Origin of the sequence: Pseudomonas sp. PDM09, assembly GCF_014852305.1 — a bacterium.
Lineage (GTDB): Bacteria > Pseudomonadota > Gammaproteobacteria > Pseudomonadales > Pseudomonadaceae > Aquipseudomonas.
Genome location: NZ_JACVBI010000004.1, coordinates 228,775 through 340,097 on the forward strand (window position 1 = coordinate 228,775; position 111,323 = coordinate 340,097).

The window sequence follows — 111,323 nt, forward strand, 5'->3', positions numbered from 1 at the left end:
CGCGAGTACTGGCTCATGCCGTTGGTGACCACGCGGTTCGGCTCGGAGGTCGCCGCCACCACGGTGCCGCCCGGGCACATGCAGAAGCTGTAGACCGAACGGCCGTTGCTGGCGTGGTGCACCAGTTTGTAGTCGGCAGCGCCGAGTTTCGGGTGCCCGGCGTACTTGCCCAGGCGCGCGCGGTCGATCAGCGATTGCGGGTGCTCGATGCGGAAACCCACCGAGAACGGCTTGGCTTCCATGTACACGCCGCGGCCGTGGAGCATGCGGAAGGTGTCCCGGGCGCTGTGGCCGAGGGCCAGAATCACGTGTTTCGAATGGATCTGCTCGCCGCCATTGAGCTCGACACCGACCAGTTGGCCGTCTTCGATCAAGACGTCAGTGACGCGCTGCTGGAAGCGCACTTCGCCGCCCATGGCGCGAATCTGCTCACGCATGTTTTCCACGACACCGGTCAGACGGAACGTACCGATGTGCGGTTTGCTGACGTAGAGGATTTCTTCCGGCGCGCCGGCCTTGACGAACTCGTGCAAGACTTTGCGACCGATGAATTTCGGGTCCTTGATCTGGCTGTAGAGCTTGCCGTCAGAGAACGTACCCGCGCCGCCTTCACCGAACTGCACGTTGGATTCGGGGTTGAGCACGCTTTTGCGCCACAGGCCCCAGGTGTCCTTGGTGCGCTGACGCACTTCGGTGCCACGTTCGAGGATGATCGGTTTGAAGCCCATTTGCGCCAGCAGCAGCCCGGCGAAGATTCCGCACGGGCCGAATCCGACCACGATCGGGCGCTGGCTCAGGTCAGCCAGTGCCTGGCCGACCACTTTGTAGCTGACATCCGGCGCCACGTTGACGTTACGGTCATCGGCGAATCTGTGCAGCACCGCCGCCTCACCGCGAACGTTGAGGTCGATGGTGTAGATGAAGCACAGTTCGGAGGACTTTTTGCGCGCATCGTAGCTGCGCTTGAACAAGGTGAAATCGAGCAGGTCATCACTGGCGATGCCCAGCCGCTGCACGATGGCAGGGCGCAGGTCTTCTTCGGGATGGTCGATCGGCAACTTGAGTTCGGTGATTCGTAACATGACGGGATCCGGTTCGCGGGGCGCACAACTGCGCCAAGGCGTTTGAAGCCCGCGATTATAAGCCTCAAAGGATGATTCCCGTGAGGCAAAAACGATCAGTCGTTACGCGATCCGCCAAAATACCCGCAGCCGCGTTGCACCTGGCCATCGATGCGCAGTTCGGCGCTCATGTGCTGCACGCTGCCGGTGCTGCTGTCGACGCAACGTTGCGGCGCGACCCAGAGCTCGATGCGCTGGTTATTGGCTTCGGTACTGAGGTTGAAGCGGCCATCGCCCAGTTGCTCTTCAACGTACGGCAGGGCCAGGGGCGGCTGGCCGGCGCGGTCGATGACCATGCCTTTGCCGCTGACTCTGACGTTCCATTCCGGGCCATGGCCGGCGGCGCGCAGCGTCAGCTGCTTGAAATCGGGATCGTCGCACGCCGTGCCCGAGCGTTCGACGCGGTACAACTGCTCCAGATCGAGCTGGCCGCTGGCGGTGATCCGGCCGCGCACGTCGGCGAACAGCTTGCCCTGATCATCGGCCAGGCTTGCGGCTTCTTGCAGGACGCTGGTGCCGCCGGTGTCGTTGACCACATAACTGCGCTGCTCATTGCACGGTTGGAACAGCAACTTGCCGTCGGCCGCCGTCAACTGACCCTGCAGGCGGGTCTGGCCAACATGGGAAGCACTTTCGCGCGGGCCATCAAGCAACTGACAGGCGGCGAACAACGGAAGCACGGCAACAAGTACCAAGGAACGGGCAACACGCATCTTTGAGTCTCCTGACAAGTGTCGCCACGTTACTCAGCCTGACCGTTCATCACAACCCTGCAACGTCCTCGCTCTCCCAGAATCAAGATGGCGGTTTAGCCGACGCGATAGGTCTGGCCGGTCTGTAAGCCTTCCACGCTTTTGGCGTAAGCCAGCGCCACTTCGGCGGCGGGAACCGGTTTGAAGCCACGGAAGTACGGGGCATAACTGCCCATGGCTTCGACCAGCACGTTCGGGCTGACCGAGTTGATGCGCAAACCGCGCGGCAGTTCGATCGCTGCTGCACGGACGAAGCTGTCCAGGGCGCCGTTGACCATGGAGGCCGAGCTGCCGGTACGAATCGGATCGTGGCTGAGGATGCCGGTGGTGAAGGTGAAGGATGCACCGTCATTGGCGAATTCCCGGCCGATCAGCAGCAGGTTGACCTGGCCCATCAGCTTGTCCCGCAAGCCGAGCTCGAAGTCTTGTTCGGTCATGGTCGCCAGTGGCACGAAGTTGACGCTGCCAGCGGCGCAGATCAGCGCATCGAAGTTGCCGGTCTGTTCGAACAATTTGCGGATCGAGGCGCTGTCACTGATGTCGACCTGAAACTCACCGCTCTTGCGGCCGATACGGATGACTTCGTGGCGCTGGGACAGTTCATGGTCAATGGCCGAACCGACGGTGCCAGAGGCGCCGATCAAAAGAATTTTCATCGTGATGTACCTGAATGGGTTGGATTTAAATTTAAGTTTAGAGTGGTTTTTTCCATAGATAAGCGGGCTAATAGGCAACCTTTGGTTTTCAAATGGAAACAATCCATGAGCGAAATGGACGACCTGGCGGCGTTCGCGGTGTTGATCGAGGCGGGCAGTTTCACCTTGGCTGCCCAGCAACTGGGTTGCAGCAAAGGGCAACTCTCCAAACGCATCAGCCTGCTGGAAGCGCGGTTTGCCGTGGTGTTGTTACAACGCACTACGCGCCGCTTGAGCCTGACGGCGGCGGGCGCGGCGTTGTTGCCGCAAGCCCAGGCGCTGGTGGTTCAAGTCGAGCGAGCACGTCAGGCCTTGGCGCGGTTAAAAGACGACATGGCCGGCCCTGTGCGGATGACGGTTCCGGTTTCACTGGGGGAAACCTTCTTTGACGGCGCGCTGCTGGAGTTTTCCCGGCAATACCCTGAGGTGCAGATCGAACTGGAGCTCAACAATAACTACCGCGACCTGTCCCGGGACGGTTTCGATTTGGCAATCCGCTCGGAAGTGGCCAACGACGAACGTCTGGTCGCCCGTCCGCTGCTGGCCTGGCACGAGATGACCTGCGCCAGCCCCGCGTACCTTGAGCGATTCGGTGAACCGCTGACACCTCAGGCACTGGCCGAACACCGCTGCCTGCTCAACAGCCATTACAGTGGTCGCGAAGAATGGCTCTATCACCAACAGCACGAGTTACTGCGGGTGCGAGTGTCGGGGCCGTTCGCCAGCAACCACTACAACCTCTTGAAGAAAGCCGCGCTGGCGGATGCGGGCATTGCGCGTTTGCCGTCGTATTTGCTGCAAGAGGAATTGGCTGACGGGCGTTTGCGTTGGCTCTTGCGCGATTATCAGACTCGCAGCATGCCGATGTACCTGGTGCACCCGTATCAAGGCGGTTTGCCGAAACGTACCCAAGTGTTGGCGGATTATTTGATCGGTTGGTTCAAGCGCAGTGGCGAGGCGTTGGATCGGCTTCAACGATAACGTCTCACCACGCAACCCCCCTGTGGGAGCGGGCTTGCTCGCGAAAGCGGTGTGTCAGCCAACATATCTGTTGAATGTGATACCGCTTTCGCGAGCAAGCCCGCTCCCACATTAGTTCTTTATCGTCTGGAGGTCTGAGGTAGGGATCAGCGGGCATACCGCTTGGCAATCAGATGATCAATCGACAACTTGCCCGGCCCGGTCGCCATCAAGTACAGCAACACCGCCGCCCAAGTGCCGTGGGTCGGATAAGCATCAGGGTACACGAACAGCTGAATGGTCAGGGTCATACCCAATAGCGCCAGAGCCGAAAAGCGGGTGGCGAAGCCGATCAGAATCAGCACCGGAAAGAAATGCTCGGCAAAGGCTGCCAGGTGCGCCGCCAGTTCCGGGGAGAGCAATGGCAGGTGATACTCGCTCTCGAACAACGGAATAGTCGAGTCCGCCAGCCGTGGTACGCCGAGTTGAAACGTGCCGTCGATCAAGTCGATGGCCAGGCCTTCCACCTTGGTTTGTCCGGACTTCCAGAACACCGCGGCAATGGAAAAACGCGCGATAAAGGCGATCAGGCTGAGAGGGATTTTTTCCAGCAGCGCGATGGAGCGGGTGATGGGGTTCATGGCGATACCTTGTGGTGTAAATGGCTAATGACGTTGTGGCTGATCAGCAGCGCCAGGGTTTGGCTGAGGTCGAAGTCGGGCGCTGTTTCTAACGCTTGGGTGAGGGATTGGTCATTTTGCAGGCTCTGAATGAAGGTGCTGGCGCCGTGGTCGATGGCAAAGACCTCAATCTCCAGATCGTTGCGCAGCACCAGGGCGTTTTGCCCGTGGCCGAGGTCGATCCCGGCCAGCGTCGCGTCCTGTTGATGCGCCGCCCAGATCGCAACCACGGCAAAAGCTGAAGTCAGCAGACTCAGGGAGGGATGAAACCCGACCGTCAGGCCGCTCAGCGCCTGCGGGTCCGACAGCGCGGCGGCAATCTGTTCATGGCGCAAGGGCTGCGCATCGGCGGCGTGATAGGCCTGAACGCGCAACAGCTCCAGCCGCGCCATGTCGGCCAGATAAGGCACGCTGGCTGCCGGTTCAAAGCTGTCGATGAACTCGGAAAAGTCCTTACCGTAGTCGTTGATGAGTGGGCCTTGAGGCGGGTAACTCTGCACATACAGCCCCGCCATCGCCCGAAAGAACTCATCGCCCACCAACTGCAAAACCACGGGGTAACTGTCGGCCAGGGCGTTGATCAGCGAGCTCTGCACATTGTTGCGATACACCGCGAAACGGCTGGCGGGATCGGCACCATTGGTACTGAACAAACCGTCGGGGCAGGGCCGTTGCGGATCGAGCAGAGCGGCGGCAAACGCAGCTTGAGTGCTCATGATCGGTCCCCCGCGCAATGCAGCAACTCATCGGCCTGGCGGGCTTCGGCGTGCAGCACGCTGAAGGCCGGCAATTGGTTGTCGCGCTCGATCAACGTGGCGATCGGGCCAACTCGCTCCAGTACCTGCCTGTACAGCGCCCACACCGCGTTATCGATGGGCGCACCGTGATCGTCGATCAGCAGACGGTCGCCGAGGCTGTCGGTGTCTTCGGCAAACCCGGCCAGATGAATCTCTCCCACCGCCTGCAGCGGTAGCGCATCGATGTAAGCCAGCGGATCTCTTTGATGATTGATGCAGGAGACGTAGACGTTGTTGACGTCCAGCAGCAGGCCGCAGCCGGTGCGGCGAATGACTTCGCTGATGAAGTCAGCCTCATCGATTGTCGAGCGCTGGAACGCCAGATACGTTGCCGGGTTCTCCAGCAGCATCGGGCGTTTGAGGGAGCACTGCACCTGTTCGATGTGCTCGCAGACGCGGTTCAGCGTCGGCGCGTCGTAGGCCAGGGGCAGCAGGTCATTGAGGAACACCGGGCCATGGCTGGACCAGGCCAGGTGTTCGGAAAAGGATTGGGGTTGATAGCGTTCGATCAGCGTGGCAAGCCTTTGCAGATGCTGAAGATCCAGCGGACCTTCGGCACCAATGGACAGGCCAACGCCGTGTAGCGATAGCGGATACTGCTCGCGAATCAACCCCAGAAAATGATGAAACGGGCCGCCGGCCACCATGTAGTTTTCGGCGTGGACTTCGAAGAAACCGATGTCCGGTTGAGCACCGAGCACTTCACGAAAGTGCTCGGTCTTGAGCCCCAGCCCGGAGCGGGGCGGGAGCCCGGAGGATGAATGGTTCATGGTCGACACTCAGGCTGGGTGCTGATTACGACTTGGCTTTGTAGGCTTCCATCTGGCCGAAACCGGTTGGCGAGGTTTTGCTCATCGTGGTGGCGCAGGTGCCTTTAGGAACCAGTTTGAAAGCATTTGGCTGGTAGTCGGTTTTTGCCGTGCCGGCGCAAGTGGTGCCAGCGCCTGCGGCGCAATCGTTTTTGCCTTTCATGGCCACGCCGAAGCATTTTTCCATGTTGTCGTCGGCGGCATGGGCGGTGGAGACAGCGGCAATGCTCAGGGCAGAACCGAGGGCCAGAACCAGGGCGGTGGCGGACAGGGTGCGGGTGGTAGCAGTCATGATGTTTCTCCGAGATTGAGCTTGGATTGGCAAGCGTTTGTGCTTGCTTACTGCTCTAGAGAAACGACAGGGCGATGCGTTACAGACCATCCCAAATTTTTTCAGAAATCCTCAAAACACCATCAATTCCCTCTGAGAGGAGATGCCGATAAGGTCGTCAGGCAATGCTGATTTTACTGACGCTGGTGATCTGACCGTTCCAGATCATCTCGTAGTGGGCTGTTTGAGTGATTGATGAGAGGGGGCTGGGGGTCATCAGTGCCCAGCAGTAGCTCCCATGCATGCGCACGGAGTTGTACCGCAGACCAGGGACCCCAGCATCCTTGATGGCCTTCCCCAAGCGATGGGAGTACGTGTAATCGACAGGATCGTAGACAGGATCGTCCATCGGAATGGATGCGGCATCCCTCATGGCTTCGTCAACGAAAGTGCAGGATAACCCCCGGAAAACAAACCTCTCGTAATTGAGCCCCTGGACTTTCGACCAATACTGATTCTGATGATGCTGCACCTCAGCCAGTGCGGTTTCCATCGAGGCAGCCAGGTACAACACGCCGAAACTGCCATCGCTGAAACGCGAACCCGCTGGGTTGATGTGGGTGAAAGGAGCGATTGCGTAAGAGCACCCAGGGATGCCGAAGGGAATCTGCGCACGCGGTATCAGCTCAAGCCGGCCGACTTCATTTTGCAGCCTCGGATTGGTGAGGGCCTGGATCTGATACAGCACATCAAATTCGTCCGCGTTTGCCACGTCGTCAAACAGCGCAATGGGCGGAAATTTTGAATTGATCAATCGGTAGGCCTGCAACTGCTCACCGGCCAATACAGCCAGCTGGCTCACCGTTACCATTGTGCGCCTCGCAGCATGTCGATCCGCCGAAACGTCTCGTACAGGGAGATCATATCCCCTTGGGACATGATTTCGAGCGGGCTACGCCCGTTGAAGAACTCGTTTTCGTTCGCCATCGCCGCAAAACCATAGACATTTTCAGGGTTATCAAAGACAAGGCGCAGGGTGGCATGGATGTTGAGAATAAAACTGATGCGCTGCATCTGGTCTGAATCCAGGCTGACGGACCAATCGGGATCGCGCTGCTTTGCCCGGGAATACGTACTGCGGGAAATGCGCAAGATACGACAGGCCTGATCGCTCGACGCTTGCCACTTTTCGAGTATGCCGACAGCCGCTCGCAAACCAGTCACGCACTGGTCTTTGCTGAATGCTTGTGCCTGGGAGGTTGCTGTCATGGCGGTCACTTTGAATTGGTCTGTAGATGCAAATATATTAACAATGTATCTGTAGAGCAAGCTTATATTGTGAATACGCAGCTCCTACGAGGGCGAACCTGTTACGTCAGGCGCAAGGATGTGTAGCTTGCAGGAAGTAACGCTGACACTGATTAAACACGTTCTCCAAAACACCAAAAATCCCCTGTGGGAGCGGGCTTGCTCGCGAATGCAATCTGACATTCAAAATAGGTGGTGACTGACCCACCGCTTTCGCGAGCAAGCCCGCTCCCACATTGGATCTTTGTTGTTGTGAGGTTTGTGACAGGCAGAAAAAACGGCCTGCGAAGGCCGTTTTTTTGTTTACCGCAATCGCTTAACCACCGAGGTACGCTTCGCGCACTTTCGGGTCGGTCAACAGCGCTTCCCCAGTGCCTGTCATCACCACCCGGCCGTTTTCCAGCACATAGGCACGGTCAGCGATTTTCAGCGCCTGGTTGGCGTTTTGCTCCACCAGAAACACTGTCACACCGTCCTTGCGCAGTTGTTCGATGATGTCGAAGATCTGCTGGATGATGATCGGTGCCAGGCCCAGCGATGGCTCGTCGAGCAGCAACAGCTTGGGCTTGCTCATCAGCGCACGGCCGATGGCGAGCATTTGCTGTTCGCCGCCAGACATGGTGCCGCCGCGTTGGGCGAAGCGCTCTTTCAGGCGTGGGAAAAGTCCGAGGACCTTGTCCATCTGTTCCTGATAATCGCCCTTGTCGGTGAAGAATCCGCCCATGGCGAGGTTCTCTTCCACGGTCAGACGGGCAAACACCCGACGACCTTCCGGGACCACGGCGATGCTCTTGCGCATGATGTGCGACGAGTCCTGGCCGACGAGCTCTTCACCCATGTAGCGGATGCTGCCGCTGTGGGCCTGCGGCGAACCGCAGAGGGTCATCAGCAGGGTCGACTTGCCGGCACCGTTGGCGCCGATCAGGGTCACGATCTCGCCCTGGCGGACTTCGACGTTGACGCTGTGCAGCGCCTGGATCTTGCCGTAGAAGGTGGAAACGTTTTCGAACTGCAGCATTTACGCTTCCCCCAGGTAGGCTTTGATCACTTCAGGATTGTCGCGGATCTGTTCCGGCGTACCGTTGGCCAGGGGCGTGCCCTGGTTGATCACGAAGATGTGGTCGGAAATGCTCATGACCAGTTTCATGTCGTGTTCGATCAGCAGCACGGTCACATCATGCTCTTCACGCAGGATACCGATCAGTGCCTTGAGGTCTTCGGTTTCCCGCGGGTTGAGGCCGGCAGCCGGTTCGTCGAGCATGAGGATCCGCGGGCGGGTCATCATGCAGCGAGCGATTTCCAGGCGACGTTGCTGACCGTAGGCCAGGGTGCCGGCCGGACGGTTGGCGAATTCCTTGAGGTTGACCTTTTCCAGCCAGTACTCGGCGTATTCCATGGCCTCGCGTTCGCTTCTGCGGAACGCGGGGGTCTTGAACAGACCGGCCAGGAAATTGGTGTTCAGGTGACGGTGTTGCGCGATCAAGAGGTTCTCGACCGCTGTCATTTCCTTGAACAGCCGCACGTTCTGGAAGGTGCGCACCACGCCTTTGAGGGCAATCTTGTGGCCCGGCAACCCTTGGATCTGCTCGCCGTCCAGCACGATGCTGCCGGCGGTGGGCTGGTAGAAACCGGTCAGGCAGTTGAACACGGTGGTCTTGCCGGCGCCGTTGGGGCCGATCATCGATACCACTTGTTTCTCTTTGACGGTCAGGGCCACGCTGTTGACCGCCAACAGGCCGCCGAAGCGCATGCTCAGGTCAGTGACTTTCAGGATCTCACGGCTCATTTGCGCAGCTCCATGTGGGGGCGTTGCATCGGCAGCAGACCTTGTGGACGCCAGATCATCATCAGCACCATCAAGGCGCCGAACATCAACATGCGGTATTCACTGAACTCACGCATCATTTCCGGCAACAGGATCATCACCGTGGCGGCGAGTACGACGCCCAGTTGCGAGCCCATGCCGCCCAGCACCACGATGGCGAGGATGGTCGCCGATTCGATGAAGGTGAAGGACTCCGGTGTCACCAGGCCTTGGCGCGCGGCGAAGAAGCTACCGGCGAAACCGGCGAAGCAGGCACCCAGAGTGAAGGCCGACAGCTTGATGACCGTAGGATTGAGACCCAGTGCACGGCAGGCAATTTCGTCTTCACGCAGCGCTTCCCAGGCACGGCCCAGGGGCATGCGCAGCAAGCGGTTGATGACGAACAGCGCGAACAACGACAACAACACCGCGATCAGGTAAAGGAATATCACCTTGTTGATCGAGTTGTATTCCAGGCCGAAGTACTCGTGGAAGGTCTGCAGACCTTCTGCGGCAGTTCTATCAAAGCTCAGCCCGAAAAGCGTGGGCTTGGGAATGTTGCTGATGCCGTTCGGGCCGCCGGTGAGGTCGGTCAGGTTACGCAGGAACAGACGGATGATTTCACCGAAACCCAAGGTCACGATTGCCAGGTAGTCACCGCGCAAACGCAGTACCGGGAAACCGAGCAGGAAGCCAAACGTGGCCGCCATCATCCCGGCGATCGGCAGGCAGATCCAGAAGCTCAGGCCGTAGTAGTGCGACAGCAGCGCGTAGCTGTAGGCGCCCACGGCGTAGAAGCCGACATAACCGAGATCGAGCAGGCCAGCCAGGCCGACCACGATGTTCAAGCCCAGGCCGAGCATCACGTAGATCAGCACCAGCGTGGCGATGTCCACCGCCCCGCGGGAGCCGAAGAACGGCCAGACCAGTGAGCCGACGATCAATGCGATGATGATCCAGCGCTGGGTGGTCGGCAGGGTCAGGAAGTGACTGGCCTTGGCCGGGATCACCGGCAGGTTGGGCGAGGCTTTCCAGGCCGAGCTGATCTGCTGGTCGAACAGCACCCGCAGGAACATCAGCACCGAGCACACGGCGATGGTGATCAGCGTTGCAGTGCTGGTGCCATGGACTTCGAGGTTGATGCCGACAATGGTCAGTTTCAGACCCAGTACCGGGTAGGCAACCGCCCACACCAGCAAGGCGCTGAACAACGCCTGTTTAAGATTCCTAGTCATACTTTCTCAACCTCCGGACGGCCCAACAGGCCGGTTGGCCGGAACAACAACACCAGAACCAGTAGACCGAACGCCACAACGTCCTTGTACTGGTCGCCGAAGATATCGGCACCAAAGGCTTCCGCCACCCCAAGCACCAACCCGCCGAGCATCGCGCCGGGGATGCTGCCGATACCGCCCAGTACTGCGGCGGTGAAGGCCTTGAGGCCGACCAGGAAACCGGCGTTCGGGTTGATCACGCCGTATTGCATGCTCAGCAGCACGGCCGCGATGGCCGCCAGTGCCGCACCGATGACGAAGGTCAGGGCGATGATGTTGTTGGTGTTGATACCCAAGAGGTTGGCCATCTTGATGTCTTCGGCACAGGCGCGGCAGGCGCGGCCCAGGCGAGAACGGGAGATGAACAGCGTCAGGCCGAGCATGGCGACCAGGGTCACCACGAACACCACGATTTGCATGTAGGAAATCAGCACTTCATGTGCGCCACCTGGCCCGATGGCGAAGTTGCCAGGGATCAGGTTGGAGATGGATTTGTCCTTGGAGTCTTGCGCCAGCAGAACCGTGTTCTGCAGGAAGATCGACATGCCGATGGCGGAAATCAGCGGGATCAGACGGTTGCTGCCGCGCAGGGGGCGGTAGGCGATCCGTTCGATGCTGTAACCGTAGGCACTGGTCACGACGATGGTCGCGAGGAAAGCCGCGGTCATCAAGAGAGGGACACTGTCGAGTCCCAGCATGGCCAGCCCGGCGATGGCGATGAACGCCACGTAAGAGCCGATCATGTACACCTCGCCGTGGGCGAAGTTGATCATTCCAATGATGCCGTAAACCATCGTATAGCCGATGGCGATCAGGGCATACGTGCTGCCAATGGTCAGACCATTAACCAGCTGTTGGAAGAAGTGATAGATGTCAGGCATTACAGCGCTCCTAAAAACCTGATACGCATTTCACTGGTGGAGTCATTTTCCCGCTCGAGCCCCGTGGATCTGCATCCACTTCGAATTCGAGGTTTGCCAGCGAACCGCTGATGACGGTTTTGAGATTTTCAGGTGGGGAGACTGGCGGATCACGCCAGCGCGGCCCAATACGTTCGTAAAACAAAGCCCACGGCACGCCGTGGGCTTTATTGGCAGTCAGTCAGGCCAGGCCTTACTGAGGCGAAACTTCAGTTTTAGGTTTGCCGAAGTGCCACTGGTAAACCACGAATTTGAAGTCCTTCAGGTCGCCCTTTTCGTCGAAAGACAGGTCGCCGGTCGGGGTTTTGAACGTGCCCTTGTGGATAGCTTCAGCCACTTTTGCGGTGTCTTCGCTCTTGGCGGCCTTGATGCCTTCGGCGATGACTTGCACAGCCGAGTAGGACGGGAACACGAACGGACCGCTCGGGTCTTCTTTCTTGGCTTTGAACGCGTCAGCCAGGGCGATGTTGGCCGGATCCTGGTCGAAGGATTTCGGCAGGGTCACCAGCAGGCCTTCGGAAGCTTCCTTGGCGATCTGCGAAATGGAGTCGTTACCCACGCCTTCCGGCCCCATGAACTTGGCTTTCAGGCCTTTTTCCTGGGATTGACGCAGGAGCAGACCCAGCTCCGGGTGGTAGCCGCCGTAGTAGACGAAGTCGACGTTGGCTTGCTTGAGCTTGGAGACCATCGAAGAGAAGTCTTTGTCGCCAGCGTTGATGCCTTCGAACACGGCAACCTTGACGCCTTTCTTCTCGAGGGTGGTTTTAACGGCGCTGGCGATGCCTTCACCGTATTGCTGTTTGTCGTGCAGCACAGCAACGATTTTCGGTTTGACGTGATCGGCAATGTAGTTACCGGCGGCAGGGCCCTGGGCGCTGTCCAGACCGATAGTACGGAAGATCATTTTGTAGCCGCGAGTGGTGATGTCCGGGCTGGTGGCAGCCGGAGTGATCATGATCACGCCTTCGTCTTCGTAGATGTCGGACGCCGGTTGAGTGGAGCTGGAGCACAGGTGACCCACCACGAACTTGACGCCGTCGTTGACGACTTTGTTCGCAACAGCAACCGCTTGTTTTGGATCGCAGGCATCGTCGTATTCAACAGCGACGAGTTTCTTGCCGTCGACGCCGCCCTTGGCGTTGATTTGTTCAATGGCCATTTTCGAGCCACTGAACTGCATGTCGCCGTATTGGGCTACAGGGCCGGTTTTAGGGCCGGCGATACCGATCTTGATGGTGTCAGCGGCGAACGAATGGCTGGCAACCCCGGCCAGAACCATAGCGGCAAACAGTTTTGAAATCTGCTTAGTAGCCTTAGTCATAGTGCTCCACTCTTACTGTTGTAGTTTTTATAGTCCTGGCGCCGTAGCAGCAGAACCGGGTCAGATATCGTTGATATCCTCCGGAAAATGCCCCCGGCAACTGTACCGGTACAGTGTAGAGCGCCGATTGTTAGCCTGGGAAGGCAGCGCCGGGGGGCAAAACCTGAGGGTGTCGCTTTATTGAAAGAAAAAGACAGAATCACGGCGGGATGTTAGCTGGCTAATACTTGATTCAGCAGCATTCCTTGGCTTTCCTGCGTTTTTCAATCGGTAACGCAATTGCATCCGGGTTTTTCTGGCGCAATACCGACGTTATCATTCACGTCGATTTTCTTTGCGGACAGAAACCCATGACTCAAGAACCTAGCACCCTCTATGCCAAGCTGCTTGGTGAGACCGCATCTATTACCTGGAAAGAGTTGGAGCCGTTCTTTGCCAGGGGTGCCCTATTGTGGGTCGATCCAGGCCTTGATTTGATCGCTGCGGCAGAGGCGGTGGCAACCGATGAAGGCGAGAAAGTCGCTGCCTGGCTGGCCGCCGACAAGGTCGCCAAGCTGTCTGAAACGCGGGCGCTGGATCTTTTCGAGCGCGATCCCGAGCTGTGGGCCGTGGTGGTTTCACCGTGGATTCTGATCCAGGAAAGGGCGATGAGCTGAACGCTTGCACTTAATTGGTGCGCCGCGCTGCCGGTTAAAAGTGTGTAGCCGAGTAGCGTGATGGCATGTTGCCGTAGAGAAAGGCCACAGAAGGGTCTTGGCGAGGGTGACGTAAACGTAACGGGAACAGTTTATTGAGCAGCCGATTGGCTGCTTAATTGTGATCGTTCCCACGCTTCGCGTGGGAATGCAGCCCGGGGACGCTCTGCGTCCCAAGCGGACGCAGAGCGTCCATTGAGGCATTCCCACGCAGAGCGTGGGAACGATCGACAGTAGTAGGTGAGTTAAGCCGTCTTGCCCGTATGGTTATTCAAAGAAATAACTTTGGTCTTGCCAATCCGGTGACGGTAAATCTCGCGCAGATACTTGATCGCCTTCTTCACGCAATCCCGGGACAAACGAATGTCATTGATCGAGACAAACTTGTCCTTGTCGTTGATCAGCTCACGGTACTTTTTCTCATACATCGGTTTGATCGCGTACCAGTTGGTATCGAGTATTTTCGCCGGGTTTTCGAATTCGTTGAGCAGTTCATCGATCCGGTTTTCGTCGAAGTCTTCATTGATGATGAAGTCCAGGATCGAGTTGTCCAGCGTCTCGTCGAAGCGGTACGGGTTTTTCGCAAAGCAGCGCTTGATGAAGGCCACGATCAGGGTCAAAAAGTCGTCCGACAGGCACGGGCTCTTGGCGATGAGGGTGGTCAGCGACAAGTTGGCCGAGGCGCCGATTACCAGCGCATAACGCTTGAGCGTGGTGTTGGGGAACAAGCTGTTGAGGTGGGTCTTCAGCCGGTTCAGGTCCATGTAGGACAGCTTGTAGTCCTTGGGCAAGGACACAATCGACACCACCGACGAACAATTCTTGAAGAAGTGCAGGTCGTGCAACGCGGCTGCGTCATAGCCCGAATTCTTGTACTGCTCAAGCGAGGCGCGATAGCGCTTGGACTCGATCGGCAACAGGCTGATGCCTTCGATTGCCTGCGTGACCTTGTTGAAGTGCGGCAGGTCGATGGAGCGGAAGAACAGGTCGTCGATGTTCAGGCGCTGCGGCTCTTTTTCGAACACCTTGAACTTGTCGCTGCTCGGCGGCGGGGTTTCCGGCACCACGGACTCGGCGTAGGCAATCGCCACGGGGCCGGCCAGGCTCATGAACAGGTCGTTGGCGTCCAGGCGAATGGTTTCGCCAATGTCGATGCCGGCACGACGGAAATAGTTCTGGTCGTAGTCGGTGGTCACCGCCTGCGCTGTCAGAATGTTGAAGATCTGCTGTGAGATGTACTGGTTGGCGTGCTTTTCCATGGCATTGACATCAATGTTCTGGATGTTGCCGTCATCGCTTTCTTCGGCGTAACGCATGATGTCGTTGGAGATCAGCATCATCGCGTTCCATGGGCGGATACGGCCCATGACGCTGGCTTCGCTGCTGTCTTCGTTGGCGAAGTTGTAGGAGAAGTCCCACTCTTCCGACAGGTATTTGCACAACAGGCGACCGGCGTTGATGTGCAGCGCCTCGGACATTTCGCTGCGGTGATCGGAAATATTGGGCAGTACGCAAATGCCGCTGGTGAAGATCGGTTCGAAGACGAAGGAATGACCGCTCTTGCTGTCGTGCTCGTCCATCGGCTTGGTGTCGAATGTCTTGTTCATGTACGAGTGCTGCTGGGCCAGGCCGAACTCCGAGGCCATGCCCGAACCGGTACCGCCGCCGGCACTGAAGATCGAGAAATACAGGCGCGACTGGTTGGCCTTGATGCCGCAACTGTCGATCAGGTACGAGTGAATCATCTTCCAGTCAGGGCTGGAGAAGCGCTGGGTGTCCTTGTTCAGGATGATCTTGGCCAGGTATTGGCCGAGGATCGGCGCGTTGCCGGCGCCACCGGCGTGGACTTCCGACAAGTCCATGATTTTCATTTTGCTGTAGTCGCGCAAAAAGCCGCTTTTTTCGCCCTTGCGCGAGAAACGGATGCGACCGGCGATGTCCTTGTCCAGGTCGCCGAGCATCACCAGCGGCTCGACCAGAAACACCGGTTTGCTGGCCTTGTTCGTCCCCAGGCGCAGGTTGTTGCGGATCCATTGCGCCGGGCTGTAGCCCTTTTCGGCGTAGCGTTTGTCCGGCGACAGACGGTCTTCGTTGTTGAATTCGTTGAGGTAGAACTTGCGGGCGTTGTACACCAGCTCCGCGACGTCCAGTGCGATGTTCGAACCACAGCGGCCCAGGCCGATCAGGCACACCGAAGGGAATTCCTGATCGCTGTGCTGTTCGTTGTCGCCTTCCAGATGGGGCGGGCGCGGGAACACCATGTCGCGCAGGCCGTCGAGGTTGTCGAGGATGCGGTCGGTATTGGTTTCGGTGAAGTACAGGTATTGCTGAGTCGCCAGCGGACGCGACGGGGTCAATGGCTTCGACGCTGAGGGGCTGTTCGCCGCGGGGCTCAGGGTCAGGTCGGATACCGCGGTGGCCGGATTATTTTTAGAAGTCATTGTGCGCCATATACCTGGACTGGTCGGCTCGGCGACAAGTGTCATCGAGTCATCACGGAATGAGATCTCGCGTCTTTTTGCAGCGCGAATGTGGCCCAAGCGTCAGGGTCTTGGCCTGTGCGTCGCTCGGGGGAATCCTTTCCTTAATCATGATGAATCGGCCAATATTCGATGATCTTTAATCAAAGGGAGGCTAAATGATGGCAACGTTGCCAGCGCTGGGGTTTGCCGGAATCGGTTTGATGGGCTTGCCAATGTGCCGACGCCTGTTGGCGGCGGGTTATCCGCTGACGGTGTGGAACCGTAACCCTGACAAGTGCGCAGCGCTGGTCGAGGCCGGCGCGCGGCAAGTGGCGACACCGGCCGAACTGTGCCGACACGCGGACCTGGTGATGTTGTGCTTGGCCGACACAGTTGTTGTACGTGAGGTGGTGTTTGGCGCGGCAGGCGTTGCCGAGGGGGCGAAAAGCGGCCAGCTACTGGTGGATTTTTCCAGCCTGGAGCCCACCGCGACGCGGGAAATGGCGAACTCATTGGCCAGTAAAACCGGTATGAGTTGGCTCGATGCGCCAGTGTCCGGCGGAGTGGTCGGTGCCGAGGCCGGCAGCCTGGCGATCATGGTCGGTGGCGAGGCGGCAGACCTTGAGCGCGTGCGGCCGGTGTTGTTGACCCTTGGCCAGCGTGTGACCCACATGGGCGCCGTCGGTGCGGGGCAGGTGACCAAGGCCTGCAATCAGATGATCGTGGCGTGCAATGCCCTGGTCATTGCCGAAGTGGTGGCCTTGGCCGAGCGTTCCGGGGTCGACGCCCGCTTGATCGCCGAGGCGCTCGCCGGTGGTTTCGCCGATTCAAAACCGCTGCAGATTCTTGCGCCGCAAATGGCTGACAGCCGTTTCGAACCGGTGAAGTGGCACGTACGCACACTGCTCAAGGATCTGGACACCGCCGTGAAATTTTCCCGCGAGCAGGGTTCGGCCACGCCGATCAGCGGATTGGCCGCACAACTGATGCGCCTCCATGGGGGGCAGGGGTTCCTGGAAAAGGATCCGTCGACGCTAGTGCAGTTGTACCGCGAGCCAGACTCAAGGGATTGAAGGTGTGCATGTGCTTGCGCTGATTGATTTCGGCCAGCACTGGACGCAACTCGGCCAGCGGCACCGGACGGCTGAGCAGGTAGCCCTGAACGAAATCGCAGCCGTGGCGTTCGAGAAAGTCGTACTGCTCGAAGGTTTCGACGCCTTCGGTGACGACCTGCAAATGCAGGGTGTGAGCCATGACGATAATGGCCTGGACTATTTCCATGTCCTGGGTGGCCTTGGGGATGTCTTGAATGAACGAGCGGTCGATCTTCAACGTGTTTAATGGCAGGCGCCTGAGGTAGGCCAGGGATGAATAGCCGGTGCCGAAGTCATCGATCGACAACGAGACCCCGAGGGCGCGAATCTGGCGCAGCAACACCAGGGTGTTGCTGATATTGCCCATCAGCGCATTCTCGGTGACTTCCAGTTCCAGCCGGTGTGGTGCCACCCCGAAGGCGTGCAGGGCGTGTTCGATTTCATTGGCCAGTTCTTCTCGCGCCAGGTTCAGGGGCGAGCAATTCACCGCGATTTTGAGTTCTTCGCAATCGTGCCGGGACAGCTCGCCCAAGTCCTCGCAGGCCTTGCGCAGCACCCAGTTGTCCAGCTCGGCGATCAGGCCGTTCGCTTCGGCAATGGCGATGAACCGATCGGGCGTGAGCAATCCGTGAACCGGATGTTGCCAGCGAATCAGCGCTTCAAGTTTGGTGACCTGGCCGATTCTCAGGTCATAAATCGGTTGGTAATACAGCATCAACCCGGTGTCTTCGCGCAGGGCGTGACGCAGTTCCTCTTCGAGTTGCAACTCCAGGGTGGCGCGGGTTTTCAGGTTTGCACTGAAAAAATGCAGGGCGTTACGACCGCAATCCTTGGACTGATACAGCGCCAGGTCAGCGTTTTTCAGCAGTTCTTCGCAGGTCTTGCCGTCTTCGGGGAAGAGGCTGATGCCGATGCTGGTGGTCATGACCATGCGCCGCCCCGACAACTCGATGGGTTCCTTCATTTTCAGCATGATGCGTTGGGCCATTTGACGCGCTTCTTCACGGTCATACAGGGTGATGAGGATGCAGAATTCGTCGCCTCCGAAGCGCGCCACCACGTCTTCATGGCTGCGCACTGCAGCCTTGATGTGGCTGGCCAGAACTTTAAGCAATTCGTCACCGGCGTCATGGCCGAGGCTGTCATTGATCCGCTTGAAATGGTCGATGTCGAGGAACATCACCGCCAGCATGCCGCCTTCATTGGTTTTCTCGATGAGTTTCTCGGCGAAGATCTGGTTGAAGCCTCGTCGGTTGATCAGGTTGGTCAAGGGGTCGTAATGCGCCACCTGTTGCAGCGACATGCGTGCCTGATCAAGTTGGCTGAGCAGGGCGTTGACCCGTTGCAGGTCATGCTCTTTGTGTTGCAGTTTCTTGTCCGCCCATGCAGCGCTGATGCCGCTGCCGATGATCAGCAGCGTCATTACCGCTACCGTCAGCCCCAGTTGCAGGTGATTGTTGTCGCTGGGCAGGGGCTCGAGGCTGCCAAGGGGCAGCACCAGGCTGAACGCCGCCATGCCGGTGAAATGCATGCTCACAATGCCGGCTCCGAGCACCAGGCTGGCGGTGTATTTGAGCAATTGATGAAACACGCCGGCACCATCGCGCAGGTGACTGGAAATCAGCAGGGCGGCCAGGCTGGCACCGATGGCGATCACAATGGAAAGCACGAACAGGACGGGTTGGTAGTAGGCCATCGCATTCGATCGCAGGGCGGCCATGCCCACGTAATGCATGGTTGCGATGCCCAGGCCGATCCATACTGCGGCCCGCAGGTATTGCCAGAAATTCAGCTGAGGATGACTGAGGGTGTGCATGGCCAGCCACGAGGCGGTCAGGGCGAACAACAGCGAGAGCAGGGTAGTGGGCAAGTGGTAATGGATTTCGATCGGCGCCTGGAACGCCAGCATGCTGATGAAATGCATGGCCCAGATACCACCTGCCAAGCACCCAGCACCGACCCAGCGCCAGAGTCGTTGGGAGACAGGTTTTTCCACATGGCCGACTCGCTCGGTCATGCCCAGCGTGGCGAAACCGGTCGCGCAAGCCACTAGATAGGCCAGCAGCACCAAAAACGGGTTATGGGTGCAATCGAGTATGACCTGTCCGCTCTCTGGCAGCCCGGTCATGAAATGCAAACCAAGCCACTCCATAGCATGCCCCATCTCCGAATCATCCTGGCCTGCGCCATGCGCGCTGGCGAATGCTTGCAGTATAGAGGCCTTGCACGGAGCGCAAGAGGTGATGGCACGGTGACGCCAATAATTTTGGTATTAGCGTGATAGCGATTGGCGCTAAGTCTCAAGCGCTCCGTTCATAAGGCATTTCGAACTCCGGTTGCAGGGCTGGCAACCCGAACGCGGCCCGGGCCGCGTCGCAATCCACGTTCACCTCACCATTGGCCCACGAGGCGTCGAACTCCCGGCAGGTGCTGGAGCGCTGATCGTAAATCGAGCACTGCACGGTGCTGCCCACCTCACCTACCAGCCCGACGCAGCGGGTCGGTTTGCAGTCTGTGCCGAGCATGGCCACCCGGCTGGGACTGATGGGCGCGACCAGTTCATCGGGCACCGTCCCCCCTGCCGAGATGCATTCACCCCAGAAAAAAGACACGCGAAAATGAGAACAGCAGGCACCGCAATTCAGACACGGACTGGCTTCGGACATGGGCGATAGTCAAAGAGGGATGGGGGACACGGTGGGCAGCAAGGCCGCTATTCTAGGCTTTGCCTTGGGCTTGGGAAGGGGGGCACAGAGGTATTTTTCAATGGTCGGTCGGGGTTCTCCCACAAGTTATTGTGGCGTTTGGGAGGGTTCGGTTGCCATGGGCTGATATCAGGCTGGCGAATGATGACAGACACGCCGCGCGCGCCTGACTAGATTGCAGTTTCCGGGGGCAGCGACGCCTTCATAACAATAAAAGAGACGGACCCATGCAGAACTCGACCCAAGCGGCGAATGCCTGGCGCATTCTGTTCCTGCTGTTCCTGGCCAACCTGTTCAACTTCTTCGATCGCACCATCCCGGCCATCATCATCGAGCCGATCCGCATGGAATGGCACCTCAGCGACTTTCAACTGGGGATCATCGGCACCGCATTCACCATCGTTTACGCCATTGCCGGCCTGCCCCTTGGGCGATTGGCCGATACCGGTTCGCGCAGCAAACTGATGGGCTGGGGCCTGGCAACATGGAGCGGGCTGACTGCGGTCAACGGGCTGGTGGGCAGTTTCTGGAGTTTCCTGATCGTGCGCATGGGCATCGGCATCGGTGAAGCCAGTTACGCGCCGGCCGCCAACTCGCTGATCGGCGATTTGTTCCCGGCTCATCGTCGGGCTCGGGCCATGGGCATTTTCATGCTGGGTCTTCCGCTGGGGTTACTGCTGGCGTTCTTCACCATCGGCTGGATGGTCAAGACGTTCGACAGCTGGCGCGCGCCGTTCTTTATCGCGGCAGTACCGGGGCTGATCCTGGCGGTGTTCATGTTCTTCATCAAAGAGCCAAAACGCGGCGCGGCGGAAAGCGTGCAAGTGTCGCAGGAACGCGTGGACCGGCCGATCCGTCGAGTGCTGGCGGTGCCGACTTTCCTGTGGCTGGTCATGGCGGGGCTGTGTTTCAACTTCGCGACTTACGCCTGCAACTCGTTTCTGGTGCCGATGTTGCAGCGATATTTCCTGATGCCATTGCAGGAGGCAGCAGTGGCGACCGGGGTGATCGTCGGGGTGACCGGGCTGTTCGGCCTGACGCTCGGCGGCTGGATCGCCGATAAGATTCACCAACGCGTGGCCAATGGGCGGCTGCTGTTCGCGGCGTTCAGCCTGATCATTTCGACCGTGTGTACCGCTTGGGCGCTGCACGCCGGACGCATCGAGATCGGGGTGTTTGTCGCGGTGTTCAGCCTGGGATGGTTATTCGCCTACAACTTCTATACCTGCGTATACACGGCGATCCAGGACGTGGTCGAACCGCGTTTGCGGGCCACGGCGATGGCGTTGTTCTTTGCCGGTCTGTATTTGCTGGGTGGGGGATTGGGGCCGGTGGTGGTTGGCGGATTGTCGGATCACTTCGCCCACAGCGCGATGCTCTCGGCTGGTGCCGAACAGATGACCGAGGCGTACAAAGCGGTCGGTCTGCATGACGCGATGTACCTGATTCCAGTGGCCCTATTCTTTACCATGGTGTTTCTGTTTTTGGCCTCGCGGTGTTTTGTCAGGGATGCCAAGCGGATGAAGGAGGGGTTGGAGGCGGTGGTTGAGCCTGCGGGTTCTGCGGTGACGGCTTAATCGCCTTCGCGAGCAAGCCCGCTCCCACATTCGACCGAGTTCTTCCAGGGAAAATGCACTCGAATGTGGGAGCGGGCTTGCTCGCGAAGAGGCCATCAGCAACACCACAACAATCAAGCAGAAAAAAAGGCCCGCATCGCTGCGGGCCTTCTTGTTTCAGCGGTGGAGCAGGAGATTAACCCGCCACCAACACCCGAATCGCTTCCAGTCGCAGTGCGGCTTTGTCGAGCATGGCCAGGCCTTGCTCACGTTGCTTGTGCAGGGCAACCAGTTCGCTGTCGCGCACGGTCGGGTTGACCGCTTGCAACGCGGTCAGGCGTGCCAGTTCTTCGTCGGTATCCGCCGCCAGACGACGTTGTGCCTCGGCGACGCGCTCGGCGTGACGCGGGGTGATTTTCTCTTCGCCGGCGTTGATCCGTGGTGTCAGCTGGTCGCGCTGGGCCTGGATGAACTTGTTGGCGCTGGCGCGGGGTACGCTTTCCAGTTGGTCGTTCAGGGTTTCGAACGACACCCGGGTCGACAGGTCGTTGCCGTTGGCGTCGAGCAGGCAGCGCAGCGCGGCCGGCGGCAGGTAACGGCCCAACTGCAGCGAACGCGGGGCAACCACTTCGCTGACGTAGAGCAGTTCCAGCAACACGGTGCCCGGCTTCAGCGCCTTGTTCTTGATCAGCGCCACGGCGGTGTTGCCCATCGAACCGGACAGGACCAGATCCATGCCGCCTTGAACCATCGGGTGTTCCCAGGTGATGAATTGCATGTCTTCGCGAGACAGCGCCTGGTTGCGGTCGTAGGTGATGGTCACGCCTTCGTCGTCGCCCAGCGGGAAGCTGGCGTCGAGCATTTTTTCGCTTGGCTTGAGGATCAGCGCGTTTTCCGAATGGTCTTCGCTGTCGATGCCAAAGGCGTCAAACAGGGTTTCCATGTAGATCGGCAGGGCGAACTGATCGTCTTGTTCGAGGATGTCCTCGACCAGCGCATCACCTTCGCCGGCGCCGCCGGAGTTGAGTTCCAGCAAGCGGTCGCGACCGGTGTGCAGTTCGGCTTCCAGACGCTCACGTTCGGTGCGGGCTTCGTCGATCAGCGCCTGCCACTCGCCATCGTCGGCGTTTTCCAGCAGCGGCAGCAGGCGCGGGCCGAACTGATGCTGCAAGGCGTTGCCGGTCGGGCAGGTGTTGAGGAACGCGTTCAGCGCCTCGTGATACCACTGGTACAGCCGCTCTTGCGGGCTGGTTTCCAGGTACGGCACGTGCAGCTCGATGATGTGCTTCTGACCGATCCGGTCGAGGCGACCGATACGCTGCTCCAGCAGGTCCGGGTGCGACGGCAGATCGAACAGCACCAGATGGTGCGAGAACTGGAAGTTGCGACCTTCACTGCCGATTTCCGAGCAGATCAGCACCTGCGCACCAAATTCTTCGTCGGCGAAGTAGGCGGCGGCGCGGTCGCGCTCGAGGATGTTCATGCCTTCGTGGAAGACCGTGGCCGGAATGCCGGAACGCACGCGCAGGGCGTCTTCCAGGTCCATGGCGGTTTCGGCGTGGGCGCAGATCACCAGCACTTTGGTGCGCTTGAGCATTTTCAGGGTGTCGATCAGCCACTCGACACGCGGGTCAAATTTCCACCAGCGCTCTTCTTCGTTGGCGTCCGGCTGGGCCTGGAAGCTGACTTCAGGGTACAGCTCGGCGTGATCGCCCAATGGCAGTTCGAGGTATTCGGCCGGGCATGGCAGCGGGTACGGGTGCAGTTTGCGCTCCGGGAAACCCTGCACGGCGGCGCGGGTATTACGGAACAGCACGCGGCCGGTGCCATGGCGGTCCAGCAGTTCGCGGACCAGACGGGCGCTGGCTTCGGTGTCGCCATCATTGACGGCGGTCAGCAGGGCTTCGCCTTCGTTGCCGAGGAAACCGTGGATAGTCTTGTGCGCTTCAGGCGACAGACGCCCTTTGTCCAGCAGCTCCTGAACGGCTTCGGCCACCGGGCGATAGTTTTCGCTCTCGGCGCGGAAGGCGTGCAGGTCATGGAAACGGTTCGGGTCGAGCAGGCGCAGACGCGCGAAGTGACTGTCCTGACCCAGTTGTTCCGGAGTCGCGGTCAGCAGCAAGACGCCGGGAATGACTTCGGCCAGTTGCTCCACCAGCGAATACTGAGGGCTGACCTGATCTTCGTGCCACACCAGGTGGTGCGCTTCGTCGACCACCAGCAAATCCCAGCCGGCCGCGAACAACGCGTCCTGGGCCTTCTCGTCATCTACCAGCCATTCGAGTGCAACCAGTGCGAGCTGGGTGTCTTCGAACGGGTTGGCGGCATCGCTTTCGATGAAGCGTTCTTCGTCGAACAGCGCGACTTGCAGGTTGAAACGGCGGCGCATCTCCACCAGCCACTGGTGCTGGAGGTTTTCCGGCACCAGGATCAATACGCGACTGGCGCGGCCCGAAAGCAGTTGGCGATGGATCACCAGACCGGCTTCGATGGTCTTGCCCAGGCCCACTTCGTCTGCCAGCAGAACCCGCGGCGCGATGCGGTCGGCGACTTCACGGGCAATGTGCAACTGGTGCGCGATCGGTTGCGCACGCACGCCGCCCAGGCCCCAGAGCGAGGACTGCAATTGGCGGCTGGTGTGTTCCAGGGTGTTGTATCGCAGGGAGAACCAGGCGAGCGGGTCGATCTGTCCGGCGAACAGACGGTCGCTGGCCAGACGGAACTGAATGAAGTTCGATAGCTGGGTTTCCGGCAGGGTGACCACTTCGTTCTGCGCGTTGAGGCCGTGGTAGACCAGCAGGCCATCGACGTCGTCGACTTCCTGGACGGTCAGCTTCCATCCTTCGAAGTGAGTGATGCTGTCACCCGGCGAAAACCGCACGCGGGTGAGGGGCGCATTCCGTAGCGCGTACTGGCGAGTCTCGCCAGTGGCCGGGTAGAGCACGGTCAACAAGCGGCCGTCCTGTGCCAGAACGGTGCCCAAACCCAGCTCGGCTTCGCTGTCACTGATCCAGCGTTGCCCCGGTTGATACTGCTGCGCCATGCTGCCTGACTCCCACCTTGAAAAAGCGGGCTATCTTAACGGAATGAGCCTTCAGGACCAAAGGATTACATGCGCGCGCTGATGGAGGATACGAACTTTTCGGGAGATGAAGATCAAAAGATCGCAGGCTGCGCCAGCTCCTACGGTGCCAGGCGGGTCACAAGTTTGCGACCGATGGCTCAAGTCGCCATTCCCGCAGCCGACAGCTTGCTGACAGGAGACTAATAATATGCTGCCACCGATGCTCCCCTTGAGCGCCGTACCAATCACTTCACAGCAGGATCCGATTCGCCAGCGCCCGGATATTCCGCCTGTGGTGCCGGTGCAGGAAAGCTCCAACGAAAGCACCATCGACCTGCAAAAACGCGATCCGGAAGAGGCGGGTCTGCAACTGCGCGAGGAACAGCGTCGGCAACAGGAGCGCGAGCGCCGTCGTCGTGAGGCCGATGAGGATCCTGAAGAGCACCTGGCGATTCCCGGTAATGAGCTCAATGCCGACAACACCGTACCGGTGGTGCCGTTGATGGAGGATCAGCCACGTCAGGGGTTGTGGGTCGATATCGAGATCTGAAGTGTCGGATCACTGGTCAGCGCCCGCGCCAGACCGCATTATTGACGTAATCCTGTCGCCTTTACCGGCAGTTGAATTCATTTCCAAGCGATGCACTGAACGCCATGAGCCAAGATGACAAGCTGATCGACCTCAACACCGAACGCGCCAAGCGGGTTCATGACCTTAATGAAAAGCGCCTGAATGAAGTACGCCAGGCGTTCGAGCAGGCGATGCCGTTGGGCAAAGCGAAGAAAAAGCCGAAGAACAAACCGAAAAAGCGTTGAAACACCCTGCATCGGTTGATGCAGGTCAGTTATTTCCCTTCCTTTTACGCCCGTCTCGGGCGGCATTGATCCCGGTCAATTTTCTCTCCTGCCCAATTGGTTAACTTAGCCCCATCGCAACAGGGCAAGTGCAGGAGGCCAGTCATGTTTTTTGACAACGTGGTGATCGCCGGAGTGCTGACTGTCGGCCTCATGGTTCTGTTTTTTGCAGGGTTTGGATTTTTTATCTGGAAGGATTCGCATAAGCGGAAAAAAACGTAGGGTCTTTCTGGAGCAATGAGCACGCAAGGCATTTTGGGCGACTTCGGTCGCCCTTTTTTTTGCCTGCAAAAATCTGTCGGATGTACATAGAGCTACTGTGGGAGCGGGCTTGCTCGCGAAGGCGTCAGGTCAGCCAACATCAATGTTGAATGACACACCGCTTTCGCGAGCAAGCCCGCTCCCACATTTGATTTGTGGTGTCTTTTTGGAAGATTGCAGCAATAAAAAAGGCGCGAACCCCACGGAACGCGCCTTTTTTGTGCCACTGCGTATCAGCTACCCAGTGCTTTCGACGCCAGCCAGAACAGGCCGGCCGACAGGGCCACGGTGGCTGGCAGGGTCAGGACCCAGGCCAGCAGGATGGTTCTGACGGTGCCGCCTTGCAGGCCGCTTTTGTTCGCGACCATGGTACCGGCCACGCCTGAAGACAGGACGTGAGTGGTGGAAACCGGCAGACTGAAGATGTTCGCCGCGCCGATCATGCACGCTGTGGTGATCTGCGCCGACATGCCTTGGGCATAGGTCATGCCTTGCTTGCCGATTTTCTCGCCGATGGTCAGGACCACGCGTTTCCAACCGACCATGGTACCCAGGCCGAGGGCCAGTGCGACCGCCAGAATCACCCAGAACGGGGCGTATTCGGTGGTGGTGGTCAGGTCTTTGCGCAGCTTGTCCAGGTCCGCCTTTTCACGGGCTGCGAGGCCAGGCAACTTGCTGACTTTCTTCGCCGTGTCGTCCAGGCAGAGCAGGTAACGACGCACTTCGATGCGGCTTTCCGACGGCAGCGAGTGGTAGTCGGCTACGCCCTTGAGGGTGTCCAGCAGGGCGGCGATGGTCGGTTCGGTTTGTTGCGGGTTGCAACGGAATTTCTCCGGCAGATCACCTTGTACGCTCTTGCCCAGGGCCAGGTATTCACCCAGCGTATCGGCATTGCGCTTGTAGAACTGGCTCAGGTGCAGGGTCGCATCGCGAGTACGTTCGATCTGGTAGGTGGTGCTGTTCAGGTCGAGAACGAACTGCGCCGGCACGATGCCGATCAGCACCAGCATGATCAGGCCAATACCTTTCTGGCCATCGTTCGAGCCGTGTACGAAGCTGACAGCCATCGCCGAAATCACCAGCACCAGACGGTTCCAGAATGGCGGGTGTTTCTTGTCGTCGATCTTGCGGCGCTGTTCTGGTGTCTTGTGCATCTTGGACAGCGGACGCCACCATTTAAGACTGATCAGCACCAGGGCTGCGATCAGGAAACCGGCCATTGGCGAGAACACCAGGGAGGCACCGATATCGATCGCCTTCTGCCAGTTCACGCCATCGGCCAACGGAATGTCGTTGATCAGGGCGTTGGCCAGGCCGACACCGAGGATCGAACCGATCAGCGTATGAGAGCTGGAGGCGGGGATACCGAAGTACCAGGTGCCCAGGTTCCAGGTGATGGCCGCGGCGAGCAACGAGAACACCATGGCCAGTCCGTGACCGGTGTTCACATTGATCAGCAGTTCTACCGGCAGCAAATGGACGATGGCATACGCCACGCCCACACCGCCCAGCAGCACGCCGAGGAAGTTGAACACACCGGAAAAGAACACCGCCAGATGAGGCGGCATGGCTTTGGTGTAGATAACAGTGGCCACCGCGTTTGCGGTGTCATGAAAGCCGTTGATGAACTCGAAGGCGAGGACAAAGGCCAGGGCGAGCAAGAGGCTCACAAGCACCCAAGCATCCAGTCCGCTGAATAAATCGATCATGAAGGTTTTCTGACCCGGTCGTAAGGGGGCGCGATTATGCCAGAAAAGATGGGTAATCGATGCACTAGCTGCTCATCGGTTACATTCTTCAACGAATTATTTTGTGGCAATCCCCCAGGCCCCAGGTTTTTTCGGGGTTTTACAAGTCATTGAATTTACTTGCAAAGGCCGTAGCCACAAGGGTTTCTCCCGGCAGGGCGAGAGGCTTGAACGCGTGTATGAAATATCTGAGAAGAAGGTCGGACAGGAGCCATTTACCTCATCCAATGGATGAGGGGACCGCCGCCCGCTTGTAGCGGGCGCGAAAAGCATCATCGATACAGCCCGCTTTTAACAGGTGTAGATGCAGGCTCTTGAAAGAATTCAAACCGAGGCAGTCATGGCTCTTCGGCTTTGAGTTCCTTTTCCATCTTCTGCAATTCCTGGGAGAAGGCCTGGTCCTGAACGGTGGCGCGTTTGCGCCAGGGTTTGCGTTCGGGTTCGGGCTGAGCGGCGTAGGTGGTGACTTCCCCGCCGTAAACTTCCTTGTAACGTTGTTCCTGGCGCTCAAGTTCCGCGCGCAGTTCGTCTTTCGTCACAGTGCTACCTGATTGAGTTGAGATTAATTCTGGTGAAACGCGCTGCATCGATTTATTGACCACGCTCGTTGAAGGGACAATGCCTGACACGGCATCGTTCCCTCGGAGCAATCAATTCGTCCTTGTTGCAGGCGGCCACGGCACCAGAGAAAAACAGCTGACGTAGCATCAGTCTCCTGTTTCAGCGAGCGCGTTGGCGGAGCATATGAAATGAGCGTCAGGCGCTTGCTGCGGACAGCGGCAATGGATATTGCGCTGCCGGTTGGCGAAATCGGCACGTAAAAAACCGGTCGCCACTGAGATGCATTATAGCGGTCGATCCGAAGAACACTATCTCTTGAGAGTTAAAAGTAGTTCCTGGTGTGTGATTGTTTTGTTACTCGCAAACTTTTACCGGTAACTACGGTGCCGTGATGCCAGTTACAGCGGTGACTTTCTGGCGCCATTAAGCCGAACGAATTAGTACACCGATGCTTCTTTAAAACGTGACCGAAAATAACAAATATATTGCAGGGGGATGAAAGCAGTAGGGCTCACTATAAGCAACCGCTGATTGCGATTATCGGCCTATGGTTCGATAATCGCCCGATCTTGGTGGCCGGTGGCTTGTGTGTCAGACCGGGAGCCGCTTGTAATAGTCGCTGATCCGTGTGGGAAACAACCGATATGAACGATCAAATGCGCAATTCCTTCGCTTCAGTGGCACCGCCGATCGTTGCCTCGCCCGCCAAGCGAATCCAGGCGCTGACCGGTGACCCGGATTTCATGACCTCCCTGGCCCGTGGCTTGGCGGTGGTGCAAGCGTTCCAGGAGCGCAAGCGGCACCTGACCATTGCGCAGATCAGCCATCGCACGGAAATTCCCCGCGCCGCTGTGCGACGTTGCCTACACACCCTGATCAAGCTCGGCTACGCCACCACCGACGGACGCACCTATTCGCTGTTGCCCAAAGTACTGACCCTGGGCCATGCCTATTTGTCGTCGACGCCATTGGCGGTTTCTGCCCAGCCGTATCTGGACCGCATGAGCGAGCAACTGCATGAGGCCTGCAACATGGCCACGCTGGAGGGCGATGACATTTTGTACATTGCACGCTCGGCGACCACCCAGCGGCTGATTTCCGTCGACCTCTCGGTGGGCGGGCGATTGCCGGCCTATTGCACGTCCATGGGCAGGATTCTTCTCGCCGCGCTGGACGACACGTCACTGCGCGAATACCTCGACCATGCAGAGCTGCAAGCCAAGACCAGTCGCACGTTGCATACCCCCGAGGCGTTGCTCGAATGCCTGCAAGAGGTACGGCAGCAAGGCTGGTGCATCGTTGATCAGGAATTGGAGCAGGGCCTGCGCTCAATTGCCGTGCCGGTGTACGACGCGTCCGGCCAAGTGGTGGCGGCCTTAAACGTCAGCACCCACGCCGGCCGGGTCAGTCGCAACGAGTTGGAGCAACGTTTCTTGCCAGGCCTGTTAAGTGCCAGTCGTGACCTGAGCGCGCAACTCTTTGCCTAAGCTGTTCGATAAACGCACAGAGTCGCGTTTATCGAATTGACGCTCTTTCCCTTGCATCATTAATGTCGCGGCAGCGTCATCCGGCACTTCGGGTCTTCAGTCAGTCGCCGGATCACGCCCCAATAATAATGAGAAGAGGCATCGTCATGCGCACGTTTCCCGACTGTCGCTGTTTCCATCGGTTTAGCTGCCGAAACCGGATTGCCTGATCCCGACCTCCTTTCTTGTCATAGCGTCAGCCCCGGCTGGCACCTGTTCGACTGCGTTCTTTGCGTGGAATAAAAATAATGAACCAGCCTCAGTCTGCTGTAGGAAACTGCCTCGACGTGCAGTCCTTCATCAACACTCAACCCATTTCGCGCTACCAATGGCGGGTGGTGATTCTATGTTTCCTGATTGTTTTCCTCGATGGCCTCGACACCGCGGCCATGGGTTTTATCGCGCCGGCACTGTCCCAGGACTGGGGCATCGATCGCGCCAGTCTCGGCCCGGTGATGAGTGCGGCGTTGATCGGGATGGTCTTCGGCGCCTTGGGTTCCGGCCCATTGGCGGACCGCTTCGGGCGAAAAGTCGTACTGGTGGGCGCGGTGTTGGTGTTCGGCGCTTTCAGCCTGGCGTCGGCCTATAGCACCAATGTTGATCAACTGCTGGTACTGCGATTCCTCACCGGTCTGGGCCTGGGCGCCGGCATGCCGAACGCCACCACGCTGCTGTCCGAATACACCCCGGAGCGCAAAAAATCCCTGCTGGTGACCAGCATGTTCTGCGGCTTCAACCTTGGCATGGCCGGGGGCGGGTTCATCTCGGCCAAACTGATCCCGGCCTTCGGCTGGCACAGTCTGTTGATGATCGGCGGGGTTCTGCCGCTGATCCTCGCTGTCGTCTTGCTGTTCTGGTTGCCGGAGTCGGCGCGCTACCTGGTGGTGCGCAATCGTGGCACGGACAAAGTGCGCAAGGCCTTGGCGCCGATCGACCCGACGGTAGTGGCTCAGGCTTCGAGCTTCAGCGTGCCGGAACAGAAAACCGTGAAGGCACGCAATGTGTTTGCGGTGATCTTCTCCGGCACTTACAGCACCGGCACGTTGTTGCTGTGGCTGACGTACTTCATGGGCCTGGTGATCGTTTACCTGCTGACCAGTTGGTTGCCGACACTGATGCGCGACAGCGGCGCGAGCATGGAACAGGCGGCGTTCATTGGTGCGCTGTTCCAGTTCGGTGGGGTGTTGAGCGCAGTGGGTGTGGGCTGGGCGATGGACCGGTTCAATCCGCACAAGGTCATCGGCATTTTCTACTTATTCGCCGGGGTATTTGCCTACGCGGTAGGGCAGAGCCTGGGCAACATCACATTGCTGGCGACCCTGGTGCTGGTAGCCGGGATGTGTGTCAACGGCGCGCAATCGGCGATGCCGTCGCTGGCGGCGCGATTTTACCCGACTCAAGGGCGGGCAACCGGTGTGTCGTGGATGCTCGGGATTGGCCGCTTCGGCGCGATCCTCGGTGCGTGGATGGGCGCAACGTTGCTGGGCCTGGGCTGGAACTTCGAACAGGTGCTGACGGCGCTGGTGATTCCGGCCGCGTTGGCGACCACGGCGGTGGTGATCAAGGGCATGGTCAGCCATGCGGATGCGACCTGAGGGCAAGTTTCGACAGTGATCGTTCCCACGCTCCGCGTGGGAATGCCTCAACGGACGCTTTGCGTCCGCTTTTGGGACGCGGAGCGTCCCCGGGCTGCATTCCCACGCGGAGCGTGGGAACGATCGGCGCAGGAGATCGGTAGTGAGACAACAATCTGTTCGATAAACGAACACTCAGTCGATTATCGGATTGTTTAGCGTTTTTCAGGGGCTTAACCTTCAGTCATTCCGGCGCCGAACCTCGCGCCTTTTTCTACCACTGTCGGTTCATAACAAAACGGGAGCCTGCCCCATGGCTGAAATCCTTTCGCTGCATGACGCGGTAAAGCAGTTCGTCAACGACGGCGATACCGTCGCGCTCGAAGGCTTTACTCACCTGATTCCTACGGCGGCGGGTCACGAAATCATCCGCCAGGGCAAGAAAGATCTGACCCTGGTGCGGATGACGCCCGACTTGATCTACGACCAGTTGATCGGCGCCGGTTGTGCTCGCAAGCTGATTTTCTCCTGGGGCGGTAACCCAGGTGTGGGCTCGCTGCACCGTCTGCGTGACGCGGTCGAAAGACAGTGGCCGCATGCGCTGGAAATCGAAGAGCACAGTCACGCCGACCTGGCCAATGCCTACGTCGCGGGCGCTTCGGGCTTACCGTTCGCGGTTCTGCGTGCCTACGCCGGTTCCGACCTGCCGAAGGTCAACCCGCTGATCAAAACCGTCACGTGCCCGTTCACCGGCGAAGTGCTGGCGGCGGTGCCGTCAGTGCGCCCGGACATCACCGTGATTCACGCGCAAAAAGCCGACCGCAAAGGCAACGTACTGCTCTGGGGCATTCTCGGTGTGCAGAAAGAAGCGGCGTTGGCCGCCAAGCGCTGCATCGTCACTGTTGAAGAAATCGTCGACGACCTCAACGCACCGATGAACGCTTGCGTGCTGCCGACCTGGGCCTTGAGCGCGGTCTGCCATGTACCGGGGGGCGCGCATCCGTCCTACGCCCACGGTTACACCGAACGCGACAACCGCTTCTATCAAGCCTGGGACCCGATTGCCCGCGACCGTGAAACCTTCACCGCGTGGATCAACGAGTACATCCACGGTTGCGCTGACTTCAGTGAGTTCCAGGCCAAGCTGGCCGCTGCTTCGGAGGCCAAGTAATGACTTACACCACCAATGAAATGATGACCGTCGCCGCCGCCCGCCGTCTGAAAAACGGTTCGGTATGCTTCGTCGGCATCGGCCTGCCGTCGAAAGCCGCCAACCTGGCACGTCTGACTTCTTCGCCAGATGTCGTCCTGATCTATGAATCGGGTCCGATCGGTGCCAAGCCCAGCGTACTGCCGTTGTCGATCGGCGACGGTGAACTGGCGGAAACCGCCGACACTGTCGTCCCGACCGGTGAGATTTTTCGCTACTGGTTGCAGGGCGGGCGCATCGACGTCGGTTTCCTCGGAGCCGCGCAAGTCGACCGTTTCGGCAACATCAACACCACGGTGGTGGGCGACTACCATCAGCCGAAAGTTCGCCTGCCGGGCGCCGGTGGCGCGCCGGAGATCGCCGGTTCCGCCAAAAGCGTACTGATCATCCTCAAGCAGTCAGCGCGCTCCTTTGTCGACAAGCTCGACTTCATCACCTCGGTCGGTCATGGCGAGGGCGGTGATTCACGCAAGCATCTCGGCCTGCCGGGCGCCGGTCCTGTCGGCATTATTACCGACCTGTGCATCATGGAACCCGAAGCGGATACTCATGAATTCGTGGTGACCGCGCTGCACCCAGGCGTGACTCGCGAGCAAGTGATTGCCGCCACCGGCTGGGCGATTCGTTTTGCCGATCAGGTGGAAAACACCGCCGAGCCCACCGATGTCGAGTTGACGGCGCTGCGTGATCTGGAAGCCCGCACCGCTGCCGCCCACGACCAAGCACCCGGAGAAGCCTGATGCGTGACGTTTATATCTGCGACGCCATTCGCACCCCCATCGGCCGTTTCGGCGGCGGCCTGTCGACGGTTCGCGCCGATGATCTGGCCGCCGTGCCGATCAAGGCACTGATGGCGCGCAACCCCTCGGTGGACTGGAGCGCGGTGGACGAGGTGTTCCTCGGTTGCGCCAACCAGGCCGGCGAAGACAACCGTAACGTGGCACGCATGGCGTTGTTGTTGGCGGGCTTGCCGGAAACCATTCCCGGGGTCACCCTCAATCGCCTGTGCGCTTCGGGCATGGATGCGATCGGTACGGCGTTTCGGGCCATCGCCAGCGGCGAGATGGAGCTGGCGATTGCCGGCGGCGTCGAGTCGATGTCTCGCGCACCGTTCGTGATGGGCAAGGCCGATGCGGCGTTCTCGCGCAACATGAAACTGGAAGACACCACCATCGGCTGGCGTTTCATCAACCCGTTGATGAAAGCCCAATACGGTGTGGATGCGATGCCGCAGACCGCCGATAACGTGGCCGACGATTACCGGATTTCCCGCGCCGATCAGGATGCGTTCGCCCTGCGCAGTCAGCAACGCACGGCCGCCGCGCAGGCAGCAGGATTTTTCGCCGAAGAAATCGTCGAAGTGCGCATTGCCCACAAGAAGGGTGAAAGCGTGGTCACGCAGGATGAGCATCCCCGTGCTGACACGACACTGGAAACCCTGGCCAAACTCAAACCGGTCAATGGCCCGGACAAAACCGTCACCGCTGGCAATGCCTCTGGTGTGAATGACGGTGCGGCGGCGTTGATCCTGGCCTCGGCCGAAGCAGTTAAAAAGCACGGCCTCACCGCCCGCGCCAAAGTGCTCGGCATGTCCAGTGCCGGCGTTGCACCTCGGGTGATGGGCATCGGCCCGGTGCCAGCTGTGCGCAAATTGACCGAGCGCCTGGGCCTGGCCGTCAGCGATTTCGACGTGATCGAACTCAACGAAGCCTTCGCCAGCCAAGGCTTGGCGGTGTTGCGTGAACTGGGGCTGGCGGATGACGCGGCCCAGGTCAACCCGAACGGTGGCGCCATTGCCTTGGGCCATCCGCTGGGCATGAGCGGCGCGCGTCTGGTACTGACCGCGCTGCATCAGCTGGAAAAGACCGGTGGCAAGAAAGGTCTGGCGACCATGTGCGTCGGTGTCGGCCAGGGTCTGGCCTTGGCGATCGAACGGGTCTGACGCCCTTGGCTGTGAATAAAGCGTCGACTAATAAGAACTGAGGAAAGCGTAATGACTGACAAGCCTGGTTACCGTCGCCCGCAGGCGGGCACTCAGCCGGAATACCTGCACCCTCCTTATCAATCCACCAACCTTCGCTCGCCCTCCAAGCCGTTGGTGTTTTTGCCTCATTCGCTGTCGGAAATCACCGGGCCGACCATCGGCGCCGAGCGCATCGAGGAGCAGGACAATGACCTGACTGCCCAGCACTCGGGCGAACCACTGGGTGAACGGATCATCATTCACGGCCGTGTGCTGGATGAAAACGGTCTGCCGGTGCCAGGCATTTTGGTGGAGATCTGGCAGGCTAACGCCGCCGGTCGCTACAACCATGCGCGCGACCTGCACGACGCGCCGCTGGACCCGAACTTCACCGGCACCGGCCGCACCGTGACTGACGCCGATGGCTGGTATCAGTTCCAGACCATCAAGCCTGGCGCCTATCCGTGGGGTAACCATCACAACGCCTGGCGCCCGGCGCACATCCATTTCTCACTGTTCGGGCCGAGCATCCTGACGCGCCTGGTGACCCAGATGTATTTCCCGGGCGACCCGTTGCTGGCCTACGACCCGATCTACAACTGCGTGCCCGATACCAGCGCCAAAGAGCGCCTGATCGCCCGTTTCGACCTGGAAAAAACCATCCCTTCCTACGCCCTCGGTTATCGCTGGGACATCGTCTTGCGCGGCCGCGATGCCACGCCGATGGAGAAATAAGATGACGCTGAACGCGACCACGTCCCACACCGTCGGGCCGTATTACCACATCGGCCTGACCTGGCTGAACCGTGAAGACCTGACCGTTGCACAAACCCTCGGCGAGCGCGTGGCGATCACTGGGCAAGTTGTCGATGGCAATGGCGACTTCGTCAACGACGCCATGCTCGAAGTCTGGCAGGCCAACGCCGCCGGCAAGTACGACCACCCCGAAGACGATCAAGACAAACCCCTGGACCCGAACTTCGAAGGGTTTGGCCGGGTGCCGGTGGATGCAGAAGGGCGCTTTCGATTTACCACGATCAAACCGGGCACAGTGGAAGGCCTGAAGGGCACGACCCAGGCGCCGCATTTGGTGGTACTGGTGTTTGCTCGCGGGTTGGTAAAGCACTTGCTGACGCGGATTTACTTTGATGGCGAACCGGCCAACGTGGCGGATCCGTTGCTGGAGTGCGTGCCCGCTGAACGCCGTAGTACCTTGCTGGCGAAGAAGGATGCTGCGGGTGTTTATCAGTGGAATGTGATTTTGCAGGGAACGGATGCCGAGACGGTGTTTTTTGATTATTGATTGAGCGCCGCAAAACCTGTGGGAGCGGGCTTGCTCGCGAAGGCGGTGTGTCAGGCGACATCAATGTTGGCTGTGCCGCCGTCTTCGCGAGCAAGCCCGCTCCCACAGGGATAGCATTGCCAATTGTGGAACGGGATTGTTGCAAGGTGTGTCTAGACTCTCACGGTCCCCAAAAGAGTGAAGAACGATGACAACCCTCACAGCTCTCTACACCAGTGAAGAACGCAACAAAAGGATCTTTGCGATTGTCGGCGCCTCGTCCGGCAACCTGGTTGAATGGTTCGACTTTTACGTCTACGCCTTCTGCGCAATCTATTTCGCCCCGGCGTTTTTCCCGTCCGACAACCCCACGGTACAGCTGGTAAACACGGCGGGCGTATTCGCTGCCGGGTTTCTGATGCGGCCTATCGGCGGTTGGATCTTCGGTCGGGTGGCGGACAAACACGGGCGCAAGAATTCGATGTTGATCTCGATTCTGATGATGTGCTTCGGTTCGTTGCTCATCGCCTGCCTGCCGACCTACAACAGCATCGGGGTCTGGGCGCCGATCATGCTGTTGTTCGCGCGCTTGCTGCAGGGTTTGTCGGTGGGCGGTGAGTACGGCACCACCGCGACCTACATGAGCGAAGTCGCCCTCAAGGGCCAGCGCGGTTTCTTTGCCTCATTCCAGTATGTGACGCTGATTGGCGGGCAGTTGCTGGCGGTGTCGCTGGTGGTGGTCCTGCAGCAGTTTCTCAGCGAGGATGAATTGCGTGCCTATGGCTGGCGAATTCCGTTCGTGGTCGGTGCGGCTGCGGCATTGATTTCGTTGTTCCTGCGTCGTGCGCTCAAGGAAACCACCAGCAAGGAAATGCGCGAAAACAAGGACGCCGGCAGCATCCGTGCACTGTTGCGCGATCACAAGGCTGCGTTCATCACCGTGCTGGGTTACACCGCCGGCGGTTCGCTGATTTTCTACACCTTCACCACGTACATGCAGAAGTACCTGGTGAATACCGCCGGCATGCACGCCAAGACCGCGAGCTACATCATGACCGGCGCGCTGTTCCTTTATATGTGCATGCAACCGTTCTTCGGCATGCTCGCCGACAAGATCGGCCGGCGCAATTCGATGCTGTGGTTCGGCGCCCTCGGGACGTTGTGCACCGTACCGATTCTGTTGAGCCTGAAAAGTGTCAGCAGTCCGTTCCTGGCCTTTGTCCTGATTACCCTGGCGCTGGCAATCGTGAGTTTCTACACCTCGATCAGCGGTCTGGTGAAAGCCGAGATGTTCCCGCCAGAGGTACGCGCCTTGGGCGTCGGCCTGGCGTATGCGGTGGCCAATGCAATCTTCGGCGGTTCGGCGGAGTATGTGGCGCTGAGCCTTAAAGCCGGCGGCATGGAAAACTCGTTCTACTGGTACGTGACGGTGATGATGGCGGTCGCGTTCCTGTTCAGCCTGCGTCTGCCAAAACAGGCGAAGTATTTGCAAAACGACCTTTGATCTTTACGCGAGGGCCTGACCGGCCCTCGCCTGCAAGGACTGTTTATGAATCAGCGACCGGGCAATCAATTGTTCGATGCCTACTTCACGGCACGCGACATGCGTGAGGTGTTCTGCGATCAGGGCCGGGTTCAGGCCATGCTTGATTTCGAAGCGGCACTGGCCCGGGCCGAGGCGCGGGTCGGGCTGATTCCGCAGGCGGCTGTCGCATCTATCGACGCGGCATGTCGGGCCGAGCATTACGACTTCGCCGCGCTGGGTGAGGCGATTGCCACGGCGGGCAATTCGGCGATTCCGCTGGTCAAGGCGTTGGGCAAACAGATCGCAAAGAACAATGCCGAAGCCGAGCGTTACGTGCATCTGGGCGCGACCAGCCAGGATGTAATGGACACCGGCCTGGTGCTGCAACTGCGCCGCGCGCTGGAATTGATCGAAGCTGATCTGGCGCAATTGGGGGAAACCCTCGCGACCCAGGCCAGGCGTTACGTCGCCACGCCAATGGCCGGACGCACTTGGCTGCAGCATGCGACACCGGTCACCCTCGGCATGAAAATCGCCGGTTGGCTGGGGGCGGTGACGCGCAGCCGTCAGCGTCTGCGGGAACTCAAACCGCGCCTGTTGGTGCTGCAATTGGGTGGTGCCTCCGGCACCCTCGCGGCCCTCGGCGAGCAGGCGATGCCGATTGCCGAAGCCTTGGCCGCAGAACTGCAACTGACCTTGCCGGATCAACCCTGGCACACCCAGCGTGATCGTCTGGTGGAGTTCGGCGCGGTGCTTGGACTGATCGCCGGCAGCCTCGGCAAACTCGGTCGCGACATCAGCCTGTTGATGCAGACCGAGGCCGGCGAAGTGTTTGAACCGTCGGCGCCGGGCAAGGGCGGTTCTTCGACCATGCCGCACAAGCGCAACCCGGTGGGCGCGGCGGTGCTGATCGGTGCGGCGACGCGGGTGCCGGGTTTGCTCTCGACCTTGTTCAGCGCGATGCCGCAGGAACACGAACGCAGCCTGGGCCTGTGGCATGCCGAATGGGAAACCCTGCCGGAGATTTGCTGTTTGGTGTCAGGCAGCCTGCAGCAAGCGCTGTTGGTGGCCGACGGACTGGAAGTGGAGGCCGACCGCATGACACGCAACCTCGACCTGACCCAAGGCCTGGTACTGGCCGAAGCCGTGAGCATCGTGCTGGCACAACGGGTCGGTCGCGACACTGCGCACCATCTGTTGGAGCAGTGCTGCAAGCGCGCAGTGGCCGAGCAACGTCATTTGCGCGCGGTGCTCGGTGACGAGCCGCAGGTGACTGCCCAGCTGTCGGAGGCCGAACTCGATCGTCTGCTGGACCCCGCCCATTACCTCGGTCAGGCCCATACCTGGGTCGAGCGATCGGTGGCTGAACATTTTGCGTTGATAGCTTGAAGGAGACTGCCGTGGCATTCGTACAACTCGCCGAGGGCGAACTGCATTACCAAATAGAGGGCCCTAACGAGGCGCCGGTGCTGGTGCTGTCCAACTCGCTGGGCACCGAGCTGCACATGTGGGACGCGCAGATCCCGGCGTTCAGCGAGCATTTTCGCGTGCTGCGTTTCGATACCCGTGGTCACGGCCAATCGTTGGTGACGCCGGGGCCGTACCGCATCGAGCAACTGGGCCGCGACGTACTGGCGCTGCTGGATGCGCTGCACATCGAGCGCGCGCATTTCTGTGGTTTGTCCATGGGCGGGTTGATCGGCCAGTGGCTGGGGATCAATGCCGGTCAGCGATTGAACAAACTGATCGTGTGCAACACCGCGGCGAAAATCGGCGACCCGACGGTGTGGAATCCACGGATCGAAACCGTGTTGCGTGACGGAGCGGCAGCTATGGTCGCATTGCGTGATGCGTCGATTGCGCGTTGGTTCACTGCGGATTTTGCCGAGGCCAATCCGGCAGCGGTGAAGCGGATTACCGACATGCTCGCGGCCACGTCGCCTGAAGGTTACGCGGCCAATTGCGCGGCGGTGCGCGATGCCGATTTCCGTGATCAGCTGTCGTCGATTCAGGTGCCGTTGCTGGTGATTTCCGGCAGCGAAGATGCGGTGACGCCACCGTCCGGCGGGCATTTCATTCAGGCACATGTGCGGGGCGCGGAGTACGCCGAGTTCTACGCCGCGCACCTGTCCAACGTCCAGGCCGGCGCTGTATTCAGCGACCGAGTACTGGCTTTTTTGTCAGCTCATTGAGGGGATTGTTGTGGACGAGAAACAACGTTACGACGAGGGCCTCAGTGTTCGCCGCGCAGTACTGGGCGACGCCCATGTCGACCGCAGCCTGAACGCACTGACCGAGTTCAACTCGGAGTTCCAGGAGATGATCACCCGCCACGCCTGGGGCGACATCTGGACCCGCCCGGGCCTGCCGCGCCACACCCGCAGCCTGATCACCATCGCCATGCTGATCGGCATGAACCGCAACGAAGAACTCAAACTGCACCTGCGCGCCGCCGCCAACAACGGCGTAACCCGCGGCGAGATCAAGGAAGTGATCATGCAGAGCGCGATCTACTGCGGCATCCCGGCGGCCAACGCGACGTTCCACCTGGCTGAATCGGTGTGGGATGAGTTGGGGGTGGAGTCGCGGGAGTAACTGTCCACCACAACCCCTTGTGGGAGCGGGCTTGCTCGCGAAAGCGGTTTAACATTCAGCATTGATGCAAGCTGATGCACCGCTTTCGCGAGCAAGCCCACTCCCACATTTGGTCTGTGTTTACAACAAACTGATCGGATAGCTGACGATCAACCGGTTCTCGTCGAACTCGTTGTTGCTGAAGTCGCGGCGGATGGTCGAGTTGCGCCATCTGACATTGAGATCCTTGAGCGTGCCGCTCTGCACGGTGTAGCCCAGTTCGCTTTCGCGGCCCCATTCCTTGCCGTCGCTGGTGGTTGCGGTGTGTACGTTGTCGCCGCTGATGTAGCGGTTCATCAACGTCAGGCCCGGCACGCCGAGGGCGGCGAAGTTGTAGTCGTGGCGCAGTTGCCAGGATTTTTCCTTCGCGTTGTCATAGCTGGCGTTGTAGCTGTCGTTGGCCAGGGTGCCGCCGCTGGTGCCGTTAACCCGCATCCAGGCGCTGTCACCGGTGAGTTTTTGCAGGCCGACGTAGAAGGTGTTGCCGCCGTATTTGGCCGAGAACAGGCCCGACCAGGTCTTGTTGTCCAGCTCGCCGGCCCGGGCACTGCCGTCATCCTTGCCGTAGAAGAACCCCAAATTGGCGCCGAATGTCCAGTCGCCCAGTGGCTGGGTGTGGATGAGGTTGACGTATTGCTGGCTGTAGATGTCCTTGAGTTCAGCGTTCCACAGGCCGATCTGAGTGCGTTTGCCGTTGAAGGCATATTCACCGCCCTGGAAGTTGAAGCGGTCTGAGGTGAACGCCGTTTTGCCGGTCATCGACATGTCATTCATGCTGCTGTCGTCGCGCGGGCTGTTGGCGCGGAACTGGCCGCCGTAGAGGGTCAGGCCGTCGATTTCCTTCGAGGTGATCTGGCCGCCACGGAAGGTTTGCGGTAGCGAGCGACCGTCGTCCGAACGCAGGATCGGCAGCACCGGCATCCACTCGCCGACCTTCACTTCGGTCTGGGACAGCTTGGCCTTGAACGCCACGTTGGTGCGACCGAAGTTATCCGCCGGGCGACCATCGTGATCCAGCGGCAACAACTGCGTACCGCCGGTGCCTTTGCCTCCGTCGAGCTTGACCGAGTACAAACCCAGCACGTCCATGCCAAACCCGACGGTGCCTTGGGTGAACCCGGACTTGGCGTCGAGGATGAAGCTTTGCGTCCACTCTTCAGCCTTGCCCTGGCTTTTGGTCGGGTTGGTGAAGTTACGGTTGATGTAGAAATTGCGCAGGTTCAGGTTGACCTTGGCGCCTTCGACAAAACCCGCTTCCTCGGCCATGGCGGGCAGGGCCGTACTGGCCAGTGCAACGGCGATGAGGCTGGGAAAGAAATACTGCGCGGTGGAAGGGGTCATGGGCTCGGGTCTCTCTAATTCTTGGGGATGAAACGGGGCGGTGCCGCAACGTTTGGGTTGCAGACATAAGATGTCGAATTCAGAAAAGTGGGGGCGAAGTCAGCCGGACAGGGCAGGGCGCGGGGACATGGTGTCGAACCTGTTGTTATTGGTTTTGTGCGACAGATGGTGAGGGAAAGGGACTAAACGGTTCAATCGGCGAGGGCGGGTTCTGGGCGATTATCGAACGGCAAAAGATCTTTTTATCTGGCTTTTCCCACCGCCAACAAAAAGCCCACCAATCGGTGGGCTTCGTGTTTTTACCGCGCTATCAGAACAACTTCATCTTCGGCGCTTCTTCTTTCAACGGCTCGTTCTTCGCCGTCTGTTCATTCCAGCCACCACCCAACGCCTTGTACAGATTGACTGCGCTGGTCAGCTGCGCCAGACGGTCGGTGATCAGCGCCTGTTGGGCACTGAACAACTGGCGCTGGGCATCGAGGAAGGTCAGGTTGCTGTCGACACCGATGCGGTAGCGACGCTCGGCCAGACGGTAGTAGTCCTGGTTGGCGCTGACGAAATCACGCTGAGCCTGCAACTGCTCGGTGTAGGTCTGGCGTGCGGCCAGGCCATCGGCGACTTCCTGGAAGGCCGTTTGAATGGACTTCTCGTAGTTCGCCACGCCGATGTCTTTTTGGATTTTGGAGTAATCCAGGCTGGCGCGCAGGCTGCCGGCATTGAAGATCGGCAAGTTGATCTGCGGCTGGAACAACCAGGTGCCCGAACCGCCCTTGAACAGACCGGACAGGTCCGGGCTCAGGGAGCCGGCATTGGCGGTCAGGCTGATGCTCGGGAAGAACGCGGCCCGTGCCGCGCCGATGTTGGCGTTGGCAGCTTTGAGGTTGTACTCGGCCTGAAGGATGTCCGGACGACGTTGCAGCAAGTCCGACGGCAGGCCGGCCGGCACTTCGCTCAGCACGTCGTCCGACAGTGGCTTGGCCGCTTGCAGATTGGCCGGAATACCGGTGCCGAGCAGCAGCACCAGGCTGTTTTCATCCTGGGCAACCTGACGGGTGTATTTGGCCAGTTGCGCACGGGCGTTTTCCACCGAGGTACGCGACTGGGCCAGATCCAGTGCCGAGGCGACACCCACTTCGTTGCTGCGCGAGGTGAGCTTGTAACTCTCCTCGTAGGCGCCGAGGGTTTCCTGGGTCAATTTCAGCAGCTCTTTATCAGCCTGCCAGGTCAGGTAGGCATTGGCCACACTGGCCACCAGGCTGATCTGCGTGCTGCGGCGTGCTTCTTCAGTGGCGAAGTATTTCTGCAGGGCTTCTTCGCTCAGGCTGCGAACCCGACCGAACAGGTCGAGTTCATAAGCGCTGATGCCGACGGTGGCCGAGTAGGAACTGGAGATGGCTGCTTCACCGGTCTGCGAGGCCCGTGCCGGAACTCGCTGACGGCTGCCGCTGCCGGTGGCCGAAACGGCCGGGAACAGATCGGCACGCTGAATGCGGTATTGAGCCGCATAAGCGTCGATGTTCAGCGCCGCGACGCGCAGGTCACGGTTGTTCTCCAGCGCGGTCTGAATCAGCTGTTGCAGCGCCGGGTCGTGGAAAAACTGCTTCCAGCCTTGTTCGGCAGCGGCCTGGTTAGGCGCCTGGGCCGGCGAATAGGCCGGGCCTTGCGGGTATTGGCCCGCCACCGGTGCTTCAGGCTGCTGATAATCGGGTATCAGCGAGCAGCCGCTCAGCACGAAGGCGGCGACTGCGATGGAGAGTAGCGACTTGCTCATTAGCCAGCCTCTTTAGATGGTTCAATGGCGTCATCCTGATCGGCGACTTTGCGCTGGCCCATGGACGACACGGTGACAAAGAACAAGGGGACCCAGAAGATCGCCAGCACAGTGGCTGTGATCATACCGCCAATCACCCCGGTACCGATCGCATGCTGGCTACCCGAACCTGCGCCCGTGGAAATGGCCAGCGGAACCACACCGAGCACGAACGCGAGCGAGGTCATGATGATCGGTCGCAGACGCATCCGGCAGGCTTCGATCGCGGCATCGCGCAAGCTGCGTCCTTGCTCATGCAGTTCCTTGGCGAACTCGACGATCAGAATGGCGTTTTTTGCCGCCAGGCCGATCGTGGTCAACAGCCCCACCTGGAAGTACACGTCGTTGGACAGGCCACGCATGCTGGTCGCCATCAGCGCACCGATAATCCCCAGCGGTACCACCAGCATCACCGCGATCGGGATCGACCAGCTTTCATACAGCGCCGCCAGACACAGGAACACCATCAGCAGCGACAAGGCGTACAACGCTGGCGCTTGCGAGCCGGACAGACGTTCCTCGTACGACAGGCCCGTCCAGGAAATACCGACACCGGCCGGCAGTTTCTTGGCCAGGGCTTCGACTTCGGCCATCGCTTCACCAGTGGAATGGCCTGGCGCCGGGGCACCGAGGATTTCCATCGCTTCTACGCCGTTGTAACGGGCCAGTTTCGGCGAACCGTAGATCCACTCACCTTTGGCGAACGACGAGAACGGAACCATGGTGCCGGCGCTGTTGCGCACGTACCACTTCTTCAGGTCTTCGGGGCTCATGCGAGCGCCAGGCAGGCCTTGGATGTAAACCTTTTTCACGCGACCGCGGTCGATGAAGTCGTTCACATAGCTACTGCCCAGGGCAATCGACAGGGTGTTGTTGATGTCGGTGAGGGTCACGCCCAGGGCACTGGCCTTCTCATCGTCGATTTCCAGCTGATATTGCGGCTCGTCGTTCAGGCCGTTAGGACGGACTTGCGACAGGACCTTGCTTTGCGCCGCCATGCCGAGGAACTGGTTACGGGCTTCCATCAGCTTTTCGTGACCGATACCGGCGCGGTCCTGAAGGAACACGTCGAAACCGGTGGCGTTACCCAGTTCCAGTACCGCCGGTGGTGCGAAGGCAAACACCATGGCGTCGCGGAAGGTAAAGAAGTGCTGTTGGGCACGGGCCGCCAGTTTGAACACGCTGTTGTCGGCGTTACGTTCTTCCCACGGTTTGAGCATGATGAACGCCATACCCGAACTCTGACCACGGCCGGCGAAGTTGAAGCCGGTCACGGTAAACACCGAGGCCACTGCATCGCCTTCACCGCCCTCCGAGCTCGGACGCAGCAGGAATTCGCGCATTTCGTCCACGACCACTTGTGTACGCTGGGAGCTGGAACCGGCCGGTGTCTGCACTTGCGCAAACAGTACGCCCTGGTCTTCTTCCGGCAGGAACGCCGTTGGAATACGGGTGAACAGCCAGATCATGCCGACCACAATGATCAGGTACGCCAGCAGGTATGGAGCCTTGTGCGCGAGCATGTTGCCCACGCCGCGCTCGTAGCTTTTGACGCCACGGTCGAAGCTGCGGTTGAACCAGCCGAAGAAGCCGCGTTTCGGCGTGCCGTGCTCACCTTTCGGAATCGCCTTGAGCATGGTTGCGCAGAGCGCCGGGGTGAAGATCAACGCCACCAATACCGACAAGGCCATGGCCGAAACGATGGTGATCGAGAACTGCTTGTAGATCACACCGGTGGAGCCACTGAAGAACGCCATCGGCAGCAGTACCGCCGACAGCACCAGGGCGATACCGACCAGGGCACCCTGGATCTGCCCCATGGATTTCTTCGTGGCCTCCTTGGGTGACAGGCCTTCTTCGCTCATGACCCGTTCGACGTTTTCCACCACGACGATGGCATCGTCCACCAGCAAGCCGATGGCCAATACCATACCGAACATGGTCAGGGTGTTGATGCTGAAGCCGAACGCCGCGAGGATCCCGAACGTACCCAGCAATACCACCGGCACGGTCATCGTGGTGATGACGGTGGCGCGGAAGTTTTGCAGGAACAGGAACATCACCAGGAACACCAGCACGATCGCTTCGACCAGGGTTTCAACCACGCCCTTGATCGACTCGGTCACCACCGGGGTGGTGTCGTACGGGAACACCACTTCCATCCCTTCCGGGAAGAACGGCTTGAGGGTGTCGATGGTATTGCGCAGGGCTTTTGCGGTGTCGAGGGCGTTGGCGCCGTTGGCCAGTTTCACCGCCAGGCCGGAAGCCGGGGCGCCGTTGAACTGGGCGCTGATCGAGTAGTTTTCGCCACCCAGACCGACTTCCGCAACGTCGCCGACACGTACTTGCGAGCCGTCCTTGTTGACCTTCAGCAGGATCGCCTTGAACTGCTCGGCGGTCTGCAGACGGGTCTTGCCGATGATCGTCGCGTTCAGCTGTTGGCCGGGCAGGGCAGGCAAACCGCCGAGTTGACCGGACGAGACCTGGACGTTCTGCGCCGCGATGGCGGTTTTCACGTCCACCGGGGTCAGGTTGTAGTTGTTCAACTTGGCCGGGTCCAGCCAGATCCGCATCGCGTACTGGGCACCGAAGACCTGGAAGTCACCGACACCGGCGGTGCGCGAAATCGGGTCCTGCATGTTCGACACGATGTAGTTGGACAGGTCGTCCTTGGTCATGCTGCCGTCGCGCGATACCACGCCGATGACCATCAGGAAGTTTTTCACCGACTTGGTCACGCGGATGCCCTGTTGCTGCACTTCTTGCGGCAGCAGCGGGGTGGCCAGGTTCAGCTTGTTCTGGACTTGAACCTGCGCGGTATCGGAGTTGGTGCCCTGCTCGAAGGTCGCGGTAATGGTCATGTTGCCGTCGGAGTTACTTTCCGAGGAGACATAACGCAGGTTATCGATACCGTTGAGCTGTTGCTCGATCACTTGCACCACGGTGTCCTGCACGGTTTGTGCAGACGCGCCCGGGTAGGTCACCGAGATCGCAATGGCCGGAGGCGCAATGCTCGGGTATTGGTTGATCGGCAGTTTGAGAATCGATAGAGCCCCGACCAGCATAATCACCAGGGCAATTACCCAGGCGAAAATCGGACGGTCGATAAAAAATTTCGACATGGTTTACTCCCCTTTGCCGCCGGCAGCAGTATTAGCTGCCTGTGCGGTGGCCGGGCTCTTTGCGCCAACGTTAGTGGCTTCAGTGGCTTTCACTTCAACGCCAGGTCTGACGAATTGCAGCCCTTCGGTGATCACGCGATCACCTGCCTTCAGCCCGTCCTCAATCAGCCATTGGTTACCGACGGTGCGGCTGGCCTTGAGCTGACGCAGTTCGACCTTGTTGTCCGGACCGACGACCAGCGCGGTCGGAGAGCCTTTGAGGTCGCGGGTCACGCCTTGTTGCGGGGCCAGAATCGCCGCGCTGTCCACACCGGCCTGCAACTGAGCGTGAACGAACATGCCCGGCAGCAGGGTGTGATCAGGGTTCGGGAACACGGCACGCAGGGTGACGGAGCCGGTGGTCTGGTCAACCGACACTTCGGAGAACTCGAGCTTGCCGTCCAGCTGGTACTGGCTGCCGTCTTCGAGCGTCAGCTTGACCGCGGCGGCATTATCGCCGGCCTTTTGCAGACGACCGCTTTCCAGTTCGCGACGCAGCTCAAGCAGCTCCACCGAAGACTGGGTGACGTCGACATAGATCGGGTCCAGTTGCTGGATGACGGCCATGGCGTCGGTTTGGCCATTGCTGACCAGCGCGCCTTCAGTCACCGACGAACGGCCGATGCGACCGGAGATCGGTGCGTAAACCTTGGTGTAGCGCACGTTGATCTGGGCGCTTTGCAGGGACGCTTCCGATTGCAGGCGGTTGGCCAGCGCGGTGTCGTATTCCTGACGGCTGACGGCCTGTTCGTCGACCAGTTGCTTGTAGCGGTCGGAGATCGACTTGGTCGAACGCAGGTTGGCTTCGGCGCTTTTCAGGGTCGCGTCATAGACCGATGGGTCGATCTGATAAAGCTGCTGACCGGCCTTGACGTCGCCGCCTTCCTTGAACAGTCGTTTGAGAATGATGCCGTTGACCTGTGGGCGAACTTCGGCGATGCGGAACGCACTGGTGCGCCCCGGAAGTTCGGACGTCAGGGTGAAGGCTTGAGGTTGCAGGGTTACGACGCCGACCTGAGGGGCTGGTGCGGCAGGTGCCGCCTCTTCCTTTTTACATCCGCTGAGCAGCGATGCCAGGGCGACGGCAGTAACCAGAGCGGTAACAGCTGGCTTGAATTGCATGAAGATCCTCGGGTCAGGCGCGCAATTGCGCACAAGAAATGTGGAAGGTTAAAAATTTTTTGCCGGGTGGATAAGTAGCTTGCTAAGGAATATACTTACGTTCATGGTTGTTTGTAAAGGCTTGGCAGAGTATCCACACGGTTACAAAAGCCATCCAAAGGTTTGAATTGTAGGCCGCAGACGAAGCCCGAGAGCGCTCGCCCCACTTTTCTTCAGCTGATATTCAGACGTCGCTGAAGCACCCCTGATTGAGGTTTTACTGCCATGGTCCGTCGTACCAAAGAGGAAGCTCAAGAAACCCGAAGCCAGATACTCGAAGCGGCAGAAAAAGCCTTCTACGAGCGGGGCGTGGCCCGCACGACGCTGGCGGATATCGCTACCCTGGCCGGCGTGACTCGCGGGGCCATCTACTGGCATTTCAGTAATAAGGCGGATCTGGTGCAGGCGATGCTCGATACCTTGCATGAGCCGCTGGATGAAATGGCCAAGGCCAGTGAAAGCGAAGATGAACTCGATCCGCTGGGCTGCATGCGCAAGCTGCTGATTCATTTGTTTCATCAAGTTGCCCTGGACCCGAAAACCCGACGCATCAACGAGATTCTGTTTCATAAGTGCGAATTCACTGATGAAATGTGCGACCTGCGCCAGCAGCGCCGAACGGTCAGTCTCGATTGCAATGTGCGAATCGCGCTGGCCCTGAGTAATGCGGTGAATCGCGGGCAGTTGCCGGAAGACCTTGACACTGCTCGCGCGGCCATCAGCCTGCATGCGTACGTCGATGGCATTCTGTATCAGTGGCTATTGGCTCCCGACAGTTTTCAACTGCACACCGAAGCCGAGCGCTGTGTCGATACAGGGTTGGATATGCTGCGCTTGAGTCCCAGTCTGCGCAAATGAAACAAAATGCGTAATTGGATCCATTTGTGTCAAGACTTGAAGCGAGAAGACGCCCTCGCTTCACTCGCCTTTTTGTAATGGGGTGCTTTTATATAGGTACGTTCGCCGAGTTGATAGGTAGCGAGCTACGTATTTTGTAGGAATTTTGTGTCGAGTCTGTGAATGAATGTTAACAACCCGGGCTACAAGGGCGCCGAGCAGCCGATAAAGGGTATCGCACTGATTTGCCTGGCGGTGTTGTTATTCGCCAGTCACGATACGTTGTCCAAATACCTGTCCGGTTTTTACCCGATCGTGATGGTGGTGTGGGCACGCTACGTGGTGCACACCTTGTTGATGCTGGTGATTTTCGTGCCGCGCACTGGTTTTTCAGCGGTGGTGCGCACCAAACGGCCCGGGTTGCAGTTTCTGCGGGCCCTGTGCCTGATCGGCACCAGCCTGTTTTTTACCACCGGCCTGCGTTACATCCCCTTGGCCGAAGCCACGGCCGTTAACTTCCTTGCACCCCTGTTAGTGACGGCGCTGTCTGTGCCGTTGCTGCATGAGCGGGTGACGCGTAACCAATGGCTGGCGGTGCTGGGTGGGTTTGTTGGCGTGTTGATCGTCGTACAGCCTGGCGGTGCGCTGTTCACCCCGGCGATTCTGCTGCCGCTGTGTTCGGCGCTGTGTTTTGGCTTCTATCAATTGCTCACCCGCCTGCTCAGCGGTATCGACAGCCCGACCACCAGCAACTTTCTGACCGGTATTCTCAACAGCCTGATCATGACTGCGTTGTTGCCGTTTTTCTGGAGCACGCCAACGTTGCTGCACGGCCTGTTCATGATCGGGCTGGGCACTTGCGGCATGCTCGGTCACATGTTGTTGACCCAGGCCTTCCGCCATGCAGCGCCGGCGATGTTGGCACCGTTCAGTTACGGGCAGATCCTGTTTGCGGGGATGTACGGGTATTTGATCTTCGACCATACCCCGGACAGCTTCGGCGTGATCGGGATCACGGTGATTTGCCTCAGCGGTCTTGCGGTCGCCTGGGGACAGCGCAAGCGCTGACAGTATTGCAGCCGCCAAACGATCCTTTGATCTTCCATACGCAAAAGCCCCGGCTCTTTCGAGTCGGGGCTTTTGCATTTCAACGGCGGATGTTTACAGCACCGGGTAGTCGATGTAACCGACCGGCCCCTTCGCATAGAACAGTTCCGGACGTGCTTCATTCAACGGCGCATCGGCCTTCAAGCGCGCCGGCAGGTCCGGGTTGGCGATAAACGGTACGCCGAATGCCACCGCGTCAGCCTTGCCACTGGCCAGCCACTCGTTGGCGCTGTCCTTGGTGAAGCGTTCGTTGGCGATGTACGGGCCGCCGAAGGCTTCTTTCAGTTGTGGGCCGAGGCTGTCGCCGGCTTCTTTCTCGCGCGAGCAAATGAAGGCGATGCCACGCTTGCCCAGTTCGCGAGCGACATAAGTGAAGGTCTCGGACAGGTTGTCGTCGCCCATGTCATGGAGATCGGCACGTGGTGACAGGTGCACACCCACGCGGCCCGCGCCCCAGATTTCGATGGCGGCATCGGTCACTTCCAGCAACAGGCGCGCACGGTTTTCCAGGGAGCCGCCATAGTTGTCGGTGCGCTGGTTGGTGCTGCTTTGCAGGAATTGGTCGAGCAGGTAACCGTTGGCGCCGTGGATTTCCACACCGTCGAAACCGGCCGCCTTGGCGTTCTCGGCACCCACGCGGTAAGCGTCGATGATGTCGGCGATTTCCGCGGTTTCCAGGGCGCGCGGGGTAGGGAAGTCGGCCAATGGACGCACCAGGCTGACATGACCCTTGGGCTGGATGGCACTCGGCGCGACCGGTGCTTCGCCGTTCAGGTACAAGGGGTGGGAAATCCGGCCCACGTGCCACAGTTGCAGGAAGATTTTGCCGCCAGCGCCGTGGATTGCTTTAGTAACGTTGCTCCAGCCGCGCACCTGGTCGTTGGACCAGATACCGGGGGTGTCCGGGTAGCCCACGCCTATCGGCGTGACCGACGTGGCTTCGCTGAGGATCAGGCCGGCAGAGGCGCGCTGCACGTAGTACTCGGCCATCAGCGCATTCGGCACACGGCCTTCGTCGGCGCGGCAACGGGTCAGCGGCGCCATGATGATGCGGTTGGCCAACTCGAGGTCGCCCAGTTTGATCGGATCGAAAATAGTCGTCATTTAATACAACCCTCGTTAAAGATCAGTTAGTAACAGGGGCCAGCTCGGCATTGCCGCTCTGACGGAAAGTGATCAAGGTCACCAGCAGTGCGAGTACCGCCAATGCGGCTGCCGCGAGCGGCACGCGGGTGAGACCGAAGCCATGGGCGATGACGCTGCCGCCGACCCAGGCACCGAGCGCGTTGCCGACGTTGAAAGCGCCGATGTTGAGGGTCGATACCAGGTTCGGTGCCGCCTTGCCGTAGGTCACAACGTTCACTTGCAGGGCGGGTACGGCGGCGAAGCACGCGGTGGCCCAGAGGAACAGGGTGATTTCGGTCGGGATCACGGCGATGCTGGTCCAGGTCAGCACGGTGGACACGACCGCCATGGTGATGAACACCCCGATCAGCGTCGCAGCCAGGCTTTTGTCTGCCAGCTTGCCGCCGATGATGTTGCCGACCGTCAGGCCCAGACCGATGAGCATCAAGGTCCAGGTAACGCCACGTGGCGAGACTCCGGTGACCTCGCCCAACAGCGGGGCGACATAGGTGAACAAGGTGAAGACCGAAGCGGCGAACAATGCGGTCATGCTCAACGACAGCCAGATGCCGGCTCCCTTGAGGGCGCGCAGTTCGGCGCGCATGTCGAGTTTCTCTTCATCGCGCTTGGCCGGCAGGAAGCGGATCAGGCCGATCAGCGCAATCACACCGATCACGGTCACCGCCCAGAAGGTCGAACGCCAGCCGGCTTCCTGACCGAGCGCGGTGCCCAGCGGCACGCCGAGAACGTTAGCCAGAGTCAGGCCGGTGAACATCAGGGCCACGGCCGATGCACGTTTGTTGGCCGGCACCAAACCGGCCGCCACCACCGAACCGATGCCGAAGAAGGCACCGTGACACAGCGCGGTGACCACACGGGCAAACATCAAAACGTTGTAGTCACTGGCCAGGGCGCAGAGCAGATTGCCGATGATGAAGATGCCCATCAACGCTACCAAAGCGGCCTTGCGCGGCAATCTGGCGGTGGCCAGTGCCATGAACGGTGCACCGATGGCCACGCCCAAGGCGTAACCGGTCACCAGCCAGCCGGCGCCGGGGATCGACACACCGAGATCGGCCGCCACCTCGGGCAACAGGCCCATGATGACGAACTCGGTGGTGCCGATGGCGAAGGCGCTCAAGGCCAGAATGAGTAGCGAGAGGGGCATTGTCAGTTCCTTGTCGGAGCGCGGAGCTCCTTGTCGATGGCGTCGAGGAACGCCTCAATCACGTCCTCGTTGCGTTTGAAGAAGTGCCATTGACCGGCTTTCTGGCTGCTGATCAGTCCCGCCCGTTGCAAGGTCGCCAAATGGGCGGACACGGTCGACTGCGACAGGCCGCAGCGTTGATCGATCTGTCCGGCGCAAATGCCGTACTCGTGGTTGTGGAGCTGTTCCGGGAACTGGACCTTGGGGTCTTTCAGCCAGATGAGGATGTCTCGGCGTACTGGGTGTGCCAGCGCTTTTATTATTTCGTCGAGGTCGATGGTCATGGTTTGGGCTCGTGATGAGTAAAACGCTATATCGCGATGAGGCGAACTTTAAATCGGTATTTCGCGATATACCAATATGTTTTTGGTCTGATGACCGCATGAATCGGTATATCGGGTTATAACGATATGGATAGCGCAGTGTTAAGCTGCGCGCATGAACTATCTCGCACATCTGCACCTCGGTGGCCAGCGCCCCGGTCAAATGCTTGGCAGTCTGTATGGCGATTTCGTCAAAGGACGGCTGCAAGGGCAGTTCGATCCGGAGATCGAAGCGGCCATCCAGTTGCACCGCAGCATCGACGTGTTTACCGATCGCCATCCGCTGGTGGACATCGCCTTGTCGCGGTTTTCCATCACGCGCCGGCGTTACGCCGGGATTGTGCTCGATGTGTTTTTCGACCACTGCCTGGCGCGGGACTGGACGCTTTACGCAGATCAACCGCTTGAGCAGTTCACCGCGCACGTTTATCGGGTGCTGTCCGCCGAACCGCAGCTGCCGGAGCGCCTGGCGCGGATTGCACCGCACATGGTGGCCAATGATTGGTTGGGTGCTTATCAGGAGTTCGAAGTGCTTGAGCAGGTACTGCGGGGGATTTCGCGCAGGTTGACCCGGCCCGAGGAGTTGGCCGAGGCGATGCAGGAGTTACGACGGTTGTATGAACCGTTGAGCGAGGATTTCCGGTTGTTCTATCCGCAGTTGCAGGACTTTGTCCAAAACTATCCAGCGACATAAAACCACTGTGGGAGCGAGCCTGCTCGCGATAGCGGTGTGACATTCAGCATCATCATTGAATGTTAAATCGCTATTGCGAGCAGGCTCGCTCCCACAGGGGATGTGTGTGTTTAAGCCGCGATTGCGGGTCGCATTGGTGCTTGCTGCATTTCCGGAATCGCCCCAAACAACGCCCTCTGCACCGCCTGCTGCGCTTCGAACGCCAGCGCCGCACGTTCCCGGTCCTGGCACTCGATCGGTTTGAGCAGATGAATCTCCACCTCACCCCGATCATTGGCGAACAAGCGCATCAGGTGCGAGAGCAAATCATCATCGCCAATGAACGGTGCCAGGGTATCGAGCTCGCCATCGCGCAGATAACGAATCGCCACCGGTTGCAACGCCACTTCGGAATCGATCGCCGCGGACAGCAAACGACCATGAAAGGTACGCAGCGAGCGGCCATCGGTGGTGGTGCCTTCGGGGAACATCAGCAGTGGATGTTCCTGCTCCAGATGACGGGTCATTTGTTTGCGGATCAACTGACTGTCGCCTGAACCACGGCGAATGAACAGGCTGCCGGCCTTGGCCGCCAACCAGCCCGCCACCGGCCAGGTGCGCACTTCGGCCTTGGACAGGAACGACAGCGGCGTGAGCATGCCCAGCAATGGAATGTCAGTCCAGGACACATGATTGCTGACCCAGAGCATTGGCGCCTTTGGTAATTCACCATGGACGGTGACGCGAAAGGGCAGGGCATTGCTCAGCCGCGCCATGAAAAACCGCGACCAGCGCTGGCGACGGACCATCGAGTGGGCAATTCCCAGTCGCTCGAACAACCCGAACACACTGGCCATGCTCAAGCCCAGCGCCACCACCAAAAGCACTCGCGCAATTCGCGCGTACACCCGCAAGCGGCTCATTACACAGCCGCCTTGAAGTGCTTGGCGTAGCGCGGGCAGAGCTCGTCGCGCTTGAGCAGGATGAACACGTCGGCCACCTGGAAGTCTTCGTCCCAGCACGGCTCGCCGCAGATTTTCGCGCCCAGGCGCATGTAGGCCTTGAGCAGCGGCGGCATTTCGGCGATGACGTTGGACGGAATATCCAGCGTCGGCAATGGCTTCTTCGGCTCGGCTCGCAGGTGTTCGGTGCACAGGTAGCGTTCGCGCAGACGCTGCATGATCGCGTGGGCCTGGATGCCACCGTCCTGCATTGGAATGCTCGCGCAACCCATCAAATAGCTGTAGCCGCCCTGGTTCAGCACTTCCGCCAGTTCACCCCAGAGCACAGCGATAGTGCCGCCGTTGCGGTAGGCCGGGTCGACGCAGGTGCGACCGATTTCCAGGATCGGGCCTTTGAGATGGACCAGGCCATGCAGGCTGAATTCTTCTTCGCTGTAGAACTTGCCCAGGCTGCTGGCCGCTGTGTGGTCGAGCAAGCGGGTGGTCGCCACCAGGCGCCCGGTGTTCAAGTCACGCACGCCGATGTGGGCGCAGTGAACATCATAGTCATCCATGTCCAGACCCAGCTCCGCGCCTTTCAGCTTGGCGTTGAATTCGCCGCTGAACACGTTGAAGCGCAAGGCCTGGGCTTCCTGCAACGCCTCGGCGCCCACCAGGCGTTCGGCTTGCAGGCGGCGTTCATTGCCGGTGTCGCTGATGCGGGCGATCTGAGTCATTGTGAGTCTCCGTGCGGGCTGGCCACCCGTCTTGGGTTGCAGCCGATCGACTTTCTTTATGCAGCCGTGTTGTGCAAAGTCAGGCTATGTAGCCCCGGTGTCATCGCCATGAAGCTTTGGTGATGCTTATATGACAGCCCATGAGGAGCCTCTTATGCCCTGGCAAACCCTGTTGAAACGCCGCGATCGCCTGCCCGCCGACCCTGACCTGGGGGAAGGCTTTGCCACCTTGTTGCAACAGTTGGGCGCGGTGTCGCCGTTCGAATTGGCGGTGGCTGGCGGACGGCTGATGGCGACGCCGGGGCTGGCGTTTCTGGTGGGCTATCAGGCGGCGTTGCGCATGCTCTGGCCGAGCGCGCCGCTGAGCCTCGGCGCGTTGTGCGCGACCGAACAGCGCAGTTTGCGGGTGGCGGACATGCAGACCCGGCTGCGCGATTTGCGCCTGAGCGGGCGCAAGGATTTCGTCACCGCTGGCGATGCCGCCGACTGGCTATTGGTCGCTGCTCGCAGTGAAGAACCCGGCGAAGTGCCGCGCTTGAACCTTGCGGTGGTTTACCCCGGCGAACCGGGTGTGCGTCTGGAAAAGCTCGCGCCCATGCCGCTGATGCCGGACATCAGCCACGGCCGGTTGTTTCTCGACAACGCGCTGTGTGAATTGCTCGCAGGGGATGGCTGGGACGCTTACGTCAAACCGTTCCGAACCCTGGAAGACATCTATGTGCTGAGCGCCATGATTGCGTGGCTGTTTGGCGTTGGCCAAGACAGCGACTGGCCGCAAACCTTGCAACTGCGCTTGCTGGCGCTGCTGGCCGGGTGCGCGGAAGTCAGCCGCCAGGCGCCGAACAATCCGGCCGGGCATGTGTTGCTGGGCGGGTTGTTTGCGCAGTTCGACGGGCTCAAGGCTGAAGTGAACCAGGCCCTGGCCGATGGCCCGTCACAATGGGCGGCGATGTGGCAGCGCGATCAGACCGTGATGGATTTGGCGGCAGGGGCGCGGGGTAAGCGGTTGGCCAAGGCGTTGGCGGGATTGTTGTAAGGCTGAAGGGACCCTTCGCGAGCAAGCCCGCTCCCACAGGGGATTTGTGGTGAGCACAAAATGTGTGAACACCGCAGATCAACTGTGGGAGCGGGCTTGCTCGCGAAGGCGATCTCTTGGACGACGCAAGTTCCAAAACTGTCATCAAGCTCGACTAGGCTCTGCAGGTTCATCCCTCCGAGCGCCCCTCATGTTCAAAGGCTTGTCCCTGATTCTCATGCTGCTCAGCCTCACAGCCCAGGCCGAAAACTGGCCGGCCGAGCAATGGTCGCCTGGCCCGAAAGTCACCGGCCCGGCACTTCAGGTTCTGGAAAACTACGCTTTCCCATCCCGCGACGATGCCACTCACCAAGGCATTCGCACCGATGCCTTGCTGGTGATCCGCGACGGCCAACTGATCTACGAACGCTACGCCGGCCCGACCACTGCGCAAACGCCGCACCTGACCTGGTCGATCAGCAAAAGCCTCATGGCCGCGGTGCTCGGGGTGGCCTATGGCGAGGGGATGTTCAAACTCCAGGATCCGGTGCAGAAATTCTATCCTGCGCTGGAAAAACACCCCGTCATGACCATGGCCGACCTGCTGCACTGGGCTTCGGGACTGGACTGGCAGGAAGATTATGAATACGCCCCATTGAAGTCCTCGGTGGTGGCCATGCTCTACACCCGTGGACACCGCGACATGGCCGCGTTCACTGCCGACCACGACGAATACGCCAAACCCGGTCAGGCATTCCGCTACTCCAGCGGCGACAGCAACCTGCTGTCCGCCGCGCTGAAAACCATCGTCGGCCCGGCCCGTTATCCTGATTATCCATGGACTGCGCTGTTCGAACCCTTGGGGATTCGCAGTGCGGTGTGGGAAGCGGATGCCACGGGCACGTTTGTCGCATCGTCCTACGCCTATCTCACTGCCCGGGACCTGGCGCGGGTCGGCCTGTTGATGGCGCGCGACGGTCGTTGGCGTGGGCGGCAATTACTGCCCAAGGATTGGGTCGACTTCAGTCGTGAGCCTTTCGCTGGCTATCAAGCCAACCAGGATGAAGCCGTGCCCGGCGGTCACTGGTGGCTCAATCGCGCGGTGGATGGTGCGACACAGCCTTGGCCCGATGCCCCCGCCGATACCTTCGCCGCGCTGGGCCATTGGGGCCAGGCGATGTACGTGATTCCCAGCGAAAAAATTGTGATCGTGCGCTACGGCGATGATCGCGATGGAAGTTATCGGCACAACGAATTGCTCAAACTCGCGCTCAAGGCGTTTGCCATGAAGGTGCAGCCATGAGCCGCCGCGGTTTTATTCGTCGTCGGCCGTTCAGCACGCTGTTGCTGGTGCTGCTGATCGCCTTGCTTGGCTGGGGCTGGCAGGAGCGGGTGGCGCTATGGGCTTTCCCGGACATCATCAGCGCCTACACCGCCAAGGAATACTGCTCGTGCCGTTATGTGATGAACAATCCGGCCGAGTATTGCCAAGGCTATGTGAAGCAGTATTTGCCCACCAGCGGGTTCGTCGATGACGCCGCGAACAAGCGCGTGACGGTGGGTGGTATGGGGCGCAGCCATAGCGCTGTTTGGGTTGGTGAACGCCAAGGCTGTCGGTTGATGCCCTGAAAAGATCGCAGCCTTCGGCAGCGCCTACATTGACCGCGTGCAACCATGAAGTAGCGGGTGGACCCAACCCCCGTAGGAGCTGCCGAAGGCTGCGATCTTTTGATCTTTGCGGTTTGCAATGCGCCCACGGCCAGTTAAGGTTCGCTCAGGTTTATCTGCCCATGAGTCTCTATGTTCAACCGCTTTGTCTGCAAAACCCTCGCCTCCCTGCTGCTGGCCGGTGTCACCGTGTCGGCCCAGGCCAATTGGTACCTGGACGGCGAGTCCTCGCGCGTGTCGTTCATCAGCACTAAAAACGCCAATATTTCCGAAGTGCAGCGCTTTCTGGTGCTGCACGGCAAGGTCGATCCCAAGGGCCTCGCGCAGGTGGAGGTCGAGCTGGAGTCGGTCAACAGCGGCATTCCGTTGCGCGACGAACGCATGCGCAAGGAACTGTTCGATATCCAGAGGTTCCCTGAAGCGCTGATCAGCACGCAAATCGATCTACGGCCGATCAACGACCTGGCGCCCGGTGCGCAACTGGAGTTGCGCTTGCCGCTGACCGTCAACCTGCATGGCAAACAACACCAGTACAACGCCGAACTGCTGGCGACCCGTCTCGATGACCGGCGCTTCCAAGTGGTGACCCTCGAACCTTTGGTGATCAGCGCTGAAGATTTCGACCTGGCCCCGGGCCTGGAAAGCTTGCGCAAGGTTGCCGGTTTGTCGGCCATCAGTCTGTCGGTGCCGGTGGGTGCGGTGCTGATTTTCACGGCGCGCTGAGATGCGCGGCGCAATTTTCCCGTGGCGCGAAGGCAACCGCTTTGAACTGCTGATCGATGGCCCGCAGTTTTTTCCGCGAATGCTGGTGGCGATTGCCCGTGCCGAAGAACAAGTCGAACTGGAACTGTACCTGGTGGAGGCGGGGGCCTGCGCCGAGGCCATGGTTCAGGCGCTGGTCCAGGCTGCCGAACGCGGCGTGCGGGTGCGCTGCCTGTTCGATGACTACGGCAGCCTGGCCTTCACCCTGACCTTGCGTCAGCGCCTGATGGCCGCCGGTGTCGAGTTGCGTTTCTACAATCGCCTGAGCTGGCGCCGTTGGGTGGGCAACTTTTATCGCGATCACCGCAAGCTGCTGCTGGTGGATCAATGCCTGGCGGTGGTCGGCGGCACCGGGGTCACCGATGAGTTCTGGACCCCGGGCGAAGACACCAGCGAATGGCACGAAGTGATGGTGGAAATCACCGGTCCCTTGGTCATCGACTGGCAGTTGCTGTTCGACCGCCAATGGATCGCCAACCGCCATCGGCGCGCCTGGAAACCCACTGCGCACTTCGGTTTGCCGCGCCTGCCGCGAGTGCCGGCCATGGGCGAGGGCATGGGCCGGGTCGCCTATGCCGACGCCCGCCAACACCGCGATATTTTGCAATCGCTGACTCGCGCACTGAACAGTGGCCAACGCCGAATCTGGCTGGCCACGCCGTATTTCCTGCCGACCTGGAAAGTCCGCCGCTCACTGCGCCGGGCGGCGGCTCGTGGCATCGATGTACGTCTGCTGCTGACCGGGCCACGCACCGATCATCCGTCGGTGCGCTACGCCGGGCATCGCTACTACCCGCGTCTGCTCCGGGCCGGGGTGAAGATATTCGAATACCAGCCGTGTTTCCTGCACCTGAAAATGGTGTTGATCGATGACTGGGTGAGTATCGGCTCCTGCAACTTCGATCACTGGAATCTGCGTTTCAATCTGGAAGCCAACCTTGAAGCCCTGGACCCCGGGCTGACCCGGGCGGTGGCGGCGAGTTTCGAAAATGACTTTGCCCTGAGCCAGGAAGTCAGCCTCGAAGCATGGAAGCGCCGACCATTGTGGCGGCGGGTCAAGCAAAGGGTGTGGGGATGGGTGGATCGGCTGGTGGTGAATCTGCTGGATCGGCGGGGGTAGTCACCCAGATCGTTCCCACGCTCCGCGTGGGAATGCCTCTAGGGACGCTCCGCGTCCAGTGACGCGGAGCGTCACGGGCTGCATTCCCACGCGGAGCGTGGGAACGATCAGTCCGTGCAGGGATTACAACAACTCAAAGCTCTGCTGCGTCACGTCCTGGGAGTCCAGGCCGATCTGCACGTTGAACTTGCCCGGTTCCGCGGCGTACTTGAGCTGGGCGTTGTAGAACTTCAGGTCATCCTCGGTGATGGTGAAGTGCACGACTTTTTGTTCGCCGGCCTTGACCAGTACTTTCTGGAAGTTCTTCAGTTCCTTGACCGGGCGGATCATCGAGCCGGTCACGTCCTGGATGTACAGCTGCACCACGGTTTCGCCGTCACGCTTGCCGGTGTTCTTCACCACGACGCTGGCGTCGAGCTTGCCGGTCTTGTTCAGTGTGGTCGAAGACAGGGCCATGTCGGTCAGGCTGAACCGGGTGTAGCTCAGGCCGAAGCCGAACGGGAACAGCGGCCCGGTGGTGTCTTCGAAATACTGCGAGGTGTAGTTGCCCGGTTTGCCCGGAGTGAACGGCCGGCCAATGCTCAGGTGGTTGTAGTAGGTCGGAATCTGACCCACCGAGCGGGGAATGGTGATCGGCAGTTTGCCCGACGGGTTGTAGTCGCCGAACAGCACGTCAGCGATGGCGTTGCCGCCTTCGGTGCCGCTGAACCAGGTTTCCAGAATCGCGTCCGCCTGCTCGTTCTCTTCGAGAATCGACAGCGGCCGGCCGTTCATCAACACCAGCACCAGCGGTTTGCCGGTGGCTTTCAACGCCTTGATCAACTCGCGCTGGGCGGCCGGGATGTTCAGGTCAGTACGGCTCGACGATTCGTGGGACATGCCTCGGGATTCGCCCACCGCTGCGACCACCACATCGGCCTGTTGCGCGGCTTTCACCGCTTCAGCGATCAACGCATTGGCCGAGCGCGGATCATCCACCACTTCCGGTGCATCGAAGTTGAGGAAGTTCAGGTAATCGAGGATCTTCTTGTCGCTGGTGATATTCGCGCCACGGGCGTAGATCAGCGTCGACTGTGCGCCAAGCGCATTGGTCATGCCGTCGAACAAAGTCACCGATTGCTCGGGACGGCCAGCAGCAGCCCAACTGCCCATCATGTCAATCGGCGCCTTGGCCAATGGACCGACCAGCGCGATTTTCGCGGTTTTCTTCAGCGGCAGGGTGTCGCCCTGGTTCTTCAACAACACCAGGCTGCGACGCGCCACATCACGGGCTTCGGCGCGGTGCAGACGGCTTTCGGCGTAGGTGTCGGCCGGGTCATCCTCGGCCTTGCCGATGCGCAGGTACGGGTCCTTGAACAGGCCCATGTCGTACTTGGCGGCGAGCACTTCGCGCACGGCGTTGTCGATGTCTTTCTGTTCGATCTCACCGGCCTTCAACAGCCCTGGCAATTCCTTGCCATAGAGGGTGTCGTTCATGCTCATGTCAATGCCGGCCTTGATCGCCAGTTTCGCGGCTTCGCGACCGTCAGCGGCGACGCCGTGCTTGATCAGCTCGAAAATCGCTCCGTGGTCGCTGACCGCCAGGCCCTTGAAGCCCCATTCCTTGCGCAGCAGGTCGTTCATCAGCCAGGTGTTGGCGGTGGCCGGCACGCCGTTGATCGAGTTCAGCGCAACCATCACCCCGCCGGCACCAGCGTCGATGGCTGCGCGGTACGGTGGCAGGTAATCCTGGTACATCTTGACCGGGCTCATGTCGACGACGTTGTAGTCGCGACCGCCCTCGACCGCGCCGTACAAGGCAAAATGCTTGACGCTGGCCATGATGCTGTCGGCCGCGTTCGCGCCTGAGCCCTGGAACGCCTTGACCATTACGCCGGCGATCCGCGAAACCAGATAGGTGTCTTCGCCGAAGCCTTCGGAAGTGCGGCCCCAGCGTGGGTCGCGGGAGATATCGACCATTGGCGCGAAGGTGATGTCGAGGCTGTCAGCCGCCGCTTCCTGGGCGGCAATACGCCCGGAGCGACCGATGGCGTCCATGTCCCAGCTCGAGGCCAGGGCCAGCGGAATCGGGAAAATGGTGCGGTGGCCGTGAATTACGTCATAGGCGAAGAACATCGGGATCTTCAACCGGCTGCGCATGGCCGCGTCCTGCATAGGACGGTTCTCGGCGCGGGTGATCGAGTTGAAGGTGCCGCCGATATTGCCGGCAGCGATCTCCTTGCGGATCAACTCCCGCGGCATTTCCGGACCGATGCTGATCAGGCGCAACTGGCCGATCTTTTCATCGAGGGTCATTTGCTTCATCAGGTGGCTGATGAAGGCGTCCTTGTTCTCTATAGGTGCGGGCGTCGTGGCGGCCAATACGGTATGACTGGCCAGGCTGACGAACAGGCCCAGCAAACACAGCTTCTTCATGAATAGTTTTCTCGAAAGCCTAAACGGCAGTGAATACGCGCCGGTCAGCCAAAATTTAGGGAGCGACTATTGTTGTTCAGGTGAATGCAGCACACTTGTGCAATGTTTTAGCGCCGGGGCATCTTTTAGCCCATTGGCTCGTTGCAATCCAGTAGCGGCGCAGATTATGCCCCAAGAGCCGGGTTCAAAGTTCGCAGGTTGTTTCATCAACGGAATGTGCAAGGGAGCATCAACCAGATGAATGTACGACACCATTATCGGTCGAGCCTGCAGGTTGCAGCCTTGATGTTGCTGACAACACTGCTGGCCGGCTGTGGCATCAACAATATCCCGACCCTCGACGAACAAGCCAAGGGCGCCTGGGGCCAGGTGCAGAACCAGTACCAGCGTCGCGCCGACCTGATTCCCAACCTGGTGGAAACCGTCAAGGGTTATGCCCGGCATGAGCAAGAAACCCTGACCGCGGTGATCGAAGCCCGCGCCAAGGCGACTTCGATTCAGGTGGATGCCAGCACGCTGGACAATCCGGAAAAACTCAAACAGTACGAGCAGGCGCAGAATCAGCTGACCGGCGCGCTGAGTCGGTTGATGGTGGTGTCCGAACGCTACCCGGACCTCAAGGCCAACCAGAACTTCCTGGCGCTGCAATCGCAACTTGAAGGCACCGAGAACCGCATCGCCGTGGCGCGTCGCGACTTCATCCTGGCGGTGCAGAAATACAATACCGAGATCCGCACCTTTCCCGGTCGTCTGTGGCACACCGTGTTGTATAGCGATCTGCCGATCCGCGAAACCTTCGAGGCCACCAGTCCTGGTGCCGAGAAAGCGCCTGAAGTGAAGTTCCAGTAAGCGCCGGAACGGGCTTGAAGCGTCACCAAGGATGAGGTTGCCAATGCGCGTGTTGAAAGTGGGCCTGGTGCTGATGTTCTGGGTGTTTACCCTGACGGTCCAGGCCGAGTTGAAGTTCCCGGAATTGACCGGGCGGGTGGTGGACAACGCCCAGATGATCGAGCCTGCGGTGCGCGAGCAGTTGACGCAACAGCTCAACGCCCACGAAAAAACCACCGGCGAGCAGTTGGTGGTGGTTACTTTGCCGGACTTGCAGGGCGCCGACATCGCGGATTTCGGTTATCAGCTGGGACGCTATTGGGGCATCGGCCAGAAGGACAAGAACAACGGCGCGCTGCTGATCGTCGCGCGTGACGAGCGCAAGTTGCGGATCGAAGTCGGTTATGGCCTGGAAGGGCGTCTGACCGATGCGCAGAGTTCGGTGATCATCCATCAGGTGATCACGCCCGCGTTCAAGGCTGGCAACTTCAGCAAAGGCATCAGCGACGGGGTCGCGGCGATGCTGGTGGTGCTAGGCGGCAATCCGCTGGACGAGCCGTCGACAGTGTATGAATCGCGCGGTGATCAGGAGAGTGATTCCGTTGAGCGGCCGCCGGGGTTGTTCGTGTTCCTGGTGTTGCTGTTCATCCTGACGATCTTCATCGGCCAGATGTTCGGTATTCTGCCAAGCGGCGGCCGTGGCGGCTCGGGAGGCGGTTTCGGCGGCGGAGGTTTCGGCGGCGGGGGCGGCGGGGGCTTCAGCGGCGGCGGGGGCAGTTTCGGGGGCGGCGGTTCGTCGGGCGGCTGGTGATACCACTGCAGGTAAAAACAACAATAGCGAGCAGGCCTTCATAAACATGGCATTACTGACTGAACACGAACAACGCAAAGTCGCCGAGGCAATTGCCCGGGTCGAGCGCGACACCGACGCCGAACTGGTCACGGTGCTGGCGGCCCGCGCCGACGATTACGCGTATATCCCGCTGCTCTGGGCCAGTCTGCTGGCGCTGGTGGTGCCGGGTATCGTGCATTACCTGACGGGCTGGCTGACCATGCACAGCCTGTTGCTGGTGCAATGGTTCAGTTTCATCGTGTTGTGCCTGCTGTTCCGGATTCCGAAAGTCACCACGCGCCTGATCCCGCGCTCGGTGCGTCACTGGCGGGCGTCGAACCTGGCGCGTCGGCAGTTCCTTGAGCAAAACCTGCACCATACCGTCGGCAGCACCGGCATGCTGATTTTCGTCTCCGAGGCCGAGCGCTATGTGGAGATTCTGGTGGATGAAGGTATTTCCAAACGGCTGGACAACAAAAACTGGGACGCGATTGTGGCGGCGTTTACGCAACAGGTGAAACAGGGGCAGACGTTGCAGGGGTTTGTGACATGCATCGAGGCATGCGGCGAGTTGCTCAAGGTGCATGTGCCGGTGACCCATGTGCGCAATGAGTTGCCGAATCGGTTGGTGGTGTTGAGCTGACAACCAGCATTTTGGCTGCGACTCATTCCTTGTAGCAGCTGGCGCAGCCTGCGTTCGGCTGCGAAGCAGTCGTAAATTTGCTTGGCACGGTCTATCTGATACACCGCGTATTTTGATTTTATGACTGCTGCGCAGCCGAACGCAGGCTGCGCCAGCTGCTACGGATCGCACCGTTCGGCAAATAACTGCGTGTCCCGAACGGCCATCCCCCCTAAAATACCCACCATTCCCCGATCCGCACCGCCCGAGGCCGTTTTTTCCCATGTCTGTCACCGCCACTCCCGCCAGCCTCGCGCCGGATCATCACGCCCAGTTCATCGACCTGCTGCAAACCAGCCTCGATCAGAACGCCTTCATCAAACTGGTGTTGGCCAAGTACGTTGGTACAGAGGCGGACTTGCAGCGGCTGATCATCAAGCAACTGACGGTCAAGGATCAGCCATGTCTGTCCTTCGTCTATCGCTACAAGACCCGCGACATCACCAAGAACCTGCCAATTGCCGAGGGCGTGGCGACCATTGCTGCGCTGTTGCCCGCATCGTTCAAAAATGCGCATTTACTGTCGTTGACCGACGAAGCCCAGCTCGAATACAGCAAAAAGGGCAAATCTTCGCTGTTCAAGAGCAAACCTCAGCAATTGCGCGAAGTACCGTCCGCCGAGCACAACCGCGAGAAAAACCGTTTCCTCGACCTGAGCCGACCGTTTCTCAAAGACCTCGGCGTGACCAACGCGCAGCATGAGCTGATCCCGGCGATGTCGCGCAAGTGGAAGCAGATCAACAAGTTCATCGAAGTCTTCAGCCATGCGCTGACCTCATCGCCGCTGGCGCTGGACAAGCCCGTGCGGGTGGCGGATTTCGGCTCGGGCAAGGGCTACCTGACGTTCGCGATCCACGACTACCTGCGCAACACCCTGAAGGCCGAGGGCGAGGTGACCGGCGTCGAGCTGCGCGAAGACATGGTCAACCTGTGCAACAGCGCGGCTGCGAAGCTGGAGCATCCGGGGCTGGTGTTCAAATGCGGTGACGTGCGCAGCGTTGCGCCGAGCGAGCTGGACGTGATGATCGCGCTGCATGCCTGCGACATCGCCACCGACTATGCGATTCACACCGGTATTCGTTCCGGCGCTTCGATCATCATGTGCTCACCGTGCTGCCACAAGCAGATCCGCCTGCAGATCCAGAGCCCGGCGCTGCTCAAGCCGATGTTGCAATACGGCCTGCACCTGGGCCAGCAGGCGGAAATGGTTACTGACAGCTTGCGTGCGTTGTTTCTGGAAGCTTGTGGTTACGAGACCAAGGTCTTTGAGTTCATCTCACTGGACCACACCAACAAGAACAAGATGATCCTGGCGGTCAAACGCGCCGAGCCGGTGGACCCGGCTCAGCTGTTGGTGAAGATCCAGGAATTGAAGGATTTCTACCACATCAGCGAACATTGCCTGGAAACCCTGCTGCGGGCTGATGGTTACCTAAGCTGATCGCAGCCCCTGTAGGAGCTGCCGAAGGCTGCGATCTTTTGATCTTGCCTTACGCCGTGGCAACACTCGCGGGTTGCACCGCCGTCTTGCGCCCCAACATCACCGTCACGATCACCCCGGCCGCAAACAGCCAGGTAATCGGCTCGACGTGTTCACCGAAGAACAGCGCCGAAAACGCGATGGTGAAGAAGATCTGCAGCAACTGGATCTGGCTGACCCGGGCAATGCCGCCCATGGCCAGCCCGGCGTACCAGGCAAAGAACCCGATGAACTGCGAAAACAGCGAGACGTAACCAAACGCCCACCAGGTTTTGGCTGAGATCTCGCCCTGATGTTGCAGCGCCAGATACACCACCGGCCCGATCAGCAGCGGCGTCGACAGCACCAGCGCCCAGCAGATCACCTGCCAGCCACCCATCTCCCTGGCCAACCGGCCGCCTTCGGCATAACCCAACCCACCCACGGCAATCGCGCCGAGCATCAGCAAATCACCGGCCTGAATACTGCCCGCGCCACTGATCAGCGCATAACCGAGCACCAACGCGCTGCCCAACGCGGCGCAGGCCCAGAAGGCTTTTGACGGACGTTCATGGGACAGCCACGCGGCATACAGCGCCACGCACAGCGGTTGCAGGCCGTTGACCAGTGCCCCATGGGAGGCGGGCAAGGTCTGCATGGCCCAGGCCGACAGCACCGGGAAACCAAGGATGACCCCCGCGATCACCAGCGTCAGGCCTTTGACTTGTTTCCAGGTGGGCCACTTCTCCCGGTGCCACAGCAATAACAGCGCTGCCGGAATCGCCGCGAACAACGCACGGCCCAGGCCGTTGAGCAGCGGATGAAGTTCCTGCACGACGATCCGGGTGAAGGGTAGGGTCAGGCTGAAGATAACGACGCCGAGCAGGCCGAGGGCCATGCCGGTGTTTTCGCGCGAGGACATGATGGGTGACCAGAATTCAGGATGGGGGGAAGTTTCTTTATCTAGCCATAAACCGCAGGCGCTGCTCTGTTACAGATAGGCGCAGAGTTATCCGTACAGTTGGGGGGAATCCCTGTGGCGAGGGGGCTTGCCCCCGTTCGGCTGCGTAGCAGTCGCAAAACCAGAGACCATGGCCTGAGTGAATAAACCGGATTAGGGCCGCTTCGCGACCCAACGGGGGCAAGCCCCCTCGCCACAAAGGCTCATTGTCCGTAGTAACTGGTTATTACCCACCCCGCCGGATAAGGACTACCTTGAATACTCCTGCATGCCCATGCATTTTCCAGAGGAGTCCTTCCCATGGCGGCTAAAAAAATTCTGATGTTGGTCGGCGATTACGTCGAAGACTACGAAGTGATGGTGCCGTTCCAGGCGCTGCTGATGGTCGGCCACACGGTACACGCCGTTTGCCCGGACAAAACCGCGGGCCAGACCGTGCGCACGGCAATCCATGACTTCGAAGGCGACCAGACCTACAGCGAAAAACCCGGTCACCTGTTTGCCCTGAACTTCGATTTCGCCAAGGTAGATGCAGCGGACTACGACGCGCTGCTGGTGCCGGGCGGTCGTGCGCCGGAGTACCTGCGCCTGAACGAAAAAGTCCTGGACCTGGTGCGAGCGTTCGACAAGGCTGGCAAACCGATCGCCGCTGTCTGTCACGGTGCGCAACTGTTGGCCGCGGCAGGGATTCTCGAAGGTCGCGAGTGCAGCGCCTACCCGGCGTGCGCTCCGGAAGTACGCCTGGCTGGCGGCACGTTCATCGATATCCCGGTGACGCAAGGTCATGTTCAAGGCAATCTGGCCACTGCACCGGCCTGGCCGGCGCACCCCAGCTGGCTGGCCGGTTTCCTTGGGTTGCTGGGCACCAAAATCACGCTGTAACGAGGGACCAGTCCATGTGCGAGCTCTACGTCAAGGCCGATCCGATTCTCTACGAGTCGCGCTCCCGCTCGCTGCGCATCTGCGGGGTGGTGACCACCCTGCGGTTGGAGAATCAGTTCTGGGACATCCTCAGCGAAATCGCCGAGGTCGACGGCATGACCACCAATCAGTTGATCGCCAAGCTGTATGAAGAGGTGATGGACTACCGCGGCGAAGTGGTGAATTTCGCCTCGTTCTTGCGGGTTAGCTGCATGCGTTACTTGAGCCAGCGACGGGTGCAGACACCTGAGTTGTCGGTGGTACGGGCTGCGGTGAAATAGAGCGGTTTGTGTGGATTTTGAGGACGCCTTCGCGGGCAAGCCTCGCTCCCACAGGTTTCGGTTGACCGCGAATTTTTGCGTCCGACCCAAAACCTGTAGGAGCGAGGCTTGCCCGCGAAGGGGCCGGTACAGGCGACAGAAATCCTGACTTGGTCTTTACTCTGAAGCGCCAAACCTCTCAATCGCCAAGGAGTAGAAGCATGTCTGGATGGTACGAAGTGAGCAAAACCGTCAACGGTCAATTCAAGTTTGTATTGAAAGCGGCCAATGCCGAAACCATTCTGACCAGTGAGCTGTATACCTCTCGCGGTGCGGCCGATGGCGGTATCGCCTCGGTTCAGGCCAACAGTCCACTGGACGAACGCTACGAGAAAAAAACCACCAAGGACGGTCACCCTTATTTCAACCTGAAGGCCGGTAATCACGAGATCATCGGCAGCAGCGAGTCCTACTCATCCGATGCCGCGAGGGATAAAGGCATTGCCAGCGTCAAGGCCAACGGCCCGACCACGGTGATCAAGGATAAAACCTTGCCGGTGCTCTAAACACACCGATATCTAATGTGGGAGCGAGCCTGCTCGCGATGAGGCCATAACAGTCAAACATATGTTGAATGTCAGACCGCTATCGCGAGCAGGCTCACTCCCACATTGGTTTGGCAGCGTTCACAAATCCCTGTGGGAGCGGGCTTGCCCGCGAAGAGGCCGGCCGCGGCGCCGCTAAACTTCGACCGGTACAGTCAGCTTCGGACTACCAAGCGCGTGCGTCTTCGAATCAAAAAACCGCAGCTCCACTCCCGTCCCCTCAAACACCTTCGTGTAATGCCGCTTCTGATGCTGGATGAACGCCTTGCTGCGCGGGTAAATCGAGATCGCCGCTGTCTTCGGCTTCGCCTGACGCAATGCATGAATGATGTGGCTGTCCTGCTCGCCAAGGGCATGCCCGAAGATGCACAGCCCATCGCCATGGCCCAGTAGCTGGTCGTAGCAGAACGACAGGTAATCGGAGCTGCGAATGGTCTTGAGCTTGTCCTGGGTCGGACCTTCGGTGACGAACAGTGGCACATCGTCGAGGGTCTTGATCGTATTGTTGATGGCGAAACTGCCCAGCAACGTACCTTCGGTCGACATCAATTTACGTGCGGTGCCGTCCTGATTGCGCACCAGATGCAGTCCGCCGTGCAGGTACAACAGCCGGGTTTTGTCTGTCGTGGTGAGGCTCAGGTCAAAACGCGGCTCGGTGCCCTGGAACAGATCGGTAATAGCCTCAGGCCGGTGCTGGATCGCCCAGTAGTTGAGCAAATCGTAATTAGTGGTGAACACCGTTCGATAGCTGCCCAACTCCTGATTGATCGTCGCCAGCGTCGAGGGCACCACCAACCGCCAAGGGATGTGCACCGCATGCACGGTATTGATCAGCGCTTCCTTGATCGCGTAATAACGATTGCGCGGTGCCGCTGAGCTGACGGCCAAGGCCTTATTGACCCGGCTGGTGGTTTTCAGCGCCCCAAGCACCTGTTCGAAACTGCGCGTCTGCATCGCCTCGAACACGCTCAATTCGGATTGGCTCAGAGGCTTTTCTTCGACAGTGCGGGCGTTTTCGAACAGCGAGTCGTAGCCGAAGTCGTCCCATACCGCACGACTGGCACCGTTACCCACCAGCAGGCCGCCGAAAGAGGCGGTGGTGCGCAAGGCGTTCCAGTCTTCAAGTTGGGCATCGACATCCTGGAAATCGGTCATTGCGTTCGTTGTCTCAAAGCAAAAGGTCTGATGGACGGCGACTTTATCACGACCCGGACTTGAGCCAGATCAAGTTACCGCACGACTAATGGGTCGATCCTGTGCGCACCCGCCGGATCGGTGCTGTTGATTCGGCTTCAGCCAGGAGACTCGCGCATGAGCAGTACGTTTTTCATTCCCGCTGTGAACATCATGGGCACCGGTTGCCTCGACGAAGCCATGGACGCCATTCGCAAGTATGGTTTTCGCAAGGCGCTGATCGTCACCGACACCGGGTTGGCCAAGGCTGGCGTGGCGACGATGATTGCCGAGAAACTGGCGATCCAGGACATCGACTCGGTGATCTTCGACGGCGCCAAGCCGAATCCGAGCATTGCCAACGTCGAACTTGGTCTGGGCCTGCTCAAGGAAAGTCGCTGTGATTTCGTGGTGTCGCTGGGCGGCGGTTCGCCTCACGACTGCGCCAAGGGCATCGCCTTGTGCGCCACAAACGGTGGGACGATTCGTGACTACGAAGGCGTCGATCAGTCAACCAAACCGCAACTGCCGCTGATCGCCATCAACACCACCGCCGGCACTGCCAGCGAGATGACCCGTTTTTGCATCATCACCGACGAATCCCGTCACGTGAAAATGGCCATCGTCGATCGCAACGTCACGCCGCTGCTGTCGGTCAACGACCCGGCGCTGATGGTCGCCATGCCCAAGGGCCTGACTGCCGCCACCGGCATGGACGCACTGACCCACGCCATCGAAGCGTACGTCTCCACCGCGGCCAATCCGATTACCGATGCCTGTGCGCTGAAAGCCATCACCTTGATCAGCAATAACCTGCGCCTGGCCGTACGCGACGGCAGTGACATGATCGCGCGGGAAAACATGGCTTACGCGCAGTTCCTGGCCGGTATGGCATTCAACAATGCGTCCCTCGGTTACGTTCACGCGATGGCTCACCAGTTGGGCGGTTTCTATGACTTGCCCCACGGTGTGTGCAATGCGGTGCTGCTACCTCACGTGCAGAGTTTCAACGCGCTGGTCTGCGCCGAGCGCCTGACCGATGTTGCTCGTGCGATGGACGCCGACGTTCGCGGGTTCAGCCCTGAAGAGGGCGCTCAGGCAGCGATCGCGGCCATTCGCACTCTGGCCAAGGACGTGGAAATCCCCGCCGGCTTACGTGAGCTCGGTGCCAGGCTCAACGACATCCCGGTGCTGGCCAGCAACGCCTTGAAAGACGCCTGTGGACTGACCAATCCACGGAAGGCGGATCAGCGGCAGATCGAGGAGATTTTCCGCAGCGCGTTTTGACCAGGGCACGGTTCGGTTTGCACGCGGTACCGCTGACGGATGACGGGTCGGATCGCGCATTGATTCTGGTGATGCGCGATGAAGCGACCCTGTCGCCGGTGAGGCGGATGTTGTTTGAGCAATTGCGCGGTCAGGCCTGACAGTTCTCTATTGGATGGGCCGGCCTCATCGCGAGCAGGCTCGCTCCCACAAGGGGTTGGCGTCGGACACAAATCCTGTGCCCGACGCAATCAATGTGGGAGCGAGCCTGCTCGCGATGACTGACTCACAGCCAACAAACCCCCAGCGGCTATACGCTCAAGGACGTTTAAGTTGTACGCTCCGGTCGGACCCAGCCTATAGGTTACTAAACCCATGCTAACCGGCCTCAACCACCTGACCCTCGCCGTCACCGACCTGAACCGCAGCGTGGCGTTCTATCGCGATCTGCTACAACTTCAGCTTGAAGCCACGTGGGATGCCGGCGCCTATCTCTCATTACCCGGTCTGTGGCTGTGCCTTTCTCTCGATCCGCTACGCGAACCTACGGCCACCGCTGACTACACCCATTACGCCTTCGGTATCGATTCAGTGGACTTCCCGTTGTTCGTCGAACGCCTGCGATCGGCCAACGTGCGGGAATGGCGGGACAACCGCAGCGAAGGTGCGTCGTTCTATTTTCTCGACCCGGACGGGCACAAGCTTGAGGCGCATGTCGGGGATCTGGCGTCGCGGCTGGCGGCGTGTCGGCAACGGCCGTATGCGGGGATGAAGTTCTTCGACGATCAGTGAGTCGATGCTTGGGGGCCTGAGATAGACTTGCGTCCATTCATCCGGCGTTTCAACAGGAATTCCCATGACTCCATCGCTGCTAATGGCCGTTCTCGCCTCGGGCTTCATTTATGGCATCACGCCGGGCCCGGGTGTGCTGGCGGTGTTCGGCATCGGCGCGGCGCGCGGGCGGCGGGCCGGAGCGGGGTTTCTGTGCGGGCATTTGCTGGGCGACGTGGTCTGGTGCAGCACGGCGCTGATCGCGATTGTCGGTGCGCGGGAAATCGGCAGCACCGCGTTCGATGTGTTGGGCGTACTCAGCGGGCTCTACCTGTTTTGGCTGGGCCTGCGCGCGGTGCGGGCTCGTCGCGGCAGCGCCGAGGCGCCTCAGGGGCCGGCGCGGCAGCCATTCTGGCACGGCATCCTGTTCGGTTTGACCAATCCCAAGGCTTATCCGGTGGCAGTGGCGACCTTTACTGCGCTGTTGTCCAGCCGTGCAGAATTGCTGCATTGGTCGATGTTGCCCTGGTTGATCATCCTGAGCTTCGTTGGTGGCCTTTTGGCCTACGCTATTCTCATAGGCATCGTCGGGGCGCGTCAGGTGCGCACGTTGTATCAGCGTCATGAACTGGCGATCACCCGGTTGTGCGGGGTAATGTTCATCGGTTTTGCCATCAATGCCTTGGTGCATGCGCTGCCTGGGTTGGTGACGAACAAGGCTTGAGGCTGATCGCAGGGAAGCGTCAGCGTACAGTCATCGCTCGGGCGTATGACCGGTCAGGGAGGGTTGTTCAATGTTGCATTGTCCGGACACGCTCTCGGCATTATGGAAACCAGAAATTCCGCCCCACTGGCGAGCTACATCGACCTCTTGCTGGACGCCGTCTGTGCGGTGGATAAACAAGGTCGCTTCGTATTTGTCAGCGCGGCCTGCGAGCGCATTTTCGGTTACACCCCCGACGAGCTGATCGGCCAGCCGATGATCGATCTGGTACATCCCGCCGACCGACAGCGCACCCTCGACGCCGCGCGGGAGATCATGGGCGGCGAACCCAAGCTCAATTTTGAAAATCGTTACCTGCGCAAGGATGGCCGGGTGGCGCACATTCTCTGGTCTGCGCGCTGGTCGGAAGCCGACCAATTGCGCATTGCCGTGGCCCACGATATCACTGAGCGCAAACAGGCCGAGTCCCGACAAGCGGCGCTGTACGCAATCTCCGAGGCGGCCCATGCGGCGGAAGATCTGCTGGCGCTGTTCAAACGCGTCCATTTGATCATCGGCGAATGGCTCCCGGCGTTGAATTTCTCCGTGGCGCTGTATGACGAGCACTGCGCGCAGCTGAATTTTCCCTATCACGTCGACGACCGTGAACCGCAACCCGAGGAGCCCGGGACTGTGACCGGACGTCTTTGCAGCGAAGTGATTCGCAGCGGCTTGCCGATCCTGCTGACTCCGGATCAGGACAATCCGCCGCCGGGGTTTGCGGCACTGGTCGCCGGCCAGGATTCGCCCTGCTGGCTGGGCGTGCCATTGAGTTCGAAGAACGGCACCATTGGCGCATTGATCGTTAAAAGCGTACCGGGCGGCGAGCGTTACACCGAGCAAGACAAAGAGCTGCTGCAGTATGTTTGCGCGCAGGTCGCGACCGCTATCGAGCGCAAGCAATTGCATGCCCGCCTCCAGCGCATGGCCCAGTACGACCAACTGACTCAGTTGCCCAATCGCGAGTTGCTGCGCGAACGCCTCAAAGCCTCGCTGGAGCTGGCCCGAACAGACTCCGGTCGAATGGCTTTGCTCTACGTCGACCTCGACCGCTTCAAGCATGTCAACGACACGCACGGTCATACGGTTGGCGACATGCTGCTGCAAGCGGTCGCCAATCGGCTCAAGGGCTGCGTGCGTGAAACCGATACCGTGGCGCGCATCGGCGGTGATGAATTTGTGGTGTTGTTGCACAGCATCCATGCCGCAGAGGATGCCGAGCGTGTGGCGGGAAAGATCCGTCAGGTGCTGGTTCAGCCCCTGCGCCTGGACGGGCATAACCTGAACATCCAGCCGAGCATTGGCGTTGCGCGCTACCCCGAACACGGGACAGAAGAAAATCAGTTGTTCAGGCATGCCGATGAGGCGATGTACAGCGCCAAGCGCCAGCAGCATCTGCGTCTTGGGACCTGAAAAAACCGTCACCGTTCGTCGCAGCGTTGCCAGTTTTTCTAAACCTTTTTGGGGATGGAAATTCTTATTCTATGCGGGCGGCTGCTCGCAGCGATCATCACCAAGAGGATGAGAACCATGCCTACTTCCAAAAATCCAAGTCCGGGTAGTGCCCACGATCGAACGAAAGCGTCTGAAGCCGGTCGCAAAGGTGGGAAAACCACCACGACGACCGTTGATAAAGACTCCGCGAAAGGCGGCATGGGCCGCAAAGGTGGTCAGAAATCCCGGTAATAGTGAAGTGGTTTTTATTAAAAGACGGGGGCGCAAGCTCCCGTTTGAATTTTCAAAGAAGGAGGGCGCGACCATGAGCCGGATGGCCACCCGATTACGCAATGCCAGTTTTGTCACGTTACTGGGGCTGTTTGCCAACAGTGCCTTTGCCCAGTCTGCTGCTGAATTCATCAACGAAGCGTCGGCCAAAGGCATGGCCGACATCGAAGCCAGCCGCCTGGCGCACCAGAAAACCGAATCCAAAGAGGTCAAGGACTACACCATCGTGGTGATCAACGACCTCACCACCGCCAACCAGCATCTGGCGAAAATTGCCAAGCAACTCGATTTACCGGTCGCGCCACGCGAAGAGGTGATGGACAAGGCCAAAACCCTGATTCCGGAGGTGAAGGACGATGCGTCCTTCGATCAGGCGTACGCCGCCAGTCAGGTGAAAACCACCCAAGAGACCATCGAGCAGCTTCAACAACAAGCGCAGACCACGGACGTGCCGCAAATCAAAGCGTTCGCCGAAGAAACCTTGCCCAAACTGCAAAACCACCTGCAAATGGCCAGAGAGCTGCAAGCCAGTCGTTAGCACCAATGGCGCGGGTGACGTCACCGGTCACCCGCGGGGCATGGGTCAACATTCATTCAATCCTGTTTCTTTGTTTCCGGGACGACAGTGCCGTCCAGAGGAATCGTTTCGCCCTCGCCAAGGTGACGATATTTCTTTCTCAACTCTTCCAACTGTTTGAGATCCAGCGATTCGAGACCCAGCATCGCGTTCTGCGCTTCTTTCGTTACTCGCAATAACTCATCGATCTTCAAGTGCAAAATGTCCGTGTCGCGGTTCTGGGTGTTCTGGATAAGGAACACCATCAGGAAAGTGATGATGGTGGTCGAGGTGTTGATGATCAATTGCCAGGTATCGTTGAAATGAAAAATCGGCCCGCTCAAACCCCACAGGATAATCAGAACGATCGCCCCCAGAAATGTACGGGGCAGGCCGGCCCACAGGGAGAGTTTCTGTGCAATTTTTGCGAATTTCATTGCCGTGCTCCTTATAGGGATGCGCCTGATTTTCAGACAGCACGGGCATAACGAAAATTCTGCTGAATAGTGCCTGCGCATGGATGCGTGAACCCTCTGTCAGAGGCTGATCGTTCGGGGCCGAAAAAGTCGCAACCATTTCCACCGACATGGGGTCACTACTTCAAGCCTGTGAAACTGGAGACCCGCATGAACATCGCTCGCACGTTTTACCTTTGCTGCTGCCTGCTTGCGTTGCAGGGCTGCTTCGATAACTCGGATAACGAGACCAAAGACAATACTGATGGCACCAAGTCATCGGTGCAGATGCAGGAGAAGGGGGCGGATAGTAAATAGCGGTGAGTGGCTGCTGTATCGTTGCATGCCAAGAAATAAGTGCGAATCCATGTGGGAGCGGGCTTGCTCGCGAAGACGGCGGCATAGTCAATATTGATGTCGCCTGAAACACCGCATTCGCGAGCAAGCCCGCTCCCACAGGTTCCGCGCCTGAACTGGCGTTGTTTTTTTTGTATCTATCTATTCACAACAGCGTCACCTCAGTCTTCCAGCTGAAGTACCCCAACACTTCACAGCGCTGGTTGATCAGCATAAAGCTCAGTTCGCAGGCCACCACGCCTGGGGTCAATTGCGAGCACTCCCAGTAATGATCATCGGCTTTGTGACTGCCCGGTTGGGTCGGGTTGGCCGGGTCGGGCGCGGGGACTGTCTGCTCGCCGTTGACGACCAGTTTGGGTGGCGAAAGGATCCCGGCATCGCTCACCGAAATGTTGTGAAAGACAACGCTGTGTTCGGCCAGCAGGCTGACGGTTCTGCCGCGGAGATGGAAGACTTGGCCGTTACTGGCTGTTAGCGTTACTTTACTGTCATTTTTGGTGTTTTTTGTTGTTTCTGTACCGCTGATGGCGAAGATGAAGCCGTCTTCAATCATCGTCGGTTTTTGCGCTTCAAGACTGGGTTGTGGATAACGGGAAAGCAGCGATTCGGCATCGACGATCAGCAGCACACTACTGGCTATCACGGCGCTCGCCGGGGAGGTAATCGGTTCGGAAGTCATCATGGATCCTTTCATGATGTTGACGCAAAACGGTAACCGCTTCGGTTCAAGCGAGACATCCTGTTCCAGCCGAGGCGGCAACGAACTCGGTAGGCCCCTCGTTGCCAAGGGGCCCGGCCCAGCATCAGTTATGGATGGTAATGAACGGATCCCATGTGCAGCAGCCGATGATCTGGCAGTCGCGATTCACGATCAGAAACTGGAAGTGATAGGTCACGCTGCCGCAAGCAAGGGTTTCCGAAGACCAGTAATGGTTATCGACCTTCTGGCAGCTGGGCACCGACGGATTGCTGGTATTAGGGACTGCAAAGGAGGCGGTAGCCTTGCGTGGCGTGGGCGTAGAGATCAACTCGTTGCCTGCGTTACCGACGAACTTGTAGAAAATCACTGCTTGTTCGAAGCCTAGCGACAGGCTGGTTTCACGCCAGCGAATCAGATCGCCTACCTGTGCTTTCAGGTTGAGCTCGCCACCGGCCTGGCCACTCACCACGTTGTTCTGATTGGTCACCATGTACACATGGTTGACGTCGATCATCGTCGGTGCAGCAGGGTTTTTGCTGATGTTCGGGTAGTTTTTCAGAATGGTTTCGGTGTCGATCGAAACAAGTACATCCGTGACTCGAGACATAGTAAAGCTCCTTTGATAGTGATTACCTGGCTACCTACCAGGCACAACGCTTTGCCTTGCGGCCGTTGCGAACACACTACTGGGGAACCCACTCGATCACGGGGGCGAGCTGGCCTTGCTCCTTGCCTTGAAATGACGGGTTGGGTTCCTTCCAACAGGCCGCGAGTAGGACTATAGATGTCATTTTTATACTGTCAAAATCGCTTCGCCCTTCGGTCGACGAACGGTCCTTTTGGTTATGACTTTCGATGATTTTGCGATAAGAAAAGGCTCACTCAGATCCTACGCCCTCCAAAAGTCGGGATAGGGCAGAGCACATCGGTCGATGTATCGTAGCGAACCGGTTGTCTGCCTCTGGCTACAACCTGCACCGACAGGAGAACGATATGAGTTGGTCCGCCAAACAATACGTAGCGTTTGAAGATGAGCGAACGCGCCCGGCGCGTGACTTGCTGGCCGCCATCCCCACAATGGACGTCCAATCGGCAATCGACATCGGTTGCGGCCCGGGTAATTCCACCGAGTTGCTGGTGCAGCGCTTTCCCAATGCCGCGGTGCGAGGGGTGGACAGTTCACCCGATATGATCGAGGCCGCTCGCAAGCGCTTGCCTCACCTGCGTTTCGACACTGCAGACATTGATGCCTGGAACGAGACCGGCCCGTTCGACGTGATTTTCGCCAACGCCGTGTTGCAGTGGCTGCCCGATCACGCCCGGTTGCTGCCGTCATTGGTGGCCAGGCTCGCGCCCGGCGGTAGCCTGGCGATTCAGATGCCCGACAACCTCAACGAACCGTCGCACAGGTTGATGCGCGAGGTCGCAGCGAACGGCCCTTGGGCTGACAAACTGGCAAGGGCCGCAGGCCTGCGAACGGAAATGGAGGATGCGGGTGGTTACTACTCGATGCTGCGTGCCCACTGCACCCGCGTCGATGTATGGCGCACCACCTACTATCATCCCCTCGCGGACGGCGCATCGGGTGTGGTCGAGTGGTTCAAGGGCAGCGGTTTGCGGCCTTTCCTTGAGCCGCTGAATGAAGCGGAGCGGGTGCAGTATCTCAAGCAGTATCTGACAGCGATCGAGCAGGCCTATCCGGCACTGAGCGATGGTTCAGTGCTGTTGCCGTTTCCGCGGTTGTTCATGGTGGCGACGCGCTGACCTACAAAGGGACATGCCTGGTCATTTGTCCCTTTGGTTTATCAACCTTCGAGCCATCAGCCCTGCTGCAAAACCTTGAGCGCCGCCGAGGCCAGAAACCCGGAGCGACTCTTCTCTTCCGGATGATGCAGGACGTACTCATCGATGCGGTTGAGCAGGTAGCCGGGCAGGGTGATGTTGAGTTTCTGGGCCTTGCCCAGGTATTTGGTGACATCGATGTCCACCACGGCCCACGTACACCCTGCGTACTGTGGATTGGCCGCATGCAGGGTCACTTTGTTGGCGGGCGGAATCGGTGATCCGTCTTCGGCCAATATTTCGAAATGGCCTTCGATGGCTTCGCGCGCCATGGCCATGGCGTCATCCAGATCCTCGCCGGCGGAGAAACAACCCGGAATATCCGGTACTTCCACGCCCCAGGCGTGTTCATCATCGCCCATGGAAATTGCTATTGGGTAAAGCATGTTCGTCATCCTCTGAAGGCGCTGTCCATCGACTCGTCAGAGCAGCGCCTGTTGCAAAATACTGATGGCCGTTTTTTTGAGCAGATCCTTTTTCGGATGAGGAACCGTTACCAGTCCTGGCTTGGTTGGATGCTTGAAATGATGATGGCTCCCCTTGATTCGTACCAGATACCAGCCATCTGCAACGATTTGGCTTATCAAAAAACGGCTATTCACATCACCTCCCTGTGGTGTGCTTGTGGTTACTATACCTACTGAAATTCACTAATCAACACTATAACCACCAACGCATCCTGAGCACTGATGGGAGAGCGGCATGAAATGAGTCTAGGAGGGCATTTGGCGATGGCTTGGGGAAGGTCGGCTTTCTGTATTGCAGGGTTTTGCCGGGCGCTGGAGAGCGTGGGAGATCAAATTTCATGCATAAAAAACTGGCCACTTCGGATGTCAGTCAGTTGGGCGAATCGGAAGTGTAGGAGCCAGGCTTGCCGGCGAAGGCGTCCTTAAGAGCGCTTTCGCCGGCAAGCCAGGCTCCTACGAAAAGGGGTTGCTCGCTTAACTGACTGAGATTGAGTAGTAGCTTCTAAATCAGCTGATCAATCAAAACCGCGTTGGTATAGATCAAGCTTCCATCGCTCGCTCGATGCCCGACCAAATGGAACTGACCGCGTCCGTGCTGCAAGTAGACGCGCATTTGGCAGTCGGACAAGGGGCCGTATCCCTCTGGCAAGACCAAATCCATTGAGCTCATGTCGACATCAACCATGGCTTCAGGCTCATGAGTCTTCTGTAGGCGTTCTTCAGCTTGCTCTAGACTCAGATGGAGGGGGCCATCGACATCAAAGCTGATCTCCCCCACCGGGGTGGACTTTGGGGCGCCGCTGGGTTTGCACCAGCCTTCGATTGTCAGGTTACTCATGACGAAACCTCCGTCGTGGACTGCTGGACTCTGTAGCTCTTGTCTCTTCTCATCAGGATTGAGTATAGCTGGCAACCCGGTCTTGCTTGCCCATTTAGTCCCGAGAGACGTAATGCTGATATCCATAGTTATATGTAGCGAATAGCTTTAAACGATTAACTTAATGTTCGAATTGGAATATCTGGTCAGCAGATTTTTCAGAAAAAGCGCGTATTCCGTCCATGCACTATACTTCCTGCTGACTTTACCGTCGGAATGGATGGTACTTGTCTGCCCTGCTTGGACGTCAGTGGCGATGCTGTTGCATAACCAGTGAACAACAGGAATAGGATGAACAGAAAATGGCAATAGCAATTATCTTGATACTAATCGTTATTGCATCAGTGTTGTTCCACATACTAGCGCCTTGGCATGCGACACCGGCAGCTTCCAACTGGGGATCTATAGACACCACCCTGTTTATCACAATGATCATCAGTGGAATATTTTTCATTGCTATCACGGTATTTATGGCGGTAGCCGTGATGCGTTATCGTCACAAGGAGGGTGCCAGGGCGCACTATCAGCCAGAAAGTAAAAAACTGGAAACATGGTTGATTATCGTGACCTCGATAGGGATTGCCGCGATGTTGGCGCCCGGCCTGGTGGTTTACAGTGATTTCATCCATGTGCCGAAAAATGCTTATGAACTTGAAGTGGTCGCCCAGCAGTGGCAGTGGGCCTTTCGTTTTGCTGGCCAGGACGGGAAGCTGGGTAAATCGGATATCAAGTTTGTTGATTTTACCAATCCCCTCGGCCTTGATCCCAAGGATCCTGTCGGGCAGGACGATGTGCTTATAAAAAACAATGAAGTTCGCCTTCCGCTCGATCAGCCTGTGAAGGTTTTACTGCGCTCTAAAGATGTGCTGCACAATTTTTATATCCCGCAAATTCGCAGCAAGATGGACATGGTGCCGGGGATGGTGTCGTACTTTTGGTTTACACCAACTAAAACCGGGAAATATGAAATCCTTTGTGCTGAATATTGTGGCGTAGGTCATTACAACATGCGCGGCCAGATGATCGTGGAAGAGCAGGGCGCCTTCGATCAATGGCTGAACAGCCAACCGACTTTTGCGCAGACATTAACGACAGCTGCCAAACCCAGTCAGGACAGCGTGCTGGAAAAAGGTCGCTTGTTGGTCGAAAAATACGGCTGCGGTGCCTGCCATAGCCAGGATGGCAGTAGCAGTCTCGGCCCGGGATGGAAGGGGTTGTATGGCCGCACTGAACAGTTTGCCGATGGCACCCGTGCGCTGGTCGATGAGGCTTACCTGAAAGAGTCGATCCTCGATCCGAAGGCCCGACTGGTACAAGGCTACCCGCCAGTCATGGTGGCCTATACTCTCACTGAAGATGAACTGGGTGCTGTCGTCACCCTGATCAAATCACTGGGTGCCGCGGAGCAAGAACCTTCTGCCAGCGAAAAACTGGACAGAGGTGACGACTTGGCGACGCAGGGGCAACGGCTGGCCGAGTCGCTCGGCTGTCTGGCCTGCCACAGTGTCGATGGCAGCAAGGGTGTCGGCCCCAGCTGGCAGGGCCTCTATGGCGAGACCGTAACCCTTGCCGACGGTACGAGTATCAAGGCCGACGAGGGTTATATAAAGGATTCGATTCTTAATCCCGGCGCCAAAATCGTCAAAGGCTATGCAGCCGTCATGCCGGCCTTTACCCCGAGTGATCAGGAGTTGAACGCACTGATCGCTTTTATCAAATCCAAAGCGAATGCCGACGCTGATGCGAGCAAGGCGGAGCCAGGGAAGTAGCCGTAAAGCTGCCAGGAATGCACCGAAACTTCGAACAGGAGGATGACGTGATGGCCTATGCGGAGCAAGCCGAAACAGAAGCACTACACGAGCCCAAAAGCTTCCTGACCAAATATATCTGGAGTCAGGACCACAAGGTCATAGCCATTCAATATTCCTTGACGGCTATATTCGTGGGCGTTATCGCCGTGGTGTTGTCCGGCTTGATGCGCATACAGATTGGCTTCCCCGGTACTTTGGAGTTCATGGATGCCAGTGCTTACTATCAGGCCATGACCATGCACGGCATGATCATGGTCATTTACTTGCTGACGGCCTTGTTTCTGGGTGGCTTCGGTAACTATCTGATCCCGCTGATGGTGGGCGCCCGCGACATGGTCTTCCCCTATGTCAACATGCTGAGTTACTGGTTCTACCTGGTAGCGGTAGTGGTGTTGCTCTCCAGTTTCTTTGTTCCTGGCGGTCCCACCGGTTCGGGCTGGACGCTCTATCCGCCGCAGTCCATTTCTCAGGGGACACCTGGGGTCGAGTGGGGCATCGTTCTGATGCTCGTCTCACTGGCGATTTTTATTGTTGCAGCCACCATGGGCGGGTTGAACTACGTCACCACGGTGTTGCAGGCGCGCACGCACGGCATGACATTGTTTCGCATGCCGCTCTCCGTATGGGGCATCTTCATGGCCTCGATCATGGCCTTGCTGGCTTTCCCGGCGTTGTTCGTCAGTGCGGTCATGATGCTGTTTGACAAGCTGTTGGGCACCAGCTTCTTTATGCCGGCGATGATCTCGCTGGGGCAGCAGATCGATCACCAGGGTGGCAGCCCGATATTATTCCAGCACCTGTTCTGGTTCTTCGGCCACCCGGAAGTCTACATCGTGGCTCTCCCTGCGTTTGGTCTGGTCTCCGACTTGATCAGCACGCATGCGAGGAAAAATATCTTCGGCTACCGGATGATGGTGTGGGCCATTATTGCGATTGGCGTACTCAGCTTTGTGGTCTGGGCGCACCATATGTATGTCAGCGGAATGAACCCGTATTTTGGCTTTTTCTTCGCCGTCACCACCTTGATCATCGCGGTGCCGACCGCACTGAAAGTCTACAACTGGGTGCTGACCCTGTGGCGCGGCGACATTCATCTGACCGTGCCGATGCTGTTTGCCCTGGCCTTTATCGTCACCTTCCTGGTCGGCGGTCTGACCGGGTTGTTTCTCGGCAATGTGATCGTGGATATTCCGCTCTCGGACACCTATTTCGTCGTTGCCCATTTTCATATGGTCATGGGGGTCGCACCGGTACTGGTGGTGTTCGGCGGCATTTATCATTGGTTCCCGAAAGTCACCGGGCGCATGTTGAACGACACCCTGGGCAAGCTGCATTTCTGGATTACCTTTCTGGGCACCTACGCCATCTTCTTCCCCATGCACTACCTCGGTTTCCAGGGCATGCCTCGCCGCTACTACGCCTATGAAAACTACGCGTTCATCCCGCAGTCGGCGCAAGAGTTGAATGCCTTCATTACGGTGATCGCATTGACCGTCGGCGTTTCCCAGTTGCTGTTTCTGTTCAATCTGGCCTGGAGTGCATTCAAGGGCAAGCCCGCAGGCGGTAATCCCTGGGGTGCGGCCAGTCTGGAATGGCAAACGCCGAACACCCCGCCGATACACGGTAACTGGGGAGCGAAGCTGCCGATCGTGCATCGCTGGGCCTATGACTACAGTGTGCCGGGGATAGAACAGGATTTCGTTCCGCAAACGGTCTCCGCCGAGGAGCTGGAGCAGATGCGGCAACTGAGTGCCGGAACCAAGACAGCGGACGTTAAAACATGAAAAGGCTGCTATTGAGAAACGCCGACGGCGCTGACCCCGGCGGCAGTTGGAGTCGCGACCCTGGGGGTATTCAGGCCACCGAGGCTGATAGAAGCCAAATCGCAAGAACGGGCCTGCGTTTGTTTCTGGTCGTGGTGAGTTCGTTATTCTTTCTCTTCCTGCTCGCCTTTATTGCCCGTTCACAAATGGCCGACTGGCTCCCCCTGACAGACCCCTTGGCGCCGTTAGCCAATCTCTGGCAGCTATGGCTGAATTCGGCTTTTCTGGTATTCAGCTGCATTGCACTGCAGTGGTCGCGTATGGCCGCCCGGCAGGCTCGGCTGGACGCTACGATCATTGGTTTTGCATTGGGGGGCGTATTTGCCATTGCCTTTCTGGTGGGGCAACTCTGGGTCTGGCAGCAGTTTGTCGCCTGGGGTTATTTTGTCGCCAGCAATCCGGCCAACAGTTTCTTCTACCTGTTGACCGGTCTGCATGGGCTCCACCTGCTGGGCGGGCTGATAGCCTGGGGCATAATCGTCGCTAAATTCCTGCGTCGCGTGCCGTTGGCGCAACTGCGCGTCAGCGTAGAGCTCTGTACCACCTATTGGCACTACTTACTGGGTCTTTGGTTCGTGCTATTCGCTTTGCTGGCCAGCACGCCGCAAACCTATGAAGCCATCGCCAGATTCTGCGGCCTGAGGTGAAAAGCCATGGCATCGCATCCACTTGCCCCAGGCGAATCCAGTTCATCCAATCCACCAGACTCACCGCCTGCACCGGGATGGCAGGGCATCGCCAGCGACTGGGCCTCGGATAGAGAGGTCTTCAAGCAGGTCCCTTGGGGCAAGGCGATGATGTGGATATTCCTGCTCAGCGATACTTTTATATTTACCTGTTTTTTAACCGGCTACATGTCGGTACGCATGACCATCACCACCGCCTGGCCGAACCCCAGTGAAGTGTTCGCATTGACGATCGGCGGTAGAGAAATCCCGCTTATTCTGATCGCGATCATGACTTTTGTGCTGATCAGCAGCAGCGGCACTATGGCCATGGCCGTTAATTTCGCCTATCGCCGTGACCGCGCGAAAACCACTGCCCTGATGTTGGCGACCGCTGCCTTGGGTGTGACCTTCGTCGGCATGCAGGCATTTGAATGGAGCAAGCTCATCGCAGAAGGGGTGCGTCCCTGGGGAAACCCCATGGGAGCGGCGCAATTTGGTGCCAGCTTTTTCATGATTACCGGTTTCCACGGACTGCATGTGTCAATCGGCGCCATCTACCTCAGCATTGTGGCGATGAAAGTACTGCGGGGAGATTATGAGCGCTCTGGAAACTATCAGAACGTCGAGATAGCCGGGCTCTACTGGCACTTCGTGGATTTGGTGTGGGTGTTTATTTTTGCTTTCTTCTATTTATGGTAGAGGAGCACGGGTGATGGCACATGCTCAGGGTCAGCAACATCCAATCAGTTTGTATCTTAAAATCTGGGGGCTGTTATTCGTCCTCAGCACGCTGTCGTACCTTGTCGACTATTTCCACTTCCATGGCTACCTTCGGTGGTCCCTGATTATCACTTTCATGTTGTTGAAGGCAGGTTTGATTGTCTCCATCTTCATGCATATGGCCTGGGAGCGGTTGGCCATGGTCTACGCCATACTGTTGCCACCTTTATGTTTACTGGTGCTCGTCGGACTGATGGCCACCGAGGCAGACTATGTTTTCCTCAGCCGGGTCATTTCCTTCGGCCAATAAGCGGCTTCCGGTGGCCTTGAGTCTCTAGGGCTAACCCGATATCACTCGCTTGAACTGATGCCATTTGTGCTGCCAGGCCACTGTCCAGTGGGGGGCTGCCGTTCCCGTGCCGGCGACCGTCAGCTTTGGATGATGTTCGATTACCTGGTCCAATATCGGTTCCTGATTCGGTTCAACATCCACGAAGAAGATATGTTTTCCCTCTTCTACCATCTGTTTAAAATTGCGGAAGTGAGCATTCGGCACCTGGATACCAAAAAAACCGCCTTCCCAGATGCAGAAGCCAAATATAACGATGGCCAGGAAGATAAAAGGCACCCACCCTGCGGCGGAGTCGGTCCAGCCCATCCAATAGGCGCCGCCAAGGATCAGCGCTGCGAGTGGTAAACCGACCACAGCACCAATCTCGCCAGAGTGAACAACATCCTGTTTCATTAACGAGTTAACCTCGTGGAGATGATGTTCTTCAACATCAGCAACTTGTTCACTGAGCACATGAATTTGTTCGGTATTGATGCCGTTGGCTTCCAGTTCATTTTCAACGGCCTCGAGATCGTCGAGATTGTCACTGATGTAATAGTGCCGATTCATGCCACACCTCCCATCTCGTGTTGGCTGTAGACCTCCTGTGTCCTGCAGCCGCTAACTGAGATTTGCAGTCGGTATCTGTACCCGTGGGGAACGTTGTACGCTTCATGCAATTCGTAGGAAGTATAGCATTCGCTAGCATGCGGGGCGGGCAACGTCAAGATCTGAGAGGCAGCAGGACTTGGCGCAAGCCCCTAAACCCCCAGACACAAAAAAAACGGCCATCGAGGCCGGTTTTTTCTGTTCCTGCATCCCCGTCAAAAACTGACGTGAGACAAAAATTCGATTGGAGCGGGTGAAGGGAACAGAAGTATTCATAAAATACGGGATGTTTGGGGTGTTTTTATATTCCGGTGTACAGGTGGGTGTGCAAAAAAACGCAGGAACTGGGTGACTCCGTTGCTCTCCCAGGCTCTCACTCTATGCAGAAAGGCTCTTCTTGAAGGCTCCAACGAGTGGTCTCGGATCGTCTTTACGCCACATTGCGTATACCTTGACCGCTGAGGGGAACCAAGGGAGATCACGGAAAGTCAGCCGCCCTGGAAGAGCATCGCGTAGGCTGGATTGAACGAGTGTCACTCCAAGCCCTGCGCCAACAAGACGGAGCGCGGTTAGTAGGTCATCTGCCTCCATTTGGATGTCCGGTACAAAGCCGGAGGATCGGCAGTTTTCAATAAAGCGCCGTCGGGCATCGGGATTCCGAGCTTCTGCTAGAGCGATCCAGTGCAGACTGTCGAGATCATCAGCTCGAATATCGGGCTGACCTGCCAATGGATGATCCGACGCCAATGCAAGGACCACGGGCTCACTCATGACTTCTACTACCTGAATATCCGGATCATGGGGTGGCGAATAAAGCATTCCTACATCAATCACTCGGCGGTATAAGGCCTCGATCTGTGCGGCGGAAGATAGTGCATGAAGCGTGACGTTAGACATTGGTCGTTGCGCCCTCAGGTGCCGGAGGGCTTGAGGTAAAACTTCAGCGTGCATGACGGCCTCGACGTAGCCGACTGCAAGAGTGCCGGATTCTCCCTGAGCGAGACGACGGGCGTGAGCTTTGACGCGCTCTGCTTGCGACAACAGATTTTGTGCATCAAGAAGAAATAATCGACCTTCGTCTGTCAGCCTGACCCGTTGGCGTGATCGTTCGAATAGGGTGAGGCCAAGTTGCGCTTCAAGTTGCATAATCTGACGACTAAGCGGCGACTGTGAGATGTGCAATCGTTCAGCCGCCTGACCGACATTTTCGGTCTCAGCAACAACGACAAAGGCGCGAAGTAACTTAAAATCCATATGATGCTCGGATGGTCTTAAATGTGTCCATATCAGTCTTAGATTGTATCACCGTTTTCTGCAATGCTGACTGTTGATTGCAACTGAACAGAAAAGGAACGTCAGTATGAAAATGACTAAGTCGAGCCCCCGTCGCATGATCGCCAGCGGAGTTCTAGCGTTTGTCACTTTGACATCTCTCGCGGCTAACATTGCGTCGGGACAGACGCAACCCGAAATGGCCAGCCCCAACAAGCCTGGATATGCGGTGTTCTTTATTCAGGTAAGCAATCCAGATGCGTATACGGAGTACGCATCCTTAGTCCTTCCGTCTCTAAAGCCATATCAAGGTCGCGTGATATCTGCGGTTAGTCGAAATGATATGCGCCAAATTGAGGGCGTTGCGTCCTTGGATAGAGCTGCGATTATTGAGTTTCCGTCCTTGGATATTGCGGAGGAATGGTACAAGTCCTCCGCTTATACGCGCGCGACGGCTATTCGAAACAAGGCTGGAGTGAGCGAAGTTGTCCTGATGCGTGGGCGTTAAAGTATGCGCAACTCGATTACACTTCGATTTTAGGGGTAGGTCAAAGACCGTCACCGCTGGCTTGCCAGCGAGATACCTGTAGTGGTAATTCAATTGATTCGACGGATCGGGCAGATTGTGAGCGAAATACAACTAATGTTTAAACTTATAAAGTTCCCAGATGTGGAATGAATAAATCATAGTTTATGACTACGCACTCGCGACAGCAGAAACGCCTATAAAGCCTTGAAATAGATTTTGATTTCAAGTGGAAGATGCTGCGCTTGAATTTTTATTCTCCCTTGATGGTATAGTTGCTTTTAACTATTAGAGCTGAATGAGTCTTGAAGTTATATATGGATATATATGAAAGCTGAAATACAGAATTTGGATGTTACGTTACGCGATGGCGGCTATCGGAATGATTTTAATTTCACGCTTGAATATGCACAATAACACATTCAGCAAATGGTTAAAAGTGGAGTCGATTGGGTTGAGATTGGATATAGGAACGGGGCTTTTAAAACCATAGCCGATATCGGTATTACTGGGCTTTCCGAGAATTCTTATATCAGCGCTTTGCGCGATAGCGTGTCGGAACCTTGCCTATGTGTAATGGCACATCCTAAAAATATAGAAAAAAATGTAGTGAGGTGGTTTTGAAAAAAATCTGAGTTGCTCCTACTGGAAGCAATACAAATTATTCTTTTTTACTTAATGCGGAGGTAATGCGGTGAGTCAACAAACTACTCAGATCCCTTATGGCATTTTACTCACGGCGCTAGTATTACTTAGTGCTAGTGGCTTGATTGCATCCGATATCAATCTACCGGGTATGGGTGTTGCTGCGATTGCATTAGATTCACCAATTTCTGCGATACAGCGGACTTTTGGGATTTATTTGATTGGCTTAGCTGTGGCGCAGGTTATTTATGGCCCGTTGTCTGATGCTTATGGTCGTCGTACGTTGGTACTTGGTGGCCTGTTTTTATTTACGGCGGCATCAATTACCTGTGCGACTGCGCAGAATGTTACGGTATTCGCGATCGGCCGCCTATTGCAAGCTCTAGGTGCTGGTGCTGGTGTGGTGATTGGCCGCGCGATTGTCGCCGACATCTTTGACAAAAAAACCGCTGGCCGTGTCTTTGCTACGATTATGCCCATCGTTGGCGCCTCGCCAGCGCTGTCACCAATTATTGGTGGTTATTTGACCCTGCATTTTTCCTGGCGGGCGCCATTTCTATTTACTGCTGCGCTCGGGATTGCAACGCTGATTTTAGTCGCTACGAAAATCCCTGAAACTTTCCCTAAATACCAGCGGCACCATGCGCTGTTGGCAACCATAAAAAATTATCCGGGGTTGCTGATCAATACTTTGTTTTTAGCCTACACGGTAAATTTAGGCGTTGCCTATGCTGCTTACTTTGGCTACTTGGCCGCTTCGCCAGTTATTTTTAGCGCGATGGGGATGACGCCTGCCGTAATCAGTTATTGTTACATCAGCGTTGCAGTTTCTTATATTGTCGGGAACCTTATTTCGCGCAATTTAATCCAAAAGTATTCCATCAATCATTTGATAGCAGTTGGCTATGTTCTATTCACCATCGGCGCTAGCAGTTTATTCCTGTGTAGTTTGTATAACACGACCTCCCCGTTACCTGTCTTAATAAATATGGCGATTATGACATTAGGTAATGGTTTTTTGATGCCTTTATCCTATGCTGGTGGCATTACAAACTTTCCGAAAAGCGCTGGAGCAGCATCCGGTCTGATGGGAGCACTGCAATTAGCCTGCGGGTCACTGGCTATTTACGTAGTAACTTTGCTTGGTAGTGATCTGCAACATCTTGGTCTGTTCATGATAGCCACTGCTTTGATCGGATGTGCCTTTTTCCCATGCTTATTGTATTTTTACCATGTTAAAACGCGAGCTGTACGGAAGGAGTTTCTTCCAAAAGCAAATTGACCTAAGGAAGGTCTGAAGTACCCACCGATTTTTCATGCTTTCGCTAGTTGAGGTTCAAAAAATCATGAGTCGGTCGAAAAACAGACCTTTCCTGCCGTTAACTCATAGATCTTTCCTCTAATCGTGCTGTTCCAGGGGTGATTAGTCCGCATTACAGGTGCACCTCGCTCATACCCAGCAACCGGTTTCTCACCATCCGCAGGTTCGACAACGGGAGTAGCGTCGTTTGCTGAGCAATGTTTTTCGACAAGCCACGAAAGCGTACTTTCGTATAGCCGAACTGGCGCTTGATCACGCGAAACGGATGCTCAACCTTGACCCGCACCTATGCTTTCGCGTATTCGATCTTGCGTTGCATGCGACCGATCAAACTTTTCTTCGCATGCTTTTTATAGCTGCTTGGGCGGGCGGCAATCGACAAGATCATTTTGTGGCCCTGGTGCTCCGGCGCTTGTCCACTCCGGTGTAACCCGCATCGCCGTAGACGTAAGTTTCCTTGTCATGAAGCAACTGCTTGATTGATCCGGGGGGACTAATTTCCCGCATCGCTTGATTGCCCACATCCAGAGGAACGAGTTCGTCGGGCGAGCATCGCTCGGCGTGCCTATGTCGCCAAGGAAAGCAAAGGGCGCGAACGTGCGATTTTGGCCGGAGTGTCAGGGTAAGCCCCCAGACCATGCCAGCCCCATCGACCATCTGGTTTTTTATGGCGAAGTAACCAGCCTTTCTGCCCATTCGGTTTCACTCGAAAGTTCAAACCGTGACCGTCAAGCTCTCGATATTCCCGGGGCTCTGGCTCTAGGCTCGCGAGTGCGGTATCCGAAATAGGGCGTTTTTTGATGTCCGCACGCTTCATTTTTTGTACATCAGAGTTATGTGTTTTTTTCAGTGTGGGGCGTCAACGGAAATCATGCGGACACAAAAAAACCGGCTCAGAAGGCCGGTTTGTCTGGGCTTCAGCTGCTCGCCGGGATATGCGGGAACATGCTGGAACAAGGAAGTGGAGCGGGTGAAGGGAATCGAACCCTCGTTATCAGCTTGGGAAGCTGGAGTAATGCCATTATACGACACCCGCTCAGAGCGGCTGACTTTGTACCAGATGTGCGCGTGAAAATGAAGTTTTTCTTTGCGCGCGATGGCTTTAGCACGGGTGAAACGAAAGCATCGACCGCGTGCGGTCATTCGCGGGCAAGCCTCGCTCCTGCAGGAATGCGCTTAACGCTGCAGGGCTGAGCTTGCTCGCGATGACTCTGTTTCAGATTGCCAATGCATGGTGGTCCTGGACGTAGTGGTAACGCGGTCGGCTTTCTTGTTGCGTCGGTTTCAGAAAGCCCAGCAGTGCGTTGCGGCTGTCTCGGCAGGCGGCTTTGTGCTCCATGTCGAGAAAGTGCCCGGTGGCCTGCAGGGTGCTGAAGGTGCTGTGCTGCACGTGACCGGCGAACAGCTTTGCATCGGCGGCGGCGGTGTACTCGTCCCATTCGCCGTTCATGAACAGCACCGGCACGTTGATTTTCTTCGCCGCGTTCAGGTAGCACTGGCGGTCGCTGTTGAGCACGTCGCTGATGTGAAAATGCATCTGCCCGTATTCATGTTCGGCCAACGAACTGACGTGACGGTAGTTGAAGCGCTTGAACAGCGAGGGCAGGTGTTTGCCGATGGTGCTGTTCACCAGGTCACCGACCCGGTTACCGTCCCGGCTGCCGAGATAATCGACACCGCGCTCAAGGTAGTCGAGCATGTGCGCGTTGACCACCGGCGAGAACGAGCTGATCACGGCCTTTTCGATGCGCCGTGGCTGTTGGGCCAGGGCGACGAGCGTGGCGGCGCCACCAAAGGAAAACGACAGCACGTGTTCGGCGGCGAAGTGGTCGATCAGCTCAAGGAGGATCTGCCCTTCGATTTCCTTGGTCAGCATCTTCTCATGCAGGTTGTGAGCCTTGGACTTGCCCGCGTAGGGCTGGTCGTAGCACACCACATTGAACTCTGGGTAAAGGTTTTTCACGGTTTGGGCAAACGACGCAGTCGTGGACATCGAGCCGTTGACCAGAATAATGGTCTTCTCTGCGGCGTCTGCGCGATAGAACTCCGTGTAAACCCGATACTGACCCTGTATATCCAGCACAGCGATTTCTGGCCTCATGACATAAGACTCCTGGCAAGCGGGTATGCGCGCAAATCAGATTGCACGAGCTTTGTGACAGGTAGGCATACGCCTGGAATTTTGAAGGCCCATGTCGATCCATTGAAAGCCGGTCGACGGGTATTGTTATAAGCGGGCAGTTTGCCGGGGGAAGGCGGAACCTGAGGGTTCTCTGCCGGCAAAAAGTTTCTTAGAGTAGTTTTGTGACTCGTCGGTCACGTTTCGCGCCGACGTCCTGATTCAAGCAGGGGTCACGTCATCGCGCAAGTATCTTTCGCAAAATTTTCAGCGGCTTCTGCTGAGCGGTCGCCTGCTTAGATCATTCGGATCTCATCGCTGCTCAACGGCCGGTATTCGCCGGGCTTCAATGTGTCGTCGAGCACCAGCGGACCCATGCATTCGCGGTGCAGGCGCAACACCTTGTTGTCGAAGTGGCCGAACATCCGTTTAACCTGATGATAGCGGCCCTCGACGATGCTCAGGCGCGCAGATTTTGGCCCGAGTACGACCAGTTCGGCCGGTTGTGTGGTGAGGTCTTCGAAGGCGAAATACAGCCCTTTGGCGAAGGTGATCGCGTATTCGGCAGTGATCTCCTGCTCCGTCTCGACGTAGTAGACCTTGGGCAGTTTGGTCTGCGGTTGGGTCAGGCGTCGCGACCAGGTGCCATCGTTGGTGATCAGCATCAGGCCGGTGGTGTTGAAATCCAGGCGCCCGGCGATGTGCAGGTCATCCTTGTCCGGATCGCCAATCAGGTCGAGCACCGTCGGGTGTTGCGGGTCGCGGGTGGCACTGACGCAACCGGGTGGTTTGTGCAGCATGAAGTAGCGGGCCGGCTTGCCAGCCTGCAGCACCTCGTCGTCGACTTCCACGCGGCTGAATTCGAGTACCTCGGCGTGAGGGTCGCTAACGACTTCTCCGTCGACCCTGACGCGTTTTTCCACCAGCAACAGGCGTACCTGCTTGCGGTTGAAGCGGGGCAGGTTGCTGAGGAAGCGGTCAACGCGCATGGCTAGGGTTCGGTGGGGGGATTCGGTGGGAGAGCGCCGCGCATCTTACGTGATCGGCTCAGCGGCTGCTTGCAACTGCATCTCGACCTGGGCGCAGGCCGGGCACAGGCAGGACTTGTCGCGCAGCTCGGCGGGCAGTGCCTGGAGCACCGCCGGATCGATGCTGACGCCGTAGCACCAGCAGGCACGGTCGACGGTTCGCGGGTCAGCCAGGCTGCAGTCGTTGGAGGCGCCGCAGGCTGGGCAGAGGTCAGGTTTATTCATGAAGGGGCATTCGATTACGGCCGGTTTGCCTGGCCCGAGACCGCGCATGATCGGCCGGCAAGCACTCCTGCGCAAGCCGGCGATCCAGGAAATCAACGCCGATCGTTCAGATACGCACGCCACCCGCCCAAATGACTGATATCTACCGCCCCCTCCAAGCCATAGGGCTCACAGATAAACCCGCTCTCCCAACGCCCATCCGCCAGTTGTACCTTGCCCAACCCCAGCGGTGCCGGAATAGCGGTCAGGAACGAACCCAACTCACTGCTCGGCAACTCCCACACTTCCACCGCAATCGCCGCGCCACCTTCCTTCACTCGGACCATGCCCGGGCGATAGGGTGGGCCGCCGGCCAGGGCATACAGCCGATAGTCGGGGGAACTGTGAGTGGCTTCGAGCAAACGGGCTCCACGCAGCTGGAGTTGCCAGTTCAGCACCAGCCCATCCAGGTGCGCGCCGCAGACCACCAGCCGTGCGCGATCATTGCGTGCAATGTTCGTCGGCGCAGGCGCGGCCAAGCCTTGCTGACGTTGCAAGGCATCCGCCACGCTCAACAGATACTGATCGGTAAACGTCCGTCCGAACAACGTCACGCCCCATGGCAAACCATTGCCCATGAATCCGCTGGGCACGGCGACGGCGGCGTAATCGAGCAGGTTCATGAAGTTGGTGTAGTAGCCCAGTTCCGAGTTGCGCAGCACCGGTTCGGCCGCAAGCTCCGCCCGTGTCACCGGGCGGCCGATGGTGGGCGTGACCACGCAATCAAGGCCTTCCAGGGCTTTGTCGCACAGCGCTTTCAAGGCCTGCAGACGGTATTGGGCACGGAAGGTTTGCACGCCGGTCACCGCTGGCGCCTTGGCCAATACGGCGCGAATCACCGGCAGCACGGCTTGAGGATGTTGCTCCATCAACTCGCCGGCCACGCTGTAACGTTCCGCCACCCACGGCCCTTCATAGAGCAACCGCGCCGCTTCGAGAAACGGCGACAAATCCAGTTCGACCGCTTCACCGCCCATGGCTTTGAGTTGGTCGATGGCGTCACCGAAGAGCAACGGGCCTTCAGGGCAGCCGAAGAACGCCAGATCCTGCGCACGGGGTACGCCGAAAAGGAATGGACGCGGTGTGCCGAAGGCCGAGCCGTCATTCCACAGCGGATTACTGCGGCTGTATTCGTCCCGTGGATCGAGATGAGCGGTGAGCGCGAGCAACTGACTGGCTTCCCGGGCCGTGGCCGTGAAGGTCGTGACGCAATCGAGCGTTCGGCAGGCCGCAACCACACCGGCCGTGGAGATCAGCCCTTTGCTGGCTTTCAAACCGACCAGATTATTCAATGCCGCCGGCACCCGACCGGAACCTGCCGTGTCCGTGCCCAGGGAAAAACTCGCCACGCCGAGCGCCACCGCCAGTGAGGACCCGGCGCTGGAGCCGCCCGACGGATACTCCGGCAACACGCTGTTCGGGCAAGCGCCATACGGCGAGCGGCTGCCATTGAGGCCAGTGGCGAACTGGTCGAGATTGGTCTTGCCCAACGGAATCGCACCCAGTGCCAGCAGTTGCTCGACGATGGTTGCCGAACGTTCCGGCACATAAGCAAACGCCGGGCACGCTGCCGTGGTGGGAATGCCCGCCAGGTCGATGTTGTCCTTGATTGCGAACGGCACGCCGTACAGCGGCAGGCTGCCGGGGTCACGACCGTCGAGTGCGGCGAGGTACGGTTCCAGTTCCAGGGCGCTGAGCAAATGGATGAACAGGTGATAGTCCGGGTTCAGTGCCGCGGCTTTTTCCCGCAGGTTCAACAGCAGTTGCCGAGGCGTGGTGCTGCCGTCACGGTAAGCGTTGCGCAGGGCGTCGAGTTGCAGATTGATGTTCATGGCGTTAATCCTTTTTCAATGGCTTGAGTCGAGTTCCAGCACCACCACACGCTGCCCGGCGCGCACCGCCGAACCCGGTTGCACGCGAATCTCCCGTACCACGCCCGCCATGGGCGCGAGCAGCGGGATTTCCATCTTCATCGACTCCAGAATCACCAGCACATCCCCCGCCACGACCCGGCTGCCAGCCTGCACCTGAACCTGCCAGAGGTTGCCGGCGATGTGGCTATCGACGCTCTGTTGACCGTCGGCTAACGGTGCATCATCGGTCACTTCATGGGCCAACTCTTCGCTGTCGAAATGCGCCTGGCCGCTGGTGATCCAGCGTTCGCGCTCGGCGTTGAACGCGCTTTTTTGCTGATCCCGAAATGCCGCGATGCTCTGGGCTTCTTTCGCCAAAAACGCCTGGTAATCCGCCAGATTCAGCTGACTGTGTTCGATGTTCAGATCAAATCGCCCAAGCGGGAAATCCCGACGAATGCGCAACAGTTCATCGGCGCTCACAGGGTAGAACCGGATCTGGTCGAAGAAGCGCAGCAGCCACGGCTTGCCATCGAACGCGGAGACTTCGCGATAGCGATTCCACATCTGCAGCGTACGGCCGACGAACTGATAACCACCCGGGCCTTCCATGCCGTACACGCACATGTAGGCGCCGCCGATGCCTACCGAATTTTCCGCGGTCCAGGTGCGGGCCGGGTTGTACTTGGTCGTCACCAGACGATGCCGAGGATCGAGCGGGGTGGCGACCGGTGCGCCGAGGTAGACATCGCCCAGGCCCATCACCAGATAGCTGGCGTCGAACACTGTGCGTTGCACTTCGTCGAGGTTCGGCAGGTCGTTGATGCGGCGGATGAACTCCAGATTGCTCGGGCACCAGGGCGCGTCTTTACGCACGGTGGTCATGTATTTCTCGATCGCCAACTGGCAGGCCGGGTCATCCCAGGACAGTGGCAGATGGACGATGCGCGAGGGCACCTGCAGGTCCTTGGCGGCACACACCGCGTCCCATTCACCGGCGACAATGCCCAGCAGATCGGCCAGCGGCAATTGCTCCGGTTGGTAATGCACCTGCAGTGAGCGAATGCCCGGCGTCAGGTCGATCACGCCGTGCAGGTTTTTGCTTTCCAGCGCCTGCATCAGCGCGTGGGCGCGAAAGCGCAGGACCAGGTCCAGTTCGGGGGCACCGATTTCCAATAACAAATGAGTGTCGCCCGACAGACGTGCAACCAGCTGCGTATTCCCCTGACCCAAATCCAACACCACAGGCGACACAATCCCCTGTGGGAGCGGGCTTGCTCGCGAAGGGGCCAGATCAGGCACCACATCAACTTCTTCGTGAGCAAGCCCACTCCCACATTGATCCCATTTCAGGGCGAGGTTGCGGGCGGTCCTGAGATCGACCGGCAAAAACTGCACCTTGTCCCCAGCCTTGAGCTGCCCCAGCTGCCAAAGGTCCGCCTCGATCACCGTCACCGGGCAGACAAAGCCGCCCAAGCTCGGGCCATCCGGCCCCAGAATCACTGGCATGTCCCCCGTGAAATCCACCGCGCCAATGGCGTACGGATTGTCATGAATATTCGACGGATGTAATCCTGCTTCACCACCGTCGGCCCGCACCCACTCAGGCTTCGGCCCGATCAGCCGCACACCGGTGCGGCTGGAATTGAAGTGCACTTCCCACTGCGTGGCGAAGAAGGTGCCGATGTAGTTTTCGGTGAAATATTCCGGGGCGCCGTGCGGGCCGTAAATCACCCGAATCTGCCGCACGGCAGGCAACTCGGTAACGTGCTGGATCGCCAGGTTTTGCCCGGCGCTGTGGTCGCTCAAGGCCGGAATATGCAATACGTCCCCAGCACGCAATGCACGACCGGCATGGCCACCAAACTGGCCGAGGGTGAAGGTACTTTTGCTACCCAGATAATCCGGCACTTGCACGCCGCCGCGCAGGCACAGATAGCTGCGCGCGCCTGCACCGCCAATGGTGCCGAAGCTCAAAGTGGCACCGGCGGGAATCAACAGTGCGGTATTCATCGGCACCACTTCACCGTTCAGCATCAACGCAATCACCGCACCCGTAACGGCCACCACCGCCTCACAATTGAAACGCAGCAGCGGCCCGCTCATGGTGATTTCCAGCGCTGCTGCACCTTCATCATTACCCAGCAAGCGATTGCCCACACGCAGTGCCCGGCTGTCCATCGGCCCCGATGGCGGCACGCCCACCGCCCAGTAACCGAGGCGTCCCGGATAGTCCTGAACGCTGGTCTGCGTACCGGCGCTGAGCACTTCAAAGGTGTTGGCTTGATAGACCAGATCTTCCAGGCAACGGGTCCACGGCTGGCCGCTGGCAAAGGGTGTATCGAGCAGAATCTGCCGCAAGTAATCGCGGTTGGTTTCCACCCCGTACAGCAGGCTGTCGCCCAGAGCCTGATGCAGATCGGCGCGTGCTGCTTCGCGAGTCGGTGCCCAGCTGATGACCTTGGCGATCATCGGATCGAAGTACGGCGGGATCTCGCAACCGGCCTCGACCCACGTGTCGATGCGCAGGTGTTTGCCATCGGTAACCGGGAAATCGACGGCAGTGAGCAGACCGGGACTCGGCTGGAAATCCCGGCCAGGATCTTCGGCATAGAGTCGTGCCTGAATCGCATGACCGTCGGCTTTCAACCCCTGACTCAACTCGCGCAGCGGCGGCAAATCACCGGCCGCCAGTTCCACCATCCAGCGCACCAGATCCACGCCCCACACTTGTTCGGTGACGCCGTGCTCCACCTGCAATCGGGTGTTCACTTCAAGAAAGTAGAAGCGCTGGGCATCGCTGTCGAAGACGAACTCCACAGTGCCCGCGCTGCGGTAATTCACCGCTTTGGCCAGTTTGATGGCCGCTGCACAGAGTTCCTCGGCCATACCCTCGGGCAGGTTCGGCGCCGGGGTTTCTTCCAGGACTTTCTGGTTGCGTCGCTGCACCGAGCAGTCGCGCACGCCGAGGGTAAGCACCTCGCCCTGGCCGTCGCCGAACACCTGCACCTCCAGGTGCCGGGCGCGCTGGATGTACTTCTCGATGAACACGCCGGCGTCGCTGAAATTGTTCTGACCAAGGCGTTTGACGGCTTCGAATGATTCGCTCAATTCAGCAGCGCTGCGGCACACGCGCATACCGATGCCGCCCCCGCCGGCGGTGCTTTTGAGCATCACCGGGTAGCCGACCTGTTCGCCCGCTATCAACGCTGCATCGAGGCTATCGAGCAGCTCGGTGCCGTCGAGCATTGGCACGCCGTGTTGCTTGGCCAGTGCGCGGGCGGTGTGCTTGAGGCCGAACACCCGCAATTGCTCCGGTGTGGGGCCGATGAAGGCGATGTCGGCGGCTTCGCAGGCTTGGGCGAATGCGGCGTTTTCCGAGAGAAAACCGTAACCGGGATGAATCGCCGTGGCGCCGCTGGATTTGGCGATGGCGAGGATTTTGTCGACCGCCAGATAAGTGCCAGCCGCCGCTCCTTCGCCCAGGCTATGGGCTTCATCGGCTTGCAGGATATGCAGGCTGGCAACATCGGCTTCGGAGTAAATGGCAACGCCCTTGACCTGCAATTCACCCAAGGTACGCAAGATGCGACAGGCAATGGCGCCGCGGTTGGCAATGAGGACTTTTTCGAACATGGCATAACCCCCGGAGGCGATAAAGCATCAGCCTCGACCTGGGATGCGGGCCGTCCCGCAGTTTTTCGATAGGCGCCGAGGTCGTCCTCGGCGGCAGAGTTACTAAATTTGAAACCACCGCTGACCCCCTGTGGGAGCGAGCTTGCTCGCGATAGCGGTGTATCAGTCGACATCAATGGTGAATGTGCTGACGCCATCGCGAGCAGGCTCGCTCCCACATTGGGTTGAGGGTGTTCTTCTATTTGAGGCACTGGCCTGAACGGGCCTGACACAAGACAAACAACCACCGCCGCAATCGCGAAAATTTCAGTTCCATACCAATAACTCCGCAGGCGTCGGGTTGTAGGCGTTGCATGGGTTGTTCAGTTGCGGGCAGTTGGAGATCAGCACGATCACGTCCATCTCGGCCCGCAGGTCGACGTATTTGCCCGGCGCCGAAATCCCGTCTTCGAACGTCAGGCCACCGTCGGCCGTCACCGGCACGTTCATGAAGAAGTTGATGTTCGGCCCGATGTCTCCCTTGCCCAGCCGACCATCGTGGGCACAGGCGCGCAGGTAGTTGTCGCGGCAGCTGTGCATGTAGCGTTTCTCCAACGCATAACGCACGGTGTTGCTCTCTTGGGCGCAGGCACCGCCGAGGGTGTCGTGACGCCCGCAAGTGTCGGCGACGATGGTCAACATCGGTTTGCCGAGGTTGGAATAGAGCACGCTGCCGGTGCTCAGGTAGACGCTGTTCTGCCGACGCAACGTGCGCTGTACGTCATAGCGCTCCTTGGGATTGGCGAGGCTGTAGAACAACGTGTCGACGGCCTGATTGCCTTCCAGGTCGAGGATGCGCAAGGTCTGGCCGGCCTTGACCTCCATCACCCAGGGTTCGCCGGCGGGGATGGTGGCACGGTAGATCGCGGTTTCAGGCAGCTGTTGAGCGGTGGCGATAGCAAGTGACATGGCAGCGATCCTCAGGCGAACAGACGGTCTGTGTTGATGAAGCCGCGCTCGTTTTCCGGGCGCGAGGTGCGGCAGTGTTCGGCGACACTTGCATCGGCGTTCATCCAGCTGAGCTTCAGCGGTTTGGGTGCGTACTCAGGCGCCGGATCCATCGGATGTTGCAGCGCGGTGAGCACCACCAGGGTGTCCATCGGCGCGTACAACTCGATGTAGTCACCGGCCTTGGAATGGCCTTCGACGAAGTGGAAATGCCCGGCCCCATCGACGTTCACGCGGCTGAACAGGTTGAGGGTCATCAGCAGGTCGGACAGGCCCAACCCCCATTTGCCCAGTTCCACCAACAGGTTGTCGGTGCCGTTGCGGAAGAAGCCATTGCGCAGTTCCTGATAGCGGCCCGCGCCGTACTTTTGCGCGACCTCTTCAGCGCACAGCACGCCGCCGAGGCTGTCGCTCCAGCCGCAGGTGTCGGCAGTGATTGCCGCCAATACGCGGCCCATGTCCGAGTACAGGCAATGGCCAGTGGTGAGCTTGGCGGTGTGTTGGCATTTGAGGCTGTCGGGCAAGTTCAGGCGTTCGGTTTTTTCGTTGGCGTTGAGTAGCGTCAGGCTGACATTGGCACCGCCGCGCAGGTCGGTCAGGCGCAGCAATTGGCCGCGTTTCAGAACGAAGGAACGATGGCCGCCGCCAGGGAGCATTTCTTCGGCGAAGGGCGGGAACAGCTGGGTCGAATCAGTCATGTGTAGATTCCTCTAAGCGATGCGAAGCGAACCTGCCAACGGAGCCGGCAGGGCGTCGACGGCGGCGCGATTGGCGCGGCGGTCGCTGTTCAAAGGGATGTCGTAGGTGATGCGTGCACCATAGGCGCCGGGGGAGTGCGGATCGATGCGGACCTTGTCGAACACCAGCAAACGGGTGCCGAGGCTGAAACCTTCGGACAGGTCATGGGTGACCATGAACACTGTCAGCTGGGTCTCGCGCCACAGTTCCAGCAGCAAGCCGTGCATGTCCTTGCGGATGCCCGGATCGAGCGCGCCGAAGGGTTCGTCGAGCAACAGCACGCGCGGCTTCATGATCAGCGCCTGGGCGATTGCCAGCCGTTGCTGCATACCGCCGGAGAGCTGCGCCGGATATTTGTCCAGCGAGTGACCGAGGCCGACTTTGTGCAGCAGCACCGAAGCCTGTTCCCGCGCCTCGCGTTTGGCGCTGCCGAACAACCGCCCCAGCAGGGGCGAGCGCGGCAGTTCGAGGCCAATGGCGACGTTGTCCAGCACGCTCAAGTGCGGGAACACCGAGTAGCGCTGGAATACCACGCCGCGGCTGGCATCCGGTTCGCTGGCCAGGGCCTGGCCGTCGAGCAGAATTTCGCCGCGACTGGCCCGTTCCTGGCCCAGCAATAGCCGCAGGAAAGTCGACTTACCGCAACCTGACGCACCGACCAAGGTGCAGAACTCACCCTCGTTGACGTTCAGGTTCAGACCTTCGAGCACTACCTGATCGGCGTATTGCTGCCAGACGTTTTTCACGGTGATGAAGCTCATGCGCGGGCCCCCTCATACCAAGGAAAAGCACGCTGGGTCAGGCGTTTCAGGCCCCAGTCCATCAGCCAGGCAAGCAGGGTGATCCAGACGACATACGGCAGGATCACGTCCATCGCCAGGTAGCGGCGCACCAGGAAAATCCGGTAGCCGAGACCATCGGTGGAGGCGATGGCTTCGGCAGCGATCAGGAACAACCACGCCGAACCCAGCATCAGTCGCAGCGAGATCAACAGGCGCGGTAACAATTGCGGCAGCACCACGCGCAGCATCAAGGTCCAGGTCGAAGCGCCAAGCGTCTGCGCCTTGATCAGCAACTCGACGGGAATTTCCCGGGCGCGCTGTTCCAGGTCCCGGGCCAGGCACGGGGTGATACCGATCACGATCAGCATCACTTTCGACAACTCCCCCAGCCCGAACACGATGAACAGAATCGGCAGGATCGCCAGTGGCGGCACCATCGACAGCACCGTGAGTACCGGCGACAACGGTGCGCCAAACAGCGGCAGGGTCCCGGCGGCGATGCCCAGGCACAGCCCGGCCAATGCACTGATGCCGAGGCCGATGACCAGCCGTCGCAGGCTGGCGGCGCTGTCTTGCCAGAGCAGGTATTCACCGGTGCGGGTGTCGGCGGTGAAGGCCAGGCGTTTCACCGCGTCGCTCATCTGCACGGCACTGGGCAGCAGTTTGTCGTTGGGGTTGTCCATCAGCCGATCGGCCGAGCCCATGAAGTAGGCGAACAACACCAGGGCGAACGGCAGGATCACCAACAGCAGGCGACTCGGGCGATCCGGGTGGCGATTGATCAGGCGCATGGCCTAGTCCTCCGTTATTACAACTTGGAGTCGGCAGCCATCTGCACATAGCTCGGGTCGAAGCGCAGCTTGAGGTTGGCCTTGTCGCCGCTGGTCACGCCATTGGCGAAGGCCATGCCGATGGCACTGGTGTCCTTGGCGCCTTCACCCAGCAAGCCGTGCTGAAAGGAGAACTCGGCGACCTTGCGCATGGTGTCGGGCAATTGCTTGCTGGTGGAAAACGCCAAGGCTTCCTGGGGGGTGGCGAACAGCTTGGTGGTGTCGAGTTGCGCCTGGAAACCGGCCAGGTCGGTGCCCGAGGCTTTGGCCATGTGTTCGAGGGCAGCTTTGCTGGCGGCGTTTTTGGCGTTCATCAATTCCACCACTTCGAACCAGGCGCCGGTCAGCGCTTTGCCCAGCGCAGGGTTGTCTTTGAGGGTGGCGCTGTTGACCACCATCATGTCCATGATTTCGCCGGGGACCTGGCTGGAGTTGAAGACTTCAGTCACGCCAGGCTTGGCCTTGATGTCCGAAAGCATCGGGTTCCAGGTGGTGACGGCGTTGACCTGATCGGTGTTGAAGGCGGCCGAAATGTCGGCGTCGGAAGTGTTGACCACTTTCAGGTCTTTCTCGGTGAGGTCCACCGAATCCAGAGCACGGGCCAACAGGTAATGGGAGACAGAGAGCTCAACCAGATTGACGTCCATACCCTTGAGGTCGGCGACTTTCTTGCCTTCGCCTTTGAGCACGATACCGTCGTTGCCATTGGAGAAGTCGCTGACGATCAGCGCTGTGCTGTCGACGCCACCGGCCGCCGGAATGGTCAGCGCATCCATGTTGGTCATGGTGCAGCCGTCAAACTGGCCGGCGGTGTATTGGTTGATGGATTCGACGTAATCGTTGAGCTGCACCACATCGATTTTGATGCCGTACTTTTTCGCCCATTTGTCGACGATGCCTTGGCTGCCGGCATATTCCCAGGGCATCCAGCCGGCATAAATAGTCCAGCAGACGCTGAAATGGTCTTTCTGTGCGGCTTGGGACGAGACGCTCACGAGGGCTGCAAAAGCAGCGGCAAGCAGGGTGGGTAAACGAAGTCGGGACATGGGATGGTTCTCCAGTTGATCAAGGGCGGACAGGAAGGCAGCGGCACCGCGAACGGTGGCTTGTCTCCCGGGCTTTTGTCCCGCCGTGTAACCTCAACTGGAGGTCGCCAACTCTCGGACCAGCCACTCGCCTAAGCGAGCCGGAACCCTAGTCAGCCATTGCAAATTGTGGTGCCGCGAACCTGTGATGACTCCTGCACGCCTTTGGTTAAGCGAGAGCCGTGCCAAGTCGGCTTGAGCCCTCTGGGTTGGGGCATGCAGGGAAGAGGGCGGATAAAGGGGGCGTGCGCCTTGCCTTGTCATGGTGCGTTGGCGCGCAACCGTGCACCGTAGATGGACGGGCTGGCCGCTGATCTGAAGGCCGATACCGTTTGGCACTCGGTGCAGGTTTGAAAGTCAAAACAGGTGTGAGTCGACTGCTGTTGCAGGTCTTTCAGGAGGCCTCCATGTTCTGTCAAAAAAAGCTCCGCCAAATGTTGCTCAGCGTGTTTTTTGGTTTGGGCCTGTCCGGCTGTTACTACTATGCAGGTGGCGGTGATATTTATCCGACACCCTATTACTATCCCGGCTATTACTACTCACCTTACTACTACGGCGGCCCGCGTTTTTACGGCGGCTATCGTTACTATTATTTCAGTGGTCCCCGTCATTACCATCACGGCGGGCACTATCGCGGGCACCGTTGATCAGCTCATGAATGCAACGGCGCGTCCGGCTACCCGGACGCGCCGTTTTCTTGTGTGAAAGATGAAGAACCTTTCATCGGCTACTTGTTTCAACGTGTTACAGGAACGCACCAGATTCCGAATTCACTGTCTGATCTTTCGACAGTTGTGAACAATTGACTGTCGCCTGCCAGCGTCGCTGGTATGGCTCACTCGCGGTCCAGGAGGCCGCCATGCTCTGTCAAAAAAAGCTCCACCAAATTCTGCTGATTGCTCTATTGGGATTGTTTCTTGGTGCGTGCGTACCCTATTCCGACGGAGGAGACAGCTACTACCGTTCCGAGGTTTACACGTCCCCAGCGCCGTATTACTCCGGTGGCGGGTCTTACTACTCCGATAGCCGTTACTATTCCGCCCCGAGCAGGTATTACTCACCGCCTGCACGGTATTACCAACCAACGCCGCGTTATTACCACCAGCCGCGGGTTTATCAATCGGCACCGCGCTATTACGACTACCGCGGCTATCAGAATCGTGGATGGGACCGTCATGACCGTAGGGGCTGGGATGGCCGTCACCGCAGCGGTCGGGGTGATGACTATCGAGGCCACAGCAGGTCGGATCATCGTGGCGGTAGGGGCGATCACCGTGATGGCGATCGGGATGGCCGTGGCAATCGCTGGTAAACACTCAATAAAAAAGCGGCGCATGAAGCGCCGCTTTTTTTGTGCCTGAATTTTCAGTATTCCGATAAATCCGCCAGAGGATGCCGTCCTTCCCAGACCTTATGGAAATGCGCCTCCACCGCCGCCTCCGGCACAGTATTGATGTCCGGCCAGTGCCAATGAGGTTTCTGGTCCTTGTCGATCAACCGCGCCCGCACACCTTCGCTGAACTCCGGATGACGGCAGCAATTGAGGCTCATGGTGTATTCCATCTGAAAGACTTGAGCCAACGAAAGATGCCGGGCGCGAACGATCTGTTCCCACACCAGATGAGCGGTCAGGGGCGAGCCTTCAGCCATGGTTTTGGCGGCACGACCGAGCAGCGGGTCGGAATGATCGCGCAGCGTACTGATGGCTTTCCAGGCGCAACGAACGTCGCTGACATCCAGCAGTTCGTCGATCAGCTCGCGTCGAGGCAGCCACTGCGCCTCGGGCAGCTGCGTGATCGCTTCCTGCTGCAAGGCCTTGAGCAGGCTGTTGAGCTGCATGGCTGTCTGTTCCTGCCAATTCAATTGCAGCAAACCCTCGATCAACTCATGCTGTTGATCATCGCGCAGGAAGCGGTCAGCGAGGTCCAGATCGATCGCATCGCGACCGTTTATCTGGGCGCCGGTCAGGCCGAGAAACAATCCGAGCTTGCCGGGCAACCGCGCCAGAAACCAACTGGCGCCGACGTCCGGGTACAAGCCGATGCCGATCTCCGGCATCGCCAGCCGGCTGCTTGGCGTGACGATCCGAATGCTCGCCCCTTGCAGCAGCCCCATGCCACCGCCCAGCACGTAACCATGCCCCCAACAGATCAGCGGTTTCGGGTAGGTGTGCAGGTTGAAGTCGAGGCGATATTCTGCCGCAAAGAAGTGTGCAGCCAAGGGCGGCACTTCGCCGGGAAGGGCGCGACATGCCTCCACCAGGCTGCGTACTTCCCCGCCGGCGCAAAAAGCTTTAGTGCCATTGCCGCGCAGCAGCACGCAAACGATCTGTGGCTCCTTGGCCCAGGCGTCCAGTTGATCGCGCAGGGCGTTGATCATCGGCAAGGAGAGGGCGTTGAGGGACTTTTCGGCATCCAGGCTGGCGATGCCGATGCGTGCGCCGTCGGTGCCGGTGAGTTCTTCGAAGTGCAGATTCATCGTGACCTCGATCGGTAAATTGAGCGTTTAGTATGATCGCTCTATAGGAAAGTGCCGGATCTGCGTCAGATCAATTGACAAGCGTGATGGGCTTTCCTAGGGTTCGCCCCATTGTTTTTGCCGGATGTAACCATGACTGCTGACGACCGTATCAAACTCGAACCGAGCTGGAAGGAGGCACTGCGTGCCGAATTCGACCAGCCTTACATGGCAGAGTTGCGCACATTCCTGCAACAGGAGCGCGCGGCGGGCAAAGAGATCTATCCTCCCGGACCAATGATCTTCAACGCGCTCAATTCCACGCCGCTGGACAAGGTCAAAGTGGTCATCCTCGGTCAGGACCCTTATCACGGCCCGGGTCAGGCCCATGGGTTGTGCTTCTCGGTGCAACCGGGCGTACCGGCGCCGCCATCGCTGGTGAACATCTATAAAGAGTTGAAGCGCGACCTGAACATCGACATTCCCAATCACGGCTACCTGCAGAGTTGGGCAGAGCAGGGCGTGTTGATGCTCAACACCACCATGACCGTGGAACGCGCGAATGCCAACGCCCATGCGGGCAAGGGCTGGCAATATTTTACCGACCGGATTATTGAAGTGGTCAGCGAACATCAACCACATTTGGTATTCCTGCTGTGGGGGGCGCATGCCCAGAGCAAGCAGAAACTCATCGACGCCACCAAACACCTGGTGCTGACCTCGGTCCACCCCTCGCCGTTGTCCGCCTATCGCGGTTTCCTCGGCTGCGGGCACTTCAGCCGGGCGAACAAGTTTCTGGAACAGAATGGCGAGACGCCGATCGAGTGGCGATTGCCGTCGGTCTGAAGATTGCCTTCGCGGGCAAGCCTCGCTCCTACAGATTTTGTGCCGGACGCAAACCCGCGACTAGCCGAAATCCTGTAGGAGCGAGGCTTGCCCGCGAAGAAGGCGACTCGGTCTATCAGGGACAATCCGGCTCCCGGTTCCAATACCGAAACAACGGCTCCGCCAGAAACAATACAAACAACAACCGCATCACCTGCATCGCCGTCACCAACGGTACCGACAATTGCAGGGTTTCTGCCGTCAAACTCATCTCGGCAATCCCGCCGGGCATCATGCCCAAGGTCAGTGAGCGCAGATCCAGATGGGTCACCGCACTCAAACCCAATGCCGCCAAAGTGGCGATCAACATGGTCAACACCGTGCCGAGCAGGGTTCGGCCCATGAACGACGGCGCCCGCCGGAAGAACTGCCGATTGAAGTGACACCCCAACCCGCTGCCAATCAGCCACTGGCCAATCTGACTGCCGCCATTGGGCAGACCGATGTGCAGGTCCCAGGCAATGCTCACCGTCGCAGTCACCAGCAACGGTCCGAACAGCCAGGGATTGGGTTGTCGCAGCCGCTCCCAGATCCAGGCGGCAAGGGCGCCCGCCGGAAACAGAATGGCCAGCCACCACCAATTGACGGTCGTTGGATGCAAGATCGGCGCACCGTCGCCCAACAGATACTTGAAGGCCGCCGGCACACACAGCACCACCACCAACACCCGCAAACTCTGCCCCGCCGCAACCCGGCTGAGCACCGCGCCGTTGCGGGCGCCAAGGTTGACCATCTCCCCGGAGCCGCCGGGCATGCTGGAAAAGAATGCGGTGGCGCGGTCTTCTCCGGTACGCCGCATCAACCAGACCCCGACCACCGCGGACAGGCTGGTGACCAACGCACCGAAGAAGATCAGACCAAAGTGGCTCAACACCTGCTCCATCACCACCGGGGTGAAGTGCAGGCCGATGCCGATGCCGACGATCCACTGGCCGCACTTGCGCCCGCCCGGGATTTCCGCCAATTGCCAGGGAGTCAGGCAGCGCACCAGGATGATCGCCAGCAACGAGCCGACCATCCACGGCAGCGGCCAGCCGATCTGGCTGGCGAGGTAACCGCCCAGCAGACCGACCAGCGGTGTTCCCCACCAGCTTTTGAACGGGGTGCGGTCAGACATCGGCGATAGCGCGCCGGGCGACCGAACGTTTGCGCCAGATACGCAGCAGCGGCATCAGCAACATGATTGCAGTCAACACCCAGCAACCGAATGTGATCGGGCTCGACCAGAGGATTTCCAGCGCACCGTTGGAAATCGACAGGGCACGACGCAGGTTTTGCTCCATCAGACCTCCAAGAATGAAACCCAGCAGTACCGGCGACAACGGGAAGTCCAGCTTGCGCAGGATGTAGCCGAAGATGCCGATGCCGATCATCAGGAACAGGTCGAACGTGGTGGCATGCACCGCGTAGACACCGATCCCGGTGATGATCGCGATCACCGGCACCAGCGCCCAGTTTGGCACGGCGAGGATGCGGGTAAAGATGCGGATCATCGGAATGTTGAGGATCACCAGCATCACGTTGGCGACGAACAACGACGCGATCAGCCCCCAGACGATGTCCGGTTGCTGCTGGAACAACAGCGGGCCAGGGGTGATGTTGTACAGCGACAGCGCGCCGATCATCACCGCCGTGGTGCCCGAACCCGGAACGCCGAGGGTCAGCATCGGCACCAGTGCACCGCAGGCGGCGCCGCCGATGGCGGTTTCCGGAGCCGCGAGACCGCGCATATCGCCTTGTCCGAACGTGCCCTTGGCGCCGGCAATACGTTTCTCGGTCATGTAGGCCACAGCGCTGGCCAATGTCGCACCGGCACCCGGCAACACACCCATGATGAAGCCCAGCAAACCGCAACGGATGTTCACCACGAACACCGCCGAGGCTTCCTTGAAGTTGAACATCATGCGCCCGGTGGCTTTCACCGCTTCCTGGCCGCGGTGGGTTTTTTCCAGCAGCAGGAGGATTTCGCTGATGGAGAACAGGCCCAATACCAGCACGACGAACTGAATGCCGTCCGTCAGGTGAATGTTATCCCCGGTGAAACGGTATACGCCGCTGTTGGCATCGATCCCGACGCTCGACAGAAACAGACCGATCAGTGCCGCAATGAAGGTCTTGAGCGGTCGGTCGCCGGCCATGCCGCCGAGACAGACAATCGCAAACACCATCAGCACGAAATACTCCGCCGGTCCGAAGGCAATCGCCCATTTCGCCAGCAGCGGGGCGAACAGCACCATGCCGCACGTCGCAATGAATGCACCGATGAACGAGCTCCACGCCGACAGCGACAGCGCTACACCGGCCAGGCCTTTGCGGGCCATCGGATAACCGTCGAGGGTGGTCATCACGGTGGAGGCTTCGCCCGGAATGTTCAGCAGGATCGAGCTGATCCGGCCGCCATACTCGCAACCCAGGTATACCGCCGCCAACAGGATCAACGCCGACTCCGGTGGCAGGCCGAGGGCGAATGCGATCGGAATCAGCAGCGCCACGCCGTTGATCGGGCCCAGCCCTGGCAACAGACCGACGACGGTACCGATCAGGGTGCCGCACAGCGCGGTCACGAGATTGTATGGGGTCAGCGCGACGCCGAAGCCCTGACCCAAATAGCCTAGAGTATCCATATCAGTTCTCCAGAACGTCGAGCACGCCCAGCGGCAGTGGCACGTCCATCAACTTGTCGAACAGCAGATAAAGACCGATGGCCATCAGGCTGATGATCACCGCACTGGGCAGCCAGCGGCCGCCATACAGGCGTGCCATCGGGACACCGATCAGAATGCTGGCGACGATAAAACCAAGGGGTTCGAAGGTCCCGGCGAACACCAGCAACAGCAGCACGCAAATGCCGATTTTGATCAGGGTTTCGCGGTCCAGTTTCGGGTCATCGTCGCTGTGCACGATCGGCGCCGGTCGAAACACCATGTACAGCAAAGCCAGGCCCATCAGGCCGAGCATCAACAGAGGGAAGGCCCGAGGCCCGACCGGTTCGTAGGAAAAAGCCGCTTGATACGGCCACGCCATCAGGGCCAGGCCGATACAGGCCAGCAACAGCACCGAAGCGAAAATGCGTTGTATGAGCATGAGGAACTCCTGGGTCACGACCCCGAGAACCGGGGTCGTGGCCGCTAGACAGAGGCGATCACTGGATCAGGCCGAACTCTTTGGCCAGCACTTTGTAGTCCGCGACCTGCTTCTTCACGTAGGTGTCCAGCTCCGGGCCGGTCATGGCGAACGGGAACAGTTCACGCTGATCGCGCAGCTTGGCGAAGTCCTCGGAGGCCAGCAGTTTGTCGAAGGCGTCTTTCCACCAGGCATAGTCTTCGTCGCTGACTTTTGGCCCGAGGTAGAAGCCGCGAACCACCGGCCAGACGATGTCGTAGCCTTGCTCTTTAGCGGTCGGAATGTCTTTCATTTCCGGCTCGTCCAGACGCTTCTCGGAGAACACCGCCAGCAGGCGCATGTCGCCACTCTGAATGTGTGGCATGGAGTCGGAGATGTCGGTACTGCCGACCTGGATGTGGCCACCGAGCAGGGCGGTGGCGATTTCACCGCCGCCTTCGAGGGCGACGTAACGCAGGTCGCGCGGGTTGATCCCGGCCGCTTTGGCGATCAATGCAGTCTGCATCCAGTCCTGGCTGCCGACGGTGCCGCCGGAACCGATCACCACTTTGCTCGGATCTTTCTTCAGCGCCTGAACCAGATCGTCCAGGGTCTTGTAAGGCGAATCGCTTTTCACCGCGATGGCGCCATAGCTTGTGCCAACAGCTGCCAGCCAACGAACGTTGGTTTCATCGAAACGACCGAACTTGCCTTGTGCCAGGTTCAGCAGCGAACCGCTGGACCACGCCACCAGCGTGCCGGCATCGGCCGGACGCTGAGCGACCACCGCGTTGTATGCCACCGCGCCGACACCGCCGGGCATGTAGGTCACGCGCATCGGTTTGGTCAACAGTTTTTCATTCACCAGCGCGCTTTGCGCCAGTTTGCAGGTCAGGTCGAAACCGCCGCCTGGCGACGCCGGGGCGATGCATTCCGGGCGTTTCGGTTCGGCCATCAATTGGCTGGCAAACAGCACACAGCTGGCGGCGAGAGCAACTTTACGCAGTGATAAGTTCATTTGAGTCTCCACGGGCATTATTGTTATTGGACGTGATGTTTACCAAAGGGCAACGCTATAGCTCACCAGCAGACGCACTTCATCGGCATCGCGAGCGGAGTAATTGGAACGGTAGGTGGCATTGCGCAGGCGTACGGCGACATCTTTCAAGGCGCCGCTTTGTACGACGTATTTGATCTCGGTGTTGCGCTCCCACTCTTTGCCTTCGTCACCGTTCTTGAGCTTGATGTTGTCGCCGCTCAGGTAACGGCTCATGAAGCTCAGGCCGGGAATGCCGAGTTTGGCGAAGTCATAGTCGTAACGTGCCTGCCAGGAACGTTCTTCGGCGCCGGCAAAATCATTGATCTGCACGAAGTTGACCAGGTACGGATCGCTGCCATCGACGTAGGGGAAGGCACTGTCACCGGACATGTGCTGATAACCGGCGCTGAATTTATGCCCGCTCAAGGCATAGCTCACCAGACCGTTCAGGGATTGGTTGTCGATCTTGCCGCCCCGGGCCGCGCCCTCGTCGTCACTGATGGCCAATCGCAGATCGGTGCCGAAAGTACCGGGGCCGAACGGTTGCGATGCGACAACGCCGAGGAAGTGCTGGTTGTAGACTTCATCGAGTTGGGCGAAGTGGTAGCTGCCGGTGATCTTGTCGGTGAACTTGTAATCCACGCCGCCAAAATCAAAGTGCTTGCCAGCCACGGTACCGGCGAAACGACTGTTCTTGTTGTTGAGGGCAATGTCCTCGAAGTCGGTGCTGTCGCGGTCCTTGGCTTTCTCCAGGCGGCCGCCGGTGAAGGTCAGGTTCTTGATCTCTTTGGAGGTCAACAGGCCGCCTTCAAAGGTCTGCGGCAGAATGCGCCCGTCGTTGGGTTTGAGGATAGGCAGTTCCGGAATCAGGCTGCCGACTTTCAGTTCCGTGGCGGAGATTTTCATTTTGCCGGTCAGGCCGAGCTTGGAATACTCGTCAGCCGCGCGACCGTCGTCATGGGTCGGTAAGAGACCGGTTCCAGTGCGATCCGGACTTGAATCGAGTTTTACCCCCAGCATGCCCAGCGCATCGACACCGAACCCCACGGTGCCGTCGGTGTAACCCGATTGCAGATTGAGCATGAACCCCTGAGCCCATTCGTCCCGCTTGGATTGCTGGGCGCTGGTGCCGTCGCGAAAGTCGCGGTTGAAATACATGTTGCGGGTTTCGAAGGTTGCCGTACTGTCTTCGAAGAAGGCAGCCTGGCTCAACGGCGAAAAGCCGGCGAGGGCGGCGGCACTGGCAAGGGCGGTGTGGCTGAGGCGGGAAAAACGAGCAGGCGGGCGAGCCTGAAGCTGCATGGACAGCATGGTGACGTACTCCGTTTATTGTTCTTATTGGCGAAAACGCTTCGAGGCGTTTCTCGTACTGCTATGGGCACTAGCAACGGCAGTCGAAACTGTCCGTGGCTGGACTCTAACCGGCCAACCTTTCGCTAACCTTTCAGCTGACTTTCCCGGTTTTCGGGCTTCACAGCGACGGATGCGGCTGTAAACTCCGCGCCAAAGAATGGCGTCGACCATCCCTGAATGAGGTAAAGATCCATGCGTGTTCTGCTCGTTGAAGACCATCTGCAGCTTGCCGACAGTGTCGCTCAGGCGCTCAAGAGCACCGGGTTGACCGTGGATGTGTTGCACGACGGTGTGGCGGCCGACCTGGCCTTGAGCAGCGAGGAATACGCGGTGGCGATCCTCGATGTCGGCCTGCCGCGCATGGATGGCTTCGAAGTGTTGGCGCGCTTGCGGGCCCGGGGCAAGAACCTGCCGGTGCTGATGCTGACCGCCCGCAGCGATGTCAAGGATCGGGTCCATGGCCTGAACCTTGGGGCCGACGATTACCTGGCCAAACCCTTCGAACTGACAGAGCTCGAAGCCCGGGTCAAAGCCTTGCTGCGCCGCAGTGTGCTCGGCGGTGAACGCCAGCAGCGTTGTGGTGTGCTGGCCTATGACCTGGACACCCGGCGCTTCACCCTTGGCGAAGAATTGCTGACCCTGACCTCCCGCGAACAGGCGGTGCTCGAGGCCCTGATCGCCCGTCCCGGTCGGGTGATGAGCAAGGAGCAACTGGCCGCCCAGGTGTTCGGTCTGGACGAGGAGGCCAGTCCCGATGCCATCGAAATCTATGTCCACCGCTTGCGCAAGAAACTCGACGGCCAACCGGTGGCCATCGTGACCTTCCGCGGCCTTGGCTATCTGCTGGAAAGCCGCGATGCATAGGCTCAGCAGCCTGCGTTGGCGGTTGCTGTGGAACCTCGCGCTGCTGTTGGTGGTGTTGATGCTCGCCAGTGGTTTGAGCGCGTACTGGAACGGTCGCGAAGCCGCCGACACCGCTTATGACCGGACCCTGCTGGCCTCGGCGCGGACCATCGCCGCCGGCCTGTCCCAGCGCGATGGCAGTCTCAGCGCCAACGTGCCTTACGTGGCCCTCGATACGTTCGCCTACGACAGCGCCGGGCGGATTT

At 58.9% G+C, this 111,323-nt stretch carries 109 protein-coding genes, 1 tRNA gene, 3 pseudogenes and 1 riboswitch (2 of these 114 only partly in view); of the genes and pseudogenes, 54 read left to right on the top strand and 59 right to left on the bottom strand.

The genetic code is table 11. The features are described from left to right. From IB250_RS12340 to IB250_RS12350, 3 genes are all read right to left on the bottom strand, one after another. Window positions 1-1,082 carry the 5' portion of an NAD(P)/FAD-dependent oxidoreductase gene (locus IB250_RS12340; protein WP_192344285.1) on the bottom strand. 532 nt of this gene lie to the left of the window's left edge, so the window shows 1,082 of its 1,614 coding nt (coding positions 1-1,082); it begins with the start codon at window positions 1,080-1,082; the stop codon falls past the left edge of the window. A 95-nt stretch (window positions 1,083-1,177) separates the two neighbouring features. Beyond that, a complete protein-coding gene (locus tag IB250_RS12345; protein ID WP_192344286.1) occupies window positions 1,178-1,834 on the bottom strand; it encodes a COG3650 family protein in 657 nt (218 codons plus the stop codon). A 95-nt stretch (window positions 1,835-1,929) separates the two neighbouring features. Further along, window positions 1,930-2,529: a short chain dehydrogenase gene (locus IB250_RS12350; RefSeq protein WP_192344287.1), complete on the bottom strand. Its 600-nt coding sequence runs from the start codon at window positions 2,527-2,529 to the stop codon at window positions 1,930-1,932. A gap of 105 nt (window positions 2,530-2,634) precedes the next feature. Here IB250_RS12350 and IB250_RS12355 point away from each other — a divergent pair, with 105 nt between their 5' ends. Beyond that, the gene (locus tag IB250_RS12355; RefSeq protein WP_192344288.1) at window positions 2,635-3,549 is read left to right on the top strand and encodes a LysR family transcriptional regulator; all 915 of its coding nucleotides are present in this window, start codon (window positions 2,635-2,637) and stop codon (window positions 3,547-3,549) included. A 146-nt stretch (window positions 3,550-3,695) separates the two neighbouring features. Here IB250_RS12355 and IB250_RS12360 read toward each other — a convergent pair whose 3' ends face one another. The 11 genes from IB250_RS12360 to IB250_RS12410 form a co-directional block, all read right to left on the bottom strand. After that, window positions 3,696-4,169, bottom strand: a complete 474-nt coding sequence (locus IB250_RS12360; RefSeq protein WP_192344289.1) for a DoxX family protein — start codon at window positions 4,167-4,169, stop codon at window positions 3,696-3,698. Beyond that, window positions 4,166-4,924, bottom strand: coding sequence for a DUF2063 domain-containing protein (locus IB250_RS12365; RefSeq protein WP_192344290.1), 759 nt, complete (start codon window positions 4,922-4,924; stop codon window positions 4,166-4,168). Before IB250_RS12365 ends, IB250_RS12360 begins: the two co-directional genes overlap by 4 nt. Beyond that, entirely contained in the window at window positions 4,921-5,775 is an 855-nt protein-coding gene (locus IB250_RS12370) for a DUF692 domain-containing protein (RefSeq protein ID WP_192344291.1), read from the bottom strand. The genes IB250_RS12365 and IB250_RS12370 overlap by 4 nt, the downstream gene beginning before the upstream one ends. A gap of 25 nt (window positions 5,776-5,800) precedes the next feature. Further along, entirely contained in the window at window positions 5,801-6,106 is a 306-nt protein-coding gene (locus tag IB250_RS12375; protein WP_192344292.1) for a DUF2282 domain-containing protein, read from the bottom strand. Between the two features lie 157 nt (window positions 6,107-6,263). After that, the gene (locus tag IB250_RS12380) at window positions 6,264-6,956 is read right to left on the bottom strand and encodes an RES family NAD+ phosphorylase (protein ID WP_192344293.1); all 693 of its coding nucleotides are present in this window, start codon (window positions 6,954-6,956) and stop codon (window positions 6,264-6,266) included. Then, on the bottom strand, window positions 6,950-7,354 hold the full coding sequence (locus IB250_RS12385) for an antitoxin Xre-like helix-turn-helix domain-containing protein (RefSeq protein WP_063342700.1): 405 nt from the start codon (window positions 7,352-7,354) through the stop codon (window positions 6,950-6,952). Before IB250_RS12385 ends, IB250_RS12380 begins: the two co-directional genes overlap by 7 nt. Window positions 7,355-7,709: 355 nt before the next feature. Beyond that, the gene (locus IB250_RS12390) at window positions 7,710-8,411 is read right to left on the bottom strand and encodes an ABC transporter ATP-binding protein (RefSeq protein WP_007906649.1); all 702 of its coding nucleotides are present in this window, start codon (window positions 8,409-8,411) and stop codon (window positions 7,710-7,712) included. After that, entirely contained in the window at window positions 8,412-9,179 is a 768-nt protein-coding gene (gene livG, locus IB250_RS12395; RefSeq protein ID WP_008074582.1) for a high-affinity branched-chain amino acid ABC transporter ATP-binding protein LivG, read from the bottom strand. After that, the gene (locus IB250_RS12400; protein ID WP_192344294.1) at window positions 9,176-10,432 is read right to left on the bottom strand and encodes a high-affinity branched-chain amino acid ABC transporter permease LivM; all 1,257 of its coding nucleotides are present in this window, start codon (window positions 10,430-10,432) and stop codon (window positions 9,176-9,178) included. The genes livG and IB250_RS12400 overlap by 4 nt, the downstream gene beginning before the upstream one ends. After that, complete coding sequence (gene livH, locus IB250_RS12405) at window positions 10,429-11,352, bottom strand: high-affinity branched-chain amino acid ABC transporter permease LivH (RefSeq protein ID WP_008074580.1); 924 nt, start codon at window positions 11,350-11,352, stop codon at window positions 10,429-10,431. The genes IB250_RS12400 and livH overlap by 4 nt, the downstream gene beginning before the upstream one ends. Window positions 11,353-11,584: 232 nt before the next feature. After that, on the bottom strand, window positions 11,585-12,712 hold the full coding sequence (locus IB250_RS12410; RefSeq protein ID WP_192344295.1) for a branched-chain amino acid ABC transporter substrate-binding protein: 1,128 nt from the start codon (window positions 12,710-12,712) through the stop codon (window positions 11,585-11,587). Between the two features lie 350 nt (window positions 12,713-13,062). Here IB250_RS12410 and IB250_RS12415 point away from each other — a divergent pair, with 350 nt between their 5' ends. Next, window positions 13,063-13,368, top strand: coding sequence for a DUF2288 domain-containing protein (locus tag IB250_RS12415; RefSeq protein ID WP_192344444.1), 306 nt, complete (start codon window positions 13,063-13,065; stop codon window positions 13,366-13,368). Window positions 13,369-13,652: 284 nt separating this feature from the next. Here IB250_RS12415 and IB250_RS12420 read toward each other — a convergent pair whose 3' ends face one another. Next, window positions 13,653-15,848: a hypothetical protein gene (locus IB250_RS12420; RefSeq protein WP_192344296.1), complete on the bottom strand. Its 2,196-nt coding sequence runs from the start codon at window positions 15,846-15,848 to the stop codon at window positions 13,653-13,655. Window positions 15,849-16,045: 197 nt separating this feature from the next. On the opposite strand from IB250_RS12420, the gene IB250_RS12425 reads away from it, so the two are divergent. Then, window positions 16,046-16,942, top strand: coding sequence for an NAD(P)-dependent oxidoreductase (locus IB250_RS12425; protein WP_192344297.1), 897 nt, complete (start codon window positions 16,046-16,048; stop codon window positions 16,940-16,942). On the opposite strand, the gene IB250_RS12430 is transcribed toward IB250_RS12425, so the two are convergent. Then, a complete protein-coding gene (locus tag IB250_RS12430) occupies window positions 16,833-19,115 on the bottom strand; it encodes a putative bifunctional diguanylate cyclase/phosphodiesterase (protein ID WP_192344445.1) in 2,283 nt (760 codons plus the stop codon). The two genes, IB250_RS12425 and IB250_RS12430, sit on opposite strands and share 110 nt — an antisense overlap. Before the next feature lie 148 nt (window positions 19,116-19,263). Further along, window positions 19,264-19,629 (bottom strand): YkgJ family cysteine cluster protein, encoded by a 366-nt coding sequence (locus IB250_RS12435; RefSeq protein WP_033036882.1) that lies wholly within the window; start codon window positions 19,627-19,629, stop codon window positions 19,264-19,266. Between the two features lie 266 nt (window positions 19,630-19,895). Between IB250_RS12435 and IB250_RS12440 the strand changes: the two genes are divergently transcribed. Next, window positions 19,896-21,245, top strand: coding sequence for a spinster family MFS transporter (locus tag IB250_RS12440; protein ID WP_192344298.1), 1,350 nt, complete (start codon window positions 19,896-19,898; stop codon window positions 21,243-21,245). Window positions 21,246-21,420: 175 nt separating this feature from the next. On the opposite strand, the gene rapA is transcribed toward IB250_RS12440, so the two are convergent. Beyond that, window positions 21,421-24,267: an RNA polymerase-associated protein RapA gene (rapA, locus tag IB250_RS12445; protein ID WP_192344299.1), complete on the bottom strand. Its 2,847-nt coding sequence runs from the start codon at window positions 24,265-24,267 to the stop codon at window positions 21,421-21,423. Between the two features lie 229 nt (window positions 24,268-24,496). Between rapA and IB250_RS12450 the strand changes: the two genes are divergently transcribed. From IB250_RS12450 to ccoM, 3 genes are all read left to right on the top strand, one after another. Then, window positions 24,497-24,838 (top strand): hypothetical protein, encoded by a 342-nt coding sequence (locus IB250_RS12450; protein WP_052966937.1) that lies wholly within the window; start codon window positions 24,497-24,499, stop codon window positions 24,836-24,838. 104 nt (window positions 24,839-24,942) lie between these two features. Next, on the top strand, window positions 24,943-25,104 hold the full coding sequence (locus tag IB250_RS12455) for a hypothetical protein (protein ID WP_007906621.1): 162 nt from the start codon (window positions 24,943-24,945) through the stop codon (window positions 25,102-25,104). 144 nt (window positions 25,105-25,248) lie between these two features. Continuing rightward, window positions 25,249-25,365: a cytochrome c oxidase subunit CcoM gene (ccoM, locus tag IB250_RS28920; protein ID WP_318652654.1), complete on the top strand. Its 117-nt coding sequence runs from the start codon at window positions 25,249-25,251 to the stop codon at window positions 25,363-25,365. 272 nt (window positions 25,366-25,637) lie between these two features. Here ccoM and IB250_RS12460 read toward each other — a convergent pair whose 3' ends face one another. Both IB250_RS12460 and IB250_RS12465 read right to left on the bottom strand, forming a co-directional pair. Then, window positions 25,638-27,113: an inorganic phosphate transporter gene (locus tag IB250_RS12460; protein WP_192344300.1), complete on the bottom strand. Its 1,476-nt coding sequence runs from the start codon at window positions 27,111-27,113 to the stop codon at window positions 25,638-25,640. Between the two features lie 377 nt (window positions 27,114-27,490). After that, window positions 27,491-27,691: a hypothetical protein gene (locus IB250_RS12465; RefSeq protein ID WP_007903846.1), complete on the bottom strand. Its 201-nt coding sequence runs from the start codon at window positions 27,689-27,691 to the stop codon at window positions 27,491-27,493. Window positions 27,692-28,357: 666 nt separating this feature from the next. Between IB250_RS12465 and pcaR the strand changes: the two genes are divergently transcribed. From pcaR to pcaC, 11 genes are all read left to right on the top strand, one after another. Next, entirely contained in the window at window positions 28,358-29,200 is an 843-nt protein-coding gene (gene pcaR, locus IB250_RS12470) for a pca regulon transcriptional regulator PcaR (RefSeq protein WP_008074568.1), read from the top strand. Window positions 29,201-29,487: 287 nt separating this feature from the next. Further along, window positions 29,488-30,834, top strand: a complete 1,347-nt coding sequence (locus IB250_RS12475) for an MFS transporter (RefSeq protein WP_038979258.1) — start codon at window positions 29,488-29,490, stop codon at window positions 30,832-30,834. 292 nt (window positions 30,835-31,126) lie between these two features. After that, window positions 31,127-31,984 (top strand): CoA transferase subunit A, encoded by an 858-nt coding sequence (locus IB250_RS12480; protein ID WP_007903838.1) that lies wholly within the window; start codon window positions 31,127-31,129, stop codon window positions 31,982-31,984. Further along, window positions 31,984-32,763 carry a CoA-transferase subunit beta gene (locus IB250_RS12485; RefSeq protein WP_192344301.1) on the top strand — a complete coding sequence of 260 codons (780 nt, stop codon included), beginning with the start codon at window positions 31,984-31,986 and terminating at the stop codon, window positions 32,761-32,763. The genes IB250_RS12480 and IB250_RS12485 overlap by 1 nt, the downstream gene beginning before the upstream one ends. Continuing rightward, on the top strand, window positions 32,760-33,965 hold the full coding sequence (gene pcaF / locus IB250_RS12490; RefSeq protein ID WP_192344446.1) for a 3-oxoadipyl-CoA thiolase: 1,206 nt from the start codon (window positions 32,760-32,762) through the stop codon (window positions 33,963-33,965). The genes IB250_RS12485 and pcaF overlap by 4 nt, the downstream gene beginning before the upstream one ends. 51 nt (window positions 33,966-34,016) lie before the next feature. Then, complete coding sequence (gene pcaH, locus IB250_RS12495) at window positions 34,017-34,721, top strand: protocatechuate 3,4-dioxygenase subunit beta (protein WP_192344302.1); 705 nt, start codon at window positions 34,017-34,019, stop codon at window positions 34,719-34,721. Window position 34,722: 1 nt separating this feature from the next. Further along, the gene (pcaG, locus tag IB250_RS12500; protein WP_192344303.1) at window positions 34,723-35,289 is read left to right on the top strand and encodes a protocatechuate 3,4-dioxygenase subunit alpha; all 567 of its coding nucleotides are present in this window, start codon (window positions 34,723-34,725) and stop codon (window positions 35,287-35,289) included. A gap of 187 nt (window positions 35,290-35,476) precedes the next feature. Continuing rightward, entirely contained in the window at window positions 35,477-36,772 is a 1,296-nt protein-coding gene (locus IB250_RS12505; protein WP_192344304.1) for an MFS family transporter, read from the top strand. Between the two features lie 45 nt (window positions 36,773-36,817). Further along, a complete protein-coding gene (locus tag IB250_RS12510) occupies window positions 36,818-38,182 on the top strand; it encodes a 3-carboxy-cis,cis-muconate cycloisomerase (RefSeq protein ID WP_192344305.1) in 1,365 nt (454 codons plus the stop codon). An 11-nt stretch (window positions 38,183-38,193) separates the two neighbouring features. Next, window positions 38,194-38,985, top strand: a complete 792-nt coding sequence (gene pcaD / locus IB250_RS12515; RefSeq protein ID WP_192344306.1) for a 3-oxoadipate enol-lactonase — start codon at window positions 38,194-38,196, stop codon at window positions 38,983-38,985. Window positions 38,986-38,995: 10 nt separating this feature from the next. Beyond that, entirely contained in the window at window positions 38,996-39,388 is a 393-nt protein-coding gene (gene pcaC / locus IB250_RS12520) for a 4-carboxymuconolactone decarboxylase (RefSeq protein WP_192344307.1), read from the top strand. A gap of 120 nt (window positions 39,389-39,508) precedes the next feature. On the opposite strand, the gene IB250_RS12525 is transcribed toward pcaC, so the two are convergent. The 4 genes from IB250_RS12525 to emhA all read right to left on the bottom strand — a co-directional run bounded on the left by IB250_RS12525 (window position 39,509) and on the right by emhA (window position 46,861). Continuing rightward, complete coding sequence (locus tag IB250_RS12525) at window positions 39,509-40,768, bottom strand: OprD family porin (RefSeq protein ID WP_192344308.1); 1,260 nt, start codon at window positions 40,766-40,768, stop codon at window positions 39,509-39,511. 310 nt (window positions 40,769-41,078) lie between these two features. Continuing rightward, entirely contained in the window at window positions 41,079-42,539 is a 1,461-nt protein-coding gene (gene emhC / locus IB250_RS12530; protein ID WP_123499202.1) for an efflux RND transporter outer membrane subunit EmhC, read from the bottom strand. Continuing rightward, the gene (gene emhB / locus IB250_RS12535) at window positions 42,539-45,700 is read right to left on the bottom strand and encodes an efflux RND transporter permease subunit EmhB (protein WP_192344309.1); all 3,162 of its coding nucleotides are present in this window, start codon (window positions 45,698-45,700) and stop codon (window positions 42,539-42,541) included. The genes emhC and emhB overlap by 1 nt, the downstream gene beginning before the upstream one ends. 3 nt (window positions 45,701-45,703) lie before the next feature. Next, the gene (emhA, locus tag IB250_RS12540; protein ID WP_192344310.1) at window positions 45,704-46,861 is read right to left on the bottom strand and encodes an efflux RND transporter periplasmic adaptor subunit EmhA; all 1,158 of its coding nucleotides are present in this window, start codon (window positions 46,859-46,861) and stop codon (window positions 45,704-45,706) included. A 264-nt stretch (window positions 46,862-47,125) separates the two neighbouring features. Here emhA and emhR point away from each other — a divergent pair, with 264 nt between their 5' ends. Together emhR and IB250_RS12550 are read left to right on the top strand one after the other, a co-directional pair. Continuing rightward, window positions 47,126-47,758, top strand: coding sequence for an efflux system transcriptional repressor EmhR (emhR, locus tag IB250_RS12545; RefSeq protein WP_192344311.1), 633 nt, complete (start codon window positions 47,126-47,128; stop codon window positions 47,756-47,758). Window positions 47,759-47,920: 162 nt separating this feature from the next. Continuing rightward, window positions 47,921-48,805 carry a DMT family transporter gene (locus IB250_RS12550; RefSeq protein ID WP_192344312.1) on the top strand — a complete coding sequence of 295 codons (885 nt, stop codon included), beginning with the start codon at window positions 47,921-47,923 and terminating at the stop codon, window positions 48,803-48,805. A 93-nt stretch (window positions 48,806-48,898) separates the two neighbouring features. Here the strand turns inward: IB250_RS12550 and IB250_RS12555 are convergent, their stop codons facing one another. The 3 genes from IB250_RS12555 to IB250_RS12565 are packed head-to-tail and all read right to left on the bottom strand — an operon-like array spanning window position 48,899 to window position 51,460. After that, window positions 48,899-49,948: an alkene reductase gene (locus IB250_RS12555; RefSeq protein WP_192344313.1), complete on the bottom strand. Its 1,050-nt coding sequence runs from the start codon at window positions 49,946-49,948 to the stop codon at window positions 48,899-48,901. 22 nt (window positions 49,949-49,970) lie between these two features. Then, entirely contained in the window at window positions 49,971-51,137 is a 1,167-nt protein-coding gene (locus tag IB250_RS12560) for an MFS transporter (RefSeq protein ID WP_008010859.1), read from the bottom strand. 2 nt (window positions 51,138-51,139) lie between these two features. Then, window positions 51,140-51,460 (bottom strand): ArsR/SmtB family transcription factor, encoded by a 321-nt coding sequence (locus IB250_RS12565; RefSeq protein ID WP_192344314.1) that lies wholly within the window; start codon window positions 51,458-51,460, stop codon window positions 51,140-51,142. Window positions 51,461-51,614: 154 nt separating this feature from the next. On the opposite strand from IB250_RS12565, the gene IB250_RS12570 reads away from it, so the two are divergent. Beyond that, window positions 51,615-52,193, top strand: coding sequence for an ACP phosphodiesterase (locus tag IB250_RS12570; protein WP_192344315.1), 579 nt, complete (start codon window positions 51,615-51,617; stop codon window positions 52,191-52,193). Between the two features lie 110 nt (window positions 52,194-52,303). On the opposite strand, the gene IB250_RS12575 is transcribed toward IB250_RS12570, so the two are convergent. Continuing rightward, window positions 52,304-53,095, bottom strand: coding sequence for a lysophospholipid acyltransferase family protein (locus tag IB250_RS12575; protein ID WP_192344316.1), 792 nt, complete (start codon window positions 53,093-53,095; stop codon window positions 52,304-52,306). After that, window positions 53,095-53,850 (bottom strand): L-ornithine N(alpha)-acyltransferase, encoded by a 756-nt coding sequence (gene olsB / locus IB250_RS12580; protein ID WP_007903792.1) that lies wholly within the window; start codon window positions 53,848-53,850, stop codon window positions 53,095-53,097. The genes IB250_RS12575 and olsB overlap by 1 nt, the downstream gene beginning before the upstream one ends. Window positions 53,851-54,004: 154 nt before the next feature. On the opposite strand from olsB, the gene IB250_RS12585 reads away from it, so the two are divergent. From IB250_RS12585 to IB250_RS12605, 5 genes are all read left to right on the top strand, one after another. Continuing rightward, on the top strand, window positions 54,005-54,886 hold the full coding sequence (locus tag IB250_RS12585; RefSeq protein WP_192344317.1) for an acyl-CoA dehydrogenase family protein: 882 nt from the start codon (window positions 54,005-54,007) through the stop codon (window positions 54,884-54,886). 190 nt (window positions 54,887-55,076) lie between these two features. Next, window positions 55,077-56,168, top strand: a complete 1,092-nt coding sequence (locus IB250_RS12590) for a serine hydrolase domain-containing protein (protein WP_192344318.1) — start codon at window positions 55,077-55,079, stop codon at window positions 56,166-56,168. Further along, a complete protein-coding gene (locus IB250_RS12595; RefSeq protein ID WP_192344319.1) occupies window positions 56,165-56,494 on the top strand; it encodes an amidase in 330 nt (109 codons plus the stop codon). The genes IB250_RS12590 and IB250_RS12595 overlap by 4 nt, the downstream gene beginning before the upstream one ends. 171 nt (window positions 56,495-56,665) lie before the next feature. Further along, a complete protein-coding gene (locus IB250_RS12600) occupies window positions 56,666-57,256 on the top strand; it encodes a YceI family protein (RefSeq protein ID WP_192344320.1) in 591 nt (196 codons plus the stop codon). Window position 57,257: 1 nt separating this feature from the next. Beyond that, on the top strand, window positions 57,258-58,415 hold the full coding sequence (locus tag IB250_RS12605; RefSeq protein ID WP_192344321.1) for a phospholipase D-like domain-containing protein: 1,158 nt from the start codon (window positions 57,258-57,260) through the stop codon (window positions 58,413-58,415). A 123-nt stretch (window positions 58,416-58,538) separates the two neighbouring features. Here the strand turns inward: IB250_RS12605 and bglX are convergent, their stop codons facing one another. After that, entirely contained in the window at window positions 58,539-60,830 is a 2,292-nt protein-coding gene (gene bglX / locus IB250_RS12610) for a beta-glucosidase BglX (protein WP_192344322.1), read from the bottom strand. Between the two features lie 237 nt (window positions 60,831-61,067). Between bglX and IB250_RS12615 the strand changes: the two genes are divergently transcribed. From IB250_RS12615 to IB250_RS12630, 4 genes are all read left to right on the top strand, one after another. Beyond that, window positions 61,068-61,679 carry a LemA family protein gene (locus IB250_RS12615; RefSeq protein WP_192344323.1) on the top strand — a complete coding sequence of 204 codons (612 nt, stop codon included), beginning with the start codon at window positions 61,068-61,070 and terminating at the stop codon, window positions 61,677-61,679. Between the two features lie 43 nt (window positions 61,680-61,722). Next, window positions 61,723-62,469 (top strand): TPM domain-containing protein, encoded by a 747-nt coding sequence (locus IB250_RS12620; protein ID WP_192344324.1) that lies wholly within the window; start codon window positions 61,723-61,725, stop codon window positions 62,467-62,469. 46 nt (window positions 62,470-62,515) lie between these two features. Further along, the gene (locus tag IB250_RS12625) at window positions 62,516-63,133 is read left to right on the top strand and encodes a TPM domain-containing protein (protein ID WP_123499169.1); all 618 of its coding nucleotides are present in this window, start codon (window positions 62,516-62,518) and stop codon (window positions 63,131-63,133) included. Between the two features lie 262 nt (window positions 63,134-63,395). Continuing rightward, window positions 63,396-64,613 carry a class I SAM-dependent methyltransferase gene (locus IB250_RS12630; protein ID WP_192344325.1) on the top strand — a complete coding sequence of 406 codons (1,218 nt, stop codon included), beginning with the start codon at window positions 63,396-63,398 and terminating at the stop codon, window positions 64,611-64,613. Between the two features lie 49 nt (window positions 64,614-64,662). Here the strand turns inward: IB250_RS12630 and IB250_RS12635 are convergent, their stop codons facing one another. Further along, window positions 64,663-65,553, bottom strand: a complete 891-nt coding sequence (locus tag IB250_RS12635) for a DMT family transporter (RefSeq protein ID WP_192344326.1) — start codon at window positions 65,551-65,553, stop codon at window positions 64,663-64,665. A gap of 339 nt (window positions 65,554-65,892) precedes the next feature. Between IB250_RS12635 and IB250_RS12640 the strand changes: the two genes are divergently transcribed. The 3 genes from IB250_RS12640 (at window position 65,893) to IB250_RS12650 (ending at window position 67,339) form a co-directional block, all read left to right on the top strand. After that, window positions 65,893-66,474 carry a DJ-1/PfpI family protein gene (locus IB250_RS12640; RefSeq protein WP_008010833.1) on the top strand — a complete coding sequence of 194 codons (582 nt, stop codon included), beginning with the start codon at window positions 65,893-65,895 and terminating at the stop codon, window positions 66,472-66,474. 14 nt (window positions 66,475-66,488) lie between these two features. Further along, a complete protein-coding gene (locus tag IB250_RS12645; protein WP_007903755.1) occupies window positions 66,489-66,794 on the top strand; it encodes a ribbon-helix-helix domain-containing protein in 306 nt (101 codons plus the stop codon). Between the two features lie 200 nt (window positions 66,795-66,994). Further along, window positions 66,995-67,339, top strand: a complete 345-nt coding sequence (locus tag IB250_RS12650) for a YegP family protein (protein WP_095632345.1) — start codon at window positions 66,995-66,997, stop codon at window positions 67,337-67,339. A gap of 174 nt (window positions 67,340-67,513) precedes the next feature. Here the strand turns inward: IB250_RS12650 and IB250_RS12655 are convergent, their stop codons facing one another. Further along, the gene (locus IB250_RS12655; RefSeq protein WP_192344327.1) at window positions 67,514-68,533 is read right to left on the bottom strand and encodes a DUF4917 family protein; all 1,020 of its coding nucleotides are present in this window, start codon (window positions 68,531-68,533) and stop codon (window positions 67,514-67,516) included. Window positions 68,534-68,689: 156 nt separating this feature from the next. Here IB250_RS12655 and yiaY point away from each other — a divergent pair, with 156 nt between their 5' ends. From yiaY to IB250_RS12690, 7 genes and pseudogenes are all read left to right on the top strand, one after another. Beyond that, window positions 68,690-69,838, top strand: a complete 1,149-nt coding sequence (gene yiaY, locus IB250_RS12660; protein WP_192344328.1) for an L-threonine dehydrogenase — start codon at window positions 68,690-68,692, stop codon at window positions 69,836-69,838. Between the two features lie 11 nt (window positions 69,839-69,849). Further along, window positions 69,850-69,978 (top strand): annotated as a pseudogene (locus tag IB250_RS12665) (LysR family transcriptional regulator); the annotation flags it as partial. A 214-nt stretch (window positions 69,979-70,192) separates the two neighbouring features. After that, on the top strand, window positions 70,193-70,609 hold the full coding sequence (fos, locus tag IB250_RS12670) for a fosfomycin resistance glutathione transferase (protein WP_192344329.1): 417 nt from the start codon (window positions 70,193-70,195) through the stop codon (window positions 70,607-70,609). Between the two features lie 64 nt (window positions 70,610-70,673). After that, complete coding sequence (locus IB250_RS12675; RefSeq protein ID WP_007903290.1) at window positions 70,674-71,312, top strand: LysE family translocator; 639 nt, start codon at window positions 70,674-70,676, stop codon at window positions 71,310-71,312. A gap of 102 nt (window positions 71,313-71,414) precedes the next feature. After that, window positions 71,415-72,764 carry a diguanylate cyclase domain-containing protein gene (locus tag IB250_RS12680; RefSeq protein ID WP_192344330.1) on the top strand — a complete coding sequence of 450 codons (1,350 nt, stop codon included), beginning with the start codon at window positions 71,415-71,417 and terminating at the stop codon, window positions 72,762-72,764. Between the two features lie 117 nt (window positions 72,765-72,881). Then, window positions 72,882-73,037, top strand: a complete 156-nt coding sequence (locus IB250_RS28925; RefSeq protein WP_008014777.1) for a KGG domain-containing protein — start codon at window positions 72,882-72,884, stop codon at window positions 73,035-73,037. A 73-nt stretch (window positions 73,038-73,110) separates the two neighbouring features. Beyond that, window positions 73,111-73,614, top strand: coding sequence for a DUF4142 domain-containing protein (locus IB250_RS12690; RefSeq protein ID WP_123499151.1), 504 nt, complete (start codon window positions 73,111-73,113; stop codon window positions 73,612-73,614). A gap of 56 nt (window positions 73,615-73,670) precedes the next feature. On the opposite strand, the gene IB250_RS12695 is transcribed toward IB250_RS12690, so the two are convergent. Beyond that, a complete protein-coding gene (locus IB250_RS12695) occupies window positions 73,671-74,069 on the bottom strand; it encodes a low affinity iron permease family protein (RefSeq protein ID WP_192344331.1) in 399 nt (132 codons plus the stop codon). A gap of 189 nt (window positions 74,070-74,258) precedes the next feature. Here IB250_RS12695 and IB250_RS12700 point away from each other — a divergent pair, with 189 nt between their 5' ends. After that, a complete protein-coding gene (locus IB250_RS12700; RefSeq protein ID WP_192344332.1) occupies window positions 74,259-74,405 on the top strand; it encodes a hypothetical protein in 147 nt (48 codons plus the stop codon). 184 nt (window positions 74,406-74,589) lie between these two features. On the opposite strand, the gene IB250_RS12705 is transcribed toward IB250_RS12700, so the two are convergent. Together IB250_RS12705 and IB250_RS12710 are read right to left on the bottom strand one after the other, a co-directional pair. Then, on the bottom strand, window positions 74,590-75,123 hold the full coding sequence (locus IB250_RS12705) for an AidA/PixA family protein (protein WP_192344447.1): 534 nt from the start codon (window positions 75,121-75,123) through the stop codon (window positions 74,590-74,592). Between the two features lie 124 nt (window positions 75,124-75,247). Next, the gene (locus tag IB250_RS12710; RefSeq protein ID WP_095630996.1) at window positions 75,248-75,751 is read right to left on the bottom strand and encodes an inclusion body family protein; all 504 of its coding nucleotides are present in this window, start codon (window positions 75,749-75,751) and stop codon (window positions 75,248-75,250) included. Between the two features lie 386 nt (window positions 75,752-76,137). On the opposite strand from IB250_RS12710, the gene tam reads away from it, so the two are divergent. Beyond that, the gene (gene tam, locus IB250_RS12715; RefSeq protein WP_192344333.1) at window positions 76,138-76,908 is read left to right on the top strand and encodes a trans-aconitate 2-methyltransferase; all 771 of its coding nucleotides are present in this window, start codon (window positions 76,138-76,140) and stop codon (window positions 76,906-76,908) included. Window positions 76,909-76,964: 56 nt separating this feature from the next. Here the strand turns inward: tam and IB250_RS12720 are convergent, their stop codons facing one another. From IB250_RS12720 to IB250_RS12730, 3 genes are all read right to left on the bottom strand, one after another. Continuing rightward, on the bottom strand, window positions 76,965-77,372 hold the full coding sequence (locus IB250_RS12720; protein ID WP_008074516.1) for a type II toxin-antitoxin system HicB family antitoxin: 408 nt from the start codon (window positions 77,370-77,372) through the stop codon (window positions 76,965-76,967). A gap of 36 nt (window positions 77,373-77,408) precedes the next feature. Then, complete coding sequence (locus IB250_RS12725; RefSeq protein ID WP_048394018.1) at window positions 77,409-77,588, bottom strand: type II toxin-antitoxin system HicA family toxin; 180 nt, start codon at window positions 77,586-77,588, stop codon at window positions 77,409-77,411. A 367-nt stretch (window positions 77,589-77,955) separates the two neighbouring features. Beyond that, a complete protein-coding gene (locus IB250_RS12730; RefSeq protein ID WP_192344334.1) occupies window positions 77,956-78,291 on the bottom strand; it encodes a hypothetical protein in 336 nt (111 codons plus the stop codon). Window positions 78,292-78,632: 341 nt separating this feature from the next. Here IB250_RS12730 and IB250_RS12735 point away from each other — a divergent pair, with 341 nt between their 5' ends. Genes IB250_RS12735 through IB250_RS12755 form a run of 5 tightly spaced genes read left to right on the top strand, consistent with a single transcriptional unit; the run spans window position 78,633 to window position 83,662 of the window. After that, window positions 78,633-80,099 carry a cytochrome c oxidase subunit II gene (locus tag IB250_RS12735; RefSeq protein ID WP_192344335.1) on the top strand — a complete coding sequence of 489 codons (1,467 nt, stop codon included), beginning with the start codon at window positions 78,633-78,635 and terminating at the stop codon, window positions 80,097-80,099. A gap of 50 nt (window positions 80,100-80,149) precedes the next feature. Continuing rightward, window positions 80,150-81,925 (top strand): cytochrome c oxidase subunit I, encoded by a 1,776-nt coding sequence (gene ctaD / locus IB250_RS12740; protein WP_192344448.1) that lies wholly within the window; start codon window positions 80,150-80,152, stop codon window positions 81,923-81,925. Further along, window positions 81,922-82,611, top strand: a complete 690-nt coding sequence (locus IB250_RS12745) for a cytochrome c oxidase subunit 3 (RefSeq protein ID WP_192344336.1) — start codon at window positions 81,922-81,924, stop codon at window positions 82,609-82,611. The genes ctaD and IB250_RS12745 overlap by 4 nt, the downstream gene beginning before the upstream one ends. Window positions 82,612-82,617: 6 nt before the next feature. Continuing rightward, window positions 82,618-83,331 (top strand): heme-copper oxidase subunit III family protein, encoded by a 714-nt coding sequence (locus IB250_RS12750; protein WP_192344337.1) that lies wholly within the window; start codon window positions 82,618-82,620, stop codon window positions 83,329-83,331. A 13-nt stretch (window positions 83,332-83,344) separates the two neighbouring features. Further along, window positions 83,345-83,662 (top strand): cytochrome C oxidase subunit IV family protein, encoded by a 318-nt coding sequence (locus tag IB250_RS12755; protein ID WP_123499130.1) that lies wholly within the window; start codon window positions 83,345-83,347, stop codon window positions 83,660-83,662. A 30-nt stretch (window positions 83,663-83,692) separates the two neighbouring features. Here IB250_RS12755 and IB250_RS12760 read toward each other — a convergent pair whose 3' ends face one another. Both IB250_RS12760 and IB250_RS12765 read right to left on the bottom strand, forming a co-directional pair. Beyond that, entirely contained in the window at window positions 83,693-84,253 is a 561-nt protein-coding gene (locus IB250_RS12760) for a magnesium transporter (protein WP_192344338.1), read from the bottom strand. A 417-nt stretch (window positions 84,254-84,670) separates the two neighbouring features. Next, window positions 84,671-85,546 (bottom strand): LysR family transcriptional regulator, encoded by an 876-nt coding sequence (locus IB250_RS12765; RefSeq protein WP_192344339.1) that lies wholly within the window; start codon window positions 85,544-85,546, stop codon window positions 84,671-84,673. 106 nt (window positions 85,547-85,652) lie between these two features. Here IB250_RS12765 and IB250_RS12770 point away from each other — a divergent pair, with 106 nt between their 5' ends. After that, entirely contained in the window at window positions 85,653-86,072 is a 420-nt protein-coding gene (locus IB250_RS12770; RefSeq protein ID WP_192344340.1) for a DUF1330 domain-containing protein, read from the top strand. 712 nt (window positions 86,073-86,784) lie between these two features. Continuing rightward, window positions 86,785-88,017 (top strand): multidrug effflux MFS transporter, encoded by a 1,233-nt coding sequence (locus tag IB250_RS12775; protein WP_192344341.1) that lies wholly within the window; start codon window positions 86,785-86,787, stop codon window positions 88,015-88,017. A gap of 151 nt (window positions 88,018-88,168) precedes the next feature. Here the strand turns inward: IB250_RS12775 and IB250_RS12780 are convergent. From IB250_RS12780 to IB250_RS12840, 13 genes and pseudogenes are all read right to left on the bottom strand, one after another. After that, window positions 88,169-88,536, bottom strand: a pseudogene (locus IB250_RS12780) (transposase); the annotation flags it as partial. A gap of 109 nt (window positions 88,537-88,645) precedes the next feature. Beyond that, window positions 88,646-88,873 (bottom strand): annotated as a pseudogene (locus tag IB250_RS12785) (Arm DNA-binding domain-containing protein); the annotation flags it as partial. Between the two features lie 145 nt (window positions 88,874-89,018). After that, window positions 89,019-89,092, bottom strand: a tRNA-Gly gene (locus IB250_RS12790). A gap of 180 nt (window positions 89,093-89,272) precedes the next feature. After that, the gene (locus IB250_RS12795) at window positions 89,273-90,157 is read right to left on the bottom strand and encodes an alpha/beta fold hydrolase (RefSeq protein WP_123499126.1); all 885 of its coding nucleotides are present in this window, start codon (window positions 90,155-90,157) and stop codon (window positions 89,273-89,275) included. 314 nt (window positions 90,158-90,471) lie between these two features. Continuing rightward, a complete protein-coding gene (locus IB250_RS12800; protein ID WP_192344343.1) occupies window positions 90,472-91,164 on the bottom strand; it encodes a pseudouridine synthase in 693 nt (230 codons plus the stop codon). A 45-nt stretch (window positions 91,165-91,209) separates the two neighbouring features. Beyond that, a complete protein-coding gene (locus tag IB250_RS12805) occupies window positions 91,210-91,428 on the bottom strand; it encodes a cysteine-rich CWC family protein (RefSeq protein ID WP_032836298.1) in 219 nt (72 codons plus the stop codon). A gap of 92 nt (window positions 91,429-91,520) precedes the next feature. Continuing rightward, the gene (gene atzF / locus IB250_RS12810) at window positions 91,521-93,299 is read right to left on the bottom strand and encodes an allophanate hydrolase (RefSeq protein WP_192344344.1); all 1,779 of its coding nucleotides are present in this window, start codon (window positions 93,297-93,299) and stop codon (window positions 91,521-91,523) included. A gap of 15 nt (window positions 93,300-93,314) precedes the next feature. Continuing rightward, window positions 93,315-96,956 (bottom strand): urea carboxylase, encoded by a 3,642-nt coding sequence (uca, locus tag IB250_RS12815; protein ID WP_192344345.1) that lies wholly within the window; start codon window positions 96,954-96,956, stop codon window positions 93,315-93,317. Between the two features lie 306 nt (window positions 96,957-97,262). Beyond that, complete coding sequence (locus tag IB250_RS12820) at window positions 97,263-97,904, bottom strand: urea amidolyase associated protein UAAP2 (protein ID WP_192344346.1); 642 nt, start codon at window positions 97,902-97,904, stop codon at window positions 97,263-97,265. Window positions 97,905-97,915: 11 nt separating this feature from the next. After that, window positions 97,916-98,641, bottom strand: coding sequence for an urea amidolyase associated protein UAAP1 (locus IB250_RS12825; protein WP_192344347.1), 726 nt, complete (start codon window positions 98,639-98,641; stop codon window positions 97,916-97,918). Between the two features lie 12 nt (window positions 98,642-98,653). Continuing rightward, window positions 98,654-99,442, bottom strand: a complete 789-nt coding sequence (locus IB250_RS12830; protein ID WP_192344348.1) for an ABC transporter ATP-binding protein — start codon at window positions 99,440-99,442, stop codon at window positions 98,654-98,656. Further along, window positions 99,439-100,254: an ABC transporter permease gene (locus tag IB250_RS12835; RefSeq protein WP_192344349.1), complete on the bottom strand. Its 816-nt coding sequence runs from the start codon at window positions 100,252-100,254 to the stop codon at window positions 99,439-99,441. The genes IB250_RS12830 and IB250_RS12835 overlap by 4 nt, the downstream gene beginning before the upstream one ends. 17 nt (window positions 100,255-100,271) lie before the next feature. Further along, the gene (locus IB250_RS12840; protein WP_192344350.1) at window positions 100,272-101,339 is read right to left on the bottom strand and encodes a putative urea ABC transporter substrate-binding protein; all 1,068 of its coding nucleotides are present in this window, start codon (window positions 101,337-101,339) and stop codon (window positions 100,272-100,274) included. Window positions 101,340-101,401: 62 nt separating this feature from the next. After that, window positions 101,402-101,502: riboswitch (guanidine-I (ykkC/yxkD leader) on the bottom strand. Between the two features lie 283 nt (window positions 101,503-101,785). Between IB250_RS12840 and IB250_RS12845 the strand changes: the two genes are divergently transcribed. Together IB250_RS12845 and IB250_RS28695 are read left to right on the top strand one after the other, a co-directional pair. Continuing rightward, a complete protein-coding gene (locus IB250_RS12845) occupies window positions 101,786-102,025 on the top strand; it encodes a hypothetical protein (protein WP_192344449.1) in 240 nt (79 codons plus the stop codon). A gap of 212 nt (window positions 102,026-102,237) precedes the next feature. Further along, on the top strand, window positions 102,238-102,690 hold the full coding sequence (locus IB250_RS28695; protein WP_225603452.1) for a hypothetical protein: 453 nt from the start codon (window positions 102,238-102,240) through the stop codon (window positions 102,688-102,690). Window positions 102,691-102,743: 53 nt separating this feature from the next. Here IB250_RS28695 and IB250_RS12855 read toward each other — a convergent pair whose 3' ends face one another. Beyond that, window positions 102,744-103,856: an enoyl-CoA hydratase/isomerase family protein gene (locus IB250_RS12855; protein ID WP_192344352.1), complete on the bottom strand. Its 1,113-nt coding sequence runs from the start codon at window positions 103,854-103,856 to the stop codon at window positions 102,744-102,746. A 132-nt stretch (window positions 103,857-103,988) separates the two neighbouring features. On the opposite strand from IB250_RS12855, the gene ung reads away from it, so the two are divergent. Then, the gene (gene ung, locus IB250_RS12860) at window positions 103,989-104,681 is read left to right on the top strand and encodes a uracil-DNA glycosylase (protein ID WP_008074486.1); all 693 of its coding nucleotides are present in this window, start codon (window positions 103,989-103,991) and stop codon (window positions 104,679-104,681) included. 115 nt (window positions 104,682-104,796) lie between these two features. On the opposite strand, the gene IB250_RS12865 is transcribed toward ung, so the two are convergent. From IB250_RS12865 to IB250_RS12885, 5 genes are read right to left on the bottom strand one after another with little or no spacing between them, the layout of a single operon-like run. Further along, window positions 104,797-105,837 carry an AbrB family transcriptional regulator gene (locus IB250_RS12865; protein ID WP_192344353.1) on the bottom strand — a complete coding sequence of 347 codons (1,041 nt, stop codon included), beginning with the start codon at window positions 105,835-105,837 and terminating at the stop codon, window positions 104,797-104,799. Beyond that, complete coding sequence (locus tag IB250_RS12870) at window positions 105,830-107,344, bottom strand: tripartite tricarboxylate transporter permease (RefSeq protein ID WP_192344354.1); 1,515 nt, start codon at window positions 107,342-107,344, stop codon at window positions 105,830-105,832. Before IB250_RS12870 ends, IB250_RS12865 begins: the two co-directional genes overlap by 8 nt. Before the next feature lies 1 nt (window position 107,345). Continuing rightward, entirely contained in the window at window positions 107,346-107,804 is a 459-nt protein-coding gene (locus tag IB250_RS12875) for a tripartite tricarboxylate transporter TctB family protein (RefSeq protein ID WP_123499096.1), read from the bottom strand. Window positions 107,805-107,862: 58 nt separating this feature from the next. After that, a complete protein-coding gene (locus IB250_RS12880) occupies window positions 107,863-108,840 on the bottom strand; it encodes a Bug family tripartite tricarboxylate transporter substrate binding protein (protein WP_095051498.1) in 978 nt (325 codons plus the stop codon). Window positions 108,841-108,879: 39 nt separating this feature from the next. Further along, complete coding sequence (locus IB250_RS12885) at window positions 108,880-110,172, bottom strand: OprD family porin (protein ID WP_192344355.1); 1,293 nt, start codon at window positions 110,170-110,172, stop codon at window positions 108,880-108,882. A gap of 234 nt (window positions 110,173-110,406) precedes the next feature. Here IB250_RS12885 and IB250_RS12890 point away from each other — a divergent pair, with 234 nt between their 5' ends. Next, on the top strand, window positions 110,407-111,078 hold the full coding sequence (locus IB250_RS12890; protein WP_095630975.1) for a response regulator: 672 nt from the start codon (window positions 110,407-110,409) through the stop codon (window positions 111,076-111,078). Further along, window positions 111,071-111,323 carry the start of a sensor histidine kinase gene (locus IB250_RS12895; RefSeq protein WP_192344356.1) on the top strand. The gene runs 1,136 nt beyond the window's last position, so the window shows 253 of its 1,389 coding nt (coding positions 1-253); it begins with the start codon at window positions 111,071-111,073; its stop codon lies off the right edge, out of view. Before IB250_RS12890 ends, IB250_RS12895 begins: the two co-directional genes overlap by 8 nt.

Excerpts from the sequence above, each read along its gene's own strand:
- IB250_RS12345 (WP_192344286.1), bottom strand. The coding sequence starts at position 1,834 with ATGCGTGTTGCCCGTTCCTTGGTACTTGTTGCCGTGCTTCCGTTGTTC.
- IB250_RS12350 (WP_192344287.1), bottom strand. The coding sequence starts at position 2,529 with ATGAAAATTCTTTTGATCGGCGCCTCTGGCACCGTCGGTTCGGCCATT.
- IB250_RS12355 (WP_192344288.1), top strand. The coding sequence starts at position 2,635 with ATGAGCGAAATGGACGACCTGGCGGCGTTCGCGGTGTTGATCGAGGCG.
- IB250_RS12360 (WP_192344289.1), bottom strand. The coding sequence starts at position 4,169 with ATGAACCCCATCACCCGCTCCATCGCGCTGCTGGAAAAAATCCCTCTC.
- IB250_RS12365 (WP_192344290.1), bottom strand. The coding sequence starts at position 4,924 with ATGAGCACTCAAGCTGCGTTTGCCGCCGCTCTGCTCGATCCGCAACGG.
- IB250_RS12370 (WP_192344291.1), bottom strand. The coding sequence starts at position 5,775 with ATGAACCATTCATCCTCCGGGCTCCCGCCCCGCTCCGGGCTGGGGCTC.
- IB250_RS12375 (WP_192344292.1), bottom strand. The coding sequence starts at position 6,106 with ATGACTGCTACCACCCGCACCCTGTCCGCCACCGCCCTGGTTCTGGCC.
- IB250_RS12380 (WP_192344293.1), bottom strand. The coding sequence starts at position 6,956 with ATGGTAACGGTGAGCCAGCTGGCTGTATTGGCCGGTGAGCAGTTGCAG.
- IB250_RS12385 (WP_063342700.1), bottom strand. The coding sequence starts at position 7,354 with ATGACAGCAACCTCCCAGGCACAAGCATTCAGCAAAGACCAGTGCGTG.
- IB250_RS12390 (WP_007906649.1), bottom strand. The coding sequence starts at position 8,411 with ATGCTGCAGTTCGAAAACGTTTCCACCTTCTACGGCAAGATCCAGGCG.
- livG (WP_008074582.1), bottom strand. The coding sequence starts at position 9,179 with ATGAGCCGTGAGATCCTGAAAGTCACTGACCTGAGCATGCGCTTCGGC.
- IB250_RS12400 (WP_192344294.1), bottom strand. The coding sequence starts at position 10,432 with ATGACTAGGAATCTTAAACAGGCGTTGTTCAGCGCCTTGCTGGTGTGG.
- livH (WP_008074580.1), bottom strand. The coding sequence starts at position 11,352 with ATGCCTGACATCTATCACTTCTTCCAACAGCTGGTTAATGGTCTGACC.
- IB250_RS12410 (WP_192344295.1), bottom strand. The coding sequence starts at position 12,712 with ATGACTAAGGCTACTAAGCAGATTTCAAAACTGTTTGCCGCTATGGTT.
- IB250_RS12415 (WP_192344444.1), top strand. The coding sequence starts at position 13,063 with ATGACTCAAGAACCTAGCACCCTCTATGCCAAGCTGCTTGGTGAGACC.
- IB250_RS12420 (WP_192344296.1), bottom strand. The coding sequence starts at position 15,848 with ATGACTTCTAAAAATAATCCGGCCACCGCGGTATCCGACCTGACCCTG.
- IB250_RS12425 (WP_192344297.1), top strand. The coding sequence starts at position 16,046 with ATGATGGCAACGTTGCCAGCGCTGGGGTTTGCCGGAATCGGTTTGATG.
- IB250_RS12430 (WP_192344445.1), bottom strand. The coding sequence starts at position 19,115 with ATGGAGTGGCTTGGTTTGCATTTCATGACCGGGCTGCCAGAGAGCGGA.
- IB250_RS12435 (WP_033036882.1), bottom strand. The coding sequence starts at position 19,629 with ATGTCCGAAGCCAGTCCGTGTCTGAATTGCGGTGCCTGCTGTTCTCAT.
- IB250_RS12440 (WP_192344298.1), top strand. The coding sequence starts at position 19,896 with ATGCAGAACTCGACCCAAGCGGCGAATGCCTGGCGCATTCTGTTCCTG.
- rapA (WP_192344299.1), bottom strand. The coding sequence starts at position 24,267 with ATGGCGCAGCAGTATCAACCGGGGCAACGCTGGATCAGTGACAGCGAA.
- IB250_RS12450 (WP_052966937.1), top strand. The coding sequence starts at position 24,497 with ATGCTGCCACCGATGCTCCCCTTGAGCGCCGTACCAATCACTTCACAG.
- IB250_RS12455 (WP_007906621.1), top strand. The coding sequence starts at position 24,943 with ATGAGCCAAGATGACAAGCTGATCGACCTCAACACCGAACGCGCCAAG.
- ccoM (WP_318652654.1), top strand. The coding sequence starts at position 25,249 with ATGTTTTTTGACAACGTGGTGATCGCCGGAGTGCTGACTGTCGGCCTC.
- IB250_RS12460 (WP_192344300.1), bottom strand. The coding sequence starts at position 27,113 with ATGATCGATTTATTCAGCGGACTGGATGCTTGGGTGCTTGTGAGCCTC.
- pcaR (WP_008074568.1), top strand. The coding sequence starts at position 28,358 with ATGAACGATCAAATGCGCAATTCCTTCGCTTCAGTGGCACCGCCGATC.
- IB250_RS12475 (WP_038979258.1), top strand. The coding sequence starts at position 29,488 with ATGAACCAGCCTCAGTCTGCTGTAGGAAACTGCCTCGACGTGCAGTCC.
- IB250_RS12480 (WP_007903838.1), top strand. The coding sequence starts at position 31,127 with ATGGCTGAAATCCTTTCGCTGCATGACGCGGTAAAGCAGTTCGTCAAC.
- IB250_RS12485 (WP_192344301.1), top strand. The coding sequence starts at position 31,984 with ATGACTTACACCACCAATGAAATGATGACCGTCGCCGCCGCCCGCCGT.
- pcaH (WP_192344302.1), top strand. The coding sequence starts at position 34,017 with ATGACTGACAAGCCTGGTTACCGTCGCCCGCAGGCGGGCACTCAGCCG.
- pcaG (WP_192344303.1), top strand. The coding sequence starts at position 34,723 with ATGACGCTGAACGCGACCACGTCCCACACCGTCGGGCCGTATTACCAC.
- IB250_RS12505 (WP_192344304.1), top strand. The coding sequence starts at position 35,477 with ATGACAACCCTCACAGCTCTCTACACCAGTGAAGAACGCAACAAAAGG.
- IB250_RS12510 (WP_192344305.1), top strand. The coding sequence starts at position 36,818 with ATGAATCAGCGACCGGGCAATCAATTGTTCGATGCCTACTTCACGGCA.
- IB250_RS12525 (WP_192344308.1), bottom strand. The coding sequence starts at position 40,768 with ATGACCCCTTCCACCGCGCAGTATTTCTTTCCCAGCCTCATCGCCGTT.
- emhC (WP_123499202.1), bottom strand. The coding sequence starts at position 42,539 with ATGAGCAAGTCGCTACTCTCCATCGCAGTCGCCGCCTTCGTGCTGAGC.
- emhB (WP_192344309.1), bottom strand. The coding sequence starts at position 45,700 with ATGTCGAAATTTTTTATCGACCGTCCGATTTTCGCCTGGGTAATTGCC.
- emhA (WP_192344310.1), bottom strand. The coding sequence starts at position 46,861 with ATGCAATTCAAGCCAGCTGTTACCGCTCTGGTTACTGCCGTCGCCCTG.
- emhR (WP_192344311.1), top strand. The coding sequence starts at position 47,126 with ATGGTCCGTCGTACCAAAGAGGAAGCTCAAGAAACCCGAAGCCAGATA.
- IB250_RS12550 (WP_192344312.1), top strand. The coding sequence starts at position 47,921 with ATGAATGTTAACAACCCGGGCTACAAGGGCGCCGAGCAGCCGATAAAG.
- IB250_RS12555 (WP_192344313.1), bottom strand. The coding sequence starts at position 49,948 with ATGACGACTATTTTCGATCCGATCAAACTGGGCGACCTCGAGTTGGCC.
- IB250_RS12560 (WP_008010859.1), bottom strand. The coding sequence starts at position 51,137 with ATGCCCCTCTCGCTACTCATTCTGGCCTTGAGCGCCTTCGCCATCGGC.
- IB250_RS12565 (WP_192344314.1), bottom strand. The coding sequence starts at position 51,460 with ATGACCATCGACCTCGACGAAATAATAAAAGCGCTGGCACACCCAGTA.
- IB250_RS12570 (WP_192344315.1), top strand. The coding sequence starts at position 51,615 with ATGAACTATCTCGCACATCTGCACCTCGGTGGCCAGCGCCCCGGTCAA.
- IB250_RS12575 (WP_192344316.1), bottom strand. The coding sequence starts at position 53,095 with ATGAGCCGCTTGCGGGTGTACGCGCGAATTGCGCGAGTGCTTTTGGTG.
- olsB (WP_007903792.1), bottom strand. The coding sequence starts at position 53,850 with ATGACTCAGATCGCCCGCATCAGCGACACCGGCAATGAACGCCGCCTG.
- IB250_RS12585 (WP_192344317.1), top strand. The coding sequence starts at position 54,005 with ATGCCCTGGCAAACCCTGTTGAAACGCCGCGATCGCCTGCCCGCCGAC.
- IB250_RS12590 (WP_192344318.1), top strand. The coding sequence starts at position 55,077 with ATGTTCAAAGGCTTGTCCCTGATTCTCATGCTGCTCAGCCTCACAGCC.
- IB250_RS12595 (WP_192344319.1), top strand. The coding sequence starts at position 56,165 with ATGAGCCGCCGCGGTTTTATTCGTCGTCGGCCGTTCAGCACGCTGTTG.
- IB250_RS12600 (WP_192344320.1), top strand. The coding sequence starts at position 56,666 with ATGTTCAACCGCTTTGTCTGCAAAACCCTCGCCTCCCTGCTGCTGGCC.
- IB250_RS12605 (WP_192344321.1), top strand. The coding sequence starts at position 57,258 with ATGCGCGGCGCAATTTTCCCGTGGCGCGAAGGCAACCGCTTTGAACTG.
- bglX (WP_192344322.1), bottom strand. The coding sequence starts at position 60,830 with ATGAAGAAGCTGTGTTTGCTGGGCCTGTTCGTCAGCCTGGCCAGTCAT.
- IB250_RS12615 (WP_192344323.1), top strand. The coding sequence starts at position 61,068 with ATGAATGTACGACACCATTATCGGTCGAGCCTGCAGGTTGCAGCCTTG.
- IB250_RS12620 (WP_192344324.1), top strand. The coding sequence starts at position 61,723 with ATGCGCGTGTTGAAAGTGGGCCTGGTGCTGATGTTCTGGGTGTTTACC.
- IB250_RS12625 (WP_123499169.1), top strand. The coding sequence starts at position 62,516 with ATGGCATTACTGACTGAACACGAACAACGCAAAGTCGCCGAGGCAATT.
- IB250_RS12630 (WP_192344325.1), top strand. The coding sequence starts at position 63,396 with ATGTCTGTCACCGCCACTCCCGCCAGCCTCGCGCCGGATCATCACGCC.
- IB250_RS12635 (WP_192344326.1), bottom strand. The coding sequence starts at position 65,553 with ATGTCCTCGCGCGAAAACACCGGCATGGCCCTCGGCCTGCTCGGCGTC.
- IB250_RS12640 (WP_008010833.1), top strand. The coding sequence starts at position 65,893 with ATGGCGGCTAAAAAAATTCTGATGTTGGTCGGCGATTACGTCGAAGAC.
- IB250_RS12645 (WP_007903755.1), top strand. The coding sequence starts at position 66,489 with ATGTGCGAGCTCTACGTCAAGGCCGATCCGATTCTCTACGAGTCGCGC.
- IB250_RS12650 (WP_095632345.1), top strand. The coding sequence starts at position 66,995 with ATGTCTGGATGGTACGAAGTGAGCAAAACCGTCAACGGTCAATTCAAG.
- IB250_RS12655 (WP_192344327.1), bottom strand. The coding sequence starts at position 68,533 with ATGACCGATTTCCAGGATGTCGATGCCCAACTTGAAGACTGGAACGCC.
- yiaY (WP_192344328.1), top strand. The coding sequence starts at position 68,690 with ATGAGCAGTACGTTTTTCATTCCCGCTGTGAACATCATGGGCACCGGT.
- fos (WP_192344329.1), top strand. The coding sequence starts at position 70,193 with ATGCTAACCGGCCTCAACCACCTGACCCTCGCCGTCACCGACCTGAAC.
- IB250_RS12675 (WP_007903290.1), top strand. The coding sequence starts at position 70,674 with ATGACTCCATCGCTGCTAATGGCCGTTCTCGCCTCGGGCTTCATTTAT.
- IB250_RS12680 (WP_192344330.1), top strand. The coding sequence starts at position 71,415 with ATGGAAACCAGAAATTCCGCCCCACTGGCGAGCTACATCGACCTCTTG.
- IB250_RS28925 (WP_008014777.1), top strand. The coding sequence starts at position 72,882 with ATGCCTACTTCCAAAAATCCAAGTCCGGGTAGTGCCCACGATCGAACG.
- IB250_RS12690 (WP_123499151.1), top strand. The coding sequence starts at position 73,111 with ATGAGCCGGATGGCCACCCGATTACGCAATGCCAGTTTTGTCACGTTA.
- IB250_RS12695 (WP_192344331.1), bottom strand. The coding sequence starts at position 74,069 with ATGAAATTCGCAAAAATTGCACAGAAACTCTCCCTGTGGGCCGGCCTG.
- IB250_RS12700 (WP_192344332.1), top strand. The coding sequence starts at position 74,259 with ATGAACATCGCTCGCACGTTTTACCTTTGCTGCTGCCTGCTTGCGTTG.
- IB250_RS12705 (WP_192344447.1), bottom strand. The coding sequence starts at position 75,123 with ATGACTTCCGAACCGATTACCTCCCCGGCGAGCGCCGTGATAGCCAGT.
- IB250_RS12710 (WP_095630996.1), bottom strand. The coding sequence starts at position 75,751 with ATGTCTCGAGTCACGGATGTACTTGTTTCGATCGACACCGAAACCATT.
- tam (WP_192344333.1), top strand. The coding sequence starts at position 76,138 with ATGAGTTGGTCCGCCAAACAATACGTAGCGTTTGAAGATGAGCGAACG.
- IB250_RS12720 (WP_008074516.1), bottom strand. The coding sequence starts at position 77,372 with ATGCTTTACCCAATAGCAATTTCCATGGGCGATGATGAACACGCCTGG.
- IB250_RS12730 (WP_192344334.1), bottom strand. The coding sequence starts at position 78,291 with ATGAGTAACCTGACAATCGAAGGCTGGTGCAAACCCAGCGGCGCCCCA.
- IB250_RS12735 (WP_192344335.1), top strand. The coding sequence starts at position 78,633 with ATGGCAATAGCAATTATCTTGATACTAATCGTTATTGCATCAGTGTTG.
- ctaD (WP_192344448.1), top strand. The coding sequence starts at position 80,150 with ATGGCCTATGCGGAGCAAGCCGAAACAGAAGCACTACACGAGCCCAAA.
- IB250_RS12745 (WP_192344336.1), top strand. The coding sequence starts at position 81,922 with ATGAAAAGGCTGCTATTGAGAAACGCCGACGGCGCTGACCCCGGCGGC.
- IB250_RS12750 (WP_192344337.1), top strand. The coding sequence starts at position 82,618 with ATGGCATCGCATCCACTTGCCCCAGGCGAATCCAGTTCATCCAATCCA.
- IB250_RS12755 (WP_123499130.1), top strand. The coding sequence starts at position 83,345 with ATGGCACATGCTCAGGGTCAGCAACATCCAATCAGTTTGTATCTTAAA.
- IB250_RS12760 (WP_192344338.1), bottom strand. The coding sequence starts at position 84,253 with ATGAATCGGCACTATTACATCAGTGACAATCTCGACGATCTCGAGGCC.
- IB250_RS12765 (WP_192344339.1), bottom strand. The coding sequence starts at position 85,546 with ATGGATTTTAAGTTACTTCGCGCCTTTGTCGTTGTTGCTGAGACCGAA.
- IB250_RS12770 (WP_192344340.1), top strand. The coding sequence starts at position 85,653 with ATGAAAATGACTAAGTCGAGCCCCCGTCGCATGATCGCCAGCGGAGTT.
- IB250_RS12795 (WP_123499126.1), bottom strand. The coding sequence starts at position 90,157 with ATGAGGCCAGAAATCGCTGTGCTGGATATACAGGGTCAGTATCGGGTT.
- IB250_RS12800 (WP_192344343.1), bottom strand. The coding sequence starts at position 91,164 with ATGCGCGTTGACCGCTTCCTCAGCAACCTGCCCCGCTTCAACCGCAAG.
- IB250_RS12805 (WP_032836298.1), bottom strand. The coding sequence starts at position 91,428 with ATGAATAAACCTGACCTCTGCCCAGCCTGCGGCGCCTCCAACGACTGC.
- atzF (WP_192344344.1), bottom strand. The coding sequence starts at position 93,299 with ATGAACATCAATCTGCAACTCGACGCCCTGCGCAACGCTTACCGTGAC.
- uca (WP_192344345.1), bottom strand. The coding sequence starts at position 96,956 with ATGTTCGAAAAAGTCCTCATTGCCAACCGCGGCGCCATTGCCTGTCGC.
- IB250_RS12820 (WP_192344346.1), bottom strand. The coding sequence starts at position 97,904 with ATGTCACTTGCTATCGCCACCGCTCAACAGCTGCCTGAAACCGCGATC.
- IB250_RS12825 (WP_192344347.1), bottom strand. The coding sequence starts at position 98,641 with ATGACTGATTCGACCCAGCTGTTCCCGCCCTTCGCCGAAGAAATGCTC.
- IB250_RS12830 (WP_192344348.1), bottom strand. The coding sequence starts at position 99,442 with ATGAGCTTCATCACCGTGAAAAACGTCTGGCAGCAATACGCCGATCAG.
- IB250_RS12835 (WP_192344349.1), bottom strand. The coding sequence starts at position 100,254 with ATGCGCCTGATCAATCGCCACCCGGATCGCCCGAGTCGCCTGCTGTTG.
- IB250_RS12840 (WP_192344350.1), bottom strand. The coding sequence starts at position 101,339 with ATGTCCCGACTTCGTTTACCCACCCTGCTTGCCGCTGCTTTTGCAGCC.
- IB250_RS12845 (WP_192344449.1), top strand. The coding sequence starts at position 101,786 with ATGTTCTGTCAAAAAAAGCTCCGCCAAATGTTGCTCAGCGTGTTTTTT.
- IB250_RS28695 (WP_225603452.1), top strand. The coding sequence starts at position 102,238 with ATGCTCTGTCAAAAAAAGCTCCACCAAATTCTGCTGATTGCTCTATTG.
- IB250_RS12855 (WP_192344352.1), bottom strand. The coding sequence starts at position 103,856 with ATGAATCTGCACTTCGAAGAACTCACCGGCACCGACGGCGCACGCATC.
- ung (WP_008074486.1), top strand. The coding sequence starts at position 103,989 with ATGACTGCTGACGACCGTATCAAACTCGAACCGAGCTGGAAGGAGGCA.
- IB250_RS12865 (WP_192344353.1), bottom strand. The coding sequence starts at position 105,837 with ATGTCTGACCGCACCCCGTTCAAAAGCTGGTGGGGAACACCGCTGGTC.
- IB250_RS12870 (WP_192344354.1), bottom strand. The coding sequence starts at position 107,344 with ATGGATACTCTAGGCTATTTGGGTCAGGGCTTCGGCGTCGCGCTGACC.
- IB250_RS12875 (WP_123499096.1), bottom strand. The coding sequence starts at position 107,804 with ATGCTCATACAACGCATTTTCGCTTCGGTGCTGTTGCTGGCCTGTATC.
- IB250_RS12880 (WP_095051498.1), bottom strand. The coding sequence starts at position 108,840 with ATGAACTTATCACTGCGTAAAGTTGCTCTCGCCGCCAGCTGTGTGCTG.
- IB250_RS12885 (WP_192344355.1), bottom strand. The coding sequence starts at position 110,172 with ATGCTGTCCATGCAGCTTCAGGCTCGCCCGCCTGCTCGTTTTTCCCGC.
- IB250_RS12890 (WP_095630975.1), top strand. The coding sequence starts at position 110,407 with ATGCGTGTTCTGCTCGTTGAAGACCATCTGCAGCTTGCCGACAGTGTC.